The sequence below is a fragment of the Streptomyces sp. NRRL S-244 genome, from assembly GCF_000717915.1.
In the GTDB taxonomy this organism is placed as follows: domain Bacteria; phylum Actinomycetota; class Actinomycetes; order Streptomycetales; family Streptomycetaceae; genus Streptomyces.
In genome coordinates, this window is record NZ_JOCX01000009.1 from 57,672 (window position 1) to 172,605 (window position 114,934).

Genomic DNA, 114,934 nt, shown 5'->3' on the forward strand with positions numbered 1-114,934 from the left:
CGGCGGTAGCCGCCGGATTCGGCGTTGCGACCGATGGGGGCGAGCTCGTTCCACATGCTGTGGAACGAGGCCGCCCCGGCGGGGTTGTCGCTCACGCGTCGTCGCCCTCGCGCATGGGGACGCGGACGCCGCGCTCGTCCGCCACGGACTCGGCGATGTCGTAGCCCGCGTCGACGTGGCGGATGACGCCCATGCCGGGGTCGTTGGTGAGCACGCGGCGGATCTTCTCGCCCGCGAGCTTGGTGCCGTCGGCGACGGTGACCTGGCCGGCGTGGATCGAGCGGCCCATGCCGACGCCGCCGCCGTGGTGGATCGAGACCCAGGAGGCGCCGGAGGCGACGTTGACCATGGCGTTGAGCAGCGGCCAGTCGGCGATCGCGTCGGAGCCGTCGAGCATGGCCTCGGTCTCGCGGTACGGGGAGGCGACGGAGCCGCAGTCGAGGTGGTCGCGGCCGATGGCCAGCGGGGCGGCGAGGGTGCCGTCGGCCACCATCTCGTTGAAGCGCTCGCCGGCCTTGTCGCGCTCGCCGTAGCCCAGCCAGCAGATGCGCGCCGGCAGGCCCTGGAAGTGGACGCGCTCGCCGGCCATCTTGATCCAGCGGTGGAGGGACTCGTTCTCGGGGAAGAGCTCCAGCATCGCCTTGTCGGTCTTGTGGATGTCCGAGGCCTCGCCGGACAGCGCCGCCCAGCGGAAGGGGCCCTTGCCCTCGCAGAAGAGGGGCCGGATGTAGGCCGGGACGAAGCCGGGGAAGGCGAACGCGCGGTCGTAGCCGGCGATCTGGGCCTCGCCGCGGATGGAGTTGCCGTAGTCGAAGACCTCGGCGCCCGCGTCCATGAAGCCGACCATGGCCTCGACGTGCTTCGCCATGGACTCGCGGGCGCGGGTGGTGAACCCGGCCGGGTCCTTGGCCGCGTACGCCGCCATGTCGTCGAAGTCGACGCCCACGGGGAGGTACGCGAGCGGGTCGTGGGCGCTCGTCTGGTCCGTCACGATGTCGATCGGGGCGCCCTCGGCGAGCATCTGCGGGAGCAGCTCGGCGGCGTTGCCGAGGAGGCCGATGGAGAGCGGCTTGCGGGCGTCGCGGGCCTCGACGGCCAGCTGGAGGGCGTGGCGGAGGTTGTCGGCCTTGACGTCGAGGTAGCGGTGCTCGATGCGGCGCTCGATGGCGCGCGGGTCGACGTCGATGCAGATCGCGACGCCGTCGTTCATCGTCACGGCCAGGGGCTGGGCGCCGCCCATGCCGCCGAGGCCGGCGGTGAGGGTGATGGTGCCGGCGAGGGTCCCGTCGAACTTCTTCGCCGCGACGGCCGCGAAGGTCTCGTACGTGCCCTGGAGGATGCCCTGGGTGCCGATGTAGATCCAGGATCCGGCGGTCATCTGGCCGTACATGGTCAGGCCGAGGGACTCCAGGCGGCGGAACTCCTCCCAGTTGGCCCAGTCGCCGACCAGGTTGGAGTTGGCGAGCAGGACGCGCGGCGCCCACTCGTGGGTCTGCATCACGCCGACCGGGCGGCCGGACTGGACGAGCATCGTCTCGTCCTGCTTGAGGGTGCGCAGGGTGCGGACCATCGCGTCGTATGAGCGCCAGTCGCGGGCCGCCTTGCCGGTGCCGCCGTAGACGACGAGCTTGTCGGGGTGCTCGGCGACCTCGGGGTCGAGGTTGTTCTGGAGCATCCGGAGGGCGGCTTCCTGCTGCCATCCCAGGGTGCTGAGCTCGGTGCCTCGCGCAGCACGTACGGGGCGGGGTCCTGACATGGCGGTGCCTCCTCCGATGTTGGGAAATCTATTCACATCCTGACTTCCTGAATAGATTCAGTCAACAGCTGCGGGCCGACCCGCCGGATGATTGGCTGGCGGACATGTCTGCCGAGACGCACGCGCAGGGCGCCGTCGCGCGCCGGGACCTGGCCGTACGGGCCGCGGTGGAGCAGGGCCTGGTGGGCGGGGCCGACGACGCGCCGCCGCTGGTCTGCCTGCTGGACACGGCCGGGATCCGGGCCTCCGCCGCCGCCCTGACCGACGCCTTCGCGGCCGCGCTGCCACCCGGTACCCCCGTCCTGCACGCCTTCGCCGTGAAGGCCTGCCCGCTGGTGCCGGTGCTGCGGCTGCTGGCGGACGCCGGGATCGGCTGCGAGGTGGCCGGCCCGGGCGAGCTGGCGCTGGCCCGGGCGGCGGGGGTGGAGCCGGAGCGCACGGTCCTGGACTCCCCCGCCAAGACGGCGGCCGAGCTGCGCGAGGCCCTGGCGCTGGGCGTCGCCGTCAACGCCGACAACCTCCAGGAACTGGAACGGCTCGACGCACTGGTCGGCGCGGGCCCGGCCCGGTCCCCGATCGGCGTACGGATCAACCCCCAGACCGGGGCCGGCGCCATCGGCGCCCTGTCCACGGCCACCGCGACCTCGAAGTTCGGCATCGCCCTGCGCGACCCGGGAGCCCGTGCCCGGCTGGTGCGGGCCTACCTCGACCGCCCGTGGCTGACCCGGCTGCACGTCCACTCGGGCTCCCAGGGCGTCCCCCTCGCCCTGATCGCGGAGGGGGTCCGCGACCTCCACGCCCTGGCCGAGGAGATCAACGCGGCGGCCGGGCGCCGCCAGGTCGACACCCTCGACATCGGCGGGGGCCTGCCGGTGAACTTCGCCTCGGACGAGCCGAGTCCGACGTACGCGCAGTACGTCGGCGCGCTGCGCGAGGCGGTGCCCGCGCTCTTCGACGGCGGGTACGGGCTGGTGACGGAGTTCGGCCGGTCGCTGCTGGCCAAGCACGGGCTGGTGCTGGCGCGGGTCGAGTACACCAAGAGCACGGGGGCCCGGCCGATCGCGCTCACCCACGCGGGGGTGCAGCTGGCGACCCGCACGGTGTACGCCCCGGCCCAGTGGCCGCTGCGGATCCTGCCGTACGACGCGAAGGGCGCCCCGAAGGACGGCGACCCGGTCGCCCAGGACGTGGCCGGGCCGGCCTGCTTCGCGGGGGACCTCCTGGCTACGGCCCGGGAGCTGCCGCCGCTGGCCCCGGGCGACCTGATCGGCGTCCCGGACACCGGCGCGTACTTCTTCACCGCCCACTACGGCTACAACAGCCTCCCGCGCCCGGCGGTGCACGGCTTCACGGTCACCCCCGAGGGCCGGGTCCGCTTCGCGGAGGTCCGCCCCGCCCAGTCCCTCGCGGAGATCGTTTCCGAATCCGGCGGCCCCCTGCGCGACGCCCTGCTGTAGGGGCCGGGGGCCGGGGGTCACTCCACGAACAGGCCGCGGGCCGCCGCCCGGGCGTCGAAGGCTTCCAGGCGGGCCTGGGCGTCGGGGAGGGCGTCCGCCATTGCCTCCAGGAGGACCCGGCCCAGCAGCATCGGCGCGCACGCCGTGTCGAAGGCCAGGCCCGTGCCGACCGGCGCCGGGATCAGCAGGTCCGAGGAGCGGGCCACGGGCGCGAAGGCCGAGTCGGCGACCGTCACCACCTTCAGCCCCGCCCCCCGCGCGTGGTCCAGCGCCTCCGCCACCTCCCGCGGGTACCGCGGCAGCGCGAAGCACAGCAGCGCCGAAGCCCCCGCCCCCGCGGCCGCGTCGATCCGGTCGGCGAGCATCGAGCCGCCCTCGTCGAGGAGCCGTACGTCCGGATGCACCTTGGCGGCGAAGTACGCGAACCCGCGCGCCTGCGAGGACGCCGCCCGCAGCCCCAGTACGGGCAGCGGGCTGGAGGCGGCCAGCACCCGTCCCGCCTCCTCGACCGGCGACGGGTCGGCGAGCATGGCCGACAGCTGGCGAAGGTTCTCGATCTCGCCCTGGACGGCCTGCTGGTACTCGTTGTACGCGTCCTCCTGCGCGGCCGCGGCGGCGCGCTCGGCGGGCGCCACCTCGCGCAGGTGCCGGCGCAGCGCCGGATAGCCGTCGAAGCCGAGCGCCACCGCGAACCGGGTCACCGAGGGCTGGCTCACCCCGGCCAGGTCGGCGAGCTCCACGCTCGACAGGAACGGCACGTCCGCGGCGCCGCGCACCATGCAGTGGGCGATCCGGCGCTGGGTGGGCGTCAGCCGGTGCCCCTCGAACAGCTTCTGCAGCCGCGCCGCCGGGCTGTCACTCATCCCGACCCCTCCGTCCCCGTGGTTATTCAGTCACCGAGCACTCTGCATGCGGTTATGCAGCACGGCAAGCCGCGGACCGCTCCGCGAGACGCCCCGGGGCCGTACGGCGACGCGGATACGGGGGCTAACCCCAGTGCCGGCGGCCGCGGGACGTTCCTACGCTGGGCGCATGGAGTCCCAGGAGCTGAAGAAGGAACTCGACGCGACGTTGGACGCCCGGCGCGAGCTGGGGCCGGAGTACGAGGCCGCGCTCGTGGACTCCTTCGTGGAGAAGGTCGACACGCAGGTCCGGCGCCGGCTGGCCGAGGAGCGCCTCGCCGCCGCCCGGGGCGGCGGCCGGGCCACCGGGCCGTCCCCGATCGAGGGCGGCTTCGGCGAACGCTTCGGCTTCGCCATCATCACGCTCGTCCTGGCGATCCCGCTGTCGGCCATCGGCGCCACGCAGGCGGGGTTCAGCGGGCTGCTGGTCGCCTGGGCGGGCGTGCTCGGCGTGAACTTCGTCCACGCGACGAAGCACCTGCGTCCCCGCGACCGGGCCGAGTAGCGCCTCAAGGCGCCTGGCGCCGCAAGAAGTGTGCGCGGGGACCGCCGCACCCTCGCGAAGTGCGAGGGGCGGGACGACGGCGGTCCCCGCGAAGGACACGGGCCGGGTCAGGGCCGTCCGCGTCCGTGGCGTTCGCGCGGTCCGGGAGCCGCTCCGGAAGTACGCCAACGCCGTTCGGTGGTGCCGGCCGGGACGTTTCCGTTCCCTGCCGACAACCACCACTGTGCCGGAGGCGTGTTAAGCCGGTGCTGCCGTCACATGACGGGCCCGTACCTTTTGTGCGACAGGCACTTCGGCCATTCCTTCCGGTACTTCGGCCACTTCGGCTGCCTCGGCGGCTACTTCGCGCCCTTCGCGAGGAACGCCAGCAGGTCCTGACGGCTCACCACACCGGTCGGCTTGCCCTCGACCAGCACGATCGCCGCGTCCGCCTCGCCCAGTACGGCCATCAGCTCCGACACCGGCTCGCCCGAACCGACCTGCGGCAGCGGCCGGCTCATGTGCTTCTCCAGCGGGTCCGACAGCGAGGCCTGCTTCGCGAACAGCGCCGCCAGCAGCTCCTTCTCCACGACCGAGCCGATGACCTCGGCGGCCATCACGTCCGGGTGGCCGGCGCCGGGCTTGACGATCGGCATCTGGGAGACGCCGTACTCGCGCAGCACCTCGATGGCCTCGCCCACGGTCTCCTCGGGGTGCATGTGGACCAGGGACGGCATGGCGCCCTCCTTGTCCGCGAGCACGTCGCCGATGCGCGCCGCCGGGCCGGCCTCCTCCAGGAAGCCGTGACCGGCCATCCACTCGTCGCTGAAGATCTTGCTGAGGTAGCCGCGGCCGCTGTCCGGCAGCAGGACGACGACCACGTCGTCCGGGCCGAGCCCCTCGGCGGCCTTCAGCGCCGCGACGACCGCCATGCCGCAGGAGCCGCCGACGAGCAGGCCCTCCTCCTTGGCGAGGCGGCGGGTCATCTGGAAGGAGTCCTTGTCGGACACCGCGATGATCTCGTCCGTCACGTTCGGGTCGTACGCGGTCGGCCAGAAGTCCTCGCCGACGCCCTCGACCAGGTACGGACGGCCCGAGCCGCCGGAGTAGACCGAGCCCTCGGGGTCGGCGCCGATGACCTTGACCTTCCCGCCGCTGACCTCCTTGAGGTAGTTGCCGGTACCGGAAATCGTGCCGCCCGTGCCGACACCGGCGACGAAGTGGGTGATCTTCCCGTCCGTCTGGTCCCACAGCTCGGGACCGGTGGTCTCGTAGTGCGAACGGGGGTTGTTCGGGTTGCTGTACTGGTCGGGCTTCCAGGCGCCGGGCTCGCGCGCGAGGCGGTCGGACACGTTGTAGTACGAGTCCGGGTGCTCGGGGTCGACGGCGGTCGGGCAGACCACGACCTCCGCGCCGTACGCGCGCATCACGTTGATCTTGTCCATGGACACCTTGTCAGGGCAGACGAAGATGCACTTGTAGCCCTTCTGCTGGGCCACGATGGCGAGTCCTACACCGGTGTTGCCGCTGGTGGGCTCCACGATGGTGCCGCCGGGCTTGAGGGCACCGCTCTGCTCGGCGGCCTCGATCATCCGGACGGCGATCCGGTCCTTCACGGATCCACCGGGATTGAAGTACTCGACCTTGGCAAGGACGGTGGCCTGCAGGCCTTCGGTCACACGGTTGAGCTTCACCAGCGGGGTGTTGCCGACGAGGCTGATCATCGAGTCGTGGAATTGCACCATGTTCTCCAGGGAGGGGACTCCACGGGTTCTCCGGGAGGTCCCGCCAGACTAAGCGGAAAGGGATTGGCCGACCGGCACTACGGGGCAGGAAGGTCATCGGGACCGGACGGGAAAGGGAGGTGGCTCGAGGGGTGTCCAGAGCGAGGACGGCCCGCCGGATCGCGGCGGGCGCGGCGTACGGCGGAGGCGGGCTCGGGCTGGTCGGAGCCGCCGCCGTGGGGCTGGTGCTGGCGGAGGTCCAGTTCGCGAAGCGGACGGTGGGCACCGGGCTCGGCGATCCGCCGCGGGCGGACGGGCTGTACGGGAGCGAGTTCGCGGCGCCGGCCGCCGCCGGTCCGCAGCCGGGCCAGGCGCCGCTGCGGCTCGGCATGCTGGGCGACTCCACGGCCGCCGGGCTCGGCGTGCGCCGGGCCAGACAGACCCCGGCCGCGCTGCTGGCCTCGGGGCTGGCGGCGGTGGCCGAGCGGCCGGTGGAGCTGCGCAACGTGGCCCTCTCCGGGGCCATGTCCGACGACCTCGACCGCCAGGCGGGGCTGCTCCTGGACGGGGAGCTGCCGCCGCCGGACGTGTGCGTGATCATGATCGGCGCGAACGACGTCACGCGGCGCATGCCGCCGACGCAGTCGGTGCGCCACCTGACCTCGGCCGTACGCCGGCTGCGGCTCGCGGGCTCCGAAGTGGTGGTCGGCACCTGCCCCGACCTGGGCACCATCGAGCCGGTGTACCAGCCGCTGCGCTGGCTGGCCCGGCGCGTCTCGCGCCAGCTGGCCGCCGCCCAGACCATAGGGGTCCTCGCCCTGGGAGCCCGTACGGTCTCCATGGGGGACCTGCTGGGCCCGGAATTCGCGGCGAACCCGCGCGAGATGTTCGGCCCGGACTCGTACCACCCGTCGGCGGAGGGCTACGCGACGGCGGCCATGGCCGTGCTGCCCACCCTGTGCGCGACCCTGTCCCTGTGGCCGGAGTCGGACCGGCTGGAGGTGGCGCGGAACGAGGACATGCTGCCGGTGGCGAAGGCCGCGTCGGCCGCCGCCGGGCAGGCGGGCACCGAGGTCACCCAGGCCCGCGGCCCGTGGGCCCTGCTGAAGCACCGCCGCCGCAGGCGGGTCCCGGCGGAGGACCTCGCGGCCCCCTCGACCCCCCGGCCGGCGGACACGGCCCTGCCGCCCCGGGCCGACTCCCCGTCCCCCAGCTGACACCGGACCCCCGCCGGCGCTTGAGGCGCGGGTCCGGGCAGAGCCCGGCGGCCGGGGTCCCAGGGCCCGGGGCCCGGGGCCCGGGGCCCGGGGCCTGCCGCGGGGCGGCGGGGCCGGGCCAGGGGCCCGGAACAGATGCACGGCCCCACGCGTTCCACCCGCGGAGCGACCGGCATCACATGCCCAAGTCGGTGACCTCGACCGTACGGGCCGGTAACTTCGCTTGCGGTCCAGCAACGAGCCGCAACTCACCCCCCTTGGAGCCCCGATGCCCGAAGCAGTCATCGTTTCCACCGCCCGCTCCCCCATCGGGCGCGCCTTCAAGGGGTCCCTCAAGGACGTGCGCCCGGACGACCTGACCGCCACGATCATCCAGGCCGCCCTCGCCAAGGTTCCCGAGCTGGACCCGCGCCAGATCGACGACCTGATGCTGGGCTGCGGCCTCCCGGGCGGCGAGCAGGGCAACAACCTCGGCCGGATCGTCGCCGTGCAGATGGGCATGGACTTCCTGCCCGGCACCACGATCACCCGCTACTGCTCCTCCTCCCTCCAGACCTCCCGCATGGCGCTGCACGCCATCAAGGCGGGCGAGGGCGACGTCTTCATCTCGGCCGGCGTCGAGATGGTCTCGCGGTTCGCCAAGGGCAACTCCGACTCCTGGCCCGACACCCACAACCCGCTCTTCGCCGACGCGGAGGCCCGTACGGCCGCCGTCGCGCAGAGCGAGGGCTCCTCCTGGCACGACCCGCGCGAGGACGGCCTCGTCCCCGACGCCTACATCGCGATGGGGCAGACCGCCGAGAACCTGGCCCGGATCAAGGGCGTGACCCGTCAGGACATGGACGAGTTCGGCGTCCGCTCGCAGAACCTCGCCGAGGCCGCCATCAAGAACGGCTTCTGGGAGCGGGAGATCACCCCGGTCACCACCCCGGACGGCACGGTCGTCTCCACGGACGACGGCCCGCGCGCCGGCGTCACCCTGGAGGGCGTCCAGGGCCTCAAGCCCGTCTTCCGCCCCGACGGCCTGGTCACGGCCGCCAACTGCTGCCCGCTCAACGACGGCGCCGCCGCGCTGGTCATCATGAGCGACACCAAGGCGCGGGAGCTGGGCCTGACCCCGCTGGCCCGGATCGTCTCCACCGGTGTCACCGGCCTCTCCCCCGAGATCATGGGCCTCGGCCCGGTCGAGGCGTCGAAGCAGGCCCTGAAGCGCGCGGGCCTGACCGTCGGCGACATCGACCTGTTCGAGATCAACGAGGCCTTCGCGGCCCAGGTCATCCCGTCGTACCGGGACCTGGAGATCCCGCTGGAGAAGCTGAACGTCAACGGTGGCGGCATCGCCGTCGGTCACCCGTTCGGGATGACCGGCGCCCGCATCACCGGCACGCTGATCAACAGCCTCCAGTTCCACGACAAGCAGTTCGGCCTCGAGACCATGTGCGTGGGCGGCGGCCAGGGCATGGCCATGGTCATCGAGCGGCTGAGCTAGGGATCCCGTCCAGACGCCGCAAGGGATCCGCTTGATCCCTTGCGGCGTACTGACGCCGAATCTAATCCCGTCGCGGCCGACCTGTGACCGAATCTCCCCCAGGATGTGACCTTTGTCCTGGGGGTTTGGCATTTCCGCAGGTCAGGGCACATTTGCAGGGCCCGTATGTGACCAAAGCCCTGTCCAATTCGTGACGTAATGCACTGCACGCCATTCCCAGGTCAGGACACTCTGATGTAGGAAGTCGGGGGATCGAATCAATCAGGAGTTAGTCAGTGAGCGCCATGTCTCTTGCCCTGCTGCTGACCACGGCCGCCGCCGCGACCGTGGGCGCTGCTGCGCTGCACGCCGTACACGGCCTGCGCAAGCAGGTGACGGCCCTCCGCGGTGAGCTGGCGACGCCCGCCCACACCCGCGGTACGACCGTCCCGCACGCCCGCAGTGCCGTGCATTCCCCCGCCGCCGAGATACGAGCCGCCGTGGCCGAGGCCCTGGCCGAGGAGCGCGAGCGCGAGCTCGCCGAGGCGCGGGCCTTCTGGGCCGCGCAGGAGGCCCGTGACGCCGCCGACGCGCCTTCTCTGCTCGGCGGCCTGCCCGGCCTCGGCGAGGACGGCCCGGCCGTCTTCCTGCCCCGTCAGGCCGACCTGGTGGGTCTGGAGCCGGTGCTCGGCGACGAAGCCGCCGACGACTACCCCGAGGATTCGGCCGAGCTGGCCGCCGCGCGCCGGCGCCACCCCTCGCACCCCGACTTCGTACCGGTCCAGGCCCAGGCCCCCGGCGCCGACCACGAGCGCACCGTCTCGCGCCTGGAGGAGCTCGCGGAGGCCCGTACGGCCCTCGCGGACGTCCGCCCGGGCCCGCTGGGCACGCTCGACGTGTACGTCTTCACCGACGGCACCACGCTGTGCATGACCCCGGGCCACCGGGAGACGGCGGAGCGCCTCGCCGAGGCACTGCGCTCGGGCACCGCGCCGGTCCTGCTGGGCGGCTCCGGCATCTCGGGCGCCTACGCGCTGACCTTCTCCTGCGGCGACGCCCAGGACCCGGACAACAACGTCTACATCCTCGCGGACCGCGTCATCGCGTCTCTCTGATCAACGCGCCGCCCTGATTCACCGCGTCGCTCCGGCTTCCGCCTGCTCCACCAGCCGTACGGCCTCGTCCAGCATCCCGGACGGGGCCTTCGCGGTTTCCGGGAGCCCCGACGGCCCCTCGGCAGCGGCGGCGCGCAGCGCCTCCGCGAGGTCCAGCCCGGCCACCGCCACCTGGTCCCCGACCACGAACACCCCCGCGTCGGGAATCTCCCGCGCCGGAGCCGCCCCCGCACCCTGCCGCGGCGCCTCCAGCGCCTGGGCCCGTACGGAGAGCTCCCGGGCCAGCTCCAGCGCCACGGCGGCGGCCCCCTGCTGGAGACGGCTCTGCGGCATGGCCCGCAGCCGGTCGGCGAAACGTTCCACGGCGGCGGTCAGGGGCGAAGTATCAAGCACCCGGCCGACCTTACGCGCCGCTGCGGCGCCATTGCCAACGGGCGAACTCTCCGGCACGGTGGCGTGAAGAGAACAGCACAGCACGGCGATACCTCCGGAGGCGCCCATGTCCGTAGAGTTCTCCGAGCAGACCCACCGCAACATGATCGACAGAATCCCCCAGACCACCGGTCGTGAAGTGTCCGACTGGCTCCGCACCGTGGACGACGGCCCCTCCCTCGTCCGGTTCGAGGAGAAGGTCAGCTGGCTGCGCGGCGCGCACGAACTCTCGTACGGCCAGGCCAAGGCGATCATCCACGAGTACGACCTGCGCAGGGCGGCCCGCAAATTCGGCTGATCCCTCCCCCGATCCGATCCGACCCCTCGATCCCTCGATCCCCCGACCTTTCGTCCCCGACCCCGTACCCCCTCCGAGACGCGGGAAGGCCCCGCGAGCGGTGAGCTCGCGGGGCCTTCCCCTTGCCATGTGCGCCGGTACGACGGCCGGTACGACTAGTCGTCGCCGGAGAGGATCTGGAACAGGCGCAGCAACTCCAGGTAGATCCACACCAGGGTCAGCGTGAGGCCGAAGGCCGCCAGCCAGGCCTCGTCGCGCGGGGCGCCGTAGGTGATGCCGTCCTCGACCTGCTTGAAGTCCAGGGCGAGGAAGCACGCGCCGAGGACGACGCCGATGATGCCGAACAGGATGCCGAGGCCGCCGCTGCGGAAGCCGAGGCCGTCACCGCCCGCGAAGACCGAGAACAGCAGGTTCGCGACCATGAGCAGCATGAAGCCCATGGCGGCCGCCATCACGAAGCCGTAGAAGCGGCGGGTGACGCGGATCCAGCGCATCTTGTACGCGAACAGCACGGAGGCGAAGACGCACATCGTGCCGAGCACGGCCTGGATGACCACGCCGGCACCGAAGTAGGTGCTGGTGGCCGCGCTGAGGACGCCGAGGAAGAAGCCCTCGAAGGCCGCGTAGGCGAGGATGATCGGCGGGGAGGCCTTGCGCTTGAAGGACTGGACGAGCCCGAGGACCATCGCGACGAGCGCGGCGCCGACGGCGATGCCGTACGACTTGTTGACGTTCGCCGGGTCGACCGGCATGGCGATCCACGCGATCGTCGCCGTGAGGATGACCGTGCCGAGCGTCATGGCCGTACGGCTCACGACGTCGTCCATGGTCATCACGTCGGCGCGCGCGGGCGCCTGCGGCATGCCGGTGGTCGTGTCCGTGGCGTAAGGATTCGTCGCGTACGGGTTGGTCCCGGCCTGCTGGTGCTGCGCGTCAAAGCCCGCGTAGCCCCCGCTGTCGCGGCTGAACCCCCGTCGCGAGAAGACCGGGTTGCTGCTCCTCATCTCACTCCTCCATGGCCACCGTGCGCGGCCTTGCAACAAGAGTAATGCGTTAGCAAAAATCTGACTCTACTGCTCAGGGAGGATCTTTGCCCGGCATCCGTGGGCGCCGGGATGTCCCTCCAGGCCAGCCTATGGGTGGCGGCGGCGGAGACCGCGGCCGGACATGTGCCGCCTTCGCGCGCGCCCGCAATGGATCTTTTCGCAGAACTGCCGACATTCGGCCGGATTCATCGCGGAGAAACCGCCTCCGCGTATTCGCCAACCCACGGGCCGTACGACATTCGCGCAGGTCACGCGGGTCGCGCAACCGATTTCCGGCGATCTCGGCACTTGCCCCGACGGGGGGCTCCCACCTCCCCGGCTCCGGCTCAATCCCCTTCGTTCGAGCGGGTGTTCGTTACCGGCCTGCGACGCCCATCCCACATGTGGAGATCACGAAGCGAAGGGTCAGTCGTGCCGATTTCCTGCGTGCGCGCACTCGCGGCGGCCATTTCCGGCACGGCCGCAGACCGCAACCTCGGCCGGTGGGTGGCGCCCACGGGCGACCTCGACGTGACGCTCGACGCCGGCGGAGACCAGAAGGCGGAACGGCTCCACTTCACCTAGTCGCGAAGGGGCGGGAAAACAGGACGGCGGGGGCGCCTCGTGGGCGCCCCCGCCGGTCGTGTGTCGTGCGGTGTGGACAGAGCGTGTCGTGCCCGGAGCCGGACTTGAACCGGCACGGCCTAGGCCAGCGAGGTTTAAGCTCGCCGTGTCTGCATTCCACCATCCGGGCAGGGCGTAGCGGCTCCCGTACAAAAAGCACTGAACGCTGTGCCGAGCCTATCCGGATCACCCTGGTCAGCAGTGGGCCGTCTATCCGATGTTGTCTGATTTTATTGGCGCTTGAGGGGTCGTCAGGGCCCAGAACACGCGGTGGGCCCGTTACGGGCGGCGATCACCCGTGATGCGGGATTGACGGGATTTCGATGGCCTCCGCCACCCCGGGCCACCCCCTCCGCCACCCTCCCCGCCACCCCGGGCCACCCCGGCCTCCGGAAGCCGTCCCCGGACACCGGCCAGGGGCGGCCGTCATACCAGAGGAGGAGGCGGCCCGCCCCGTGATCAGACTCCAGTGGGCCAGGGAACGGGCACCTCGGCTGATCCCCCGCGGGGGTGCGCACGGCGACGATGGGAGCGTCCCGCCGATCCGCAGACCGCACCCCGGTCCGCAGCCCGAGGAGTCGCTTCCGTGACCACCATGAACTACGCCCCGCACACCACCCAGGCCGTGGCCGCCCGGGCCACCGGCCTCTCCAAGGTGTACGGCCAGGGCGAGACCCAGGTGGTCGCCCTGGACAACGTCTCCGTGGACTTCGGCCAGGGCCAGTTCACCGCGATCATGGGCCCCTCGGGCTCCGGCAAGTCCACCCTGATGCACTGCGTCGCCGGTCTGGACACCTTCTCCGCCGGCTCCGTCCGCATCGGCGAGACCGAGCTCGGCACCCTCAAGGACAAGCAGCTGACCCAGCTGCGCCGGGACAAGATCGGCTTCATCTTCCAGGCGTTCAACCTGCTGCCGACGCTGACGGCGCTGGAGAACATCACCCTGCCGATGGACATCGCGGGCCGCAAGCCCGACAAGCAGTGGCTGGACACCGTCATCGAGATGGTCGGCCTCTCCGGCCGCCTCGGCCACCGCCCCACCCAGCTCTCCGGCGGCCAGCAGCAGCGCGTGGCCGTGGCCCGCGCCCTGGCCTCCCGCCCCGAGATCATCTTCGGTGACGAGCCCACCGGAAACCTGGACTCGCGCTCCGGCGCCGAGGTCCTCGGCTTCCTGCGCAACTCCGTCCGCGAGCTCGGCCAGACCGTCGTCATGGTCACCCACGACCCGGTCGCCGCCTCCTACGCGGACCGCGTCATCTTCCTCGCCGACGGCCGCATAGTCGACGAGGTGCTGAGCCCCACCGCCGACGGGGTGCTCGACCGCATGAAGGCCTTCGACGCCAAGGGCCGCACCAGCTGAGGGACGTTCCCTCCCCGTCCCCGCTGACCCCTTACCACCTGGACTCCTCCACCATGTTCCGTACCGCGCTGCGCAACGTGCTCGCGCACAAGGCCAGGCTGCTGATGACGGTGCTCGCCGTCGTCCTCGGCGTCGCCTTCGTCTCCGGCACCCTCGTCTTCACCGACACCCTCAGCAAGGCCCTCTCCAGCCAGTCCGCCAAGAGCTACGACGGCGTCGCCGTCTCCGTGACCTCGTACGGCCAGGGCCGGGGCGATGACGGCCAGAAGGAGGGCGAGGTCGGCCTCAGCCAGCAGACCCTCGACAAGGTCAAGGCCCTCAAGGGCGTCGACTCCGTCTCCGGCCGCGTCTCCGGCTTCGCCGGCGTCGGTGACGAGAAGGGCGAGCTGATCGGCTCCGGCTGGTCCAACAAGGGCTCCAACTTCGCCCCCGTCAAGGACGGCAAGGACCCGCGCTACACCTTCACCCAGGGCGCCGGCCCGGCCAAGGCCGACCAGATCGCCCTCGACAAGGCGACCGCCGACACCGGCAAGTACAAGGTCGGCGACAAGGTCCGCGTCGCCACCAACGGCCCGGTGAAGGAGTACGCCCTCTCCGGCGTCTTCACCACCGAGGACGGCGCGGTCAGCGCGGGCGGCAGCCTGGTCCTCTTCGACACCGCCGTCGCCCAGGAGCTGTACCTCAAGCCCGGCTTCTACCAGGAGCTGTCCGTCGCCGCCCAGGCCGGGACCTCCGCCGACCAGCTGCTCGCCGACATCAAGCCGCTGCTCGACACCAAGCACACCAAGGCCCAGACGGGCGCCGCCCTCGCCGCCGAGCAGGCGAAGGACGTCGAGCGGGGCATGGCCAACATGAACCAGATGCTGCTCGCGTTCGCCGGCATCGCGCTCTTCGTCGGCATCTTCCTGATCTACAACACCTTCACCATGCTGGTCACCCAGCGCACCAAGGAGCTGGCCCTGCTGCGCGCCGTCGGCGCCAACCGCGGCCAGGTCATGCGCTCGGTCCTCACCGAGGCGCTGGTCGTCGGCGTCGTCTCCGCCGTCGTCGGCCTGGTCGCCGGCACCGGCCTGGCGGTCGCCATGCGCTCCGCGATCGAGGCCTTCGGCGCCAAGCTCCCGGCCGGCGACCTCGTGATCGCCCCGGGCACCGTCATCGCGGCCGTGGTCATCGGCGTCCTCGTCACCACCCTGGCCGCCCTGCTGCCGGCCTGGCGCACCGGCCGGATCGCCCCGGTCGCGGCCATGGGCAGCGCCCACCTGCCGGCCACCGCGAAGTCCCTGGTCGTACGGAACGTCCTCGGCTCGGTCATCAGCCTCGGCGGCATCGGCCTGGTCCTGCTCGGCGTGAACCAGGGCGGCTCGAACGGCCGCATGATCCTCGGCGCCGGCGCGTTCTTCATGCTCATCGGCCTGATCGTGGTGCTCCCGCTGCTCTCCAAGCCGGTGATCGGGGCCGTGCGCCCCGCGCTGCAGAAGGTGTTCGGCATCCCCGGCAAGCTGGCCGCGCAGAACGCCGTGCGCAACCCGCGCCGCACCGCCGTCACCGCCGCCTCCCTGTCGATCGGCCTGACCCTGGTCACCACCCTGTCGGTGCTCGGCATCACCATGGGCACGGCCGTCGACAAGATGAGCACGGACAAGCTGAAGGCCGACTACAAGGTCTCCATGGCCGCCGAGGGCATGAGCCTGGACAAGTCGGTCGCCGAGACCCTGGCCAAGGCCCCCGGCATCAAGGCGGTCTCCCCCCAGGCCGACGGCTACCTGAGGATCGGCGGCGAGTTCCGCTCCGCCTCCGGAGTCACCCCCTCCGCCATCGGCCAGATGCTCAACATCGACACCGTCGGCGGCTCGATGGACAGCCTCGCCAAGGGCGAGGTGGCCGTCGCCGAGACCGTCGCGAAGAAGCAGAACCTCTCCGTCGGCTCCGCGCTGGAAGTCCAGTACGACGACGGCCAGAAGGGCACGCTCAAGGTCGGCGCGGTCTACAAGGACCTGGAGGGCCTGCTCTCCCCGTACGTGCTCGACAACAAGATCCTCGCCTCGCACAGCGAGGAGCAGTACATCCGCGAGGTGTACGTCAACACCACCGACGGCGCCTCCAAGGCCGCGCAGCAGACGGTCGTCGACGCCCTCGGCAAGAACCCGGCGATCAAGGTCGCCACCCAGGAGGACATGCGCAACGAGATGGGCGGCATCATCAACACGATGCTGAACATCATGTACGGGCTGCTCGGCATGGCCCTGATCATCTCGGTGCTCGGCGTGGTCAACACCCTGGCGATGTCCGTCTTCGAGCGGACCCAGGAGATCGGCATGCTGCGGGCGATCGGTCTCGACCGCAGCCGGGTCAAGAACATGATCCGCCTGGAAGCCGTGGTCATCTCGCTCTTCGGCGCGGTGCTCGGTGTCGGCATCGGCGTCTTCCTCGCCTGGGCGGTGGGCACCACCATCGCCAAGGGGGTCCCGAACTACACCCTGGTCCTTCCGTGGGACCGGATCGGCATCTTCCTCCTGCTGGCCGGCGTGGTCGGCGTCCTGGCGGCCATGTGGCCCGCCCGCAGCGCGGCCCGGCTGAACATGCTGACCGCCATCAAGACCGAGTAGGGCACGCCGTTCACGGCAGGGACACGGAAGGGCCCCGGGGCACACGCCCCGGGGCCCTTCCCGCTGTCGTACGCGGCCGTACGAGGGACGCCCGTACGAGGGCTGCCGTACGGGGTCACGCGCCCCAGGTGCGCAGCCGCAGCGGCAGCCCCGAGCGGCCGCCCGCCGCGGGCTTCACGGCGAGGACCTGGTTGACGCCGAGCCGGCCGTGCTCGAAGCCCAGCGCCGAGGCCGCCATGTACAGCCGCCAGACCCGGGCCCGCCCCGGCGAGGTCAGCCGTACGGCCTCCTCCCAGCGCTCCTCCAGCCGCGCCACCCAGGCCCGCAGGGTCAGCGCGTAGTGCTCGCGCAGCGCCTCCACGTCGCGGACCTCGAACCCGGCCCGCTCCAGCTCGCCCACCGTCGTGCCCAGCGGGGAGAGTTCGCCGTCGGGGAAGACGTAGGCGTCGATGAACTCGTCGACCCGGTACGCCTCTTCGTCCGGCTCCGGCGGGCGCGCGATCTGGTGGTTCAGCAGCCGGCCGCCGGGCGCCAGCAGGGCGTGCAGGGTGCGGGCGTACTCGCGGTAGCGCTCCGCGCCGACGTGCTCGGCCATGCCGATGGACGAAATGGCGTCGTACGGGCCGTCCTTGACGTCCCGGTAGTCCTGGATCCGGATGTCGAGCCGGTCGGCCAGGCCCTCCTCCGCGGCCCGCTTGCGGGCGTACACGGCCTGCTCGCGCGAGAGGGTGATGCCGGTGACGCGGACCCCGTACTCCCGGGCGGCGTGCAGGGCCATGGAGCCCCAGCCGCAGCCGACGTCGAGGAGCCGCTGGCCGGGCTGGAGGCCCAGCTTCCGGCAGACCAGGTCGAGTTTGTCCCGCTGGGCCTCCTCCAGGGTGGAGCCGGGGCTCCAGTAGGCGCAGGAGTACACCATCGAGGGACCCAGGACGTGCTCGTAGAACTCGTTGCCGACGTCGTAGTGGTGACTGATCGCCTGCCGGTCCCGGTTCTTGGTGTGCGTCGGGCCGCCGCGGCGGGGGGCCTCCTCCGGCGGCGGCGCGGGCGCCGGCCACGGCCGGGCCAGGGCGACGAGGTCGCGCAGGGCGGCCCGGGCGTCCGGATCGCGCAGCAGCGCGGCGGTCCCGGCGGCGCCCGCGGCCCGCTCCGGCAGCTGCGGCAGCTGGGAGCGCAGGGCGGCGAGCTTGCCGAGGCCGGAGCGGCGGACCGCCGGCGGGGCCTCGGGGACGGCGGCGGGCCCGCGCTCCCAGAGCAGCCCGGCCACCCGGTCCAGCAGTTCGAAGAGGTCGCCCTCCACGGTCAGGTCCCCGGCCACCCAGGCCCGGGCCAGGCCCAGTTCACCCGGCCGCCACAGCACGCGGCGCAGGGCGCGCCGGTTGGCCAGCACCAGGGTGGGTCCGGCGGGCGGCCCGGCCTCGCTGCCGTCCCAGGCACGAATCCGGACGGGCAGGGGGGCGCCCAGCAGGGTCTCGGCAAGAGCGGCCAGCCGCGGCGCGGCTTCGGTCATCGTAGGCACCTCCGGTAATGATCCGACCGAACGGCCTACCCACTTCGGGCGGCGCTCAATCGGACGACACTCCGAACAGGGCTACGGGGGCACGCCGAAGGGGCCGCCCGCACCACGGATGGCGGACGGCCCCTTCGGGGACGTGCTGGAGGAGTTGCCGGTCAGGCCCGGGTCAGGAGGCCTTGGCCTTGGCGGCCGGGGCGGCGGTGGCGGCCGGAGCCGGCGCCGGCTTGGCGGCCTCGTAGAACTCCTCGCGCGGGGTCTCCAGCGCACCGAGGGAGACGACCTCGCGCTTGAGGAACATGGCGAGGGTCCAGTCGGCGAAGACGCGGATCTTGCGGTTCCAGGTCGGCATGGCCATGCCGTGGTAGCCACGGTGCATGTACCAGGCGAGCCGGCCCTTGAGCTTGATCTTCGTCTTGCCCATGACGATCATCGCGACGCCCTTGTGGAGGCCGAGGCCCGCCACCGCACCCTTGTTGGAGTGCGAGTACTCGGCCTGCGGGAAGCCCCGCATGCCCGAGATGACGTTGTCGCCGAGGACCTTGGCCTGGCGCAGCGCGTGCTGGGCGTTCGGCGGGCACCAGGCGTTCTCGACGCCGGCCTTGCGGGCGGCGACGTCCGGGACCTGGGCGTTGTCGCCCGCGGCCCAGATGTAGTCGGTGCCCTGGACCTGGAGGGTCGGGGCGGTGTCGACGTGGCCGCGCGGGCCCAGCGGCAGGCCGTAGCGGGCCAGCACCGGGTTGGGCTTGACGCCGGCGGTCCACACGAGGGTGTCGGAGTCGACCTCGAGGCCGTTCTTCAGCACCACGTGGCCGTCCACACAGGAGTCCATCGAGGTGTTGAGGTAGATCTCGATGCCGCGGGACTCGAGGTGCTCCTTGCCCCAGGTGCCGAGCTTGGGCCCGACCTCGGGGAGGATCTTGTCGGCCGCGTCCACCAGGATGAAGCGCATGTCCTCGCGCTTGATGGTGGTGTAGTACTTCGCGGCGTCGCGGGCCATGTCCTCGACCTCGCCGATCGTCTCGGCACCGGCGAAGCCACCGCCGACGAAGACGAAGGTGAGGGCCTTGCGGCGGACGTTCTCGTCCGTCGTGGACTCGGCCTTGTCGAGCTGCTCGAGGACGTGGTTGCGCAGGCCGATGCCCTCTTCGACGCCCTTCATACCGATGCCCTGTTCGGCGAGGCCGGGGATCGGGAAGGTGCGGGAGACGGCGCCGAGCGCGATCACCAGGTAGTCGAAAGGCAGCTCGTACGCCTCGCCGACCAGCGGCGTGACGACGGCGACCTTGCGGTCCTGGTCGATGCTGGTGACCCGGCCGGTGAGAACCTCTGCCTTGGGCAGCACGCGTCGCAGCGGGACGACGACGTGCCGAGGCGAGATGCTGCCTGCGGCCACTTCGGGGAGGAAGGGCTGGTAGGTCATGTACGACCGCGGGTCGACGACCGTGACGGTCGCCTCGCCATAGCGCATCTTCTTCATGATCCGCTTGGCCGCGTACAGGCCTACGTACCCACCTCCTACAACGAGGATCCTGGGACGCTCCGTGGTGCTCATGGAACGAGTATCCAGCACCCCAAGGGGTGACGCTCGTGAGCCCCTTCACAAGGTGCCGGAGGGCCTCTGCTACACTGCGCGGCCCACGTGACGGAGGTCATGGCGCGAAACGGGAACCAGGGTGTAACAGGATTCGTTGTTCACCCGTCCTGAACTGGCCTCCAGGCCTGTAAGCGGAGTAGACCACCGGGTTGGTGGATACCTACCGACGCGCCTGGACCGCACCCTCGTTTCGCACGAACGCTCGGACAAAAGAGGCCTGATGGCCCCCGGAGCGCCCCGAAGGACCCTTCCCGCGGCCCATCAGGCCCCTTTTCCTTGTGAAGAACTTCACGAACTTTCTGTGGAGGAGGGGACCTAAGGCCCCCGTAAAGCCCTCCGAAGGTCCCCGAAGCCCCCACGAGCCCTCGCGCGAAGCCCCGGCACGTGTACACGGCCACGCGTACACTGCTCTCATGAGTGAGAACGCTGTGACCGTGCGCGAAGCCCGCGCCCACCTCGCGGACCACATCAACCGTGCCGAGCAGGGCGCCTCGACCATCATCACCCGCAACGGTGCCCCGGTGGCCGCTCTCGTACCCATCGCCGATTTCAACGCGCTGGAGGAAGCGGCCGACGAACTGCTCTCGCGCGAAGCCGAAGCCGTTCTGGCCGAGGGCGGCCCGACCGTGACGATGGCCGAGCTCTTGGCCGACCTGTTCACCGAGCACGGCGAAGGGACGGCGTGAAGTACGCGCTCCGCTTCACCGCGGCGGCGCAACGACAGCTTCGCGCCATCGACCGGCCTGCGGCGATGCGCATCCTGGCCGCGCTGACCGCGCTCGGTGACGATCCGTACCGCGAGGACGCCGACGTCAAGAAACTCAGCGGCCCGTCCGGCCTCTACCGGCTGCGGGTCGGCAGCTACCGGATCGCCTACCAAGTCCTTGACGGCGAGCTCGTCATCCTCGTCGTCAAAGTCGGCGACCGCCGCGACGTGTACCGCGACATCTGAGCGGCTGAACGCGGCGGCGGTGGTGGTGTTCCGGTGAGCTCACCAGAACACCACCACCGGTCAGGCGATGGACCAGGCGATGCCGTCGAGGATGTCGTGCTCCGAGACGACGACCTCCCGGGCTCCGGTGCGCTCCATGATGGCGAGGAGGACCAGGGCGCCCGCGCCGATCACGTCCACGCGGCCCGGGTGGAGGACCGGGATCGCCGCGCGCTCTGCGTGCACCGAGGTCAGCATGCGCTCGGTGATCTCGCGGACCTGCTCGTACGGGATCCGGGCGTGGTGGATCGCGGAGGAGATGTACTCCGGCAGCCCGAGGGCGATCCCGGCGACCGTGGTCACCGAGCCGGCCAGGCCCACCAGCGTGCGCGCCTCGGTCAGCGGGACCGTCTGCTCGACCAGGTCCAGCGCCGCCTCGATGTCGGCCCGTATGGCCGCGATCTGCTCCGCGGTCGGCGGGTCGGTGACCGCCCCGTCCACCACCAGGTGGCGCTCGGTCATCCGGACGCAGCCCACGTCGACCGAGCGGGCCGCCCGTACGTGCTCCTCGCCGACCACGAACTCGGTCGAGCCGCCGCCGATGTCCACCACCAGGAACGGCCGTTCCAGGTGCTCGTGGCCGACCAGTTCCTTCGTGGCTCCGATGAAGGAGAACTCCGCCTCCTGGTCGCCGGAGATCACCTCGGGCTCGACGCCCAGGATGCCGCGGACGCCCTGGACGAACTCCTCTCGGTTCTCGGCGTCGCGGGAGGCCGAGGTGGCCACGAAGCGCAGGCGCTCCGCGCCCAGCTCCTTGATGACCGCCGCGTACTCGCGGCAGGCCGCGAAGGTGCGCTCCAGCGCCTCCGGGGCCAGCCGGCCCGTCTTGTCCACGCCCTGGCCCAGGCGGACGATCGTCATCCGCCGGTCCAGCTCGACCAGCTCGCCGGTCTGCGGGTCGCAGTCCGCGACGAGCAGGCGGATGGAGTTCGTACCGCAGTCGATTCCGGCGACCCGGGTCACCCGTCCGACTCCTTCTTCTCCGCCTGCTCCGCCTTCTCCGCGCACGGCGTCACGCACGCGCCCTTGGCCCACCACTCGGGCAGCATCGCCAGCGCCTCGTCGCCGAACGGGTTCACCCCGGGCCCGGCGGCCAGCGAGTGGCCGACCAGCACGTGAAGGCACTTCACCCGGTCCGGCATCCCGCCGGCGCTCGGGAAGCCCTGGAGCACCTCGATGGCGTCGCGGCGCCGGATGTAGTCCTCGTGCGCGGCCTGGTAGGCGGCGGCCAGCTCGGGGTCCTCGGCGAGCCGGGCCTGCATCTCCTTCATCACGCCGTTGGCCTCCAGCGTGCCGATCGCGGAGGCCGCGCGCGGGCAGGTGAGGTAGTACAGCGTCGGGAAGGGCGTTCCGTCGGGGAGGCGCGGGGCGGTCTCCACCACGTCCGGCTGGCCGCAGGGGCAGCGGTGGGCGATGGCGCGCAGCCCGCGCGGCGGGCGGCCGAGCTGCTGCTGGAACGCGTCGATGTCCGCGTCGGTCGGCTCGGTCCGGTCGGTCTGGGGCGGGGGCGTCTGCATGCCTGGAGGAAGTCTCTTCGTTCTCGTGGATGGGTGCGGTGCTGCGGTTCAGCGGTGCTCGTACGTCGTACGCGTACGCGTCACTCGCCGGGGCGGTCGGCCTTGTCGACGCCGTCCCAGACGTTCGAGTACCAGGGCCGGTCGGATCCGGCCGTTCCGGTGCGGTGCCGCTCGGCGGCCCCGGCCCCGGGGTCGGTCATGATGTAGCTGATCTCGCCCGGGCGGACGAAGTGCAGGTGCTTGCGCGCCTGCTGTTCCGCGTACGCGTTGTCCTGCCAGCGGGCCTTCTCGTCGCGGAGGCGTTCGAGGCGCCGGCCCGCGGCCTCGGCGGCCCGCCGCTGCTCCGCGATCTCCGAGCGCTGGGAGACGTACTGGCGCATCGGATACGCGAGGGCGACGACCAGCGTACAGAGGACGAGCACCAGGAGCGCGGCGCGGCCGGTGAGCCGGCTGCGGCGGACCTGACGGCGCGTCTGCGAGCGGTAGACGTGGGCGGCGGTCCGCTCGCCGAGCTGCTTGAGCCTGGTCGCGGTGGAGAAGGTGGAGAACCGATCCCGGTTCCCGGCCATTGACCCCGCCTCCCCTATGTACGCGCTACGCAATACGTCCCCGCACACGGTACGGGACCGAGTGCGGGGACGTACGGAAGCAAGAGCGTGATTAGCCCTTGAAGCGCGGGAACGCGCTGCGGCCCGCGTACACGGCGGCGTCGTCGAGGATCTCCTCGATGCGCAGCAGCTGGTTGTACTTGGCGACGCGGTCCGAGCGGGCCGGGGCGCCGGTCTTGATCTGGCCGCAGTTCACGGCGACGGCGAGGTCGGCGATGGTGACGTCCTCGGTCTCGCCGGAGCGGTGCGACATCATGCACTTGAAGCCGTTGCGCTGGGCCATCTCGACGGCGTCGAGGGTCTCGGTCAGCGAACCGATCTGGTTCACCTTCACGAGCAGGGCGTTCGCGGAGCCCTCCTCGATGCCGCGGGCCAGGCGCTCGGGGTTGGTGACGAAGAGGTCGTCACCGACGATCTGGACCTTGGCGCCGAGGCGGTCGGTGATGACCTTCCAGCCGGCCCAGTCGTCCTCGTACAGCGGGTCCTCGATGGAGACGAGCGGGTACGCGGAGACGAGCTCCTCGTAGTACTCGGTCATCTCGGCGGCCGAGCGGGACTGGCCCTCGAACTCGTACTTGCCGTCCTTGTAGAACTCGGACGCGGCGACGTCGAGCGCGAGCGCGATGTCCTTGCCCGGGGTGTAGCCGGCCTGCTTGATGGCCTCGACGATGAGGTCGAGCGCGGCGCGGTTGGACTCCAGGTTCGGGGCGAAGCCGCCCTCGTCGCCCAGGCCGGTGGAGAGGCCCTTGGTGTGCAGGACCTTCTTGAGGGTGTGGTAGACCTCGGCACCCCAGCGCAGCGCCTCGGAGAAGGACTCCGCGCCGATCGGGGCGATCATGAACTCCTGGATGTCCACGTTGGAGTCGGCGTGCGACCCGCCGTTCAGGATGTTCATCATCGGAACGGGCAGCAGGTGCGCGTTCGGGCCGCCGAGGTAGCGGAAGAGCGGGAGGTCCGAGGCCTCGGACGCGGCGTGCGCGACGGCGAGGGACACGCCGAGGATGGCGTTGGCGCCGAGCGAGCCCTTGTTGTCGGTGGCGTCCAGGTCGAACATGGCCTGGTCGATCAGGCGCTGCTCGGTGGCGTCGTAGCCGACGAGCTCCGGGCCGATCTGCTCGATGACCGCGAGGACGGCCTTCTCGACACCCTTGCCCATGTAGCGGTTGGGGTCACCGTCGCGGAGCTCAATGGCCTCGAAGGCACCGGTGGAGGCACCGGACGGAACTGCAGCACGGCCGGTGCTGCCATCGTCGAGGCCCACCTCGACCTCGACCGTGGGGTTGCCTCGGGAGTCCAGGATTTCCCGGGCTACGACGACGTCGATGGACGGCACGAGCATCTCCTTCTGGGATGTGACGCTGGGTGTGCGGTGGCATGTCGGGCCGTGGGACGGCCCCGCCGACTAGAGCCTAACCGGCTCCGGGCACTGGGCCGGCCGACCGCCCGCCTCCTGGGACGAAAAAGGGCCCGAATACCCGTCTTCCGGGACATAGGGCTCTCGCCCACCGGCACATCGGAGCAGGCGGGGGCCGGTCCTGGCCCGGTCGGGGGCCGGGAAACGCCGCCGCCCGGCGCGTGAGGGGAAGACGCGCCGGGCGGTCGGGCTGCCGCGGCGCCGCTCGGGCGGCCGCGGTTGTTACTGCAGGATTCAGCTGAGCTTCAGCATCTGACCCGGGAAGATCAGGTCGGCGTCCGAGACGATGTCCTTGTTGAGCTCGAAGAGCTTCTCCCAGCCGCCCTTGACGCCGTTCGCCTCGGCGATGGTGCCCAGGGTGTCGCCGGGCTTGACCTCGTACGAGCCGTTGCCGGTCTTCGGGGCCGGGGTCTCGGAGCGCTCGGAGCGGGTGACCGGGGCGGGGGTCTCGCGCTTCGTCTCCTTCTTCGGCTCGGTCTTCTTCGGCTGGGTCTTCTTGGTCTCGGTCTTCGTCTCCGTCTTCTTCGGGGTGTCGGTCGTACCACCACCGGTGTAAGAGGAGTTGGAGAGGCCGACGCCGCAGGACGGCCACGCGCCCTTGCCCTGGCCCTTGAGGACCTTCTCGGCGATGGCTATCTGCTGCGACTTGGAGGCCTGGTTGGCCTGCGCGGCGTATGCCTTGCCGCCGTACGCGGCCCACGTGGAGGACGAGAACTGCAGGCCGCCGTAGTAGCCGTTGCCCGTGTTGATGGACCAGTTGCCACCGGACTCGCACTGCGCGACGCGGTCCCACTCGCCCGCGGTGGCGGCGGAGGCCGAGCCGGCCGCCATCAGGGGGGCGGCGACGGCGACGCCGGCGACACCGGCGAGCGTGACGATGCGAGCCGTCCGCTCAATGGCCGAGGCGCGGCGGTGCTTTCCCTTGCCGGAATTCAGCATGGAGTTCTCCTCACCGACGCCTGCGAGGTGAGCTGTCGGGTTCGGGCTGATGAGTGCCCGGCCGTGCGACTGGCGCACGACTTAACCCCTAGCCGGTTCCCCGGCCGTCTCTCAACGGCCGCTCCCGGCGCCTACCTTGGTTCCCCCGCTCCTGCCTTCGGCGCTTGACGCGACGACTGTTCCCCCCGTCCGCCGGCAGGATTCGGCGATGCGGTCGAAGGAGCCCGCGGTGGCGGGCGACTCAGAAGGTAGACAGGTCTCTCCCCGATGTTCAACGAGGAACACCGGGGAGAAACGGCCCCTACTTGCGTCCCCTTCAGGGGCGTTTGCGCAGGTGAGGGCGGGGTTTGCGGAAGCCTCCCGGCGGGACACGCCAGTTGACCGGAAGAGACACATGTCTCACTTGCAGATAACGGACATTCAGCCTTTTCTGGGTGTCCGAAGTGCCGCTATTTCTAACTTAGATCCAGATTCTGACCGGGCTTGATCAGATTGGCGTCATCGCCGATGACCTGCTCGTTGGCCTGGTAGAGCGCGTTCCAGCCGCCCTTGACCCCCTTGGCAGACGCGATGGCGGCCAGACTGTCGCCCGCCTGGACCGTGTACGAGGGGTCCGACGCCGCGTCAGACTTGACGGGCACCTCAAGAGCGGGCGTACCACGGTGCTTGCCGGTGCCGGAGGGGTCCGGGATGCCGGCCGGGTCGGTGGTGGCACCCGGGATGCCCGGGGCCGAGGGGGCGCCGGGAGCCGTCGGGTCGGCCGGGTTGACCGGAGCGGTCGGGTCCGTGGGGCTGCCGGGCGTGGTCGGGCTTCCCGGGGCCGTCGGGTCGGCGGGCGCCGTCGGGGTGCCCGGGGTCGTCGGGTCGCCGGGGGTGCCCGGGAGCACCGGGGCGCTCGGCGAGGTGGACGGCTCGTCCGGGTCGGGCATGACGGGCAGTCCGCTGTTCGGCGCGAGCGGCGCCGGCGGAAGCGTGAAGACCGGGGCCGGAGTCGGGGTCGGGGCGCCGAAGTCCCGCGCCTTCGCACCGGAGCCGCCGGCCGGGACCGAGGCGTCGGGGCGCGCGGCGCTCGGGGCGATCGGGCCGAGCGTGCCGGGCAGGCCCGGGTCCACGGCCGCCGCGGGGCCCTGCTGGGTCAGTCCGGCCGACTCCGAGCAGTGCCCGAAGGCCTGGGCGCCCTGGGTGCCCAGCACGCGCTCGGCGACGGCGATCTGCTGCGAGCGGCTCGCGAGGTCGGGGCGCTCGGCGAACTCGAGGCCGCCCGAGCCGTTCCACTGTTCCTGCGTGAACGAAAGTCCGCCGTAGGACCCGCTGCCGGAGTTGGCGCTCCAGGAGCCGCCGCTCTCGCACTCGGCGACCTTGTCCCACGTGGAGGCGTCTGCTGCGCTCGCGCCGGTGGCGGCGAGCAGCGGCAGGGCCAACGCGGAACCGGTGACTCCGGCGGTGACGACTATCGCGGGTACCTGGCGGGGGCGTCTGTGGCGGCCGTTCCCGGAACGCATGAGCTGCACCTTTCGCATAACGGCTGGGTAACGGCAGAACCTAGCCGTCTTAGCACGTCAGTAACAACTCTTGACGGGGGCTGACTTACGGTCAGTGGGCGTTCAAGGGTTTCGGGGTGTGAACCTGACGGGAAGAGTGCGCAGGCCACGCATGATCAGACCCCCGCGCCAGCGAAGCTCGTTGGGCGGAACTGCGAGTTCCAGATCAGGTAGACGCGTCAGCAAAGTCGCAAGCGCCGTCTGTCCCTCAAGTCGTGCGAGCGGAGCACCCAGGCAGTAGTGGATGCCGTGCCCGTAACCGAGGTGCTGGTTGTCGGTGCGGGAGAGGTCGAGGGTGTCCGGATCGGCGAACCGCTCGGGGTCCCGGTCGGCCGCGGCGAGGACGACGAGCACCGGATCGCCGGCCGCGACGTCCTGGCCGCCGAGGGTCAGCGGCTCGGTGGCGAACCGCCAGGTGGCCAGCTCCACGGGCCCGTCGTAGCGCAGCAGTTCCTCGATGCCGGTCTCCAGCAGGCCGCTCTCGCCGGCGGCGAGGGAGTCCTGGAGGCGGGTGCGCTGACCGGGGTTCATGAAGAGGGAGTGGACGCCGTTGCCGATGAGGTTGACGGTCGTCTCAAATCCGGCAAAAAGCAGGATGAAGGCCATCGCCGTGGCCTCGGCCTCGGTCAGGTGGTCGCCGTGATCGCTCGCGCGGATCAGGTCCGAAATCAGGTCATTGCCCAGATCATCCCGTTTGCGGTGGATGAGTTCACCGAGATAGGTCCGCATCTGCTTCACGGAACGGGCGACCCCGCCGCGCGGACCGCCGCCGTGCCGGATCATCATCCCGGCCCAGTCGCGGAAGTCGTCCTGGTCCTCGCGCGGTACGCCGAGCATCTCGCAGATGGCGTAGATGGGGAGCGGGAAGGCGAACTCGTGGATGAGGTCCGCTTCCCCCCTGCTCGCGAACTGCTCGATGAGGTGGTCGGTCAGCTCCTGCACCCGCGGGGTGAACTCGGCCACCCTGCGCGGGGTGAACGCCTTCGACACCAGCCGCCGCAGCCGCGTGTGGTCCGGCGGGTCGATGTTGAGCAGGTGCGTCATCAGCTCCGCCTTGCGCTCCCCCGGGATCCCGGTCTTGCCCTTGGCGTGCGCCGGCTCCGCGTGGTGCGCCGGGTTCTTGCTGAGCCGCTGGTCGGCGAGGGCCTGGCGGGCGTCGGCGTACCGGGTGACCAGCCAGGCCTCGACCCCGCTCGGGAGCTTGGTGCGGTGCACCGGGGAGTGCTCGCGCAGCCAGGCGTACGCCGGGTACGGGTCGGTCGCGAACTCCCAGTCGAACAGGGTCGGGCCCTGGAGAGGAGTGCTGTCTTCGGGGGCTGCGGAGGCTGCGGAGGTCGGCTCATGCACCCGCTGACCGTATCCCGCGCGCCCGCGGCCATCCCATATGGGTGGTTCGCCGCGGCTGTCCGTAGATCCGCCATCGCTTGACCTCGCGTTCCCCTGCGTTCCTACTTTCGGTTTTGTGGATGTGAGGATCTTGAAGAGCAGCTTCGCGGTGGTGGAGAGAAGGGCCGAGCACGCGGTCAAGTACTTCTACTCCCACCTCTTCTGGCACAACCCCGGGATCCGTGAGCTCTTCCCGGCCTCCGCCGAGGACATGGAACGCCAGCGCGACCGGCTCTTCGCCGTGCTGACCCACGTGGTCGCCCACCTCGACGACGAGAGCCTGCTCCCCTATCTCCACGACCTCGGCCGCGACCACCGCAAGTTCCTCGCCGGCCCCGAGCACTACGCGGCCCTCGGCGCCAGCCTGCTCGCCGCGCTCGCCCGCACCTGTGGCGAGTCCTGGACCCCGACCGTGGAGAAGGCCTGGTCCGAGGCGTACCAGGTGATCGCCGACGCCATGATGGCCGGGGCCGCCGCGAGCGAGGACCCGGCGTGGTGGGACGCCGAGATCGTGCGCCACCTCCAGTACGGGCAGGACATAGGGGTGCTGACCCTGCGCCCGCACGCCCCCTTCCCCCACCTCCCCGGCCAGTACGCGAGCGTGAGCAGCGAACGGGTCCCGAGGACCTGGCGCACGTACTCCATCGGAAACGCCCCGCGCCCGGACGGCACCCTCGACCTCCACGTCAGCCGTATCGAGGGCGGCCGGCTCAGCACCGCCCTGGTCCGCGAGACCCGGCCCGGCGAGATGCTGCGGCTCGGCGCGGCCGGCGGGCAGCTGACGCTGCGCCGCGCCGACCGCCCGGTCAGCCTCATCGCGGCGGGCACCGGATGGGCGCCGATCCGGGCCATGGTGGAGGAGCTCGCCGGGCAGCCTCCCGACAGGGACGTACGGCTCTTCGTCGTCGCCCGGGACTCCGCGTACCTGTACGACCGCCCGCTGATCGACGAGTACGCCGCCGCCTTCGGCTGGCTCGGCGTCACCTACATCACGCCCGCCCCCGGTCAGCACCGCAACCAGGCCACCGGGCGGCTCGCGACCGCCCTCGGCCACCGGGCCATGTGGCCCGAGCAGGACGTCTACCTCAGCGGGCCGGCGCCGTTCATCGAGCAGACCGTGCACGTGCTGGAGGAGCTGGGCGCCCTGCCGGGCCGGATCTTCCACGACACCGTGCCCGCCGCCGGCACCGGCCACGGCCCGAACGGCCGGCCCCTGGGCTTCGGCGAGTGGTTCCTCAGCCGCCCCGAGCCGCACTGGCACAACCCGTCGGGCCGCGCCCCCCGGTAGGGGGTGTCTACGCGCCGACGCCCTCGGCGGCCCGGATCGCGTCCCGGTAGGCCCGGGCCGCCGCGCGCAGCGCGGTCTCGGGGTCGACGCCCGCCGCCTCGGCGCGCGCGGCCAGTTCCAGCAGCTCGTACCCGATGCCCTCGCCGCGCGGCAGTTCCACGGCCACGCCGCCCGCGCGGACCCGGCCGGCGAGCTTGGCCGCGAGCGCGAGTCCGGGCTGGCCCAGCGGGATCCCGTCGGTGACCGAGTCCCGCTGCTTCTCGACCGCCTTGGTGCGCTGCCAGTGCGCGCTGACGTCCTCCGGGGTCTGCGCGTCCGCGTCCCCGAACACGTGCGGGTGCCGGTGGATCAGCTTCTCGACGAGGCCGCCGGCCACGTCGTCGATGGAGAACGGCTCGTCGGGGTGCTCCTCGGCGATCCGCGCGTGGAAGACCACCTGGAGCAGTACGTCGCCGAGCTCCTCGCGCAGCGCGTCCCGGTCCCCGTCCTCGATGGCCTCGACGAGTTCGTACGCCTCCTCCGTGGCGTACTTGACCAGTGCCTCGTGGGTCTGGCGCGAGGTCCAGGGGCATTCGCGGCGGACCCGGTCCATCACCTGCACGAGGTCGAGCAGGCGGGCGCCGGGCAGGTCGTACGAGCCGGGCAGCAGTTCGAGGTCGGGCATGTCGACGCGGCCGGAGCCGGCGAGGCGGGCCAGTCCGTCGGTGAGCCGCCGGTCGCCCTCGCCGGACGGGATCACCACGACCGTGCGGCCGCCGGCGCAGGCCTCGACCAGCGCGTGCGCGTCCGGGGCCTCGTGCGCGACCTCGACGCCCGCCTCGCGCAGGTACGGCAGCTGCGGGTGGCCCGGGTCGGCGCACAGCACCCGGTCCGCGGCGTGCAGGGTCTGCCAGGCCGGCCAGGACAGCAGGCCGGGGGCGACCCGGTGGCTCGCGGTCAGCAGGACGATCCGGCCGGTGGCCGTGGCGTCGGCGGGGGCGGCCGGGGCGGGCACGGCGGGGGCGGGTTCGGCGGCGTGGTCGGTCACCCTCCGAACCTACCTCCGGTCGGGCGGCTCAGGCTCCGGCGGGGGCCTGCTCGGGCCGGGTGCGCTGGACGATCCAGGGGGTGTCCTGGTCACCGAGCACGATCTGCTGCGCGTCCCAGACGCCGTAGCGCGGGTTCACCTCGATGTGCAGGGTCTTCGCGGCGGACGCGAGCTTGCCGACGGCCTTGTCCTGGCTGCCGTAGTGGTCGAAGAGCTTGTCGCGCAGCAGCTTGAAGCGGGCGTCGGCGTCGAGCTGCCCGGGCGCCAGCTGGGCCTGCTCCAGGGCCGCCGCGGTCAGCTTCTCGGCTCCGCCCGCCTTCTCCAGCTGGGCCTTGCGGAAGTCCTGGACCTCCTTCTCGCTGACGCTCACGCCCGCGTCCTCGGCGGCGCGCTCCAGGACGACGGTCTGGATCATCTTGTTGAGCTTGACGCGCTCCAGGCCGGGCGAGGACTGGATCAGCTGGGCGGCGGTGGACCCGGTTTCGTTCTGCGCCGCGCGGACGTCGTTCACCTGGGCCTGGAGCGCGGAGGTGGTGATGCGTTCGCCGCCGACGACGGCCGCGGTGCCGGGCCGGGCCTGGCCCGAGCAGGCGGTCAGCAGGGGGGCCGCCACGAGCAGGGCGGCGGAGACGGAGAGCGCAGTGCGACGGTGCAAAGGAGCCTCCAGGGCCGGGAGATTGTGCGTCGGTGCACAAGGGGCCGTGCGGTGATCGATGGTATGCAGTCAAGCTGATCCGGGCCACTGCTTCGACCAACGATTCCCCGGGTGTTGGGGTACGCGTCTGTTGATGTCGCAGCCACCCGGTGGCAACCCTGTGGTCGACCGGCGGTGCCAAGGTCGGCCCACCATGTCGACACCGCACCGCTCGCCGCGCCGCCTGAGCCTGCGCGGCTCGGCCCTCGCCGCCCTGATCACGGTGGTGGCCGTCTGCGCCGGGGACGCGGTCGCCCGCGTGTTCCCGTACGGACACCGCCACCGCAGCATCAACGACCTCGGCAACCAGTTCGTCCCCTTCCACGCGCACCTGTGGGACCTCCTGCACGGGCGGGCGGAGGGCGGGCTGCTGTTCAACTGGCAGTCCGGCTTCGGGACGAGTTTCCTGCCCGACTTCGGCACGTACCTCTCCAGCCCGTTCGCGGTGCTCGTCGGCCTCTTCCCGCGCGAGGACATCGACCTCGCGGTGTACGTGGTCACCGTGCTGAAGATGGCCGCGGCCGCGGCGGCGATGGCCTGGCTGCTGCGCACGCAGCGGCGCGGGCCGTGGTGGGCGGCGGGCCTGCTGGGGGCCTCGTACGCGCTGTGCGGCTGGTCGGTGATCGAGGCCTCGTACAACCCGATGTGGCTGGACGGGCTGATCGCGTTCCCGCTCCTGTGTCTGACGGGTGAATGGGCGCTGCGCAGGCGCCGGCCCGCCGCCGCCGTCCTCGTGGTGGCGCTCTGCTGGACGGCGAACTTCTACACGGCGTACATGGCGACACTGGGCGCGGCGCTGGTGCTCCTGGTACGGGTGGTGCTGACGCGCGAGGGCGTACGGGGGCGGCTGCCGGTGCTCGTCCGGGGTGCCGGAACGACCCTGCTGGGCATCGCGGTGTCCGCGCCGGTGCTGGTGCCGCTCTTCCTGAGCTCGAAGCAGGCGTACCCGGGGTGGACGCGGCAGTTCGACCCGGTGTCCTGGCCGGACCTGTTCGCGCGGATCCTGCCCGCGACGTACTCCTTCTCCTCGCCGGCGCTGTTCGTGGGCACGGGGACGCTGCTGCTGGTGGCGGCCCTGCCGTTCCACGCGGCGGTGCCCGTGCGCACCCGCCTGTGGTGGGCGGGGCTGACCGCGGCCGTGCTGGTCTCCTTCCAGTGGACACCCACGCATCTGGCCTGGCACGTCTTCGCGACCCCGAACGGCAGCCCGTACCGGCAGACGTTCGTGCTGGCCGGGGTGGCCGTGATCGCCGCGTGGACCGGGCTGGCGGCCGGGCCGCCGAAGCCGCGGGCGCTGGCGGCGGGGGCGGCGGTGCTGGCCGCGGCGGCCGCGGCGGCGAGCGCCAGCACGCTGGCGACGACGTGGGGCTTGGGGCTGTTCTGCGGCGGCCTGGCACTGGCGGCGGGGGCCTGGTGGTCCCTGCGCCACCGCAGGCTGGTGCTCCCGGCGGCCGGGGTGCTGGCGCTCGTACTGATCGGGCAGGCGGCCGCGACGACGGCGTTCGGGCACAAGGGCAAGCTGGGCGGGCTGGACGACTACCCCTCGTGGGGCGCGGCGCACACGGCCCGCTCCGCGGCGCTGGCCGGCGCCGAGGGCTGGCCCGCGTACCGCACGGACCCGAGCCGGCCGGCGCTGACGGGCAACGATCCGCTGCTGCTGGGCGGGGAGGGCGGCGCGTACTACAGCAGCCACACCCCGGACGTGTTCACGCGGACGATGGTGGCGCTCGGTGCGGGCTGGACCTCGCGCGGGCGCAACGTGCAGAGCATCGACAACCCGGTGACGGACGCGGTCTTCGCGGTCGGCGCCCGCTTGCGGCCCGACGGCACGATCAGCCGCGCGCAGGCCGTCCCGCCGCTGGTCACGATCCGCCCGCCGGGGCCCGTGCCCTCGTACGGCGCGGCCGACGGGCCCCCGTTCGCCAACCAGGAGCTGCTGCTGGGCGCCAAGGTGTACGAGGACCCCGTCGCGCCCGGGGTGTGCCGCGCGGGCACGGAGGCGTACTTGTGGGCCCCGGAGTACAACGCGACGGCCCGCCTCGCGGACGGCCGCGCCTTCCGGCTGAACGGCAACGCCCCGCGCAACCGGGCGGCCCTCCAGCCGCTGGGCGCCTCCCGGGGAGCCTCCTCGGCGCTGGTCTTCGACGCTCCCGCACCGCCGCGCTGGGCCCTGTCCTGCCTGGACCGCACCCGCCTGGACCCGGCGGTGGCCGCCCTGAGGGCGAGCGCGCCGACGGCGCTGCGGGTCGGCTCCTCGACGGTCAGCGCCACCGTCCCGGCGGGCACCGCGGGCACGGCGGTCCTCTCCTCCCCGGCGATCGCGGGCTGGACCTGCAACGGCCGGCCCGCCACGTCCTACCTGGGCCTGGTCTCCGTCCCGCTGACCCCCGACACGACCACCGTCTCCTGCTCCTTCCGCCCCCCGGGCCTCGTCCCGGGCACGGCGGTCGCGGCCGCGTCCCTGCTGCTCCTGGCCGGGCTGCTCGTGGCGGAGCGCCGCCGCAGGCCCCGGACCGGCCGCCCCGCCGGTCCGGACGCCCCGGAGGCCGGCGCACCCGCGGAGCTCGCCGCGGCCAGGGCCTGAGCGGGGAGCCTCAGCGGACCTGGCTGAGCCATTGGAGGGTGCGGCGGACCTCCGTGGAGAAGGGGTGCGACGGGCCGTGGACGCGGTCCGCGTCGAACAGCAGCCGGACCAGGGTGTCGTGGGCCGCCGGCCGGTCGCCCAGGGAGAGCAGCAGCTGGGCTATCCGGCGGCGGACCTCCAGCGGGAGGCCGGGGTCCGGGTTCGCGTAGTGGTTCTCGAACAGCGGGAGCAGCGAGCGGTATTCGGCCAGGGCCGCCCCCGGCGCGTCGAGCTGTTCCAGGCACTGCGCCGCGTCGTAGCGGAAGCGCAGGGACTGCGGGTCGCCCGCCGGGAACTCGTCGGCGAGGCGGCGCAGCTCGGGCAGGGCGCGGCGGTACTGGCCGTCGTCCATCAGCGTGGCCGCGTACTGCTTGCGCAGCGAGCGGACCACCGTGGAGTGCTCGCCGTGCTCGGCCGCCGCGGCCGGCAGGATCCCGCCGAGGATGTCCACGGCCTGGGTGAGCCGGCCCTGTTCCAGGAGGCTGCGGGCCTCGTCCACCGCGGCCGGGATGTCCGGCTTGGGCGGCGTCTGCGGCGTGGGCGGTGTCGTCGGCTGCGGCGGGATGGTGGCGGCGCGGTCCGGCCAGGGGGCCTGCGGGCGCAGGAAGGGGCGGGTCGGGTCGAGCGCGGCCGCCGGGATGCCCTGCTTGGGCAGCAGCGGCGTGAGGGCCTCGTACACGTGCTGCGCGGAGGCCGGCCGGTCCTGCGGGTCCTTCGCCAGGAGGTGCAGCAGGACCGCCTCCAGCTGGTGCGGGACCTCCGGGCGCAGCCGGCGCACCGGGACCGGCGGCTCGTACAGGTGGCGGTGCAGGACGCCGAGCGCGGTGGACCCGGCGAACGGGACGTTGCCGCTGAGGAGTTCGTACAGCAGCACGCCGAGGGCGTAGAGGTCGGTGTACGGGCCGACGGCGCCGCCCATCGCCTGCTCGGGCGCCATGTACGCCGGGCTGCCGATCGGAGTGCCGGTGCTGGTGAGGCGGGTGGTGTCGGTGTCCATCACCGAGGCGACACCGAGGTCCAGGACCAGCACGGTGCCGTCCGGGCGGACCATCACGTTGCGCGGCTTCAGGTCGCGGTGCACGATCGGCACCGCGTGCACGGCCGACAGCACCCCGCACAGCTGCGCGATCACGGCGACCGCCCACGGCCAGGGGTACGGGTCGTGCTGCGCGAGGTGGTCGGCGAGGTCGGTGCCCTCGACGTAGCCCATGACGAGGAACAGCTCGTCGCCGTCGCTGCCCGCGTCGTGGACGGTGACGAGGCCCGGGTGGTCCACCTGCGCCGTCACCCGGCATTCGCGCACGAAGCGGCGGCGCAGCTCGTCGGCGACGGAGCCGGGGCCGGCCACCTTGTCGGGGCGCAGCAGCTTGACGGCGACGCGGCGGTCCAGCCGCTGGTCGTACGCCGTCCAGACCTGGCCCATGCCGCCCTGTCCCAGGACGGAGGCCAGCCGGTAGCGCTCGCCGATGATCCGGTCGCCCTCGGTCACCGGGCCGTGCCCTCACCGTCGTTGCCGGGGGCGTGCGGGTGGGGGTTGGGGTGCGGGTGCGGCGTCTGCTTGCGCAGCAGTTCGCTCAGCTCGTCGAGCTCGGCGCGGACCTGCCCGATGCGCGGCGGGGTGGCCGGGCCGGGAGCGGGGGCCGGAGCCGGAGTGGGCGTGGGCGTGGGCGTGGGCGTCTGGTGCTGCGCCGGCGGGTACCCGTACGCCGGGCGCTGCGGCTGCTGCTGCGGTACGTACGGCGCGGGCTGCGCCGGGTACCAGGGGGCGGTGACGGCCGCCGCCCGTGCCGCCGAGTGGTGCTGGATGTCGGCGACGAGGAAGTAGACGCAGGTCAGGAACCCGGTGATGATGACGCCGAAGGCGCCCGTATTGCCCTGCCAGCCGTTGGTCTCGGGCGTCGGGTCGGCGCCGATCAGCGCGACCCAGGCGACGGTGAGCACGCAGTTGGCGGCCAGCAGCCACCAGTCCCGGGGCTTGCGGGTGACGACCGCGAGCCGCAGCATCGTGCCCCAGCCCAGGAAGCCGCAGCTCAGGACGGGCAGCAGGGCGAACAGCACGCGCAGTGCCACGACTCCCCCGGTACTGGGCTGGGGGCCTTGCTGCGGCGGGAGGCCGGGGCCGTGCATCGCTGCTCCTGACGGACCGTGTCGACGAAGTTTCGGGTCTGAGCGTATACAGCGTTTCCGGCCGCCAGTGAGGGGATGCGCGCAACCGTTGCAGGGTCGCCGCACAGCTCCCGGCGGGCGCGGGCCGCAGGGGGCGCGCGGAAATCGTGGACGCCCCCTGACAGGCGGCGACTACCCTCGGCAGTCGAGTTGTTGTTCCAGGGGGGAATCCACATGCGAAGCCGGACCATCGGCGTGTCGGTGCTGACCACGACGGCCTTGTTCGGACTGACGACGGCCTGCGCGCCGGTCGGCGGGAGCAAGGCCGCCGACATCGGCCGGGCGGCCCGGGCCGCCGCGCCGGCCTCGGCCGGGGCCACGCCCCCGCCGGCCGCGAAGGGCAAGGGGGCGGGCAAGGGCACCGGCATGCTCGCGGACCTGTCGGGTGCCGAGATCCTGAGCCAGGCGCACGAGGCCATGCGCAAGGTCGAATCGGCCCGTGTCGTCGCGAAGATGCACGAGGAGGGCAGCCCGGTCGAGTTCGACCTCATCCTCGACAAGAAGGGCAGCTGCAAGGGGGCGGTCCGGTACGACGGGATGGGCAAGGTGGACCTGATCAAGTCCACGGACCTCATCCACTTCAAGGGCGACGCCGACTACTGGCGGAGTACGGCGGCGAAGGAGCACGCCCCCAAGAAACAGGCGGAGGCGATGGTCACGATGCTCGCCGACCGCTGGCTGAAGATGCCGGTCTCCGACGCCAAGGCTTCCGCGATGAAGCACCTCTGCGACATGGACAAGCTGACGGACGGCGGCGGCCGGCCCAACCCGCTGGCCCGCAAGGGCGAGACGGTCACCATCGACGGCAAGCAGGCGCTGGCGGTCGTCACGGCCGCCAAGAACGGCACGGAGACCGACTACATCGCCACCCAGGGCACTCCGTACGTCCTCAAGTCCACCGTCTCGGGGGACGAGACCGGAGAGATCCTCTTCTCGGACTTCGGGACCCCGGTCGACACGGCCCTGCCGGAGGGCGCGGACGTCCTGGACCTGTCGAAGCTGGGCGACGGCGGACCGGCCGAGACGGTCTGAGCCTTCGCGGCCCGCGCGGCGGCCGGGGACCCCGGGATCCCCGGCCGCGTACGCCTTACGAACCGAGGATCGTGGTGAGGAACTCCCCGGTCCAGGCCAGCAGTTCCCGCCCGACCAGCGGCTTGCCGCCCACCCGGGCCGTCTTCGGCCGCGGGATCAGCACCTGCGAGGTGGCCGGCTTGAGCACCGCGCCCGGGTAGAGCCGCTTGAGCCGCAGCTCCTGGGATTCCCGCAACTCCACCGGCCCGAAGCGGATGTTGACGCCCTGGAGGGTGATGTCGCCGACCCCGCAGGCCCGCGCCAGCATCCGCAGCCCCGCCACCAGCAGCAGGTTCTCCACCGGCTCGGGCAGCTTGCCGTAGCGGTCGTGCAGCTCCTCCCGTACGGCCTTGATGTCCGCCTCGGAGTTCGCCGACGCGATGGACCGGTACGCCTGCAAGCGCAGCCGCTCGCCCGGCGCGTAGTCGTGCGGGACGTGCGCGTCGACCGGCAGCTCGATCTTGACCTCCAGCGGCGGCTCCTCCTCCGGCCCGCCCTCGACGGCCGCCCGGTAGTCCGCGACGGCCTCGCCGACCATGCGGATGTAGAGGTCGAAGCCGACGCCCGCGATGTGGCCGGACTGCTCGCCGCCGAGGAGGTTGCCCGCGCCGCGGATCTCCAGGTCCTTCATCGCCACGTACATGCCGGCGCCCATCTCGGTGTGCTGGGCGATCGTCGCGAGCCGCTCGTGCGCGGTCTCGGTCAGCGGCTTCTCCGGCGGGTAGAGGAAGTACGCGTACCCGCGCTCGCGCCCCCGGCCCACGCGGCCGCGCAGCTGGTGGAGCTGGGAGAGGCCGAAGTTGTCGCCGCGCTCCACGATGAGGGTGTTGGCGTTGGAGATGTCGATGCCGGACTCGACGATCGTCGTCGAGACGAGCACGTCGAACTTCTTCTCCCAGAAGTCCACGACGACCTGTTCCAGGGCCTGTTCGGACATCTGGCCGTGCGCGGTCGCGATCCGCGCCTCGGGCACGATCTCGCGCAGCTTGGCGGCCGCCCGGTCGATGGACTCGACCCGGTTGTGGATGTAGAAGCACTGGCCCTCGCGCAGGAGTTCGCGCCGGATGGCCGCGCCGATCTGCTTCTGCTCGTACGGGCCGACGAAGGTGAGCACCGGGTGGCGCTCCTCCGGCGGGGTGGTGATCGTCGACATCTCGCGGATGCCGGTCACCGCCATCTCCAGGGTGCGCGGGATCGGGGTCGCGGACATCGTCAGCACGTCCACGTTGGCGCGCAGCTTCTTCAGCTGCTCCTTGTGCTCGACGCCGAAGCGCTGCTCCTCGTCGACGATGACCAGGCCCAGGTCCTTGAACTTGGTCTCCTGCGAGAACAGCCGGTGCGTACCGATGACGATGTCGACCGAGCCCTCCTTCAGCCCCTCCAGGGTGGCCTTGGACTCGGTGTCGCTCTGGAAGCGGGACAGCGCCTTCACGTTGACCGGGAACTGGCTGTAGCGCTCGGAGAAGGTCCCGAAGTGCTGCTGCACGAGCAGGGTGGTGGGGACGAGGACGGCGACCTGCTTGCCGTCCTGGACCGCCTTGAAGGCGGCGCGGACCGCGATCTCGGTCTTGCCGTAGCCGACGTCGCCGCAGATGAGGCGGTCCATGGGGACGGACTTCTCCATGTCCTCCTTGACCTCGGCGATGGTGGTGAGCTGGTCAGGCGTCTCCGCGTACGGGAAGGCGTCCTCCAGCTCGCGCTGCCAGGGGGTGTCGGGGCCGAAGGTGTGGCCGGGGGCGGCCATGCGGGCGCTGTAGAGCTTGATGAGGTCGGCGGCGATCTCCTTGACCGCCTTCTTGGCGCGCGCCTTGGTCTTGGTCCAGTCGGCGCCGCCGAGCCGGTGCAGGGTCGGGGCCTCGCCGCCGACGTACTTGGTGACCTGCTCCAGCTGGTCGGTGGGGATGTAGAGCCGGTCGCCGGGCTGGCCGCGCTTGGCGGGGGCGTACTCGACGAGGAGGTACTCGCGGGTGGCGCCCTGGACGGTGCGCTGCACCATCTCGATGTAGCGGCCGACGCCGTGCTGCTCGTGGACGATGTAGTCGCCGACCTCCAGGGTGAGGGGGTCGATGGACTTGCGGCGCCGGGTCGGCATCCGGCCGAGGTCCTTGGTGGCGGTGCGCTGGCCGGTCAGGTCGGTCTCGGTGAGGACGGCGAGCTTGAGGGCGGGATCGATGAACCCGTTGTCGAGGGAGCCGCACGCCACGTGGACGATCGACGGCTCCAGGGTGCGCAGGTCCGCCTCCAGGCGGGCCGCGATGCCCTCGCCGCCGAGCACCTCGACGGTGCGGGCGGCCGGGCCGTGGCCCTCGGTGAGGTAGACGGTGTGCCAGCCGTCGGCGATCCAGCCCTTGGTGTCGGCGAGCGCCCGGGCGGTGTCGCCGCGGTAGGCCTCGGGGGCGTGCATGCCGAGCGCCAGGGTGTCGGCGGCCGAGGCGGTGTCGTCCGCCGCGAAGGGGGAGACCGACCACCACATCATGCCGAGCTCGCGCGCGTGCTCCCGTACGTCCGCGATCCCGCGCAGCGAGGCCGCGCCGACGTCGATGGGGGCCTCGCCGCCGCCGGCGGTCGCGGCCCAGGAGGCCATGAGGAACTCCTGCGAGGTCGCGACGAGGTCGGCGGCCCGGGTGCGGACCCGCTCCGGGTCGCACACGACGGCCATGGAGCCGGCCGGCAGGACGTCGATCAGCAGTTCCATGTCGTCGACGAGGACCGGCGCGAGGGACTCCATGCCCTCCACCGCGATCCCCTCGGCGATCTTGTTCAGCAGTTCGCCGAGCTCGGGGTGGGCCTCGGCGAGGGCCGCGGCCCGCTCCCGTACCTCGTCGGTCAGCAGCAGCTCCCGGCAGGGCGGGGCCCACAGCCCGTGCTCGGCGACCTCCAGGGAGCGCTGGTCGGCGACCTTGAAGTAGCGGATCTCCTCGACCTCGTCGCCCCAGAACTCCACGCGCAGCGGGTGCTCCTCGGTGGGCGGGAACACGTCGAGGATGCCGCCGCGCACGGCGAACTCGCCGCGCTTCTCGACGAGCTCTACGCGGGCGTACGCGGCCGCGGCGAGCGCCTCGGTGACCTCGCCCAGATCGGCGCTCTCGCCGTGCCGCAGACTCACCGGGACCAGGTCCCCGAGTCCCTTGACCTGCGGCTGGAGCACGGACCGGATCGGCGCGACGACCACGGAGACGGGCCCCGCGGCCGGGTCGTCCTTGCTCGGGTGCACGAGCCGGCGCAGTACGGCGAGCCGCCGGCCCACGGTGTCGCTGCGCGGGGAGAGCCGCTCGTGCGGAAGGGTCTCCCAGGACGGGTACTCGGCGACCTCGTCGGGCGGCAGGAAGGACCGCAGCGCGGCGGCCAGGTCCTCGGCCTCCCGACCGGTGGCGGTGACCGCGAGCACGGTCCGCTCGGTCTTGGCGGCCAGCGCGGCGATGGCGAAGGGCCGTGCGGCGGCGGGTCCGACGAGGTCCACGTGCATGCGGTTGCCGTCCCCGGCCGCGGTGACCGCCTCGGCGAGGGCCGGGTCCCGGGTGACGGCGTCGAGCAGTCCGTGCAGGCTCATGAAAGGAGGCTTCCGTCCGGTGAAGGGGCAACGCGAAGGACCCGACACGTCTCACGGGCCGGGGCTTCCCACCCTACGACGCCCCACGGTCCCCCGCGCGAGGGATTGCGGCCACCGCGAGGAGCGCCGGCCCGGGAACGCCGTCGGTCCCGGCCGGCCCCCGAAGGGCTGACCGGGACCGGCGGTCCCCCGAACGAACGCTGAGCCGGCTACTCGCTCGCGATCGCGTTCAGTACGTTCATCCGCCCCGCCCGGAAGGCCGGGACCAGTGCGGCGAACAGGCCCACGAAGGCCGACCCGGCGAACACGCCGATGATCGTCGGCCAGGGGATCTCCAGCACCTTCAGGCCCTCGAGGGCGAGCAGCTGCTGTGCGGTGGCTCCCCAGCCCATGCCCAGGCCGAGGCCCAGCAGGGCGCCGAAGAGGGCGATGACCACCGACTCCAGGCGGATCATGCGGCGCAGCTGGCGGCGGGAGAGGCCGATGGCGCGCATCAGGCCGATCTCGCGGGTCCGCTCGACCACCGAGAGGGCCAGGGTGTTCACGACACCCAGGACCGCCACGATGATCGCGAGGCCGAGCAGCCCGTAGACCATGTTCAGCAGCTGGCCGACCTGGTCCTTGAGGGACTTCTTGTAGTCGGTCTGGTTCTGCACCTGGTACTGGGGGTACTCCGCGAGCGCGCCCTTGACGGCGGTGTACGCGGCGTCCGCCTTCCCGTCGGCGGCCTTGGCCAGCAGCATGAACGGCCGCGGCATCCGGTCGGCCGGCAGGAACTGCTCGGCGGTCGCGGTGCTGATGTACATCACGCCCTTGTCGAGGTTGCCCTCGTCGGAGGTGATCGCGGCGACCTTCAGCTTGGTCGTCTGACCACCGGTGAAGGCGACCGTCAGCTCGTCGCCGACCTTGACGTGGTGCTCGTCCGCGAAGAGCGAGCCGACCGACATCGCGCCCTTGCCGTACGCCGCCGCGTGCTCACCGGCGATCATCTTGCGCCGGACGTCCTGGGCGTACGTCGGGTCGTTGACGCTGATGCCGTCGTCCTTGACGAAGCCGTCGGGGGCGGTGACCTTCGCCTCCACCTCCCGGTACGCGGTGACGTGGTCGAGGTCCTTGGTGGCGCGCAGCGCCTGCTCGGCCTGCGGCATGATCGGCTGGCCGGTCTGGGACTGGACGATGTAGTCCGCGCCGACCGACTTGTCGAGCTCGTCGGTGGCGGAGGCCACCATCGAGGAGCCGACCACCGACAGGCAGGCGACCAGCGCCAGTCCGATCATCAGCGCGGCGGCGGTGGCGCCGGTACGGCGCGGGTTGCGCAGCGCGTTGCGCTCGGCGAGGCGGCCGACGGACCCGAAGGGCCGCAGGACGATGCCGGAGAGCAGGCGGACCACGAGGCCGGCGAGCAGCGGGCCGATCACGATGAAGCCGATGAGGGTGAACAGCACGCCCAGGGACAGCCACAGCGAGCCGGCGGCGGCCTTGTCGGCGCCCGCGGCGAGGAACAGGCCCGCGCCGCCGATGCCGGTGAGCACCAGGCCCACGGCGGCCCGGATGCGGCCGGCCTTCTTGTCGCCGGGGGTGCCGGCGTCGCGCAGGGCGGCCATCGGGGAGACCTTGCCGGCCCGGCGGGCCGGGATGAAGGCGGAGACGACGGTGACGACGATGCCGAGCACCAGGCCGACGACCGGGGTGGTCCAGGCGACGGTCAGGTCGTCTGTGGACAGGTGCATGCCCATCTGGCCCATGAGCTGCATCAGGCCGACGGCCAGGCCCACACCGGCGCCGACCCCGAGGATCGAGCCGACCAGGCCGAGCAGGAAGGCCTCGACGATCACGGACTTGAGCACCTGGCCGCTGTCGGCGCCGATGGCGCGCATCAGGCCGATCTCGCGGGTCCGCTGGGCGACCAGCATCGAGAAGGTGTTGAAGATGAGGAAGATGCCGACGAGGAAGGCGATTCCGGCGAAGCCGAGCATCACGTACTTCATGACGTTGAGGAAGGAGCCGACGTCCTTGCGGTTGGCGTCCGAAGCCTCCTTCGCGGTCTGGAGCTTGTACGTGTCCGCGCCGACGGCCTTGGCGACGTTCGCCTTCAGCTGGGTGTCGCTGACCCCGTCCTTCGCGGTGACGTTGACGTGCGTGAAGAGGCCGGGGCCGCCGAGCAGCTTCTCCTGCGCGGTGGCGGTGTCGAAGTAGACGATGGCCGCGCCCGGGTTGGTCACGGTGAAGGTGGCGATACCGCTGATCTTGGCGCGGATGTCGCCGGTGATGGCGATGGTGCGCAGCTCGTCGCCGAGCCCCAGGTGGTGCTTCTTCGCGGTGTCCGCGTCGACCATCATCTCGGTCGGGCCGCGCGGGGCCTGGCCTGAGGTGATCTTCATGGACTTGAGCTCGTTGTCGTTCCAGTTGCCCGCGATGGTCGGGGCGCCGGTGGTCGAGCCCATGTTCTCGTTCTTGGCGTTGACGACCGTGACGGACATCGAGACGACGGCGCCCTCGGCGCCCTTGACGCCCTCGGCCTTCTGCACCTGCTCGACGGCGGAGGCGGGCAGCACCTCGGGCTTGCCGCGGTTCGGGTTGTCCTCGCCGTCCTGGGCCGCCTTCGGGGTGACCGTGACGTTGGCGCTGGTGACGCCGAACAGCTTGTCGAAGGTGGTGTTCATGGTGTCGGTGAACACCAGGGTGCCGCAGACGAAGGCCACGGAGAGCAGGACGGCGACGGCGGAGAGCGCCATCCGCCCCTTGTGCGCGACGAAGTTGCGCCGCGAGGTCTTCAGTACGGTGCCGGCGCTCACGAGGTCCGCCCGCGCGCGTCGAAGTCCTTCATGCGGTCCAGCACCTGGTCGGCGGTGGGCGCGTACATCTCGTCCACGATCCGGCCGTCGGCCAGGAAGATCACGCGGTCCGCGTACGAGGCTGCCACCGGGTCGTGCGTGACCATCACGATGGTCTGGCCGAGCTCGTCCACCGAGCGGCGCAGGAAGCCGAGGACCTCGGCGCCTGCCCGGGAGTCCAGGTTTCCGGTGGGCTCGTCGCCGAAGATGATCTGCGGACGGGCCGCCAGGGCGCGGGCGACGGCCACGCGCTGCTGCTGGCCGCCGGAGAGTTCGGTCGGGCGGTGCTTGAGGCGCCCGGCGAGGCCCACCGTCTCGACGACGCGGTTCAGCCACTCCGCGTCGGGCTTGCGGCCCGCTATGTCCATGGGGAGCGTGATGTTCTCCAGGGCGTTGAGCGTGGGCAGCAGGTTGAAGGCCTGGAAGATGAAGCCGATCCGGTCGCGGCGCAGCTGGGTGAGCTTCTTGTCCTTCAGCCCGGTGATCTCGGTGTCGTCCAGGTGGATCTGCCCGCTGGTCACGGTGTCGAGACCGGCGAGGCAGTGCATCAGCGTGGACTTGCCGGAGCCGGAGGGGCCCATGATCGCCGTGAACTGGCCGCGCTTGATGTCCACGTCCACTTCGTCGAGGGCGACCACGCGGGTCTCCCCGGCGCCGTAGGCCTTGACGACCTTGCGCGCCCGGGCGGCGACGGCTCCATGCCCTCCAGTACCCCCGTGCCTGGTTTCGGTCATAGCCGTTGTCACGGTGCTTCCCCTCGTTGATGCGTTGCTCGCGCTTGCCGCGATGTGGCCGGATTCCGCTGTCGTGCCGTCGTGAAGTCTGCGGGGCGGAGGCGGCCGGCGCGCTGGTGCCCATCGCCGTATCCGCCGGGGGGTTAACCCCACCCCCGCCCGTAGGAACCAGTTAAGGACCTCGCCGGGCCGTCCTCCTCCTCCGCCGGGACGAATGACCCCTGGACCCTTGTGAGGAGCAACCCCTAGGGGTTCTCCATCTTTTGGCGGATCGCCTCTGGGGGATACCGGGGGGATACCGCCGGATACCCCGCGATGAGAAGGTGTTCCCCGCGGATACGTGCACGGTGAAAGGATCTTGGTGGGCGCAGAGGAGAGCACGGGCGAGCGCACCGGGGCCGGACCGGCGGCCGACGCGGCGGCCGCCAGCGGGCGGAGGCCTCGTACCGCCCTGGTGAGCGCCCTCATGCTGGCGATGGCCCTCGTCGCCCTCGACAGCTCGATCGTCTCCACCGCCGTCCCCCAGATCGTCGGCGACCTCGGCGGCTTCTCCGTCTTCTCCTGGCTCTTCGCGGGCTACCTGCTCGCCGTCACCGTCACGCTCCCCGTCTACGGGAAGCTCTCCGACACCTTCGGCCGCAAGCCCGTACTGCTCTTCGGCATAGCCCTGTTCATCGTCGGCTCGCTGCTGTGCGCGCTCGCCTGGAACATGGCCGCCCTCATCGCCTTCCGCCTCGTCCAGGGGCTGGGCGGCGGCGCCCTCCAGGGCACCGTGCAGACCCTGGCCGCCGACCTCTACCCGCTCAAGGACCGCCCGCGGATACAGGCCCGGATGTCCTCGGTCTGGGCCGCCTCCGCCGTGGCCGGCCCGGCGCTCGGCGGGCTCATCGCCTCGTACGCCGACTGGCGCTGGATCTTCCTGATCAACCTGCCGCTCGGCGGTCTGGCCCTGTGGATGCTCGCCCGCCACCTCGTCGAGCCCGTACGGTCCCCCGGGCGCCGCGGCCCGATCGACTGGGCGGGCGCCCTCGGCGTCTTCGCCTGCGGCGGACTGCTGCTCTTCGCCCTCGTGCAGGGCGGGGTCGCCTGGCCCTGGCTGTCCGCGCCCTCCCTCGGGCTGCTGGGCGCGAGCGCGCTGCTGGCGGCCGTCGTCGTCCGGATCGAGCGCCGGGCGGCGGAGCCGATCATTCCGGGATGGGTCTGGCGCCGGCGCACCATCGCCGCCGTGAACCTGGCCCTCGGCGCGCTCGGCGTGCTCATGATCGCCCCGATGGTCTTCGTCCCCACGTACGCCCAGTCCGTGCTCGGCCTCGGGGCCGTCAGCGCCGGGCTCGTCATGTCCGCGATGACCCTCACCTGGCCGGTGTCCGCCGCCTTCAGCCAGCACGTCTACCGGCGCATAGGCTTCCGCAACTCCGCGGCCGTCGGGAGCTCGCTCGCCGCCGTGATCCTGTTCTCGTTCACGCTGCTCCCGTATCCCGCCCGGCCCTGGCAGCCCACGCTCGTCATGCTGCTGCTGGGCGCGGCCCTCGGCCTCTTCCAACTGCCGCTGATCGTCGGGGTCCAGTCCACCGTGGGCTGGTCCGAGCGGGGTACGACGACGGCCTCGGTGCTGTTCTGCCGCCAGGTCGGCCAGAGTCTCGGGGCCGCGCTGCTCGGGGCCGTCGCCAACGCGACCATCGCCTCCCGGCTGGCGCACGCCCCGATGGCCGGGCTGCCGGACCACCTCGACGACGTGTCCACGGCCCTCGACCGGCCGGACCTGCTCCCGCGGGCCGCCGCCGACTACCTGCGCCAGGCGGTGGCCGCCGCCGTGGACCACGTCTTCCTCGGCGCCACCGCCGCGGCCGTGGCGGCGCTGCTCGTCCTGCTCCTGGTGGCACCGCGGCGGTTCCCGATACTGGAGGAGCACCGGGAGAAGGGGCCGGGCGACACGAAGCGGAGCGACACCCAGCGGGACAACAGGTAGCCGCCGCGCCCGGGTCCCGCTTGTCATGACCCCGGTCAACGGAGTAGACCTCGGAGTCCTGCATCCGAGATCCGTTCCGGGGGGGACGACATGGCTTCCGCACTCTTCGCACTGGCCTTACTGGCAGCCCTCGCCGGGCCCATCGCCCTGCGGCTGCGCCGCCATCCGGGCTTCGTCACCGGCCGCGACGGCCGCCTCTCCACCTCCACCACCCTGGCCCTGGCCTGGACGGTGATCCTGGTCTGGCTCCTGCTCACGATCCTCGCGTACGGGCTCACGGCGGGCGGCGGCGCCGGCTGGTTCAGCGGGGAGCACGGCCCGCTGTCCTCCCTGACCACGGTGTACCTGCCCCTGCTCGGGGGCCCGTACGTGGCCATGATCGCGGCGAAGACGGTCGTCGGGATCCGCGTCGAGAACGGCAGCATGGCCAAGCCCGCCCCGAAGCCGACCGGCTCCGGGCAGCGGCCGCTGCGCGAGCTGATCGCGAACGACAGCGGGCGCACCGACCTCGTCGACCTCCAGTACGTGGCGCTCAGCGCGGTCACCATGCTGTACGTGGTGCTGTTCTTCCTCTCCGACGTGGGCGGCGGACTCCCCCGCCTCCCCGCCGAGATCTGGGCGCTGACGGGCGCCCCGGCCGGGGCGTACCTGGTGAACAAGATGGCCACGCGCGCGAACCCGGTGATCACGGGCGTGACCGTGACGGGTGCCGCGCTGCTCGTCGAGGGCGGCGGCTTCGGCCCGGAGGCCCGGGTGGAGCTCGACTCCACCGCCGTGGCGACCGAGTACGACCCGGCGACGGGCACCCTGACCGCCCGGCTGCCGGCCCCCGCGCCCGCCGCCTTCACGGTGGTGGTCACCTCCCGCGGCCTGCGCAGCGATCCGTACCGCCACGCGCCGAAGGCGCCGGCCCCGGAGCCGGCCCCGGCTCCGGCCCAGCAGCCGGCGGGTTAGTACCCGGGGAGGGGCGGGTCAGGTCAGGTCAGGTCAGGTCACGGGAGCTCCGCGAGGAACCCCTCCACCAGCGGGACGATCTCCCCGAGGTGCGTCTCCAGCGCGAAGTGCCGCCCCCTCCGAAGCGGATGCCCTCCGGACTGAACAGCCCGCGCACCTTCTCCTCGTCGCCCGGCACCTCCCGCCGGTGTCCGGCGAACTCGCGGGCCGCGTCGGAGAGTCCCTCCTCGTACGCGTTGCCGTTCTGTCTGATCGCCGGTCCGGCGGGGCTCGCGGCCTGGCTGGCCGTCCAGGAGGGCCGGCTCGGGCCGGTCGGGAAGGTGGGTCCGGCCGAGGTGGCGGCCGTACACGCCGTACGGGAGGCGGCCGGCGCGGCGCTCGCGGCCTGGCTGGCCGTCCGGGAGGGCCGGCTCGGGCCGGTCGGGAAGGTGGGCCCGGCCGAGGTGGCGGCCGTACACGCCGTACGGGAGGCGGCCGGCGCTGCGCTCGCGGCCGCGCGGCGCGGCGAGCGGCCCCCGGCCGGCGCCCCTGCGCGCGCTGAACGAGGCCGCGGCGGGCGCCCCGGCCCACCGCGAGCTCGCCTGGACCGCGGAAACCGGCCTGGCGGCGGCCCCGCACCGTACGGGCACCCCGGCGCGGCGGCTCGCGGCGGAGCTGGCGGACGCCGCGGCCGAGCTCCTGACGGACCCCCGGGTGCGGGACGTACGGGAGTGCGAGGGGGCGGACTGCGTCCTGCTGTTCCTCCCGGCGCACCCCAGGCGCCGCTGGTGCGTGGCCTCGAGCTGCGGCAACCGCGCCCGCGTGGCCCGCTCCTACGCCCGCCACATACCCTGACCGGCCGCCGGGACGGGACGGACGGCCGGCCGGTCAGCCCTCGGCCGGGGCCCGGCCCGTCAGGGCCGCCAGGCTGGAGCGGACGTGGTTCATGTGCGCCCGCATCTCGTCCTGCGCCTCCTCGTGCTCCCGCAGGATCCGCTCCGTCTCCCGGCCCGTCCGCTCCTCCTGCACCCGCGCCTCGGCCAGCAGCTCCGCGGCCTTCGCCTCCGCGTCCTCCTGCCCGTGCCGCGCCGACTCCTCCGCCTCCGCGTACCCGCGCCGCGCCTCCGCCAGCCGGACCTCCGCGTACTGCTCCAGCTCCGCGTGCCGGGCCTCCAGGTCGGCCTCCCGGGCCGCCAGCTCCCGCTCCGCCGCGTCCCACCGCTCCACGTGCTCCTGCTCGCGGTCCGCGACCAGCGCGTCCGACCGGCGCCGCATCTCCGTCAGCGCCGCCTGCGCGTGCGCCCGCCACTCCGCCGCGTCGTCCTTGGCCTCCGCCCGGACCGCGTCGGCCTCCCGGCCCGCCCGCAGCAGCCCCTGCCGCGCCCGGACCTCCGTCTGCTCGCGCACCGCCTCCGCGTCGTGCCGCGCCAGCTCGGCCACCCGGTCCGCGTACGCCTCGGCCGCGCCCATCGCGTCCACCGCGTCCGCCCGCGCGTCCCGCCGTACGGTGTCCGCCTCCTCCTCCACCAGCAGGAGGATCCGCCGCGCCCGCTCGCTCAGCTCGTCGTACGTCTGCGGAGCCAGCGCGGCCACCGCCTCGCGCAGCCGCTCCGCCTCCGCCTCCATCCGCTTCGCGAGGACCGTCAGCCGCGCCACCCGCTCCCACGCCTCGTCCCGGCTGCCGGAGAGCCGGGCCAGATACCGGTCGACCTCTTCCGCGCGGTAGCCGCGACCTCGCACGGTCGCGAAACCCGGTCCGTGAGGTGACATGGGTGCAGTCATCCTGGAAGCGCCTCTCTCGGGGGGATTCCTGTCAAGGATGCGCCATTTGCGGCCAGAAGCCGGAATGGCCGGGCCGGGACCCCTTACGAGGGTCCCGGCCCGGCCATCCGCCCGATCGTCCGATCAGAGCAGCCCGTCCCACATCTGCTCAAGCAGCACCGACCACCAGCTCTCCGGCGACGCCAGCGCCGCACTGTCGAGCCCCGCCAGATTCGTCTGGAAATCGACGGTCCAGCGGCCCGCCTGCTCCGGCGTCAGATGCTGCCGCAGCCGCCACATGTGACCCAGCATCGCCAGCGAACGCGCGAACTGCGGCAGGCTCGAATTCACGAACTGCGGCGGCACCGGCGCACCGCCCGGACCGGCCTCCACCGGGACCGCCACTATGTGCGCCGTCCCGTACTGCACGCACAGCGCCTTGCCGAAGTCGCTGCCCACCACCAGGTACGAGCCCGCGTCGGACGCCGGCTGCACCTGCCGCTGCGCCGCCAGCTCCGCCAGCGTCGGCACCGGCTGGCCCGGCACCGCCTGCGCCCAGAAGAACGGCCCGAAGTCCGTCGGCAGACCCGCCCACACCAGGGTCTGCGCCACGATCTCCGGCACACCCTGGCGCGACACCGCACGCTGGTCGAAGCGGAACACGCCCTGCGGACCGAACGCCCCGGCCAGCTCCGCGCCGATGGCATCCAGCGGAATCGCCGGCTGGAGCGGTACCTGCTGCACCGGAACCCGTACCGGCGCGGGGCGCGCCGGACCGTCCGCCACCTGGTGCAGCTCACCCTGATGGGTCAGCAGGTGCCGCATGCCCTGCTGACGGCCCGCGTGGTCCTTGCCGTACGGGGCCACGCTCGTGATCCGCACCTGCGGCCAGGTCTCCCGGATCATCCGGGCGCAGTAACCGCCCGGCAGCTCGCAGGACTCCAGCTCCGTGTGCAGCTCCAGCACCTGCTGTGGCGGCACGTTCATCGCGCGCAGCTCGTAAAGGATCTGCCACTCGGGGTGCGGGGTGCCGGGCGCGGAACGGCGGATGAGCTGCTGCTCGGAGCCGTCGGGCGCGCGGTAGCGCAGGACGGCCTGGTAGCCCGGGCCGACGGTGGGCGCGCCGGTGGGCGCCGGAGGCTGCGCCGCGTGGCCGGGACCGGGACCGGGACCGCCCTGCGGCTGGCCGGGCGGGCCGGGAGGCGCGGGCGGCTGACCCGTGACGGCCGGACCGGCCAGCATCGTCGCGGCGTGGTCGAGCCCGCCCCCGGGCGCACCGGGCGCACCGGGAGCCCCCGGCGGACCGGGAGGCTGGGGTACGCCGGGACCCGCGAGCATCGTGGCGGCCTGATGGGCCGACCCCCCGGGAGCCCCGGGCGGACCGGGGGGCGCGGGCGGCTGACCGGCACCCGGAGCACCGGGCGGACCCGGAGGCGCCGGCGGCTGACCCGTAACAGCCGGACCCGCCAGCATCGTCGCGGCATGGTCGAGCCCGCCCCCGGAGGCACCGGGAGCACCGGGCGGACCCGGCGGCACCGCCGGAGCCGCACCCGGACGGGAGACCTGGGCCTTGCTCGTCGGCGCATCGGCGATCGACCCGGCATCCGAGCCGCCGCCCGCACCCGGCCCGAGGTCCAGCGCGGGGGCGATCGCGGTCTTCGGGAGCCGGCTGCCCCCGGGGATCAGCGCGGTCTTGGCCTCCGAGGCCGCGCCGGACGGCGGAGCCATGTCCTCCAGGTCCGAGCCCGACAGCGGCGGCGCGAACACCGTCGCGGGCAGCGGTACGGACACGTCGTCCGCACCGGGGTTCACATCGGTCCCGGCCCACGGCGTGGCCCCGGCCGGCACCCCGTCGTTCGCGGTCGGCTCGTACGGCACCTCGCGGCGCAGCGGAACAGCCTCCACCGGAACGGGAGAGGGAGCGGGAGCGGGAGCCGGAGCGGGCGCCGGAGCCGGAGCGGCAGGCTCCGGAGCCGGCACGGGCTCGGCCGCGGCAGGAACCGGCGCCGCCGCCGGCGCCGGCGCCGGCGGAATCCCCGCCCGGTCCGCCGCCTCCTGCAGCCACTCCGGCGGACTCAGCATGAACGAGGTCTGCTCCGAGTCGATCCGCGGCGTCGGCACCGAAGCCTCCGCCACCGGCGCGGCCGCGGCCCCGTACTCCTCCTCGTAGCGGCGGATCACCTCACCCACCGGCAGCCCGGGCCACAGCGTGACCTCACCGCTGTCCCGGGCGATGACCAGCCGCTGCCGGCCGCCACCGGACACCGGACCGGCCGCGCGGTCCTCCGCCCACACCACGAACCCGAGTCCGAACTCCCGTACGCGCACCTCCCGGTGCTGGTACGCGGGCACGTCCCCGTTGATCCACTCCTCGGCGCGCTCCTGCGCCTGCGCAAACGTCACCATCGCGCCGTCACCCCTCCACCGGTGCCGCACCGGACACGGGAACCGAGCGTGCGAATCCGCCGTCCACCATCAGACCGGCCACCGTTTCCAACTCCGGCGGGTTGCCCGCCAACCGCTCCAGAAAGGCATCGAAATCGGCACCGCACGGCAGCAACAGACGCTCCACGCGCTCCTGCACCGACCAGCCGTCCTGGTCGCGGGCGTCGTCGTACGGGGAGAACCAGACCGAGCCGATCGCCTCGCCCTTCACCTTCACCGCGAGCAGACCGCCCTGCACGAAGGCCACGCACAGGTAGTCCTTCGTCAGGTGGTCCCGCAGACACTTGTTGACGTACACGAGGTCGTTGACCGCCGCCTCCTCACGCACCGTGAAGAAGGGCTGGTCCACCAGCAGTCCGAGGTCCACGTCGAGCCCGGCGCCCACCGGCGCACAGCCGCCCGCCGCCTTCAGGAACGCGCGGTACGCCTCCGGCAGCCGGTAGCCGAGGTCCTCCTCGACGCCCTGCACCGCCTCCTCGGAGACCGACACCACCGTCTTCGGCAGCCCCAGGTGCACCGGGCGCAGCTCCTGCAACGGCCGCGTCCCGCGCTTGCCGTGGTCGACCGGCGCCGTCGCCAGCCCCGCGTGATGCCGCAGCAGCGCCTTCACCTCGACCGGGACCAGCTCCATCCGCCGGGTCCCGGCCACGTGGTGCCAGGTCCAGCCGTGCGGGGTCGCCACCGGTCCGACGGTGTCCCACAGCGCATGGCCGGCCGCGTGCATCGCCGCGTTCGCGGACACGCAGTCCGTCAGCCGCAACTCGTCCACGCCGAAGCCCTCCGGCGGCTCGGCGATCTCCACCGCCGCGCGCGCGTACGGGGAGAGGTCGGGATGTCCGTCCCCGTCCATCCGTACCCCGTGGGGATGCCGAGCGGCCCGGACCGGGTCCGGGAAATGCACGACCTGCCCGGAGTACGCGGCGTTGGGTGGCGCGGCCTGCTGCCCGAGCCGACCTGTCGTCATGGCGGTAGCCCCCTGCTGGATCTGGCTGGTTCACCACAGCCTATGTGCTCGGGCAAGAGCGTCACCCGCCCGCGACCCCCGCACCCGCGCGAGGGCCAGGAACATCCGAATTGATACGAATATTCGACCCCGCTTCCACACGACAGGGGACATTTGACAGGCTGTCCCCTCAGCACGGGGGCGTGCGCGACAGCGGCCACCACCGCCGCCACGGGAGGGAAGACGCGACCATGCAGAACACGGCGACACGCACGGACACGGCCGACGGCGCCTCGGGACGGGGCGACCAGGGCGACCCGGCAGCCGGCCGGCCGGCCGGGGCGACGTCCGCGGCCGGAGACCCCCGCCTGCGCTGGAGCAGCACCGACGGCCGGCCCGCCGCGCCCGTCCTGCGCTTCCGCCGCGACGGCATCCTCCCCACCGTCGCCGCCGCTCTCTCCGTACGCGGCGAAACCCTCACCGGCACCGCGGGCAAGGCCGACCAGGCACCCGCCCTGCACCCGCTCGTCCAGGACTTCCTCGACACCCTCACCAGCGGCCAGCGGGAACGCTTCACCGGCCGATGTCCCGAGGCGATCCTGCTCTCCCGCCACCTCGCCGGCGTCGAGGGCGCGCGCAGCAAGCGCGCCTCCCGCAAACCCCTCACCGCGAGCGAAGCCCGCCGCTCCCTGAAACACTCCAAGATCACCGCCCGCCGCATCCGCGAGGACGGCGACCCGCTCCACGGCAGCTACGCACCCCCCTGCCGCTCCTGCGAAGCCCTCCTCGCCCACTTCGGCGTCCGCGCCGTCGACCTCACCCCCGCGTCAGAGAAGGCCTGACCTCCGCCACCATGACCACCTCCTCCGCCTCCGCCTCCGCCTCCTCCGCCTCCTACGACCGCTCCTCGGCCACCCGCTTCCCGACCGCCGTGGACACCGCCCTGCGCACCGCCGGCTGGGAGCCCGGCCGCTGGGACATCAAGCAGGCCGAGTTCTGGGCCGACGCCCTGCGCGACCACACCACCCCGGCCGGACACCGGCACACCGTCTTCCCGGCCGCGGTCGAAGCCTGGGCCGAATTCGGCGGGCTCACCGTCACCGCCCCCGGGCCCGGCCGCCAGACCGCGCCCGTCCCGGTCCGCCTGGATCCCCTGACCGGCCTCCACCTGGCCCGCACCTTCGCCGACCTGGGCCGGGCCCTGTCCACCCAGCTCTGCCCGCTCGGCACCGACTCCGACGGCGGCTCGCACCTCGCCATCGACCGCGAGGGCCGCGTCTACGGCATCGACCACACCGGGGACTGGTACCTGGGCGCGGACGTGGACGAAGCCCTCACCCTCCTCCTCACGGGCCTCCAGCCCACCCGCCTCACCACGGCCCCGTAGGCCGTGCCGGACCCGGCCGCCACGCGCACCGCGCCGGGGCCGGGCCCGGTATCCGGGCCGCGCCGGTCGGTCCTACCCCCGGCGCGGGGCGCACGGCAGGACCGCCGAGACCTTGAAGCCGCCCTCGTCCGTCGGGCCGGACACGAAGACGCCGCCCAGGCCGAGCACCCGCTCGCGCATGCCGACCAGCCCGTTCCCGCCGCTCGGCAGGCCGGGCCGGTCCACATCCGCCCCGCACGGCCCGTTCTCCACCTGCATGGCCACCTCGCCCTCGCGATGAGCCAGCCGCACCACCACCCGCGCACCCGGCGCGTGCTTGTGGCAGTTCGTCAGCGCCTCCTGCACCACCCGGTACGCCGTCTGCTCCACCTCCGCCGGATACCCCGCCCCCGCGCCCCGGACATCCAGCTCCACGACCATCCCGGCCGCCCGCGACTGCCCGACCAGCGCCTCCAGCTCACCCAGCGAAGGCCCGGGCCCGTCCTCGAAACTCCCCACCAGCGCGGCCACCGGCACCGCCGCGGCAGCGGCGGGGACCCGCTTCGGCGACTCCGCCGCCCGCAGCACCCCCAGCATCTCCCGCAGCTCCGTCAACGCCTGGCGCCCCATGTCCCCCACGAGCGCGGCGTTCTTCGCCGCCCGCTCCGGATCCTTGGCCGCCACCGCCTCCAGCGCCGCCGCGTGCACCACCATCAGCGACACCCGGTGCGCCACGACGTCGTGCATCTCCCGCGCGATCCGCGTCCGCTCCTCCGTACGGGCCCACTCGGCCCGCTCCTCCGCCCGGTCCGCGAGCAGCGACAGCTCGCGCTCCAGCGAATCCGCCCGCTCCTCCAAGCTCTCCATCAGCCGCCGCCGCGCCCCTATGTACAGGCCGAGCAGCACCGGCGGCACGGTCAGCGCCACCGCCACGAACACGGACAGCACGATGACGAGCGACTGCGAAGCCCCCTGGTCCCCGCTGGTCCGCACGTACATCACCACGAGGGTCGCCACCAGCGACATCGAGGCCAGCGTCGCGGTGATCCGCCGGGGCACCTCGCAGGCGGCGAGCGTGTACAGCCCGACCACCCCGAGCAGGAACCCCATCGCGGCCGGCGACACGGCGATCCCGACCAGCACCACGGCGATCGGCCAGCGCCGCCGCAGTACGAGCGTGGACCCCACGAGCAGCCCGAACAGCACTCCGACCGGCACCGGAAGCCCGGCCTCGTGCGCGAAGGGCACCCCCTCGACGGCGCACTCGACGGCCGAAACCGCGGCCAGCCCCACATCGAGCACGGCCCCCCGCGGCCGCTCCCACCACCACGGCCCGTCGCGCCCGGCCCCGCCCCGCTCTTCCCCCGTACTGGTCATGCCGTCCAGCGTACGCAGCGCCCCCGGCCCACCGGCGAACCGAATTCCGGCGGACGGAACGCGAGGCAAGGCACTGATCTTTACCGTCGCGTCGAGGGGTGATGGTGCGGCATAGTAGTGCCGTCGACTCGACGGACACGGCGTATTGTCCGGTTTAGTCGTAAATAATCCCCTGTGGTGTAATTGGCAGCACTGAGGCTTTTGGTGCCTTATGTCCGGGTTCGAGTCCTGGCGGGGGAGCATCTATCAGTTCGGGTCCCGACCGGTCGGTCGGGACCCGGCCTCGTTCTCGGGGCGTAACGCCCCGGTATCCTTCACGGGTCCACCACCCGAAGCCGAAGGGCACACCCGTGAGCGCCAACCGCCCGGCAGCCGTCGTCGTACTCGCAGCGGGTGAAGGCACCCGCATGAAGTCGGCCACTCCCAAGGTTCTGCACGAGATCTGCGGGCGCTCGCTCGTGGGCCACGTCGTCGCCGCCTCGCGCGAGCTGGACCCCGAGCACCTCGTGGTCGTCGTCGGCCACGCCCGCGAGCAGGTCACCGCGCACCTGACCGGGATCGACGCCGGCGTCCGCACCGCCGTCCAGTACGAGCAGAACGGCACCGGACACGCCGTCCGCATGGCCCTCGAAGAGCTCGGCGGCCAGCAGAACGGCACCGTGGTCGTCGTCTGCGGCGACACCCCCCTGCTGACCGGCGAGACCCTCGGGCAGCTCGTGCGGACGCACGAGGCCGACGGCAACGCCGTCACCGTGCTCACCGCCGAGGTGCCGGACTCCACCGGCTACGGCCGGATCATCCGCGGCGCGGACGGCGCCGTCACCGCCATCGTCGAGCACAAGGACGCCACCGACTCCCAGCGCGCGATCCGGGAGATCAACTCCGGGGTCTTCGCCTTCGACGGCGCCCTCCTCTCGGACGCGCTCGGCAAGGTGCGCACGGACAACAGCCAGGGCGAGGAGTACCTCACCGACGTGCTCGGCATCCTGCGCGAGGCCGGTCACCGCGTCGGCGCGGCCGTCGGCGGCGACCACCGCCAGATCCTCGGGATCAACAACCGCGTCCAGCTCGCCGAGGCCCGCGCGCTGCTCAACGCCCGCCTGCTGGAGCAGGCGATGCTCGCGGGCGTGACGGTCGTCGACCCGGCGAGCACCTTCGTGGACGTGACGGTGACCTTCGGGCAGGACGCGCTGATCCACCCGGGCACGCAGCTGCTCGGCACGACGCACGTCGCCGAGGGCGCCGAGGTCGGTCCGAACACCCGGCTCAAGGACACGCGGGTGGGCCCGCGGGCGCGCGTGGACAACACGGTGGCGGACACGGCGGTCATCGGCGAGTCGGCGTCCGTCGGCCCGTACGCGTACCTGCGTCCCGGTACGGACCTGGGCCCGAAGGCGAAGGCCGGCACGTACGTGGAGATGAAGAACGCGACGATCGGCGAGGGCACGAAGGTGCCGCACCTGTCGTACGTGGGCGACGCGACGATCGGCGAGCACACCAACATCGGCGCGGCGAGCGTGTTCGTGAACTACGACGGCGAGCACAAGCACCACACGACGGTCGGCTCACACTGCAAGACGGGCTCGGACAACATGTTTGTGGCGCCCGTCACGATCGGGGACGGCGCCTACACGGCGGCCGGTTCGGTGATCACGAAGGATGTGCCGCCGGGTGCGCTGGCCGTGGCCCGCGGCCAGCAGCGCAATATCGAGGGCTGGGTGGCTCGCAAGCGTCCGGGAAGCGCCGCGGCGACGGCGGCCCAGTCGGCGGTCCAGGAGGATTCCGACCCCCGCTGAGGCCTCGTTGAGGTGAACTGACCGGAAACAGGTAGGCCCGGCAGGGCGTACCGTGATAGGTGCACGCAATTCGGCTGGCTCACCGTGTGCGGGACGGACGCACACGGGGGCGAGCAGCTTTCAACACGTCTGAGGAGACTGTGCTGTGACCGGGATCAAGACGACCGGCGAGAAGAAGCTGATGCTCTTCTCCGGCCGCGCCCACCCCGAGCTGGCCGAGGAGGTTGCGCATCAGCTGGGCGTTGCCCTCGTGCCGACCAAGGCTTTCGACTTCGCGAACGGTGAGATCTACGTCCGCTTCCAGGAGTCGGCTCGTGGCGCGGACTGCTTCCTGATCCAGAGCCACACGGCTCCGATCAACAAGTGGATCATGGAGCAGCTGATCATGATCGACGCGCTGAAGCGCGCGTCGGCTCGCTCCATCACCGTGATCATCCCCTCCTACGGGTACGCCCGCCAGGACAAGAAGCACAAGGGCCGCGAGCCGATCTCGGCGCGCCTGGTCGCCGATCTGCTGAAGACCGCCGGTGCGGACCGCATCCTGACGGTCGACCTGCACACGGACCAGATCCAGGGCTTCTTCGACGGCCCGGTGGACCACCTGTCGGCGCTGCCGGTCCTCGCGGACTACGTGGGCGCGAAGGTGGACCGCAGCAAGCTGACGATCGTCTCCCCGGACGCCGGCCGCGTGCGCGTCGCCGACCGCTGGTGCGACCGTCTGGACGCGCCGCTGGCGATCGTCCACAAGCGCCGTGACAAGGACGTCGCCAACCAGGTGACGGTCCACGAGGTCGTCGGCGAGGTCCGCGGCCGCGTCTGCGTCCTGGTCGACGACATGATCGACACGGGTGGCACGATCTGCGCCGCCGCCGACGCGCTGTTCGCGCACGGCGCGGAGGACGTCATCGTGACGGCCACGCACGGCATCCTGTCGGGGCCGGCGGCGGACCGCCTGAAGAACTCGAAGGTCAGCGAGTTCATCTTCACGAACACCCTGCCGGACCCCTCCGACCTGGAGCTCGACAAGATCACGGTCCTGTCGATCGCCCCGATGGTCGCGCGCGCGGTGCGCGAGGTCTTCGAAGACGGCTCGGTCACCAGCCTGTTCGAAGAGCAGCAGTAACCGGCAGTACAGAGATCCTTTTGGGTGCGGCCTCCGCGCCGGGTAGACTCGACGAGTTGCTCGGCGAGGGAGGCCGCACCTTTTCGGTGTCGGCGCTCCGTTATCGACGCGCTCTTCGTAGCAGGCCGTTCAGGCCGGGTGACCGTCGTCCAATTCCGTCACCCCACGAGGAGTGAGCATGTCCGAGGTCAAGCTTTCCGCCCAGCTCCGCAACACCTTCGGCAAGGGCTCTGCCCGCCAGGCCCGTCGCGACGCCATGGTTCCCGGTGTCATCTACGGCCACGGCAACGACCCGAAGCACGTCAACGTCGAGGGCCACGGCCTGGCGCTGGCGCTGCGTACCCCGAACGTCCTGATCTCCCTGGACATCGAGGGCGACGGCACCGAGCTGGTCATCCCGAAGGCCGTGCAGAAGCACCCCCTGAAGCGCTCGATCTCCCACGTCGACTTCCTGATCGTCAAGAAGGGCGAGAAGGTCACCGTCGAGGTCGCCGTCGTCACCGAGGGCGAGCTGGCCGCCGGCAGCAACATGCTGGAGACCCTGCTCAACACCATCACGGTCGAGGCCGAGGCCACCCACATCCCGACCGAGGTCACCGTCTCCATCGCGGGCCTCGAGGCCGGTGCCTCCATCCACGCCAAGGACCTGGTCCTGCCGGCCGGCACCACGCTGGCCGTCGACGGCGAGACCGCCGTCCTGCAGGTCGTCGCCCCGCAGGCCGAGGAGCCGGCTGCCGAGGCCGCCACCGAGGGCACCGAGGCCTGAGCCTCGCCCTTCCCCCTCAGCACTTGCTGATCGACCGCCGTCCGGCTCCACTGGGAGCGGGACGGCGGTCGTCCTCGTTAAGGAGCATGGATGTCGGACGACGCGGCGCCGTGGCTGATCGTCGGCCTCGGTAACCCCGGGGCGGAGTACGCGGGCAACCGCCACAACATCGGGTTCATGGTGGTGGACCTGCTGGCCGAGCGGATGCGCGGGAAGTTCAAGGCGCACAAGGCACGGGCCCAGGTGGTCGAGGGCCGCATGGGCCCGCCGGGTCCGGCGAACCGCCGGGTGGTGCTGGCGAAGCCCATGTCGTTCATGAACCTGTCGGGCGGCCCGGTGACGGCACTGCGCGACTTCTACAAGGTGCCGGTGGACCGGATCGTGGCGGTCCACGACGAACTGGACATCGACTACCCGACGCTGCGGCTGAAGCTGGGCGGCGGGGACAACGGGCACAACGGCCTGAAGTCGATGACGAAGTCGATGGGGCCGGAGTACCACCGGGTCCGCTGCGGCATCGGGCGCCCGCCCGGCCGCATGCAGGTCGCGGACTTCGTGCTGAAGGACTTCTCGTCCACGGAGCGCAAGGAGCTGGACTGGTTCGTGGACCGGGCCGCGGACTCCGTCGAGTGCCTGATCGCGGAGGGCCTGGAGCGCGCCCAGTCCTCCTACAACTCCTGACGGACACGACACGGGGAAGCCCCCGCACCGGCCGGTGCGGGGGCTTCCCCGTGTTCCCGGCCGGTACGGGCCCCGAGAGCGGTCAGCCGGTGTTGCGCAGGCCTGCCGCCACGCCGTTGACCGTGAGGAGCAGGGCTCGGGCCAGGAGGGGGTCGGCGTCCTCGCCCCGGGCGGCCGCCGCGCGCTGGCGGGCCAGCAGGGAGACCTGGAGGTAGGAGATCGGGTCCAGGTAGGCGTCGCGGACGGCGAAGGTCTGCTGGAGGACCGGGTTGGAGTCCAGGAGTTTGTGGCCGCCGGTGATGCGCAGGACCTCGCGGACGGTGAGCTCGTGTTCGGCCTCGATGCGGGCGAAGACGTGCTTGAGGTCGTCCGGGACGAGGGTGTCGACGTAGTGGCGGGCGATCCGCAGGTCGGTCTTGGCCAGCGTCATCTCGACGTTGGACAGGAAGTTGCGGAAGAAGTGCCAGCGCGCGCCCATCTCGGCGAGGGCGGATTCGCCGCCGGCCTCGCGCAGGGCCTTGAGGCCCGAGCCGACTCCGTACCAGCCGGGGACGATCTGGCGGGACTGGGTCCAGCCGAAGACCCACGGGATGGCGCGCAGGCCGTCGAGGCCGGCGCCGGAGTCGGGGCGGCGGGAGGGGCGGGAGCCCAGGTGGAGGTCGGCGAGCTGGTCGACGGGGGTGGCGGCGAAGAAGTACGCCGGCAGGTCCGGGTCCTCGACGAGCTCCCGGTACGCGGCGTGGGCGGCGTCGGAGACGGTGTCCATGGCCGCGTCCCAGCGGGCGAGGTCGTCGTGGGACTGGCGGGGGGCGGTGTGCAGGGCGGAGGCCTGGAGGGTGGCCGCGACGGTCAGCTCCAGGTTCTCGCGGGCCAGCGACGGTACGAGGTACTTGTCGGAGATGACCTCGCCCTGCTCGGTGACCTTGATCTCGCCTTCGAGGGTGCCCCAGGGCTGGGCGAGGATCGCGTCGTGGGAGGGGCCGCCGCCGCGGCCGACGGTGCCGCCGCGGCCGTGGAAGAGGCGCAGGCGCACCCCGTAGCGGTGGGCGACGTCGCGCAGCCGGCGCTGGGCGCGGTGGATCTCCCACTGGCTGGTGGTGATGCCGCCGAACTTGGAGGAGTCGGAGTAGCCGAGCATGACCTCCTGGACGTCGCCGCGCAGCGAGACGAGGCGCCGGTAGGAGGGGTCGGCGAGCATGTCGTCGAGGATGACGTCGGCGGCGCGCAGCTCGTCGGTGGTCTCCAGGAGCGGCACGATGCCGATCTTGGCCCAGCCGGCGTGGAGGTCGACGAGGCCGGCCTCGCGGGCGAGGACGGCGGCGGCGAAGACGTCGTCGGCGCCCTGGCACATCGAGATGATGTACGACTCGATGACCTCGGGGCCGAACTTCTCGAAGGCGTCCTTGACGGCGGAGAAGACGCCGAGGGTCTTCTGTCCGGCGGCGTCGAGCGGGGCCGGGGTGGGCGCCAGCGGGCGGCGCGAGCGCAGCTCCTTGGCGAGGAGCTTCTGCCGGTAGTCGCGCGGCATGTCGGCGTAGCGCCAGGACTCCTCGCCGAGGCGGTCGAAGAGCTGGCCCAGCGCGTGGTGGTGGGCGTCGGCGTGTTCGCGGACGTCCATGGTGGCGAGCTGGAGGCCGAAGGCGGCCAGCGTGCGGATGGTGCGGTCCATGTGGCCGTCGGCGAAGAGGGCGCCGCGGTGTTCGCGCAGGGAGGTCTGGATGAGGGTGAGGTCGGTGAGGAGCTCGGCGGTGCCGAGGTAGTCGCGGCCTTCCTCGTGGGGGGTGCCCTTGGCGAGGCGCTCGCGGGTGTTGACGAGCTTCTGCCGGATGCAGGTGGCCTTGAGGCGGTACGGCTCCTCCGCGTTGAGCCGCTTGTAGCGCGGGCTGATCTCGGGGAGGCGTTCGAGGTCGGCCTGGAGGGAGGAGAGGAGTTCCTCGGTGGCGCCGGTGTAGCGGATGGAGTTCGACAGCAGTCCGCGCAGGAAGTCGACGAGTTCGAGGGCGTCGGTGATGCCGTGCTCGTGCTGGAGGATCAGTACGTCGCGGGTGACGTCGGGCGTGACGTTGGGGTTGCCGTCGCGGTCGCCGCCGATCCAGGTGCCGAAGGTGAGGGGGCGGGTGCCCGCGGGCAGCTCGACGCCGACGCGCTGGAGTTCCGCGGCGAGGTCTTCGAGCACGTCCCCGACGGCGCCGGCGTGCAGCTCGTCGAGGTAGTAGATGGCGTTGCGGGCCTCGTCGGCGGGCTCCGGGCGTACGACGCGCAGCTCGTCGGTCTGCCAGACGAGGTCGATGTTCTCGGCGAGGCGCAGGTCGTGGCGGCGGCGTTCGCCGGCGCCGGCGACGGGCTCCTCCAGCAGGGCCGCGATGCGGCGCAGCTTGTTGAGGACGCTGCGGCGGGCCGCCTCGGTGGGGTGCGCGGTGAAGACGGGGCGGACGTTGAGGTTCTTGACCGTCTCGCGCAGGTGCTCGGGGTCGGCGTCCTTGAGCATGTCGGCGGTGCGGGCGAGGAGCCCGCCCTCCGCGGCTCGGTGGGCGCGCAGTTCCTTGCCGCGGTGCACCTGTTCGGTGACGTTGGCCAGGTGGAAGTAGGTGGAGAAGGCCCGTACGAGCTTGGCCGCGGTCTCCAGGTCGATGTCGCCGAGCAGCGCGGCGGCAGCGATGCCGTCGGTGCGGGTCAGGGCGCGCACTCGTTCGACGAGGTCGAGGAGGTCTTGCCCTTCTTGGCGGACGAGGGTCTCGCCGAGGAGGTCGCCGAGGCGGCGGATGTCCGCCCGCAGCTCCGCGTTGGCGGCGGCGACGGCGGTGGCCGGGGCCTTGGCCGGGGTGGAGGAGGCCTGGTCAGCACTGCTCACAGGTGCGGCTCCTTGCAGTGTTCGAGCGCTACTGGGAGGTGGGCTCCGGGGTGCGCGGGGTGTGCCCGGACTCCTTCCCCGGCTGTCGCTGGGAGGGGCCCAGGGGGTGTCCCCACCTGGTGCGCAGCTCGGCTGCCCGTGCGGACCGCGCTGTCCGACGACACCAGGATAGGTGTCCGGGCCTCGTACCTCGCCAAACGTCTCACCAGGCGGCGCGCGGGCTGCTCCAAGCGCCCTCGAGAGCGCCTCGGGCCCGGCCGTGCTCCCCTTGCCGTGGGCTCCGCCTTTGCCATACTTACGTTGCCGTAGGTTACGGATCCGTAGCCAGGGCTGGCGCCAGGGGCGCCTGCCGATTCCTCACCCCCAGGGGACCCTCATGACCACCAGTCCCGAGCTGATCAAGGACGCCTCGGCGGCCTCCGATTCCGATTCCCCCGTGCCCTCCGCGACCCTCGGAGGCGAGAACAAGCGCTCCATCGAGCAGATCGCCCTGCTGCTGTTCATCGTCGTCCCCTTCCTGGCGCTGCTGGCGACGATCCCGCTGGCCTGGGGCTGGGGGGTGAGCTGGCTGGATCTCGGCCTGATGGTGTTCATGTACTTCCTGGCCTGCCACGGGATCACCATCGGCTTCCACCGGTACTTCACGCACGGTTCCTTCAAGGCGAAGCGGCCGCTGCGGATCGTGCTGGCCGTGATGGGTTCGATGGCGGTGGAGGGCCCGCTGGTGCGCTGGGTGGCGGACCACCGCAAGCACCACAAGTTCTCCGACCACGACGGCGACCCGCATTCGCCGTGGCGCTTCGGCGAGACCCTCCCGGCGCTGATGAAGGGGCTGTGGTGGGCGCACATCGGGTGGCTCTTCGACGAGGAGCAGACCAACCAGCAGAAGTACGCCCCGGACCTGGTCAAGGATCCGGCGATCCGGCGGATCTCGCGTGACTTCCTCCTGTGGACGATCGTGTCGCTGGCGATCCCGCCGCTGGTCGGCGGTCTGGTCACGATGTCGTGGTGGGGCGCGTTCACGGCGTTCTTCTGGGGCTCGCTGGTACGGGTCGCGCTGCTGCACCACGTGACGTGGTCGATCAACTCGATCTGCCACGCGGTCGGCAAGCGCCCGTTCAAGTCGCGGGACCGCTCGGGCAACGTGTGGTGGCTGGCGGTGCTCTCGTGCGGCGAGTCCTGGCACAACCTGCACCACGCGGACCCGACGTCGGCCCGGCACGGCGTGCTGCGCGGCCAGGTCGACTCCAGTGCCCGGCTGATCCGCTGGTTCGAGCTGGCGGGCTGGGCCACGGACGTGCGCTGGCCGTCCAAGGACCGCATCGACGCCCGGCGCAGGGAAAACGCGTCGAACGCGGCATGATGGGGGACGTGGCGATCGACGGCAGCAGTTCCAGCAGCGACAAGCCCCGGCGTGGCCGCCGGGTCCGGATGACGGGCGCCGAACGGCGCCAGCAACTGCTGGACATCGGCCGCACCCTGTTCGCGGAGAAGGGCTTCGAGGGCACGTCGGTGGAGGAGATCGCGGCGAAGGCCGGAGTCTCCAAGCCGGTGGTGTACGAGCACTTCGGGGGCAAGGAGGGCCTGTACGCGGTCGTCGTGGACCGGGAGATGCGCCAGCTGCTGGACGGGGTGACCGGCGCGCTGACGGCCGGGCATCCGCGCGAGCTGCTGGAGCAGGCGGCGTTCGCGTTGCTCGACTACATCGAGTCGTACACGGACGGCTTCCGCATCCTCGTCCGGGACTCGCCGGTCGCCCAGTCGACGGGTACGTTCGCCTCGCTGATCAGTGACATCGCCACGCAGGTCGAGGACATCCTGGGGCTGGAGTTCAAGGCGCGCGGGTTCGACCCGAAACTGGCCCCGCTGTACGCGCAGGCGCTGGTCGGGATGGTCGCGCTGACCGGGCAGTGGTGGCTGGACGTGCGCCGGCCGAAGAAGGCCGAGGTCGCGGCGCATCTGGTGAACCTGGCCTGGCACGGGCTGGACGGGCTGGAGTCCAAGCCGCGGCTGGTCGGCCACCGCAAGAACTGAGCAGTACCGAGGCGCACCGGCACGCGACGGCGCCCCGTCACCGGAGATCCGGTGGCGGGGCGCCGTCGCGTTGCACGGGGCCGGACAGCGGGCCCGGTGGAGCTCAGGCGGGGGGCTGCGGGCCGCGCTCTTCCAAGAACTCGATCCGGTTGCCCACGGGGTCCTCGGAGTAGAAGCGGCGGTGTCCCGGCAGGTCGTCGTCCCAGACGACCCGGGCGCCGCGCTCCTGCAGTCTCCGCGCGTACGCCTCTATCCCCGTCACCCGCAGCCCCGGGTGCGCCTTGCGGGCGGGCCGGAAGTCCTCCTCGACGCCCAGGTGCAGCTGCACCGGCCCGGCCGCGAACCAGCAGCCGCCGCGGGCGGCGAGGACGGGCGGCTTGGGCACCTCGGTCATGCCGAGGACGTACGTGTAGTACGCGCGCAGCCGGTCCTCCGATCCGGGCGGCGCCGCGAGTTGGACGTGGTCGACTGCGCTCAGCACGGTCAGAGCTCCTTGCGGGCGACGACGAAGATGCGGCGGAACGGGAAGACGGTGCCGCGCGGCCCGGGCGGGTACGCCTCGCGCAGCAGGTCGCGGTATTCGGCGAGGAAGGCGTCCACGGCGTCCCGGTCGTCCCCGAGGGCGGTCAGGACGGGCCGCAGGGCGGTCCCCTTGACCCAGTCGAGCACCGGGTCGGTGCCGGTGAGCAGCTGGTGGTAGGTGGTGTCCCAGGTGTCGACGGCGCAGCCCAGCTCGATGAACCGGGCCAGGTACTCGGCGGGTTCGAGGAGGTGGGTGTAGCGGGCCCCGTGGCCGGCCAGGCGGCCCCGCCAGCGCGGGGTCTCGCAGAGCCGGGCGAGCAGGGCGTGGCTGGGGGCGGTGAAGTTGGCGGGGATCTGGAAGGCGAAGGTGCCGCCGGGGCGCAGTCCGTTGATCCAGGCGGCGAAGGAGCCGGGGTGGCTCGGGACCCACTGGAGGGCCGCGTTGGAGACGATCAGGTCGTAGGGCTCCTCGGGCAGCCAGCTCGCGAGGTCGCCGTGACGGAAGTCGAGGCGGCCGCCGCCGGAGGTCGGGCCCGCGTACTCGCCGGTGGCGCGGCGGAGCATCTCCGGGGAGAGGTCGAAGCCGGTGATGTCGGCTTCGGGCCAGCGTTCGGCAAGGAGCGCGGTGACGTTGCCGGGGCCGCATCCGAGGTCGGCGATGCGGGCGGGCCGGGTCGGGAGCTCGGGTATCCGGTTCAGGAGGTCGAGGAAGGGGCGGGTTCGGTGTCCGGCGTGCCGGAGGTATTGCTGGGGGTCCCAGGTGGGCGCGGCGTGGGCTGTGGGTGCGGGGATCCTTGCCGACGCGATATCGGAATGCATGTTCGAGCCTCCCTACTGGCGGGGCGGTCGGAAGCGGAAGCGGTTCCGGCACCCTCCATGCCCATCGTCGCTCAGAATATATCTCGATGTCAAGATTCATGGGATCGAGATATCCATCCCCGAGATCCTCGATTTGAAGAGACTTCACATCGACAGACCCCTTACACTGATCGGCATGGAGGACGAGGTCGACCGATTGGTAGCGGCATGGCGGCGGGAGCGCCCTGACCTCGACGTGGAACCGCTCGAAGTGCTGAGCCGCGTCAGCAGGCTCGCCCGTCACCTCGACCGCGCCCGCAGGCTGGCCTTCTCCGAGCACGGCCTGGAGCCTTGGGAGTTCGACGTCCTGACGTCGCTGCGCCGCGCCGGCGCGCCCTACCAGCTCTCCCCCGGCCAGCTGTTGACACAGACGCTGGTCACCTCGGGCACGATGACCAACCGCATCGACCGGCTCGCCAAGAAGGGCCTCGTCGAGCGGCTGCCCGACCCCAACGACCGGCGCGGAGTGCTGGTCCGGCTCAGCCCGGAGGGGCGTGACCGCGCCGACCAGGCCCTGGCCGGCCTGCTGGCCCAGGAGAGGGCGATCCTCGCTCAGCTCTCCCAGGCCCAGCGCGGCGATCTCGCGGCGCTGCTACGCCAGTTGACCGCTCCGTTCGACAACATCCCCGGCTAGGTCGGCCGGCCGCACCCCGGCCCGCCGGGCCAGTGCCACCGCCGCGAGCGTGGAGTGCACCCCGAGCTTGCCCAGCACGTTCTGCATGTGCGTACGGACGGTGTGCGGGGACAGGAACAGCCGCGCCGCCACGTCCTTGCGGCCCAGCCCCGCCACCATGCAGCGCAGCACCTCGTGCTCCCGCGGCGTGAGGGACTCGACGAGCCGCTCGCTGTCCGTACGGTGCTTGCGCGCGGCGGTCAGTTCGCGCAGCACTCCGGTGAGCAGCGCGGGCGGCAGGTGGGTCTCCTCGCGCAGGACCCCGCGGATGACGGCCAGCAGCCGCGAGAGCGAGCAGTCCTTCGCCACCCAGCCGGAAGCCCCCGCCTGGAGGGCGTGCGCGGCCCGGCGCGGATCGTCGCGCTCGGCGAGCACGACGGTGCGGACCCCGGGATGGGACACCCGTACCCCCGCGACCAGCGCGATCCCGTCCGCGCCGGGCGGTGGACCGGAGCCCGATTCGCGCTGCGCGGGCACGGCTCCGGCGGCGGCGCCGAGATCGGCGTCGACGAGCAGGACGTCGAAGCGGCGGCCCTCGGCCACCGCCCGTTCGAGGCAGCGCAGCGCGGCGGGGCCGCTGCCGGCCGCGGACACGTCCACGTCGGGCTCGGCCGCGAGCGCGGCTGCGAGCGATTCGGCGAAAATGCGGTGATCGTCGACCACGAGAACCCGGATGCGAACCACAAAACCCCCAAGGGTCGGGGAACGGACGACTGCGGGTACGGCGCCCGGACCGGGTGATCCGCAGCTGCCGCGGCCGCCGCCGAGACATCTCTGCACTACCCCGGACCGGACGCCGTACCCGGCGTGTCTCGACCCCTGAATCAACACCGGCCCCCACCGGTGTCACGCATCAGCGTAGAACGGGTGGCGGCTCGCGGTTGGCCGAATAGCAGAAGTTTTCCGAGCGAATTTCCGGCTGGGCAGGCTCGAACCGGGTTTGTCGTGGCCTGAATTCGTCCATACAGACGGTCTGGAAGACGGTTTCCGGCAGGCCCGTGCCACGGGCAGTTGCACGGGGGCCTTTTCACCCGGCGTGTGCACGCCGGGCGCCCGCGCACCGCGCCCGCCCACGGCGCCCCCACCCCTCCGCGCTCCCCCGCGCACGCCGCGGCACGCACGGCGCCGTACGCACCGCGCCCCCCGCACCGTCGGGTGCGGGGGGCGCGGGTGAAGGGGCTGAAGGCGGGGCGGCGCCTCAGGAACGGTGCTTGCGGGTGAAGTTCCAGGCGTCCGTGATGATGCCGGTGAGGTCCGAGCGGGCCGGGGTCCAGCCGAGCCGCTCGTGGGCGGTGCGCGCGGAGGCGACGAGCACCGCCGGGTCGCCGGCCCGGCGCGGGGCGACGACCTCGGGGATCTCGGCGCCGGTGACCTTGCGGACCGTCTCGACGACCTCGCGGACCGAGAAGCCGTTGCCGTTGCCGAGGTTGCAGATCAGGTGCTCGCCCCCGGTGGCGGCCTCCAGCGCGGCCAGGTGGGCCTCCGCCAGGTCGGCGACGTGGATGTAGTCGCGTACGCAGGTGCCGTCCGGGGTCGGGTAGTCCTCGCCGAACACCGAGATCGACGCCCGCTCGCCCAGGGCGACCTGGAGCACCAGCGGGATCAGGTGGGTCTCGGGGTCGTGCCGCTCGCCGAACTCCCCGTACGCGCCCGCCACGTTGAAGTAGCGCAGCGAGACCGCAGCGACGCCGTGCGCCGCGCACTCGCCGGCGATCATGTGGTCGACGGCCAGCTTCGAGGCGCCGTACGGGTTGGTGGGCTTGGTGACCGAGTCCTCGGTGAGCAGGCCCTCGGTGGGCTCTCCGTAGGTGGCCGCGGTGGAGGAGAACACCAGCTTGCGCACCCCGTGCGTGCGCATCGCGGCCAGCAGGGCGAGCGTGCCGCCGACGTTGTTCTCCCAGTACTTGCCCGGGTTGGCGACGGACTCGCCGACCTGCGAGGAGGCCGCGAAGTGCAGCACCGCGTCGTAGGAGGGGTCCAGGTACCGCTCGGCGTCCTGGATCCGGCCCTCGATGAAGGCGGCGCCCGCCGGGACCCCCTCGCGGAAGCCGGTGGAGAGGTCGTCGAGGACGGTGACCTCGTGCCCGGCCTCCAGGAGGTGCGCCGCGACGACGCTGCCGACGTATCCGGCGCCGCCGGTGACCATGTATTTGAAAGTCGCCGTTTCCGAAGCCGCCGTCTTGGAAGTCGCCGTCTCGCTCACTCGTCTGCTGCCTCTCGCGGGGGGATGCACGCGGGCGCGTGCACATGCCGGTCACTGGCTTACCGGATTACGGCCCCACGGGGAAATCGGCGACCGCCGACGGCAGCCCCGCCCGGTCCAGCAGCCCGGTCCGCGCGGCCAGCGCGGCCGCCTCCAGCCGGGAGCCGACGCCCAGCTTCATCAGCACCCGCTGCACGTGCGTACGGGCGGTGCTCGGCGCGATCTCCATGCCCGCCGCGATGAGCCGGGTGTCCTCGCCCTCCGCGACCCGGACCAGCACCTCCACCTCGCGCGGGGTGAGCAGCCGCAGCAGCCGGCTGCCCTCGTCGTCGGGCTGGGCGGCGGGGTTGAGCAGCTCCGCGAAGGCCCCCTGGAGCAGCTGCGGGGAGATCGCGACCTCCCCCGCCCGGGCCTTGGCCAGCGCCCGCTCCACCCCTTCGATCCGCTCGTCGTGGCGTACGTACCCCGAGGCGCCGGCGGCGAAGGCGGCCGCGATCCCGCGGGGGCTCGGCACCGGGCCGAGGACGACGACGGCGATCTGCGGCCGTTCCCGCTTGATGCGGACGACCGGCTCGAAGACCCCCGGCTCGGCGGGCGTGGCGGTGCCCAGCAGGCAGACCTCCGGCGCCCGGCTGATGACCAGCTCGGCGGCGCCCGCGGCCGGGGCGGCCGCGGCCAGCACCCGGTGCCCGCGCAGTTTGAGGGCCGAGGCCAGCGCCTCGGCCAGCAGCCGGTGCTCGTCGAGCACCATGACCCGTACGCCCATCGCGCACCCACCCCCGACCCTTCTGACCCGGCAAGCTACACGCTTGTTCGACGGTGCGAGGCGGTTACCGCGCAGAAGCCCCCGGAAGGCGGACCTTCCGGGGGCTTGGGCCCGCTGCGGTGAACGGCCGGGATCGGCCGGGGATCAGCTGGCGCTGAAAGAGACGAACAGGTACTCGGGGTCGCCCTTGTCGGAGTACGGCTTCCTGGCCGTCGTCCGGGAGATGAAGAGCTTGCCGTTGTGGTAGCGGTACTCGGAGTAGTCCGGCGAGAAACCGGTCTCGGCGGTGCGGCTGGCCTTCTCCGCCGGGTTCTCCATCAGGACGGTCTCCTTCATCGTCGTACCGTCGATGCTGACGACCTGGCCGCCCTTGTCGTACGGGGGCTGCTTGTACGCGATGATGTTCGACCCGTCCATGCGGAGCGGGAACATGGTGTACCGCTCGCCCGCGTCGGCGCGGTCGGTGGTCTGCTTGCCGGTCTCCAGGTCGAAGGAGAGCAGCTCGTTGGTGCGGCCGACCTCCGCCTTGCCCTGGTGCTCGATCGAGGGCAGGTAGACCTTGCCGTTGCCGACGACGAAGCCGGCGCACTTCTCGACCTCGGTGCCTCCGCACTTGCCGCCGAAGGTGCCGGAGGCGAGCGAGATGCGCGCCTTCAGCTCGCCCTTGGGGTCGACGACGAAGAGGTCGCTGACGCCGGTGGCGTTCTTGGCGGTCTTGCCGACGTCGGCGGCGACGATCAGGGGCTTGGTGGAGACGATGGACGCCCACTCGATGCCCGGGGAGAGCTTGTACGAGGACGTCTGCGCGCCGGTGGCCGGATCCAGGGTCTGCGCGTACAGCGACCGGTTGTCGCCGCGGCCGCACTTGCGGATCACGGCGAGGGCCTCGCCGCCGGCGTAGCCGCTGTCGTAGCAGCCCTCGCCGTCGACCTTGGGCGTCCACAGGGACTTGCCGTCGGCGAGGTTCCAGGCGGCGCCGCCGCTGCTGCCGCCCGCGGCGACGGTCTGGCCGCTGAGGGTGACCTCGTAGTAGGAGGCGGGCTTGTCGCCGGAGGTGGCGCCCTTGGCGTTGCCGGACCAGACGAGCTTGCCGGCGTTCAGGTCGATGACGCCGACCTCGGTGCACGCCGGGTACTTGTTCTCGGGCGTGGGCTTGGTGGGCTTGAAGAGGACCGCCGTCTTGTTGTCGCTGACGTGCTGGGTGGCGCCACAGAGCTCGCCCGGGAACGGGATCTCCCACTTCTTGGCGCCGTCGACGGTGTTGTAGCCGACGACCTTCGCCACGTCCGACTTGATGTACGTCGAGTCGGTGAGCCAGGAGCCCGCGACGGTGACGACCTCTTCCGGCGTCGGGTTCGGCTGGTTGAACAGCGGCTTCGACTTGGTGTTGGCGGGCGCCTTCTCCGAACCGGGGGTGCCGGGGCCGGGCTTGTCGCCGCCGGTGGTGCCGTTCGCGGTCGGCTGCCGGTCGCCGCCGCCGTCCTCGCCGGAGACGTACCAGAAGCCGCCCGCGATGATCAGGACGATGGCGAGCAGGGCCGCGCCGACGATCATCAGCTGGGTGCGCTTGTCGTTGCCGCCGCCGCCCGCGCCGGCCGGGGCCGGGGGCTGGGCCGCGTACATCGGGGCCGTGGGCGCGCCGTAGGACGGCGGGGCCTCGGCGCCGGCGGGGGGCTGCTGCTGCGGGTAGCCGTACCCCTGCTGGGGATAGCCGTACGCCGGCTGCCCCTGCGCGGGTACGCCGGGCGCTGCCGGCGCGGTGGGCGCTGCCGGCGGTACGGGCGGCTGCTGCGGCGCGGTCGGCGGCATCGGCGGCGGCTGCGGGGCGGCCGGCGGCGCGGGCGGCACCGGCGGCGGCGCTCCGAAGCCCCCGGGTGCGGGCTCCTGCGGCGCTCCGAAGCCGCCGGCGGGCGGCTGGTTGGGGGGCGGCGGGGTACTCATCGCTTGCTACTGCCTCTCGGTGGGCGGCTCGGTGGACTCGTTCACTTGCCGAAGACCATCAGGAGCTTCTCGTCCGTGCCCTTGGCGGAAAGCATGGTGACGCCGATGAAGAACCGGCCGTCCACGTAGTCGGTCAGCGGGTTGTAGAAGCCGCGCTCGATCGGGGCGGCGGCTCCTGACGGGTTGCGCAGGAGCGCGGTGGGCGTGCCGCCGGCGGCCGGGATCGAGACGACCTCGCCGCCCTGGTCGCCCTTGGCCTTGCGGTAGGCGACCAGCTGCCCGTTCGCCGCCCCCAGCGGAGTGAGGGTGCGGCCCTCCCCGGCCGGGGTGCGCCACTTGGCCTTGCCGGTGTCCAGGTCGAAGGCGACGACCTCGTTGGCCTTGCCGGACTCCGCGACGGTCGGCAGGTAGAGGGTGTTCCCGTCCACGGCGGTGTGGGAGCAGACCTCTACGGAGTGGAAGATGCCGTTGTTGCACTCGGTGGCGAAGTTGCCCTCGCCGCTGACGGTGGCGCGCTGCTTCCCGTCGGGTCCGAGGACCACGATGGCGCGTTCCTTCTTCTCCTGGTTGCCGATGTCGAGGACGAGGGGGTCCAGCGAGTAGACGGCGCCGACCTTGTACTTGGCCGGCAGTTTGAAGGTCCAGGTTTTCTTGCCGGTGACCGGGTCGGCGTCGGAGACCTCGCTGGAGAGGTCGTCGTCGTAGCAGGTCGAGATGGCGATCATCTTGCCCTTGTTCACCACGTACGAGTCGGGCTTGCAGCCCTCGGCGTTGGCGCTGCCGAAGAGCTTGTCGCCGGTGCTGACCTTGAAGGCGCTGGCGGTGCCGCTGCGGCTGATGGCGACGGTGTCGCCGGTGATGCCGACGGTGGGGCTGGTCATGATGTCGAAGAGGCCCTCCTTGGGAACCTCCTTCGTCCAGCCTTCCTTGCCCGCCTTGAGGTCGACCTGCTTCATCTGGTTGCAGGTCGCGGAGTCGCCGTCGCCGTCCCTGACCATGACGACGGTCTTGGCCTCGGCGGCGGTCTGGCGGGTGACGGCGCAGATCGGGGTGGGGAACGCGAGCGTCCACTTCTGCTTGCCGTCCGTGACCCCGTACGCGGTGAGGGTCTTCCAGACGCTCTTGACGACGGTGTCGCCGACGACCCACTGGCCCTCGGCCACCACGCCCATGCCGGGTCCGTCGATCTTGGTGGTCTTGAGCCAGAGGACCTTGTCCTCACCCTGCTTGCGGCCCGCGTTGAGGTCCTCGGCCCCCTGGGAGCCGTTGCCGCTGCCGTCGCCCTTGTCCGGTTCGGTGGAGGGCTTGCCGTCGGCGGGCGCGGAGCTCTGTGCGACGGGCTTCTTCGGGTCCTCGTCCCCGCCGTCGAAGAAGGCGAAGTACCCGCCGGTGCCGAGGACGAGCACGCCGGCGACGGCCGCGGCGACGATGACGGCCGTCTTCTTCTTCGGCGGCTGCGGCGCGCCACCGGCCGGGTGCACACCGACGGTGGGCATGCCGGGCGGCGGCGGGAAGTGGCCCTGCTGCGGCACGGGCTGGTGCGGCATCGGCTGCGCGGGTTGCATGGGCTGCGTCGGGGGCTGCTGCGCGTACGGGTTCTCACCCTGCTGCGGGTACCCGTACCCGGGCTGCGGCGGACCGGGCAGGTGACCGTAACCGGAAGGTGTCGGCGGCTGGTTCGGCGGCTGGGGCGGCTCGGTCATCAGCGCATACCTTCGGCGTCGGGTGGCGTAGGGGGATGACCTTTCTATCACTGACATCGCGCTTACATCGGGCCGGTCCGGCCCCTGTTCCCAAGGGAGGACCGGCCCGTGACAACGCCGTTATCCGGTCAGTTGACGCCTTCGGCTGACGGAATCTAGGCGTCCTCGGCCAGCTCCAGCCAGCGCATCTCCAATTCGTCCCGGTCCGCGATGAGTTCACGCAGCTCGGCGTCGAGCTTGGCGACCTTGTCGAAGTCGGTGGCGTTCTCGGCGATCTGCGCGTGCAGGTTCGTCTCGCGGTCCGACATCTTGTTGAGCTGCCGCTCGATCTTCTGCAGCTCCTTCTTCGCCGCGCGGGAGTCCCCGGAAGCCGAGGACTTGGCGGCGACCGGGGCGGGGGCCGGGGCGGCCGCCTCGATCATCCGCTGCCGCCGCTCCAGGTACTCGTCCAGGCCGCGCGGCAGCATCCGCAGGCTCGCGTCGCCCAGCAGGGCCATCACCGTGTCGGTGGTGCGCTCGATGAAGAACCGGTCGTGGGAGATGACGATCATCGAGCCCGGCCAGCCGTCGAGGAGGTCCTCCAGCTGGGTCAGGGTTTCGATGTCGAGGTCGTTGGTGGGCTCGTCGAGGAAGAGCACGTTGGGCTCGTCCATCAGCAGCCGCAGGATCTGCAGCCGGCGCCGCTCACCACCCGAGAGGTCGCCGACGGGCGTCCACTGCTTCTCCTTCGTGAAGCCGAACTGCTCGCACAGCTGACCGGCCGTCATCTCGCGGCCCTTGCCGAGGTCCACCCGGTCACGGACGCGCTGTACGGCCTCCAGGACCCGCAGGGACGGGTCGAGTTCGCCGACCTCCTGGGAGAGGTACGCCAGCTTGACCGTCTTGCCGACGGTGACGGACCCGGCGGCCGGCTGCACGTCGCCCTGCGTACGGGCCGCCTCCGCGAGCGCGCGCAGCAGCGAGGTCTTGCCCGCGCCGTTGACGCCGACGAGGCCGATGCGGTCGCCGGGGCCCAGGTGCCAGGTGAGGTGCTTGAGCAGGACCTTCGGACCGGCCTGGACGCTGACGTTCTCCAGGTCGAACACCGTCTTGCCGAGGCGGGCGTTGGCGAAGCGCATCAGCTCGGACTTGTCGCGCGGCGGCGGCACGTCGGCGATGAGCTCGTTGGCGGCCTCGATGCGGTAGCGCGGCTTGGAGGTCCGGGCCGGGGCGCCGCGGCGCAGCCAGGCCAGCTCCTTGCGCATCAGGTTCTGCCGCTTGGACTCCTCGGTGGCGGCGATGCGCTCGCGCTCGGCGCGGGCGAAGACGTAGTCGCTGTAGCCGCCCTCGTACTCGTAGACGGAGCCGCGCTGGACGTCCCACATGCGGGTGCAGACCTGGTCGAGGAACCAGCGGTCGTGGGTGACGCAGACGAGCGCGGAGCGGCGCTCCTGGAGGTGCTTGGCCAGCCAGGAGATGCCCTCGACGTCGAGGTGGTTGGTGGGCTCGTCGAGGACGAGGAGGTCCTGGTCGGCGATGAGCAGCTGGGCGAGCGCGATGCGCCGGCGCTCGCCGCCGGAGAGCGGCCCGATGACGGTGTCGAGGCCCTGGCCGAAGCCGGGGAGGTCGAGGCCGCCGAAGAGTCCGGTGAGCACGTCGCGGATCTTGGCGTTGCCGGCCCACTCGTGGTCGGCCATGTCCCGGATGATCTCGTGGCGGATGGTCGCCGCGGGGTCGAGGGAGTCGTGCTGGGTGAGGACGCCCATGCGCAGGCCGCCGCTCTGGGTGACCCGTCCGGTGTCGGGCTCCTCCAGCTTGGCGAGCATGCGGATGAGGGTGGTCTTGCCGTCGCCGTTGCGGCCCACGACACCGATCCGGTCTCCCTCGGACACGCCGAGGGAGATGCCGTCGAGCAGGGCACGGGTTCCGTACACCTTGCCGACTGCCTCGACATTGACCAGATTGACGGCCATCAGACGCGCTCCAGGGAAGGGTGTGGATCAGCCCCTCAGCCTAACCCTCCGAGCCGACGCCGGGCGCTCCACCAGGAGCCAGCCTCCCAGAGCCATGCCGATGGCGGCGGGCGCGGTGACCGGGAAGGCGATCAGGGTGGCGCTGTGCCCCTCCAGCAGGCCGCCGAGCCCGGTCATCGACAGGCCGAGGACGCCGAGCAGGCACAGGGTGATGCCGAGGGCGGCGCCGGGTCCGGATCCGGGGCGGACGCCGCCGCGGCCGGGCGCCTCGAAGCGGCGGAAGACGGCGACCAGTACGCCGGTCAGCGCGGCGGCGGCCGACAGCCGGACGGGCACCTGGGCCCACCAGGCGGCGGTGGCGGGCTCGGGCAGGCGCAGGCCGAGGCCGAGCTGGGCGGCGTACACGGCGAGCATGGCGGTGAGGTGCCAGAGGAAGGCGGTCATGGCGATCCCGTTGGCGGCGACGACGGAGCGCCAGACCCGGGGCCGGGCGAGCAGGGCGGCGGCCGGCCTCTTGAGCAGCTCCACGGCTCCGACGAGCCACGTCCCGTGCGCCAGCAGGGCGAGGGTGGGCGGGGCCATGTTGGACACCTTCTCGCCCGGCATCCCGACCATGGACAGCGGGTACGGCCCGTACGCGACGAGCAGCACGGCGCCGGTCAGCCCGGCGGCGGCGAGCAGCCCGGGCCGGGTGATCCGGCCGTCGGCGCGCAGGAAGCCGAGCTGGTGGACGGCGAGCCAGACGAACGCGAAGTTCAGGAACTCGACGTACGGGACGGTGAGCGCGAAGCGCAGTACGTCGACGGCGGCCGCGGACCCGGCCGCCAGGGCGAAGGCCCCCCAGCCCCACCGCTGGTGGAGCTTCAGCATGGCCGGGGTGAACGCGACCATGGCGAGGTAGATCCCGATGAACCACAGGGGCTGGGTGACCAGCCGCAGGGCGGCCCCGGTCAGCTTCCCCTCCCCGCCGCCGGCGAGCTGTACGGCGAGTGCCCCGGCGGTCCAGAGGAGGACGAAGACGAGGGTGGGCCGCAGCAGCCGGTGGAGGCGGGCCCGCAGGAAGGCGGCGTAGACGGGCCGCCCGTCGGCGCGCCGGACCAGGGACCGGTACGACAGGGCGTGCGAGAACCCGCCGACGAAGAAGAACACCGGCATGATCTGCAGGCCCCAGGTGAGCACTTGGAGCGCGGGCACGAGGGCGAGCAGGTTGCCTATGCCGTCGCTGCTGACGGCGGCCATCAGCCAGTGCCCGAGGAGCACGGTCCCGAGCGAGGCGACCCGCAGCAGGTCGACGTACCGGTCCCGGCTGTCGGGGGTGGCCTCGGCGAGGTCCTTGGCGGTGTGTGCGGCGTATCCCATGGGTGCACGTTCCCGCCCGGGACCCGGGCGGGAACAGAGCGCGGATACTCACTTCGCCCTGGGTACCAGGGGGCGTCAGGACGCCAGGACCGTGGCCCCCGGGGCCGGGCTGGTGGCCGTACGGGTCGTGCGGCAGGTGCCCGACGCTTCGAGGGCCGCGGCCACCTTGAGCGCGGATTCCGGGTCGCGGACCAGGAACGCCGTCGTCGGGCCGGAGCCGGAGACCAGCGCGGCCAGGGCTCCGGCCGAGGTGCCCGCCTCCAGCGTCGCGGCCAGCTGCGGGCGCAGCGACAGCGCCGCCGGCTGGAGGTCGTTGGCCAGGGTCGCGCCCAGGGCGTCCGGGTCCCCCGAGGCGAGGGCGGCGAGCAGCGCCGGCGAGGCCTGCGGGACCGGGACGGTCCGGCCCTCGGCCAGGCGGTCGAACTCGCGGAACACCGCCGGCGTCGACAGCCCGCCGTCGGCCACCGCGAACACCCAGTGGAAGGTGCCCGCCTCGACCGGGGTGAGGAGCTCCCCGCGCCCGGTGCCGAGCGCCGCCCCGCCGACCAGGCTGAACGGCACGTCGCTGCCGAGTTCCGCGCACATCTTCAGGAGCTCGTCGCGCGGCGTGTCCAGGCCCCACAGGGCGTCGCAGGCCAGCAGGGCGCCGGCGCCGTCGGCGCTGCCGCCCGCCATGCCCCCGGCCACCGGGATGTTCTTCGCGATGTGGAGGTGGACGGCGTCGGACAGGCCGTGGCGGGCCGCGAGGACCTCCGCCGCCCGCGCCGCCAGGTTCGTACGGTCCAGCGGGACCTGGTCCGCGTCCGGGCCCGCGCAGGTGACGGTGAGGGTGTCGGCCGCGGTGACCGTCACCTCGTCGTACAGCGACACGGCGAGGAAGACGTTGGCCAGGTCGTGGAACCCGTCCGCCCGGGCCGCGCCCACCGCGAGCTGCACGTTGACCTTGGCGGGGACCCGTACGGTCACGCTCTTCGGCATGCTCACAGCGCGGGCCTCTCGGCCGCGGGCTTGTGCTCGGCGATCGCGGCGAACTCCTCCACCGTCAGGGACTCCCCGCGCGCCTGCGGGGACACCCCGGCGGCGACCAGCGCCTGCTCGGCGCCCGCCGCGGAGCCGGCCCAGCCGGCCAGCGCGGCGCGCAGCGTCTTGCGGCGCTGTGCGAAGGCCGCGTCCACGACGGCGAAGACCTCGGCCTTCGTGGCGGTGGTCTTGATCGGCTCGGCCCGCCGCACCAGCGAGACCAGGCCCGAGTCCACGTTCGGGGCGGGCCAGAACACGTTGCGGCCGATGGACCCGGCCCGCTTCACGTCCGCGTACCAGTTCGCCTTGACCGACGGCACCCCGTACACCTTGTTGCCCGGCTTGGCGGCCAGCCGGTCGGCGACCTCGGCCTGCACCATCACCAGCGTGCGCTCGATGGTCGGGAACCGGTCCAGCATGGTCAGCAGCACCGGCACGGCCACGTTGTACGGCAGGTTCGCGACGAGCGCGGTCGGCGCCGGCCCGGGCAGCTCCTCCACCAGCATCGCGTCGGAGTGCACCAGCGCGAAGCGGTCCTTGCGCTGCGGCATCCGCGCCTCGATGGTGGCGGGCAGCGCCGCGGCCAGGACGTCGTCGATCTCGACGGCGGTGACCCGGTCGGCGGCCTCCAGCAGCGCGAGCGTCAGCGACCCCAGCCCCGGCCCGACCTCGACGACGACGTCGTCGGGCCGTACCTCGGCGGTGCGCACGATGCGGCGCACCGTGTTGGCGTCGATGACGAAGTTCTGCCCCTTCTGCTTCGTCGGCCGTACGCCGAGTACGGCGGCCAGCTCACGGATGTCTGCCGGTCCGAGAAGGGCGTCGGAGGTCGTGCTGGTCGTACTCTCGGGCTGCTGCTCTGCGGTGCTCACCGGTAAAGCCTACGGCCGCAGTGGGGCCACGGGGTCGCGCCCCGTTGTACGTAGAGCTTCTTCGCCCGGTACGTCTGTTCCTGGCCCGGGGCGTCCTGGGGGCGGCCGGAGCCGCCGAGGCTCTGCCAGGTGCGGACGTCGAACTGGTAGAGGCCGCCGTACGTGCCCGAGGCGTCGGTGGCGGAGGGGCGGCCGCCTGACTCGCACTGGGCCAGTGCCGCCCAGTCGAGGCCGTCGGCTCCGGCCACGGAGGCCGGCAGCGGCCTCGTACCGACCTTGACGAGCTGGGTGACGGGCTCGCGGACCGTCTCCTCGGCGACCTTGCGGGGCGTCTGGCGGACCCCGTTGACCGTGCGCAGGACGTACGTGACCCGGCGCGCTCCGGGCCGGCCCGCCCGCTCGACGACCTCGGTGCCGGCGAACAGGCCGTCGTCCTCGGTCCGCTCGATCTCGTACGGGATGCGCTCCTCGCGGACCTCGCGGGTGCCGGTGATGCGGAGCACGGTGACGGTCTGGCCGTCGCGCGGGAAGGAGTCGGGCGGGACCGAGGTGGTGTCCTGGCCCTGGAGGGTGATCCCGGCCTGGCCGAGGGCCTCCTGGACGGTGGCGGCGTTGGTGCGGATGGTGGTCTCGCGGCCGTCCGCCATGAACGTGACGCTGCGCTCGGTGCGGACGGAGAGGGTGAGCCCGGCCCGGGGCACGGGGGCGGTGCGGAGGGCGGAGAGGTAGGCGCCCTCGACGCGGACGCCGAACTGGCGCAGCGCCCCCTCGACGGTGTCGGCGGTGGTCCACACCTGGCGGCTCTGTCCGTCGAGGGTCAGGTGGAGGGGGCGGCCGTAGCGGACGACGATCTCGTCGCCGTCGTCGAGGGCCTCGGTGCGGGCGGGGGCGACGAGGTCGTGGGGGCCGACGCCGAGGCCTTCGGCGGCGAGGAGTTCGCCGATGTCGTCCGCGAAGGTGTGCAGGGTCCGGGGCTCTCCGTCCACGGTGAGCCGTACGGACTTGTCGGCGGCGACGAAGGCCGTGGTGCCGCCGGCCAGGAAGGCGACGACCAGGGCCTGCGGGACGATCCGCCGCCAGCTGCCCTGGACCGTGACCGTCCCGGCGGGGGCGCTGCGGCGCCGCCGCCCGGTGGGGGCTCCGGCGCTTGGGGCGCCGGGGCCGGGGTCCGGGCTGCGGCGGCGGCCCGTGCCGGGTCCGGGGCCCGCTCCGGGGCCGGGGCCGGCGGGGGCCGCGAGGTCCGTGCCCCCGGCGGGCGCGCCCCGGCGCCGTCCGGTCGGGGCGGCGGGCACGGCTGCGGGCACGGCTACGGGCACGGCTACGGGCACGGCTACGGGCACGGCTACGGCCTCGGCGCTCTTGCGGCGCCGGGCGGCCCGGCGGTCCCCGGTGCGCGGGGCGGGCACCGCGGCGGGCTCGGGGTCCGGGGAGACGGCCTTGTACCCGTACACCCCGGCGAAAGGACTCTCGCTCACGACGCTCGCTCCACTGGTCCGGCCCCATCGGTTCGGGCACGGCACCTTAGCGGACGTCCATCACTCACCAAAGTCGGACGGCTACCCTGCGTGTCGCACGGCCGGGCCGGGCGGGGCCGTCCTCAGTAGTCGAAGGCGCGGGCCGTGTTCGCCGCCAGGGCGGTTGCCATCGCGTCCTCGCCGATCCCGCGCACGGCCGCCATCGCCCGTACCGTCAGCGGAATGAGGTAAGGCGCGTTGGGCCGTCCGCGGTACGGCGCCGGGGTGAGGTACGGGGCGTCGGTCTCGACGAGCACCAGTTCCTGCGGGGCCGCGGCGAGGGCCTCGCGCAGCGGCGTGGCGTTCTTGAAGGTGACGGTCCCGGCGAACGACATGTAGTACCCGGCGGCGGCGCACTCGCGCGCCATCTCGGCGTCACCGGAGTAGCAGTGGAAGACGGTGCGCTCGGGCGCGCCCTCCTCGCGCAGGATGCGCAGGACGTCGGCGTGGGCCTCGCGGTCGTGGATGACCAGGGCCTTGTCCCGACGCTTCGCGATCTCGATGTGGGCGCGGAAGGAACGCTCCTGTGCGGCCATTCCGTCGGGTCCGGTGCGGAAGTAGTCCAGCCCGGTCTCGCCGACGGCCTTGACGTGCGCGAGCTTCGCGAGCTCCTCGATCTCGGCCAGCGCCTCGTCGAGCGCGGCCTCGCCGCCGCCGGGCCGGGCCCCCTGCCGGGACCAGCCGTCGGGGTCGCCGAGCACGATGCGGGGTGCTTCGTTCGGGTGAAGGGCGACGGCCGCGTGGACGTTCTCGTACGCGGCGGCGGTCTCGGCCGCCCAGCGGGACCCCTTCACGTCGCAGCCGACCTGGACGACGGTGGTCACGCCGACCGAGGCGGCCTTGGCGAGGCCCTCCTCGACGGTGCCGCGCTGCATGTCCAGGTGGGTGTGGGAGTCCGCCACCGCCACCCGGAGGGGTTCGGGCAGCGGCGGCGGGGTGTCCTTGGAGGCGTCCTTGGAGGCGTTGGCGGCAGTGCTCATGGGGCCGATCTTATGACCGGGTCCTCACGACCGGCGCAGGCGCCTCATCAGCCGGGAGAGCCAGCCCCCGCGCTCCCCGGCCTCGTCCGCCGGGACGTGCCCGGGGGCGCCGCGCTGGGGGGCCTTGCGCTGCTTCGGGGCCCGCGGGACGTTCGCGCCGGCCGGCACCGGGCCGGCGATCCCGGGCGAGATGCGGTGGTGGTAGAGCTTGTCGATCGTGCCGAGCACCGAGGACACCTGGCCTTCGCGCATGATCCGCACCACGTGCCCGTCACAGTTGTGGCAGGTCGGGTTCGAGAGCGGGGAAGGGACCCGCTCGCCCTGGACGGTGTAGATGATGAAGGGCTGGCCGTTGCCGTCGACGTGGTGCTCGATCTCGTAGCCCTGCTCCCAGGCGTAGCCGCACTTCATGCACGCGAAGGAGTACGCCTCGTGCACGGTGTGCACACCAGGCTTCGGCACGGAGACGGGTACGGCCACTGCGGGCGCGGGTACGGGTACCGAGGTGTCTGCGATCTCACTCATGCCAGCTCCTCTTGTTCCACTGGTGCCATTGCCAGTGGACGCCTCTTCAGGCGGGAGCGCATCAGGCCCTGTCTACTGTTGGACGGTCTTTGGGCGAGTCATGCCCCAAGACGCCCGGTGCGCGGTCTGAGCTTTGCTTTTCAGGTTAGCTCTTTACCGTCTTACAGCATCTTTTGAGCCGCATTCTTTGCCGCGACGACCGCGTCGAAGACCTCCCGCTTGGGTACTCCCGCCTCGGCCGCGACCGCCGCGATGGCTTCTTTTCGACGCTCCCCGGCCTCCTCGCGCACGCGCACCCTGCGCACCAGCTCCTCGGCGTCCACGTCGCCGGGCCGGGCCGCCGGTGCGCCCTCCACGACGACGGTGATCTCGCCGCGCACGCCCTCGGCGGCCCAGGCCGCCAGCTCGCCGAGCCCGCCGCGCTTGACCTCCTCGTACGTCTTGGTCAGCTCGCGGCACACGGCGGCCCGCCGGTCGGCGCCGAAGACCTCGGCCATCGCGGCGAGGGTGTCGTCGAGCCGGTGCGGAGCCTCGAAGTAGACGAGCGTGCGGCGTTCGCCCTCGACCTCGCGGAGCCGGCCGAGGCGCTCGCCCGCCTTGCGCGGCAGGAACCCCTCGAAGCAGAAGCGGTCCACCGGCAGCCCCGACAGGGCGAGCGCGGTGAGCACCGCGGACGGCCCGGGCACGGCGGTGACCTTGATGTCCTTCTCGACGGCGGCGGCGACCAGGCGGTAGCCGGGGTCGGAGACGGACGGCATGCCGGCGTCGGTCACCAGCAGCACGCGCTTGCCCTGCTCCAGCGCCTCGACCAGCTCCGGGGTGCGCGCCGATTCGTTGCCCTCGAAGTACGAGACGACGCGCCCGGTGGTGTGCACGCCGAGCCCCTGGGTCAGCCGGCGCAGCCGCCGGGTGTCCTCGGCGGCGACCACGTCGGCCCGCTCCAGCTCGGCCGCGAGCCGCGGCGGGGCGTCGGCGAGATCGCCGATCGGGGTGCCGGCGAGCACGAGCACGCCCGCGGAGGAGGAGGTCGAGGAGGAGGTCGAGGAGAGGGCCGAGGAGGGGGTTTCGGAGCCGGTGGGCTGGTCAGTCGTCACCCGCCCATCCTCTCAGCCGTCCCACCCGGCACACGTCATCCCTCCCACGGGCTCAGGTCGTCCGTCCCACCCGGCACACGCACCGACGGTCCCCGGCACTGGGGTTCGCACAGCTGCGTTCCCTACGATGACCCGGTGACCAGTACCGCGACGCCGCCGCCCAGCCCCGCGGGGGCCCCGCCCGCCCCTCCGGCGGGGCGCGTAGACCAGCCGTCCACCTGGCTGCGCCGCCTGCGCAGCTTCGGCTACGCGCCGCCCGCCGACGCCGCCGCCCGGCGCGCGGGCCCCGGGCGCGCGGACGCCCCGAGTCCGGACCTCCGCGCCCGCCTGGTGCCCCCGTACGCCCGGCCCTCCGCGCAGCTGTGGACGGCGCTCGGGGTCCCGCCCTCCGCGGTGGGCACCTGGCAGCGCGTGCTGGCGTGGGCCGGGCCGGTGCTGGTGGCGCTGGTGGCCGGGGTGCTGCGCTTCGTGCACCTGGGCAGCCCGAAGGCGGTGATATTCGACGAGACGTATTACGCCAAGGACGCCTGGGCCACGATCCGGCAGGGCTACGAGGCGAGCTGGCCGAAGGACATCGACAAGTCGATCCTCGCCAACCCCGACGGGATCTCCGTCCCGCTGGACCCCGGGTACGTCGTGCACCCGCCGGTCGGCAAGTGGGTCATCGGGCTCGGCGAGTGGATGTTCGGCTTCACCCCGTTCGGCTGGCGGTTCATGACGGCGGTGCTCGGCACGCTGTCGGTGCTGATGCTGTGCCGGATCGGGCGCCGCCTGTTCCGCTCCACCTTCCTGGGCTGCCTCGCGGGCGCGCTGCTCGCGGTGGACGGCCTGCACCTGGTGATGAGCCGGACCGCGCTGCTCGACCTGGTGCTGATGTTCTTCGTGCTGGGCGCCTTCGGGGCGCTGCTCGTCGACCGGGACCGGGCGCGGGCCAGACTCGCGGACGCGCTGCCGGTGGACGAGGAGGGGCGCACCCGCCCGGACGTCACCGTCGCCGAGACGCTGCGCCTGGGCTGGCGCCCGTACCGGATCCTGGCGGGCGTCTGTCTGGGCCTGGCGTTCGGCACGAAGTGGAACGGCCTGATCGTGCTGGCGTTCTTCGGCGTGCTGACCGTCCTGTGGGACGCGGCCGCGCGCCGCACCGCCGGGGCGGGCGCCCCGTACGCGGCGATGCTGCGCCGTGACGCGCTGCCGGGCTTCCTGTCGACGGTGCCGGTGGCGATCGCGGTGTACCTGGCCTCGTGGACCGGCTGGATCCTGTCCCCCGACAACGGCAAGGGCGGTTACTTCCGCGACTGGGCGGCCAAGAACGACCAGGGCAGTTCGCTGTCGTTCCTGCCGGAGTGGCTGCGCAGCCTGTGGCACTACGAGACCGAGGTCTACAAGTTCCACGTCGGCCTGACCTCGGGACACACGTACGAGTCGAACCCGTGGAGCTGGCTGGTCCTGGGCCGGCCCGTCTCCTATTTCTACGAGTCCCCCGACCCGGGGACGGACGGCTGCCCGGCGACGGAGGCGGGCAAGTGCGCCCGCGAGGTGCTGGCCCTGGGCACCCCGCTGCTGTGGTGGGCGGGCTGCTTCGCGCTGCTGTACGTGCTGTGGCGGTGGTTCTTCCGCCGCGACTGGCGGGCGGGCGCGATCGCGTGCGCGCTGGGTGCGGGCCTGCTGCCCTGGTTCAACTACCAGGAGCGGACCATCTTCTTCTTCTACGCGGTGGTCTTCGTCCCGTACCTGTGTCTGGCGGTGGCGATGATGATCGGCGCCCTGCTGGGCCCGGCGGGCTCGTCGGAACGCAGGCGCGCGCTGGGCGCGATCGCGGCGGGCGTGCTGGTCCTCCTGATCATCTGGAACTTCATCTATTTCTGGCCGATCTACACGGGCCAGACGCTCCCGATGGACTCCTGGCGCGGCCGCATGTGGCTGGACAGCTGGGTCTAGGCGCCGCGGGGTCCGCATGGGCACGGCCCGTCACCGTTCGCGGGGGTGGCGGGCCGTGCCCATGCTGGAAGAAGGAGGTGAAGAGCCATGCGCATACGACGACTGCTCGGCCTCGCTCTCGCCACGGCGACCCTGGCCGGCGCGAGCGCCCTCGGTGCCGCGACGGCCCAGGCGGCGGCCCCGACCATCACGTCCGCGGAGTGCACGGACCAGGGCGGAACGGTGACGAGCCAGCCCTACGGCGGAACCTGGTGTGTGCTCCCCGACGGAACCAAGGTGGCGGTCAACTGACCGGCCGGTTGTTCCGGTCTGGTAACAAGCTGTACGTGCCCCGTTTGCACAGAGTAAGGTCCGCACCAGAGGTTCTTTGAACGCGTTCAGAGAATACGGGGATCTGGGGAGGAACGTACGTGAACGGGGCGACGAAGGGGGCCATCGTCGGCGGGGTGTTCCTCGCGATGCTCGGCGGGGCCGGGTACGGGGTGTACGCGCTGGTCGGGGACGGCGACGGCAAGGACGGCGGCAAGGGCGGCGAGACCACCGCCGCGGCCGGGAAGGGCAGCGGGCCGGTCACGGACAAGGAGGCCGCGCAGACCGCGAAGGCCTTCTTCGCCGCATGGGCGGCCGGGGACGCGCATGCGGCAGCCGAGTTGACGAACAACGTGCAGGCCGCGCAGAGCGCCGTGGCCGACTACCGGGCCAAGGCGTACGTGTCCAAGGCCGTGATCACTCCGGGGACGCAGACGGGCACGACCATCCCGTTCGCCGTCGCCGCGGAGATCACCTACGAGGGCGCCACCAAGCCGCTCGCGTACGAGTCCAAGCTGACCGTCGTACGCGGGCTGACCAGCGGGAAGCCGCTCGTCGACTGGCAGCCGTCGGTGATCCACCCGCAGTTGCAGAAGGACGAGAAGCTGCGCGCGGGCGCGCCCGCGGCCCCGCCGGTCAAGGCCGTGGACCGCAATGGCGAGGAGCTCAGCGCCGAGAAGTACCCGTCGCTGCGGCAGGTCCTCGACCAGCTGCGCCAGACGTACGGCGGGAAGCTGGGCGGCAAGACCGGGGCCGAGCTGTGGATCGAGCCGGCCGCGCAGGACGCTCCGAAGCGGACCCTGCTGACGCTGGCGGAGGGGGAGCCGAGCACGCTGAAGACGTACCTGGACGCCAAGGTGCAGGCGGCGGCCGAGAAGGCCGTCGCCAAGTACCCGGAGTCCTCGGTGGTCGCCGTCCAGACGGGCAACGGGCACATCCTGGCCGTCGCCAACAACCGCAAGGACGGCTTCAACGCGGCGATGGAGGGGCGGCGGGCGCCCGGCTCGACGATGAAGGTCGTGACGGCGGCGATGCTGATCGACCGGGGCCAGGCGGCGGCCGACCGGCCGGCGGAGTGCACCAAGGAGGCCTCCTGGGGCGGCCGCTCCTTCCACAACCTGAACAACTTCGAACTGCCGGGCGCGAACTTCGCGACCAGCTTCGCCAAGTCCTGCAACACCGCCTTCATCAAGCAGATCGACAACGTCGACGACGACGCGGCGCTCGCGAAGGAGGCCCGGGAGGTCTTCGGCCTCGGGCTGGACAACTGGAAGACGGGCATCCGCTCGACGGACGGCCAGGTGCCGGAGGCGAAGGGCGCGGAGGCGGCCGCCGAGTACATCGGGCAGGGCCGGATCACCATGAACCCGCTGAACGTCGCCTCGTTCACGGCCACCGCGCGCAGCGGGGTCTTCCACCAGCCCCTGCTCGTCTCGCCGGAGCTCGACGGCCGGCCGATCGCGCAGGCGGCGCGGCAGATGAAGCCGTCGGTCCAGCAGCAGCTGGTGCGGATGATGAAGCTGACGGCGACCAGCGGCACGGCGGCGCAGGCGATGAGCTCGGTGGGCGGCTCCGACAAGGGAGCGAAGACCGGCTCGGCGGAGGTCGACGGCGCGGGCAGCCCGGACAGCTGGTTCACGGGCTACAGCGGAGACGTGGCCGCGGCGGCGATGGTCGAGGCGGGCGGCCACGGCGGCGACGCGGCGGGCCCCATGGTGGCGACGGTCCTGAACGCCTCCTCCTCCTCCTGACGCGACGCTCGCACCGCTCGGCGCCGGGGCGCCTCCCGGGCTTCGGGCCGCTGCGGCGAACTCCGTCCGCCGAGCGCATGCCGGCACCGCCCGGGACTCCCCCCCCTCTGGGGGGAGTTCGAGGCGCGGGGCCCCGGAGCGGTCAGAGCGAGGCGCGGACGGCGCGGAGCAGGGACTGGGCCCGGGGGTCGGCGGTGACCGACTTGGCGTGGGCGTTCGTCACGTAGCCGAAGGCGACGCCCGCCTCCGGGTCCGCGAAGCCCAGGGACCCGCCGCGCCCCGGATGCCCGAACGACCCCGCCGACAGCAGCGGCGACGCCGGGCTGTGCAGCATGTAGCCCGGGCCGAACCGCGTGTTGACCACCAGGACCCGGTCCGGCCCGGACGACAGCTCCGTACCCGCCAGCCGGCGCGTCTGCGGGGTGAACAGCCCCGCGCCGTCCTGCGTGTCGCCCAGCAGCGCCGCGTACACGCCCGCCAGGCCGCGCGCCGTGCCGATGCCCGCCGAAGCCGGGAGTTCCGCCGCCCGGAACTCCGGGTCGTTCTCGTCCGGCAGCGGAGTGATCGCCGCGAACGCCTGCCGGGTCAGCGAGGACGGGTCCGCCCAGGCATCCGAAACGTTTCTCCGCGGACGCGTCTTGAGTCCCCCCGCCATCCCGGACGGCGGCTCCACCGGCCCCACCCGGCCCACGCGCCCCGTCTCCCCCGCCGGCAGGCCGATCCAGAACTCCAGCCCCCGCGGGCCCGTGACCTCCTGCGCCAGCCACTGGCCCAGCGAGGCCCCGGTCACCCGCAGCACCAGCTCCGACAGCAGCCAGCTGTACGTCTGCGCGTGGTAGCCGTGCGCGGAACCCGGCTCCCAGAAGGCCCGCTGCCCGGCGACCGCACGCGCCCCCGAAATCCCGTCCGCGGCCTCCGACGGCGTCAGCGGCGCGTCCAGCGCCGGTACGGCCGCCCGGTGCGCGAGCAGGTCCCGTACCCGCGCCCGCTCCTTGCCGCCCGCCTTGAACTCCGGCCAGTACGCCCCCACCGGGGCGTCCAGGTCCAGCAGCCCCCGCTGGTGCAGCAGCAGCGGTACGACGGCGGCCACGCCCTTGGTGGCCGAGCGCACCACCTGCGCGGTGCCGGCCGCCCATGGCTCGCCGGCGCCGGCGTCGCCGCCCTCGCCGCCCTCGACGTCCTTCGGGCCCGCCCACAGGTCCACGACCTTCCGGCCGTCCCGGTACACGGCCACGGCCGCGCCCCGGTCCCCGAGCACCTCGAAGTTGCGTACGAAAGCGTCCCGGACGGCCTCGAAGCCCGCCGTCACCTCACCCTGGATCTCCACGAGCGGTCCAACAATCGCCTGGTCGGACTTATGCCACCGCTCCGGCCCGGCCTGATCCGAAAGACACGGACTAGGCCACCGACACCGAGCGCGGGTCGAACCCGAACGGCAGCTCGAGCCGGTGCGCCCGCATCAGCTCCTCGTCGCACAGCAGGTCCTGCGTACGCCCGTCGGCCGCGATGACCCCCTCGCTCAGGATCACCGACCGGGGGCACAGCTCCAGCGCGTACGGCAGGTCGTGGGTCACCATCAGCACCGTCACGTCCAGCGAGCGCAGGATGTCGGCGAGCTCGCGCCGCGAGGCCGGGTCCAGGTTGGACGAGGGCTCGTCGAGGACCAGGATCTCCGGCCGCATGGCCAGTACGGTCGCCACCGCGACCCGGCGGCGCTGCCCGAACGACAGGTGGTGCGGCGGCCGGTCCGCGAAGGCCTCCATGCCCACCTGCTCCAGCGCCTCCCGGACCCGCGCCTCCAGCTCCGCGCCCCGCATCCCGGCGGCCGCCGGGCCGAAGGCCACGTCCTCCCGCACGGTCGGCATGAACAGCTGGTCGTCCGGGTCCTGGAAGACGATGCCGACCCGGCGCCGGACCTCGGCGAAGTTCCGCTTCTCGACCGGCAGCCCGGCCACCGTGACGGTGCCGACGCCGCCGCCGAGGATGCCGTTGAGGTGCAGCACCAGCGTGGTCTTGCCCGCTCCGTTCGGGCCGAGCAGGGCCACCCGTTCGCCCTGTCCGACGGTCAGGTCCACGCCGAAGAGGGCCTGGTGCCCGTCCGGATAGGCGTACGCGAGGCCGGAGACCTCGAGGGAGGCGGGAGGGGCAGGGGCCGCGGGAGTGGCCGAGGGGGAGGCAGAGCGAGTCACAGGGTCCATCCCATCAGACAGACGGCGAGCGCCGCCGCCGGGAGTACGGCCGCGTACGCCCACTGGGCGCGGGTGGCCACGACTTCGTCGATCACCGGCATCGAGCCGGCGTAGCCGCGGCTGACCATCGCGAGGTGGACCCGCTCGCCGCGCTCGTAGGAGCGGATGAACAGGGCTCCGGCTGTCTTGGCCAGCACCCCCCAGTGCCGGATCCCGCTGGCCTCGAACCCGCGCGAGCGCCGGGCGATCGACATCCGCCGCAGCTCGTCGGTGATCACGTCGCCGTACCGGATCATGAAGGAGGCGATCTGCACCAGCAGCGGCGGCAGCTTCAGCCGCTGGAGCCCGAGCAGCAGCGCCCGCAGCTCGGTGGTCGAGGCGAGCAGGACGGACGCGGCGACCCCGAGCGTGCCCTTGGCCAGGACGTTCCAGGCGCCCCACAGGCCCGAGACGCTGAGCGACATGCCGAGCACCTCCACCCGCTCGCCCTGCGCCACGAAGGGCATGAGCACGGCGAACGCCACGAACGGGACCTCGATCAGCAACCGCCGCAGCAGGAAGCCGGCCGGGATCCGGGCCGCGGCCGCGACGGCCGCGATGAGGACGGCGTACAGGCCGAAGGCCCACACCGCCTCGCGCGGTGTGGAGACGACGACCACGACGAAGGCGAAGGCCGCGGCCAGCTTGCAGTGCGGCGGCAGGGCGTGGATCGGCGAGTGTCCGTGCCGGTAGAGCTTGTGGGCGTGGCCCGCGCCCATCTCAGACCGCCGTGGAAGCGGTCGAGGAGGTGGAGGCGGCCGTCAGGTCTTCCGCGCGCCGGCGGCGTACGGTCCAGAAGATCCCGGTGCCGACGGCGACGGTCGCGCCGACGCCGATGACCCCGGCGAGGCCGCCGGAGAGGCGGGCGTCGTCGACGTCCTTGACGCCGTAGTCGGCGAGCGGGGAGTCGGCGGTGGCGTGTTCCTTGACGTTCCGGTCGATGCCCTTGTCGGCGGCGACCTTCTCCAGGCCGTCGGGGCTGGTGGAGGCGTAGAAGGAGACGAAGCCGGCCAGGACGAGGGCGGTGACCAGGCCGGTGATCCACACGGGCTTCGTGGAGCGGGCGGCGGCGGGCGCCGCGACCGGAGCCGCGGCCGCCGGCGGGGCGTCGACCAGCTCGCCGCCGACGCGCAGCTTCAGCGGCGCGGCCAGCCCGCGCGCGCCGTGCACCAGGTCCGGGCGTACGGCCAGGACGGCGCCCACGGTCGCGGCGGTGATCACGGCCTCGCCGATGCCGATCAGCACGTGCACGCCGACCATGGCGGTGAACACCTTGCCGAGCGGCACGTCGGTGGTCCCGCCGAGGGCGTACAGGAGGGTGAACGCGACGGCCGCGCCGGGCACCGAGAGCAGTGCTCCGGCGAAGGCGGCGACGGTGACCGAGCGCCGGGTGTCGGGCAGGAGCTTCAGCAGCCCGCGGAAGACGGCGTACGCGACGACCACGGTCACGACGGCCATGTTCACGACGTTGACCCCGAGGGCGGTCAGCCCGCCGTCGGCGAACAGGACGCCCTGCATGAGCAGCACCACGGACACGCACAGCACGCCCGTGTAGGGGCCCACCAGGATCGCGGCGAGCGCCCCGCCCAGCAGGTGTCCGCTGGTGCCGGCGGCTACGGGGAAGTTCAGCATCTGGACGGCGAAGATGAACGCGGCGACGAGACCGGCCAGCGGCGCCGCCCGCTCGTCGAGCTCTCGGCGGGCGCCGCGGAGGCTCACGGCCACCGCGCCCGCGGCGGCGACACCTGCGGCGATGGAGACGGGGGCGTCGATGAAGCCGTCGGGCACATGCATGGGGCTGCTCCGCTTCCTGCGGTCCTTGAGCTGACAAAATCTTTAACCGCTTAAGAATAGTGCCCAATTGCAAACCGTTGGCAAGAGCGTCGGCGGCACAAATACCTCCGCGCGGATTCGTGGGAATGTGCGAGGCTGGGGGCAATACGGACTCATATGTTCCGAATAAGAGGAGTCTTGTCGTGTCAGCCACCGCCGAGAATCCCCCCGCGGCCGCAGCCGCCACCGCCGTCGCCACAGCCGTCGCCGCCGCCGTCGAGGACCGCGTCACCGCCCGCGTGATCAGCGACGACCCGCTCTTCCGGAAGATCCCCGTCGCCCTGCGCTTCGCCGCCGCGGAGCCGCTCGCCGTACGGATCGTCTTCCCCGCCGGGCTCTCCCCCGAGGGCACCGACAACGAGTGGGTCTTCCCCCGGGCCCTCCTCGAAGCAGGCCTCCAGGCACCGACCGGCACCGGCGACGTACGCGTCTGGCCCTGCGGCCGCGTCCAGGCGGTCGTCGAGTTCCACTCCCCCGAGGGCGTCGCGGTGATCCAGTTCGACATCGCCGCGCTGCGCCGCTTCCTGCGCCGTACGAACGCCGCCGTCACCCGGCAGGCGTAACGCCCGGAGGAAAACGGGACCGGCCCCGCACCTGGGATCAGGTGCGGGGCCGGTCGTACGGGGACGGACTGCGGGGACTACGGGGACTGCGGGGACCGCAGGTCAGGCGTTGACCAGCTCGCGGTCCTTGTCCGGGCCCTCCGGGGACCCGGACGAACCTTCGAGGTGCTTGCGCAGGCTCTCGCCCTCCACGTCCACGTTGGGCAGCATCCGGTCCAGCCAGCGCGGCAGCCACCAGGCCTTGTGGCCGAGCAGCGCGAGCACCGCCGGGACGATCGCCATGCGGACGACGAAGGCGTCGAAGAGGACGGCGATCGCGAGGCCGAAGCCGATCATCTTGATCATCTGCTCGCTGGCGCCGATGAAGCCCGAGAACACCGCGATCATGATGACGGCGGCCGCCACGACCACCCGCGCGCTGTACTGGAAGCCGGTCACGATGGCCTGGCCCGGGCGCTCGCCGTGGACGTACGCCTCACGCATGCGGGTGACGAGGAAGACCTCGTAGTCCATGGCCAGACCGAAGACGACGCCCACCATGAAGATCGGCATCATGCTCATGATCGGACCGGTCTGCTCCACCCCGAAGACCGAGCCGAGCCAGCCCCACTGGAAGACCGCGACGACCGCGCCGAGGGCGGCCACCACCGAGAGCAGGAAGCCGAGGGCCGCCTTGAGCGGGACCAGGATGGAGCGGAAGACCAGCATCAGCAGCAGGAAGGCGAGGCCGACCACGAGCGCCAGGTAGGGCACCAGCGCGTCGTTCATCTTCTGCGAGAAGTCGATGTTCATCGCGGTCGCGCCGGTGACGAGGACGTCGTCGCCGCTGCCTTCGCGGATCTCGTGGACCAGGTTCTCGGTCTCCACCGAGGACGGGCGGTCCTTCGGGACGACCGTGATCACCGCGGCGTCGCCCTCGGGGTTCGGGGTCGGCGGCATGACCGCGGCCACGCCCTCCAGGCCCTTGATCCGGTCGACCGTCTCGTTGGCGAGCTTCTTGTCGCCGTCGACGACCACCATCAGCGGGCCGTTGAAGCCCGGGCCGAAGCCCTCCGACAGCAGGTCGTACGCCTTGCGCTGGGTGGTGGAGACCGGCTGGGCGCCGTCGTCCGGCAGGCCCATCTCCAGCTTGCTCGCCGGGATCGCGATGGCGCCGAGGCCGATCACACCGACGAGCAGGACCATGACCGGGCGGCGCAGGACGAAACGGGCCCAGCGGGTGCCGCCGTTGGCCTTGGGCTCGGCGCCGGCCGCGGCCGGCTTGCCCTTGGCCCCGCCCTTTCCGAAGAGCCGGCTCTTCTCGCCCGCCGGCAGGACCTTCTTGCCCGCGAAGCCCAGGATGGCCGGGACCAGCGTCAGCGCGACGAGGACGGCGATGACCACGGTGCCCGCGGCCGCGAAGCCCATCTTGGTCAGCATCGGGATGTTGACGACGGCCAGGCCCACGAGGGCGATGACCACGGTGAGACCGGCGAAGACGACGGCGGAACCGGCGGTTCCGGCGGCCCGGCCCGCGGCCTCGTCCCGCTCGCGGCCCTCGGCGAGCTCCACGCGGTAGCGGGAGACGATGAAGAGCGCGTAGTCGATGCCGACCGCGAGGCCGATCATCATCGCGAGGGTGGAGGTGGTGGTGCCCAGGTCCAGCACGTTGGCGAGCGCGGTGATGGAGGAGACGCCGATGCCCACGCCGATGAGCGCGGTCAGCAGCGGCAGTCCGGCGGCGATCAGCGAGCCGAAGGTGATGACCAGCACGATCGCCGCGATCAGGATGCCGACGATCTCGCCGGAGCCCGTCTCGGGGGCCGTCATCAGGGCGTCGCCGCCGATCTCGACGGTGAGCCCGGCGGCCTTGGCCGCGGCGCCGGAGTCCTTGAGCGCGTCGCGCGTCTCGTCCTTCAGCTCCATGCCGCTGACGGTGTACTTGACGCTCACGTACGCGGTGGAGCCGTCCTGGCTCACCGCCTGCGCCTGGTACGGGTCGGCGACCGAGGCGACCTGGGCCTTGCCCGGGCCGTCCTTCAGGCCGGAGACGATCTTCTCGACCTGGGTCTTGTTCTTCTCGTCGTTGACCGAGGAGCCCGCGGGCGCCTTGACGACGATACGGGCGGTGGCGCCGTCGGCGGCCATGCCCGGGAACTTCTTGTCCAGCACGTCGAAGGCCTTCTGGGCCTCCGTGCCGGGTATCGAGAACGATCCGGAGGTGGGTGCGGACGCCGTCGCCGCGCCGAAGCCGGCGGCGAACAGCAGCGCCACCCACAGGAGGGCGACGAGGCCGCGGCGCCGGAAGGCGCCCCTGCCCAGTCGGTAGAGGAAGGTAGCCACGGAGGCGGTTCTCCCGTTCAGGTCGTGGTGGATCCGGGACGGATCAGGGCGTGGAGAGCCGGCCCGACGACGAGAGCGGCGTGTCAGGAGCAGCAGGAAGGAGTCGCGAGAACGAGTCGCGCGTACGAGTGGAGAAAGGACTCAGACACCGAGGGCGGGGAAGACCACGGAGTCGATGAAGTCGGCGAGGAACGCCTGGTCCACGGATCGGTCCTCCATCAGCGGCAACGCGATGAAGGCGCCGATCAGCATGTGCGGCACGAACCGGATCGCGGGGCAGTCCGGGGAGATCTCGCCCCGCTCCACTCCGCGCCGCAGGATCTCGTCGAGGCCGGAGATCTCCGGCTCCATGAGCAGCCTGCGCAGTGCCTGGTGCAGTTCGGGGCTCTCGTGGACGGCATGGGCGAGGCCCCGCAGCAGTGCGGTGTCCTTCGCCATCTGCGCGTTGTCGGAGAGCTCGACCATGCGGTGGAAGTCGCCGCGCAGCGAGCCCGTGTCGATCTCCCGCAGGGAGGTCGGCTGGGTGCACCGCAGGGCCCTGGCGACCAGCTCGGGCTTGCTCCCCCACTGGCGGTAGAGGGTGGCCTTGCTGGACTTGGTACGGGCGGCGACCGCGTCCATGGTCAGCGCCTCGTAGCCGACCTCGCGGAGGAGGTCGAGGACCGCCTCGTGGAGCTCGGCCTCCCGCTCGGGGGTGATCCGGCTGCGCCGCGACGAGACCTCCGACGAGACTTCTTCGGACATCTCCGACACCTCCCATCCGAACGAAACTGTTTCGTACACCAATGACGATACCCCTGCCCTCAGCGAAACGAAACCGTTCCGTTTCGTTTCGGCGCGTGGCGTGGGTCACCCGGCGCGGGCATGGATCACCTGTACGAGTTGCCAGGCCCCCTCGGCACGGAAAGCATTGTGGGGTGAGTCACGACGGCGCGTACCTCCGCTTCCCGCACCTCCACGACGATCTGCTGTGCTTCGCGACCGAGGACGACCTCTGGGTCGCCCCGCTGCTCCCCGAAGGCGAGCCGCCCGGCCGGGCCTGGCGGATCACCGTCGACCGGACCAGGGTCGGCCACCCCCGGTTCTCCCCCGACGGCCGGCACATCGCCTTCACGAGCTGGCGCAGCCTCGACCCCGAGATCCACCTCGCCCCGGTGGCCGGCGGCCCGGCCCGCCAGCTCAGCTACTGGGGCGCCACCGACACCCGGGTCTGCGGCTGGACCCCGCCCGACAAGGACGGCCACAGCGACATCCTCGCCGTGTCCTCGCACGGCCAGCCCTTCTCGTACTACGCCTGGGCCTACAGCGTGCCGACCGACGGCTCGCCCGGCGGCAAGCTCCCCTGGGGCCCGGTCTCCGACATCGCCGTCCACGAGGAGGTCCGCGACGGGGAAGGCACGGGCGAGCGGCGCACCCTGCTGCTGACCGGCAAGCCCCCGCACGAGCCCGCCGCCTGGAAGCGCTACCGCGGCGGCGCCACCGGCCGGCTGTGGCTGCACGGCAAGCGGCTGCTGGAGCACATCGAGGGGCACCTCGACGCCCCGATGTTCGTGGGCGGCCGGATCGCCTTCCTCTCCGACCACGAGGGCATCGGCAACCTGTACTCCTGCCTGCCCGACGGCACCGACCTGCGCCGGCACACCGACCACGAGGAGTTCTACGCCCGGCACGCCTCCAGCGACGGCTCCCGCGTCGTCTACCAGTGCGGCGGCGACCTCTGGCTCGTCGACTCGCTGGCCCCCGGGGCCGTCCCGCGCAGGCTCCGGATCCGGCTGGGAGGTCCGCGCGCGGGCCGCCGTACGTACCAGATCCCGGCCGCCAGCCACGTCGACTCGCTCTCCGTCGACGCCACCGGGCGGGCCAGCGCGGTCGTCATCCGCGGCAGCCTGTACTGGCTCACCCACCGCGACGGGCCCGCCCGGACCATCGCCGACACCCCGGGCGTACGGGTGCGGCTGCCCGAGATGCTCGGCAGCAGCGGGCAGGTCGCGTACGTGACGGACGCGGAGGGCGAGGACGCGATCGAGATCGCCTACCTCCCGCGGGCCTCCGGGGACCGGGAGCCGCGTCGGCTGGCCTCCGGCGAGCTGGGCCGCGTACTGGAACTGCTCTCCGATCCGGACGGGGAGCGCCTCGCGATCGCCTCCAACGACGGGCGGCTGCTGCTCATCACCGTGGCCGATGAGCAGGCCGACGCCTCGGGCGGGGAGGTGTCCGGCGGGGAGGCATCCAGCGGGGAGGGTTCCGGCGGGGAGGTCACCGAGCTGATCCGGTCCATCAACGGGCCCGTCACCGACCTGGCGTTCTCCCCCGACGGGGCCTGGCTGGCCTGGTCGCACCCGGGCATCGGGCGCTCGCTGCGGCAGATCAAGATGGCCCGGATCTCCGGCCCCGGTCCGCGCTCCATCGTGGACGTCACCAACGGCCGCTTCGAGGACGAGAACCCGGTCTTCACCCGCGACGGCCGCTACCTGGCCTTCCTCTCGTGGCGCGGATTCGACCCGGTGTACGACGTGCACACCGGCGACCTGTCCTTCCCGCTGGGCTGCCGCCCGTACCTGGTGCCGCTCTCCTCCGCGACCCCCTCGCCGTTCGCGTTCACCCCCGACGGGCGCCCGGCGGCGGGCGGACTCGACCCGGGCGAGGGCGAGCCCACCGAGGGCGAGGGCGCGGTCATGGTGGAGGTGGAGGGGCTGGAGAGCCGCGTCACCCCGTTCCCGGTGACGGCGTCGAAGTACTCGGCCCTCTACCCGGTCAGCGGCGGCGGACTGGTGTGGCTGCGCTGGCCGATCTCGGGCGCGCTCGGCGAGACCTTCGCCAACCCGACCGACACCAGCGGCAAGCCCACGCTGGAGCACTTCGAGATCACCAAGGCGCGCAAGAGCGAACTGGCCTCCGGGCTGGACTGGTTCGCGGTCAGCGGCGACGGCACCCGGCTCGTCATCAACGACGACGGCGACCTGCGCGCGGTCCCGTCGACCGAGTCCGGAGACAGCGACTCCACCGTCTACCTGGACCTGCGGCGCATCCTGCACGAGGTGGACCCGGCCGCCGAGTGGCGCCAGGCCTTCGAGGAGGCCGGCCGGCTGATCCGCGCGTACTTCTGGGAGCCGGGCATGTGCAACATCGACTGGGACGGGGTGCTGCGCCAGTACCGCCCCCTGGTCGAACGGGTCGCCTCGCCCGACGAGTTCGCGGACCTGCTGCGCGAGGTGCTCGGCGAGCTCGGCACCTCGCACGCGTACGTCTCCCCCGCGCGCCGCAACGAGGGCCCGCCGCACTACCACCGGCCCATCGGGCTGCTCGGCGCCAATCTCGTCCCGCGCGAGGAGGGCTGGGTGCTCGCGCGGATCCTTCCGGGCGAATCCTCCGACTCCAAGGCCCGCTCCCCGCTCGCCGGCACCGGCATCCGTGAGGGCGCCGTCCTGACCCACATCGACGGACGGCCGGTGGACCCGGTGGCCGGGCCCTACCCGCTGCTCTCGGCGGCCGGCGGCACCACGGTCGAGCTGACCTTCAAGCCCGCCGAGGGCGAAGGCCGGGGCCTGGCGCGGCGGGTGGCGATCGTGCCGCTGATCGACGAGCGCCCGCTGCGCTACCAGGACTGGGTGTCCAAGCGGCGCGCGGTGGTCCGCGAGGTCAGCGGCGGCAAGTGCGGCTACCTGCACATCCCCGACATGGGCGGCTCCGGCTGGGCGCAGTTCAACCGGGACCTGCGGATGGAGATGTCCCGGCCCGCGCTGATCGTGGACGTACGCGGCAACGCGGGCGGGCACATCAGCGAGCTGGTGGTCGAGAAGCTGACCCGCTCGATCCTCGGCTGGGACCTGACGCGCAACGCCCAGCCGGTCTCGTACGCCTCCAACGCGCCCCGCGGTCCGATCGTGGCGCTGGCCGACGAGGCGACCTCCTCGGACGGCGACATGATCACGGCGGCCTTCAAGCTGCTCGGGCTCGGGCCGGTGGTCGGCCAGCGCACGTGGGGCGGGGTGGTCGGGATGACCGGCCGGCACACCCTGGGCGACGGCACGGTGATCACGGTGCCGATGAACGCCGCCTGGTTCCCGGAGTACGGGTGGTCGGTGGAGAACCACGGCGTGGAGCCGGACCTCGCGATCCTGCGGACCCCGCTCGACTGGGCGGAGGGGCGCCACGCGCAGCTGGACGACGCCGTGTTCCTGGCGCTGGAGCTGCTGGAGCAGGAGCCGGCCGCGGTGCCGCCGGGGTACGCGGACGTACCGGACCTGCGGCGTCCGAAGCTGCCGCCGAGGCCGTAGGCGTACCGGGACGCTGGCGCGTACCGGGACGTGAGGAAGGGGCGCGGTCCGTGGGTTCACGGACCGCGCCCCTTCCTGCTCAGGGCGTCCGGGCGTCAGAAGTCCCAGTTGTCGTCGAGCTCGTCGTGGACCTTGTCCTTCTTCTTGGCCGGCTCGGAGGTGTGTGCACCGCGCTTGGACGCCTCGTCCTTCGCGCTCCTGCCGGCCTCGTCGGTCTTGTCCTTGAGCTCGCGCGCCTTGTCCTGGAACTGGTCTTTGATGCCCATGCTGTTCACTCCTGGAGGGGTGTAGGGGACCGGGCTGCGACCAGATTTGCACGAGCGGACAAAGCTCGCATTTCGATCAGTGACGCTCCGTGCCCGGCGTCCGCTCCCTCTCGTCGGCGGCGCCCCCGGCCCCCACCAGCCCCCGGGAGACGCTCGTCAGCCTGGGCTCGAAGCGCTTCATCTCCCGCTGCCCGACCGTCGCGATGATCCCGGGCAGGTAGCCGCGCACGCCCTGCATCCCGCGCAGCCACCACTGCGCGTACACGTGCGGCGAGCGCCGTTCGATGCCGGCGACGATCCGGTCCACGGCCGGGCCCAGCGGGTACGTGCGGTTCGACGGCCACGGCAGGCGCTGGCGCAGCTCCCGCATGACCTCGTCCTGGTCGGCCCCGCGCACCATGTCGGTGTCGGTCCAGGAGAGGTAGCCGACGCCCACCTTGACGCCCTTGTGGCCGACTTCGGCGCGCAGGCAGTGCGCGAAGGCCTCGACGCCGGATTTGGAGGCGCAGTACGCGCTCATCATCGGCGCCGGTGTGATCGCGGCGAGCGAGGCGATCTGGAGGAAGTAGCCGCGGCTCTCGGCCAGTACGGGGAGGAAGGCGCGGGCGGTGACGGCGCCGCCGATCAGGTTGACCTCGATCACCCGGCGCCAGGCCTCGGGGTCGGAGTCGGCGAACGGCCCGCCGGCGGCGACGCCCGCGTTGGCGACGACGATGTCGACCTTGCCGAAGCGCTGCTTGACCTCCTCGGCGACGCGGGCCATGGCCTCGTGGTCGGTGACGTCGGCGTGCCAGTGGTCGCTGTCGGTGTGCAGCCGCTCGGAGACCTCCTTGAGGGCCTCGGGCTCCAGGCCCACCAGCGCCACCTTCGCGCCGCGCGCGGAGAGCTTGCGGGCGAGGAGTTCACCGACCCCGCGTGCCGCACCGGTGACGACGGCGACCTGGCCTTCCAGACTCCTGCTCGCGCTCACGGCGTCTTCTCCTTCAGCTCGTTCGCCGGGTTCGCCGGGTTCTTCGGGTTCTTCGGGTTCGGCAGGTGGACGGTCAGCTCGCGTACGGCGTTGGTGACGGCCTCGGGGGCCTCGATCGGGGTCATGTGCCCCATGCCGGTCAGCTCGGTCAGCCCCACGCAGTGCGGCATCGCGGCGGCGAGCCCCCGGGCGTGCACGATCGGGGTGAGCCGGTCGTTCTTGCCGCCGATCACGGCGGTGGGCACGGTGAGCGCCGCGAGGTTCGCCTCCAGGTCCAGCCCGGCCAGCACCTCGGACCAGGCGTAGCGGACCCCGGTGGGGCAGGCGTGCACGATACGGGCGCAGGCCTCTACCTTGTCGGGCGCGGAACCGGGGCCCATGGTGGCGTACTTCAGCACCCGCTTGGCGACCGGCGTGACGGGCCCGAGGGGGGCGCGCGCTCCGAGGACCGCGCCGGTGATACGGGTCCGTACGCGCCCGGGACGCAGGGGCACGACCAGCGCCTCCGCGACCAGCCGGGCGCTGCCGGTGCTGCACAGCAGCGCGGCGGCGGCGTGCTCGGCGAACTCCGGCCGCCCGGCGGCGGCCATGATCGTCATCCCGCCCATGGAGTGCCCGGCGACGACCGCCCGCTCGCCGGGGGCCAGGGTGGAGCCGAGGACGGCAACGAGGTCGTCGGCGAGGGCGTCGGTGCCGTAGCGGGAGGCGGCGGGGCTGCGCCCGTGCCCGCGCTGGTCGTAGGCGATGACCCGGTGGTCCTTGGCGAGCTCCCGGATCTGCGCGGCCCAGAAGGCGGTGGAGCAGGTCCAGCCGTGCGCCAGCACCACGGCCGGAGCGCCCTCTTCCCCGTGCTCCTCCACGTGCAGCCGGGCCCCGTCTGCGGAGACCGCGACCAGCTCGCGCCGGGCGGCGGGCGGGGCGTACCGCCCGGAGGTGACGTACGCGGCCCGGCTCACGCGGCGCCCTCCGCGTGTGCGGCCGCGCCGGGGACGCGCTCGGTCTCCCGGATCCGGATGACCTCGTACTCGGACAGGTCCACGTTCCGCGTCTCCTTCCGGAACTCGCCGGTCGTGCCCGGCCAGACCGTCGTGTTGCGCCCCTGCGCGTCCAGGTACCAGCTGGTGCAGCCGCCGGTGTTCCACACGGTCCGCTCCATACGGGCCTGGACCCGCCGGTTCCACTGGTTCACGGCCGAGGGCCGGGGCGCGAGCGCGACCGGCCCGCCGAGCACGCCCAGCTGGCGCAGGTAGTCCGCCATGTAGTTCAGCTGCGACTCGATCATCAGGATCATCGAGCTGTTGCCGAGCCCGGTGTTCGGTCCGATGATCGTCATCCAGTTCGGGAAGCCGGCCGCCGTCGCCCCGCGCAGCGACTGCATCCCGTCCTTCCAGTGGTCCGCCAGCGTCCGCCCCTCCGCGCCCACCACCCGGTCCGCGATCGGCATGTCCGTGACGTGGAAGCCGGTGCCGAAGACGATCGCGTCGGCCTCGGTCTGCGTCCCGTCGGCGGCGACCAGCGTGTTGCCCCGGATCTCCCGGAGCCCGGAGGCGACCAGGTCCACATTGGGCCGGGCCAGCGCCGGGTAGTAGTCGCTGGAGAGCAGGATCCGCTTGCAGCCGATCCGGTACGAGGGCGTCAGCTTGGCCAGCAGCTCCGGGTCCTTGATCGAGCGCGCCATGTTGGCCTTGGCCAGCGACTCGATGAACCCGAGCTGGTTCGGCCGCTTGGTGAAGGCGCTGACCTGGAGCTCCCGGATCCCCCACAGCAGCCCCCGGCGGGCCGCCCGGGTGAACGGCAGCTGCCGGTGCAGCCAGCGCTCCGCGCCGCTGATGGCCCGGTCGGTGCGCGGCATCACCCACGGCGGGGTCCGCTGGAACAGCGTGAGCCGCCGCACGTCGGGCGCGATGGCCGGCACGATCTGGATGGCCGAGGCGCCGGTGCCGATCATGGCGACGCGCTTGCCGCGCAGGTCGTAGTCGTGGTCCCAGCGCGCGGAGTGGAAGACCTTGCCGGGGAACTCGGCGAGCCCGGGGATCTCCGGCATCTTCGGGTCGGACAGCGGACCGGTGGCGGAGACCACGACGTCGGCGGTGAGCTCCCCGGCCGAGGTCTCGATCTCCCACCTCAGCCGGTCGGCGTCCCAGCGCATCAGCCGGACCTCGGAGTTCAGCCGCACGTGCGGGCGCAGCCCGAAGGTGTCGGCGACGTGCTCCAGGTACGCGCGGATGGCAGGCTGCCCGGAGAACGTCCGGGGCCAGTCGGGATTGGGCGCGAAGGAGAACGAATAGAGATGGGAGGGGACGTCGCACGCGGACCCGGGATAGCTGTTGTCGCGCCAGGTCCCGCCCACGGAATCGGCCCGTTCGAGGACGACGAAGTCCGTGATCCCCTCGCGCCGCAGCCGTACGGCCGCGCCCAGCCCGCCGAACCCGGACCCGATCACCGCCACTCGTACGTGCTCGCGCCCACCCATGCCACCGCTCATGCCCGCCGCCTTCCGCAGCCCCACAGCGCAACACTGCCAGCAATCACTGGCACAATCGGGAGACTAGAGCAGCTCCGTACTCATGGGTAGAGGTCGCGCCCGGAAAGTTACTGTCGGTACGCCATAGGCTGCGCCTGTGGAAGACACGGAAGCGGGGACGACAGTGCGTGAATACCGTACGGAGGAACTGGCCGAAGCGGCCGGCATCCCCGTCCGCACCCTGCGCTTCTACCGCGAGCGCAAGCTCCTCCCGCCGCCGCGCCGCGAGGGCCGGATCGCCTGGTACGACGACCACCACCTGGCCCGGCTGCGCACCATCGCGGCCCTGCTGGAGCGCGGCCACACCCTCGGCGGCATCGCCGAGCTGACCGCCGCCTTCGAGAACGGGCGCGACGTCGGCCAGCTCGGCGAACTGCTCGGCATCGGCTGGTCCGAGGAGACCCCCGTACGGCTGACGCCGGAGGCCCTCGCCGACTACTTCGAGGGCGAGGTCACCCCGGAGAACCTGGCGGCTTCCCTGGACCTCGGCTACCTCGCCACCGACGGCGACGAGATCGTGCACGTCAGCCGCCGCCTGCTGGACGTCTCCTCGGCGCTGGTCCGCGAGGGGGTCCCGCTCTCGGCGGTGCTGGAGACGGGCCGCCGGGTCCGCGAGCACGCCGACGAGATGGCGGCCCTGTTCACGGAGCTGATCTCGACCCACCTGACGGAGGAGGCGCTGCCGCGGCTGCGCCCCCTCGCCAAGAGCGTGGTGGAGGCGGAGCTCACCATGGCGATGGACCGCCTCCTGGCCTCGGGCGCCCCGTCGGGAGCCCAGCCGGGAGCCCAGCCGGGAGCCCCGTCGGGGGCTCAGGACCCCAGCTCGTAGACCACGGTCACGGGCGCGTGGTCGGACCAGCGCTCCGGGTGCGTCTCGGCCCGCTCGACGAACGCCTTCACGGCCCGGGCGGCCAGCCCCGGGGTGGCGACCTGGAGGTCGATGCGCCACCCGGCGTCGTTGTCGAAGGCCCGCCCGCGGTAGGACCACCAGGAGTACGGCCCCTCGGTGTCGGGGTGCAGGTTCCGTACGACGTCCACGTACCCGGCGGTGTCGTACACCTGCCCGAGCCACTCCCGCTCCTCCGGCAGGAAGCCGGCGTTCTTCCGGTTGGTCTTCCAGTTCTTGAGGTCGGCTTCCTGGTGACAGATGTTCCAGTCACCGCAGACGACGACCTCCCGCCCGTCCGCGGCCGCCCGCGCCTTCAGCCCTTCGAGGTAGGGCAGGAACTCCCCCATGAACCGGTACTTCTCGTCCTGCTTCTCGGTCCCGGCCTCACCGGAAGGCAGGTAGAGGCTGGCGACGGTGACACCCGGAAGATCGACCTCCAGGTAGCGCCCGCTCGTGTCGAACTCCTCGCTCCCGAATCCCACCTGCACCCGCTCGGGCTCGCGGCGCGTGTAGAGCGCGACCCCGGCCCGCCCCTTGGCGGCGGCCGGCGCGAACACGGTGTGCCAGCCGTCGGGCTTGCGGACCTCGTCCGGAATCTGCCCCTCCTCGGCCCGCACCTCCTGCAGGCAGACCACGTCGGCGTCCGACCCGGCCAGCCACGGGGAGAAGCCCTTCTTGGCCGCGGCGCGGATCCCATTCACATTCACGGAGGTCACAGTGAGCATCCCCGCACCATAACGGGAGCGTTCCGTACGATGTTCCGATGTCTCACGGGATCCAGCTCCGCGCCGTACCGTACGACCACCCGGACGCGCTCAAACTCAACGACCAGGTCCAGCTCGAATACCAGGCGCGCTACGGCGGTGAGGGCGATGTCACACCGCTCGACCCGGCGATGTTCGCCCCGCCGAACGGCCTGTACCTGCTGGCGTACGACGCCACCGGCACCCCGATGGCCAGCGGCGGCTGGCGCAGCCAGGACGAGAACGACGAGGGCTACTCGGACGGCGACGCCGAGCTCAAGCGCATGTACGTCGTCCCCGAGGCCCGCGGCCTGGGCCTGGCCCGCCGCATCCTGGCCGAACTGGAAGCCGACGCCCGCACGGCGGGCCGCACCCGCATGGTCCTGGAGACGGGAGACCAGCAACCGGAGGCGATAGCCCTCTACTTCTCCTCGGGCTACGCCCTCTCCGAAAAGTTCGGCCACTACCGCACCTACGACTCCAGCCGCTGCATGGCCAAGCCGCTCCACTCGTAACGACGACGCGTGGCCCCGGGGCGGGAGAGGGCCGGCGATCCGGCGCTGTCCGAACTCCCGGCCCGACTGGAGCGGTACGCCCTGGCCCTCCCGACGCCGTCCGCCCTCCCGGCCTGGGCGGCCCCCCTGCTGGAGCGGGCGGCCGGCTGATCAACCGGCTGCCGGGCCGGGCCCGTTCGGGGCGCGCCCCGGACACGCCCCGCAAACGCCGAGATCCCGCCCAGCCTTTCGGCTGAACGGGATCTCATGACGTTCCCGGGAGCTACCCGTGAACTGTCGTTTGTGGACCTGTGGGGATTTGAACCCCAGACCCCCTCGATGCGAACGAGGTGCGCTACCAGACTGCGCCACAGGCCCTTGCGACGTGTGAAACATTAGCATCCCCGCGCTGGTGCTCCAAAACCGATACCGGGGAGCGTCCGCGCAGGTCCGGTCACTCGTTCGCGGCGCGGGGGCGGTCGTCGCTCTCGTACTGGTCGAACAGCGGCGTGCGGCCGCGGCCCTGGCCGCGCGGGCGGGCGTTCGGGTGGGGCTTCTGGTCCGGCTTCTGGTCCGGCTTCGCCTCGGGCTTCGCGGCCGGAGAAGGCTGGGCGCGCAGCCGGGGGTCCGTCGGCTCGGCCGTGCTGGAGCGGGTCGCGCTCCAGGCGTCCGGGCTCGCCGGGCCGGTGGCGCGCGGGGCGACCGGGGCCGTCACGTACGTCGGCAGCGGGACCGGGACCGGCTCCCAGCTGTCACCGCGGGCGGGGCCGCGTTCGCGCTCGCGCTGCTGGTCCACCCACTCGGCGTGGTCGGTCTGCTCGACCAGCGCGCGCCGTCCGGCCTCCTGCGGGGAGACCGGTGGCGCGGGGTCCGGTTCGGATCCCGCGGCCGCCTCCGGCTCGCGGCGGCGCGGGCGGTTCTCGCGCAGCTGCCGGGCGGCGGCCTCGGCGCGCCGCCGGTCCATCGTGAACTCGTAGCGCCGCCGCTCCTGGACCCGCAGGTGCACGATGTACGCGCTGAGCAGCAGGGCCGGCACGGCGGGCGCCCAGAGGTAGCCCAGGCCGCCGACCGCGGCGACGACCGCGCCGAGCGTGAAGATCAGGAAGAGGAGCGCGGTGGTGCGCCGGCGGCGCGCGAGCACCTGGAGGCGCTGCTCGCGCCGGTGCCGCTCCGCCACGGCCGACCTCGGCTCCGCCCTGGTCGGGGGCACGGCGACGGCCCGGGCGTCGGCGTCAACGGAATTCACCGTTTCCGTCGCGGCGTCCGGGTCCGCGCGGTGCTCGGGACCGGCCTCTTGGTCGCCGCGTTCACGCAGCCCCTTGGCGTAACGGCGCTCCATTCCCGCCCGGCCGGAAAGCAGCCGAATGGCAGTGGAGAAGCGTTCCGTCGGACGGGCTTCGTTCAGCTCGTCCTGCCTCCGGAGCCACATGGGCACCAAGTAGGCGGCCCAGGCCCCGACAATGACTGCGTAGATGAGGCCGCTGCTGCTCACACCTCACACCGTAGAGGGGCGCGGCCGGGCGGATCCGCCAATTGGGCCGGTGTGTCGCGCGAACCGGCTGATATCACGGACTTTTTTTGTGATTCTTCGGATCAGGTTATGGGCGAATCGGTTCCGCCCCCCCGATAATTCGAACAGTTATTCGTTTATGCGCGGGCCCGGTGCCAGCGGCACAGCAGTCCCTCCGGGACCTCCTCCGCCGTCAGCGCGTACACGAGGTGGTCGCGCCACGCGCCGTCGATGTGGAGGTAGCGCGGCCGCAGCCCCTCCTCGCGGAAGCCCAGCTTCTCCACGACCCGCCGGCTCGGCCCGTTCTCCGGGCGGATGCACACCTCGATCCGGTGCAGCCCGACCTTCGTGAAGCAGTGGTCCACGGCGAGCGCGACCGCCGTCGGCATCACGCCCCGGCCCGCCACCTCGCGGTCCACCCAGTAGCCGACGTGGCCCGCGCACATCGAGCCCCAGGTGATCCCGGCGACCGTCAGCTGGCCGACCAACCGCCCCCGGTACTCGATGACGAAGGGCAGCATCCGCCCCGCGTTCGCCTCGGCCCGCAGATGGCGGACCATCTGCCGGTACGTCGGACGGTGGATCACCGGCCCCCAGGGCGCGGGCGGCGGAATCGTCGCCTCCCACGGCCGGAGCCAGTCGCGGTTGCGCCGGTTGACCTCGCGCCAGGCGTTCTGGTCCCGCAGTTTTATCGGCCGGAGCGTGACGTCGCCGTCGGTGAGCACCACCGGCCAGGAGGGTCCGTTCAGCTCGCGCTCCCGGAGGGATCCGCCGGTCTGGGGTGGTCGCCGCCCCGGATCTGGTCCACGGCGTGCGGCAGGATCCGGGTCAGGACGGCCAGGCCGTCGCGCACCCCGCCCGTCGAGCCCGGCAGGTTCACGATCAGGGTGTGCCCGGCCACGCCCGCCAGCCCCCGGGACAGGGCCGCGGTCGGCACCTTCGCCAGGCCCTCGGCGCGGATCGCCTGCGGGATGCCCGGGACCTCGTAGTCCAGCACCCGCGCCGTGGCGTCCGGGGTGCGGTCGGTCGGCGAGATGCCGGTGCCTCCGGTGGTCAGGATGACGTCGTACCCGGCGGCCACGCCCTCGCGCAGCGCCTGCTCGACCGGATCCCCGTCGGCGACGACCCGCGGGCCGTCCACCGCGAAGCCGAGCTTCTCCAGCCCCTCGGCCAGCAACGGCCCGCCCCGGTCGGCGTACACGCCCGCCGAGGCGCGGTTCGAGGCGGTGACCACGAGCCCGCGCAGGGCGCGCCCGGAGTTCCGGGACGCCTCCGCATCCGGTGCGGCCTCCCGGGCCGGCCCGCTCCCGCCGGCCGGTACGGGCACGTGGCTGAAGGCGTCACCGCCGCGCGGGGCGTTCACGCGCGCGTCCAGTCGCCGGACTTCCCGCCGGTCTTCTCCTCCACCCGCACGTCCGTGATGACGGCGCCCTTGTCGACGGCCTTCACCATGTCGATCACCGTGAGCCCGGCGACCGCGACGGCCGTCAGCGCCTCCATCTCGACGCCCGTACGGTCGGTCGTCTTGACGGTGGCGAGGATCTCGACGGCGTCGTCGGCGACCGACAGGTCCACCTTCACGCCGGACACGGCGAGCGGGTGGCAGAGCGGGATCAGGTCGGGGGTCTTCTTCGCGCCCATGATCCCGGCGATCCGCGCGGTGGCGAGGGCATCGCCCTTGGGCACGCCCTCGCCGCGCAGCAGCTCGATCACCCGCGCGGAGACGAGCACGCGCCCGCTGGCCCGTGCCGTCCGCGTCGTGACGTCCTTCTCCGAGACGTCCACCATCCGGGCCGCGCCGGCCTCGTCGATGTGCGTCAGCCTGCTGTGCGTGGTCATAGGTTCGTGCCGCTCCCGCTCCGGGCCCCGCAAGGGCCTGTGTGGTGCAACACGCTACCCGCACCGGCCCTGCTTCAGCCGAGCAGGACCACTTCGAGCTCGGCCCCCGGCTCCACCGAGGTGACATCCTCCGGTACGACCATCAGGGAGTCCGCGTGGGCCAGTGCCGCGATCAGGTGGGAGCCCGATCCGCCGACCGGGCTGACCGTGCCGCTCTGCGCGTCGTACTTGCCGCGCAGGAACTGGCGGCGGCCGGCCGGGGAGCCCAGCGCCTTGTCGGCCTTCAGGGCGGCCCGCACGCTGGGCCGGCTGACGTCCGCCAGGCCCATGAGCGCGCGGATCGCGGGACGCACGAACAGCTCGAAGGAGACGTACGAGGACACCGGGTTGCCGGGCAGGGCCAGCAGGGGGGTGTGGTCCGGGCCGATCGTGCCGAAGCCCTGCGGCTTGCCGGGCTGCATCGCGAGCTTGCGGAAGTCCATCCGCCCGCCGTCGGGCTCCTCGTCCGCAGCGCCCACCGAGGACAGCGCCTCCTTGACCACGTCGTACGCGCCGACGCTCACACCGCCCGTGGTGACCAGCAGGTCCGCCCGGATCAGCTGGTCCTCGATGGTGGAGCGCAGGGTCTCGGCGTCGTCGGCGACGGCCCCGACCCGGTAGGAGATCGCCCCGGCGTCGCGCGCGGCCGCGGCCAGCGCGAAGCTGTTCGAGTCGTAGATCGTCCCCGCGGCCAGCGACTCGCCCGGCTGGACCAGCTCGCTGCCGGTGGACAGCACCACCACGCGCGGGCGCGGCCGCACCCGTACGGTGCCCCGCCCGATGGCGGCGAGCAGCGCGATCTGCGGCGGCCCGAGCACCGTGCCCGCGGCCAGCGCGAGGTCCCCGGCCTGGACGTCGCTGCCGCGCGCGCGGACGTGGGCCCGCGCCTCGGCGGCCCGGTGCACCCGCACCTCGCCGCCGGCGCCCTCGGGTGCCGCGCTGGCCGGGGTCATGCCGGCAGCCGCGCCGCCGCCCGTACCGCCGTCGGTCCACTCGACCGGTACGACGGCTTCCGCGCCCGGCGGCAGCGGGGCGCCGGTCATGATGCGGGCGGCCTGGCCGGGGCCGACGGTGGGCAGCTCGCCGCTGCCCGCCGCCACGTCCCCGATCACCGTCAGCACCGCGGGGAACTCCTCGCTCGCGCCCTGGACATCGGCCGTGCGGACGGCGTACCCGTCCATGGAGCTGTTGTCGAAGGGCGGGAGGGCGACGGGCACGGTGACGTCCTCGACCAGGACACAGCCCTGGGCGTCGAGCAGCTGGAGCTCGATGGGCTCCAGCGGCCGGATCGCGGCGAGGACGTCAGCGAGGTGCTCGTCGACCGACCACAGGCGCTGGGCGTCCTGGCCGGTGTCCTGCGGTGCACGGCTGCTCAAGGTCCTACATCTCCTCCGTGACGTAACGGTGAAGCCAGGTGCGGAACTCCGGGCCCAGGTCCTCACGCTCGCACGCGAGGCGGACGATGGCCCGCAGGTAGTCCCCGCGGTCCCCGGTGTCGTAGCGGCGGCCCCGGAAGACCACCCCGTGCACCGGGCCGCCCACGGTCTCGTCGGCGGCCAGCTTCTGCAGGCCGTCGGTGAGCTGGATCTCCCCGCCGCGGCCCGGCTCGGTCTCCCGCAGTATGTCGAAGATCGCGGGGTCGAGGACGTACCGTCCGATGACCGCGTAATTGCTGGGCGCGTCCTCGGGGTCGGGCTTCTCGACGAGCCCGGTGATCCTGACGACGTCCTCCTCGTCCGTGGCCTCGACGGCGGCGCAGCCGTACAGGTGGACGTTGGCGGGGTCGACCTCCATGAGGGCGATGACCGTGCCGCCGCTGCGGGCGTGGACGTCGGTCATCTGGCGCAGCAGCGGGTCGCGCGGGTCGATCAGGTCGTCGCCGAGGAGGACGGCGAAGGGCTCGTCTCCGACGTGCGGCTCGGCGCACAGGACGGCGTGGCCGAGGCCGCGCGGGTCGCCCTGGCGGACGTAGTGCATGGTGGCCAGGTCGCTGGACTCCTGGACCTTCTTGAGCCGGTCGTCGTCGCCCTTGGCGATGAGGGCCGATTCCAGCTCGTAGTTGCGGTCGAAGTGGTCTTCGAGGGCGCGCTTGTTACGTCCTGTGATCATCAGGACGTCGTCCAGGCCTGCCGACACGGCCTCCTCGACCACGTACTGGATGGCCGGCTTGTCCACGACCGGGAGCATTTCCTTGGGCGTGGCCTTCGTCGCGGGAAGGAAGCGGGTACCGAGACCTGCGGCCGGGATCACGGCCTTCTTGATCACAGGGTGCAACTGAGTCATGGGCAGAACGATAGTGGGTCGTACAGACCGCTCCGGGTTTGATTCCGGTAAATAGATCCGACATTGCCCCGGTTTGAAAGGAAATCAGAGTCAGCTGTGGTAAAGAACCCGCCCCACCCGTCCGAAAAGGCCCGCCTGCGCCGGGAACTCCTCGCCTCCCGCCGGGCCCTGTCCCCCGATTCCCTGCGTACGTCGGCCCGCGCGCTCTCCCGCTCCGCCTGTGAACTGCCCGAGCTGGCCGATGCCCGGACGGTGGCGGCCTACGTCTCCGTCGGATCCGAACCCGGCACCCGCGATCTGCTGGACGCCCTGCGCGCGGCCGGGAAGCGGGTGCTGCTGCCCGTCCTGCTGCCCGACAACGACCTCGACTGGGCCGTGTACGAGGGCCCGGGCAGCCTGGCCGAGGCCGCTCACCCCGGGAAGATGCGGCTGCTGGAGCCGGCCGGACCCCGGCTCGGGCCGGACGCGGTCACCGGCGCCGACGCCGTCCTGCTGCCCGGGCTGGCCGTCGACGGGCGCGGGATGCGCCTGGGGCGCGGCGGGGGCTCGTACGACCGGGTGCTTGCGCGCCTGGCGCGCGCCGGGGCGCATCCCGCGCTGGTCGTACTCCTCTACGACGAAGAGGTGGTCGCGCGGGTCCCGGAGGAACCGCACGACCACCCCGTTCAGGCGGTGGCCACCCCGTCGGGGGTGGTCAGATTCACGGCTTGAGGCCGCTCACGGCTTGAGCGTCAGCGTCTCCACCGTCGCCTTATCCACGGCCTCCTTGCCGAAGGGCCAGTCCAGCAGGTCGCCCTTGGCCCACATCGTCGTCTGGTCCGTGTAGTTGTCGTGGTACGCGTGGCCCGAGGCGCCGGTCAGGTTGATCCAGCGCGACTTGTCCAGGTCGTTGAGGTTCACGACCATCCGCATCGACGGGACCCAGGTGACCCCGTACCCGCCGGAGGCGTTCCAGCCGGTCGCGTTCACGGTGGCCTCGCCGCCGCCCAGGTTCCACGGGCCGCGGTTGAGGAGCCACTGCATGAAGCCGGGGCCCGCGGTGCCGATCGTCTGGTTCTTCAGCGTCAGCTGGTGCAGGCGGCCCCAGCTCCAGGTGGACTGGTCCTTGCCGAGCTTGGCGGTCAGCTCCCAGCGGGCGTCCTTCATGGCCCGCGCGAAGAGCTGGTCGCGGGTGGCGGTCGCCGGCTGGTTGCGGGCGGCCGGCGTCTGCCACCACGCCGACTTCTCGTCCTTGACCAGGCGGCGGACCACCTCGAACCAGCGGTCGCCGCCGTCCGGCTGCGCCGAGTCGGGGCCGCGCGTACCGCACTCGCGGACCGTCTTGGCCAGGTCGTCGACCGGACCGCTGCTCTCCTCCTGGACGTTCATGCAGCTGCCCTCGATCCGCAGCTCCTTCGGCATCTTGTCGCCGAAGGACAGCTTGAGGATGTTGCGCCAGACCGCGTTGAAGTACGCGGCCGCCGCCGAGTCGGGCTCCTGCGTGTAGTTCCAGCCCTCCAGCAGCTTCTGCGCGGAGCGCACGTCGGGGTCCGAGACCTCGATCTTGGCCAGCATCGGGGTGAGCAGCGCGGCGATCTCGCTGCTGTTGTCCATCTGCATGGTGCGCATGTCGTCGGTGGAGATCTTGCCGTTGTCCTTGGTCTTCGCCTCGATGAGGTCGTTGATCCGCTGGCTCCGGGCGCCGTAGCCCCAGTCGGTGGTCAGCACGTACGGGTACTTGCCCGCGCCGGTCCCGCTCTCCACGACCGCCTGGTTCGCGGTGACGATGTAGCCGCGCGCCGGGTTGAAGTCGTACGGCATCTCGTCCTGCGGGATGTAGCCCGCGTTGCCGTCCTTGCCGCCCTTCCAGGCGTACTTGGAGTCCCAGCCGGGGGCCGGCATGCGGCCGTCGCCGGCGCCGCGGATCGGGATGCGGCCCGGGGCCTGGTAGCCGATGTTGCCGGCGGGGCCCTTGTTGTCGGCGTAGATCAGGTTCTGCGACGGCACCTCGAAGTCGCGGGCGGCGGCGCGGAAGCTCGGGAAGTCCTTGGCCCGGTTGAGGCTGAAGACGGCGTCCATCGACTTGCCGGGGTCCAGGGCGGTCCAGCGCAGGGCGACGGCGTAGCCGTTGCCGCGGTCGGGGGCCGAGCTGGAGACGGGGGCGCGGCTGCCGACCGTGCCGAGCTCGTCGCTGCGGTCGGAGATCAGCGGGCCGTTGTTGGTGGTGCGGACGGTGATCTTCTTGCTCTTGCCGCCCGCGATCTTGATGACCTCTTCGCGGGTGGTGAAGGGGACCGTCTTGCCGTCGTAGACGTAGCCCTCGGGCTTGACCTGCTCCAGGTAGAGGTCGGTGACGTCGGCGCCGAGGTTGGTCATGCCCCAGGCGATGTCGGCGTTGTGGCCGATGACCACGCCGGGCATGCCGGAGAAGGTGTAGCCGGCGACGTCGTACTTGCACTGGCTGGAGACCGCGCGGCAGTGCAGGCCCATCTGGTACCAGACCGAGGGCAGCTGCGGGGACAGGTGCGGGTCGTTCGCGAGCAGCGGCTTGCCGGTGGTCGTGTACTGGCCGGAGACGACCCAGGAGTTCGAGCCGATGCCGCTGCCGTTGGGACCGAGGATCGCCGGGACCTTGTCCAGGGTCTTGGCGAGGGAGGTCAGCGAGGTGCGCAGGCCCACGGTGGCGCCCTGGGCGGTGGTGTCGTCCGCGAGACCGGTGGGGTTGGCGGGGGCGGTGGAGCCCTGCGAACCGTTGGCCGAGGCCTGCGAGCCGGTGGTGCTGCCGCCGGAGCCCTTGCCGGAGCCCGAGCCCGTGGAGCCCGCGGCCGCGCCCTGGGGGACGTACTTCTGGCCCTCGATCTTGCCCGCGTCGACGATCGGCTTGTTCCGGTCGAAGGGGTACGGCGGGTACAGCTCGTCGATCTGCGCCTGCGTGAGCTTGTTGGACATCAGCGCGCGGTCGATCTCGTCCTGCATGTTGCCGCGCAGGTCCCAGGCCATCGCCTTGAGCCAGGCCACCGAGTCCACCGGCGTCCACTGCTCGGGCTGGTAGTCGTCGCTGAGCTTGAGGGCGGAGTGCTCGACGGAGAGGTCCTTGCCGGACTTCCCCTTCAGGTACGCGTTGACCCCGTCGGCGTAGGCCTGGAGGTACTTCTTCGTCTCGGCCGAGAGCTTGGTGTCGTACTCCGCCTGCGCGACCTGGCGCCAGCCGAGCGTGCGCAGGAAGGCGTCGGTCTCGACCTGGTCGGGCCCGAACATCTCGGAGAGCCGGCCGGAGGTCATGTGGCGGCGGACGTCCATCTCCCAGAAGCGGTCCTGGGCGTGGACGAAGCCCTGCGCGCGGAAGAGGTCGTCGTCGTTGTCGGCGTAGAGCTGGGGAATGCCGTGGGAGTCCCGCTTGACCTCGACGGTCCCGGTCAGGCCGGGGACCTTGAGGCTGCCGGTGGCCTGGGGGAACGAGGCGCGGACGTTGTCCATGCTCCAGTACGTCCCGTACCCGAAGCCCGCGACGAGCGCCAGGACCAGCACGAGCACGATCAGACGGGCGCGTCGTCCCCTCTTCTTGACGGGAGGAGCGGTTTCGTTGGCGGGCATCGCTGTCCTTAGAGGGGCAGGGTGGTCCTGGGAGTGCTGGGAGCAACCATAGGCGCAGGACCGGGTCCGTTGATCCGCCAGGGGTCGAGGTGACGAGGACAGGGCCGAACAGGGGTTTCACAATGTGGTTATCGCGTAAAGGGCGCGTCAAATATTAGGTAAGGTAACGAAGTACCTGCCGATCTTGCCGGACTTGTCGCCTGGAGGAACGTTCCACCGGGCGCCTCGAGGAAAGGGCCGCCCGCTGACCGTCCACACGCTCAATGAGCTCCTGCTGGTCTGCTCGCTCGTGCTGCTCGTCGCCGTCGCGGCGGTACGCATCTCTTCACGCAGCGGCCTCCCCAGCCTGCTCATCTACCTCGGCATAGGCATAGCGATAGGCCAGGACGGCATAGGCAACGTCGTTTTCGACAATGCCGAGCTGACCCAGGTCATCGGCTACGCCGCGCTCGTCGTGATCCTCGCCGAGGGCGGTCTGGGCACCAAGTGGAAACAGATCAAACCGGCCCTGCCGGCCGCGATCGTGCTGTCACTGGTCGGCGTCGCGATCAGCGTCGGCGTCACGGCCGCGGGCGCGCACTACCTGGTCGGGCTGGACTGGCGGCAAGCGCTGCTGATCGGCGCGGTCGTCTCCTCGACCGACGCCGCGGCCGTTTTCTCCGTCCTGCGCAAGGTGCCGCTGCCCTCCCGGATCACGGGCGTGCTGGAGGCCGAGTCGGGCTTCAACGACGCTCCCGTCGTGATCCTGGTCGTCGCCTTCGCGACCGTCGGCCCGGTGGACCAGTGGTACGTCCTGCTCGGCAAGATCGCCCTCGAGCTGGCGATCGGCGTCGCGATCGGCCTGTCGGTCGGCTTCCTGGGGGCGTACGGCCTGCGGCATGTGGCCCTGCCCGCCTCCGGCCTGTACCCGATCGCCGTGATGGCGATCGCGGTGTCGGCGTACGCGGCCGGCGCGATGGCGCACGGCTCCGGCTTCCTCGCCGTGTACCTGGCCTCGATGGTGCTCGGGAACGCGAAGCTCCCGCACTGGCCGGCGACCCGGGGATTCGCGGACGGGCTCGGCTGGATCGCCCAGATCGGCATGTTCGTCCTGCTCGGGCTCCTGGTCACCCCGCACGAGCTGGCCCAGGACTTCTGGCCCGCCGTGATCATCGGGCTGGTGCTGACGATGGTGGCGCGGCCGCTGGAGGTCTTCGTCAGCCTGCTGCCGTTCCGGCTGCCCTGGCAGGAGCAGGCCCTGATGTCCTGGGCGGGGCTGCGCGGCGCCGTGCCCATCATCCTGGCGACCATCCCGATGGTGACCGGGATCGAGGGCAGCGACCGCGTCTTCAACATCGTCTTCGTCCTGGTCGTCGTCTACACCCTGGTGCAGGGGCCGACCCTGCCCTGGCTCGCGCGCAAGCTGGAGCTCGGCGACTCCGACGCGGGCGCCGCCGACCTGGGGATCGAGTCGGCGCCGCTGGAGAAGCTGCGCGGGCACCTGCTGTCCTTCGCCATCCCGGAGGCCTCGCGGATGCACGGCGTCGAGGTGAGCGAGCTGCGGCTGCCGCCGGGGGCGTCGGTGACGCTGGTGGTCCGGGACGCGAAGAGCTTCGTACCGCTGCCGTCGACGGTGCTGCGGCGCGGGGACGAGCTGCTGGTGGTGGCCACGGATCCGGTACGGGACGCGGCGGAGGCCCGGCTGCGGGCGGTGGCGCGGGGCGGCAAGCTGGCCGGATGGCTCGGGACGGGCTCGAACGGGGCTTGAGAAGGTCCTGAGCAGGGCATGAGCGGGGCCTGAGCGGGGTCCGTACATGACGGACACGACTTCAACAGAGCGTTAGAGCGTCGTTCTAATTCTGTGTTTTCGGGGGTTTGTGGGCCGTTTCACCACGCTTTACCGTGCTCCGGAATGCGAACTTCCAGTTAATCGCAGGTGAAGACACCGCATGTCGCCGGAATCACAGGACACTCACCCGGTCTGCCTGTACGATAAAGGCACACCACATCGAACCAACTCTGCCTGACGCAGAGCTGGCGCGACCGCAAAGCGGCCGTGGCTCCCTCCCGCAGTGGGCGCCCAGGTATCACTCGGTTCTGCGCAAGAGGACAGCTCTCGGGGCTCCCACATGTACGGGTGCGGTCGCTCACGAGGCGGCACACCGTCCGCAGACGGGGACGCTCTACCAGGCAGCGGAAAGGCCAGGCCGTGACATCCGCGGTCACGACCGACAAGTCCGCACGCCCCGGTTACGGGCAGCTTCTGCGCACGCCCGGAGCCATCGGCTTCGTTCTCCCGGGATTCGCCGCCCGGCTCCCCTTCGGCATGCTGACCATCAGCATCCTGCTGCTCGTCCAGCACACCAGCGGTTCCTACGGCAGCGCCGGCATCGTCGCCGCCGTCACCGGCGTCTCGATGGCGCTGTCCGCCCCGGTGATGGGCAAGCTCACCGACCGCCGCGGCCAGAGCGCCGTCCTGGTCCCCGTCGTCCTCATGCACTCCGCCGCCGTCAGCACCCTCGTGGCGCTCGCGCTGCTGGGCGCTCCCGTGTGGGCGCTGGCCCTGGCGGCCGTCCCCGCCGGCGCCTCCGTCCCGCAGGTCGGACCGATGGTCCGGGC

The 114,934-nt window shown here is 72.2% G+C and carries 97 protein-coding genes, 3 tRNA genes and 1 riboswitch (2 of these 101 only partly in view); of the genes, 38 read left to right on the forward strand and 62 right to left on the reverse strand.

The genetic code is table 11. The annotated features are described in order from the left end of the window. Positions 1-56, reverse strand: the beginning of a protein-coding gene (locus IF02_RS0113045; RefSeq protein ID WP_030156466.1) for an allantoate amidohydrolase. The gene continues 1,135 nt to the left of window position 1, outside the view; only the first 56 of its 1,191 coding nucleotides appear in the window; the start codon lies at positions 54-56; its stop codon lies beyond the left edge, outside the window. Between the two features lie 35 nt (positions 57-91). Next, entirely contained in the window at positions 92-1,756 is a 1,665-nt protein-coding gene (gene hutU / locus IF02_RS0113050; protein WP_030156467.1) for a urocanate hydratase, read from the reverse strand. Positions 1,757-1,860: 104 nt separating this feature from the next. Here hutU and IF02_RS0113055 point away from each other — a divergent pair, with 104 nt between their 5' ends. Beyond that, positions 1,861-3,213, forward strand: coding sequence for a diaminopimelate decarboxylase (locus tag IF02_RS0113055; protein WP_030156469.1), 1,353 nt, complete (start codon positions 1,861-1,863; stop codon positions 3,211-3,213). Positions 3,214-3,230: 17 nt separating this feature from the next. Here the strand turns inward: IF02_RS0113055 and IF02_RS0113060 are convergent, their stop codons facing one another. Beyond that, positions 3,231-4,076: a MurR/RpiR family transcriptional regulator gene (locus IF02_RS0113060; protein ID WP_030156470.1), complete on the reverse strand. Its 846-nt coding sequence runs from the start codon at positions 4,074-4,076 to the stop codon at positions 3,231-3,233. Positions 4,077-4,245: 169 nt separating this feature from the next. On the opposite strand from IF02_RS0113060, the gene IF02_RS0113065 reads away from it, so the two are divergent. Further along, entirely contained in the window at positions 4,246-4,620 is a 375-nt protein-coding gene (locus tag IF02_RS0113065; RefSeq protein ID WP_030156472.1) for a hypothetical protein, read from the forward strand. Positions 4,621-4,958: 338 nt separating this feature from the next. Here IF02_RS0113065 and IF02_RS0113070 read toward each other — a convergent pair whose 3' ends face one another. Continuing rightward, on the reverse strand, positions 4,959-6,341 hold the full coding sequence (locus tag IF02_RS0113070) for a cystathionine beta-synthase (protein WP_030156474.1): 1,383 nt from the start codon (positions 6,339-6,341) through the stop codon (positions 4,959-4,961). A gap of 122 nt (positions 6,342-6,463) precedes the next feature. On the opposite strand from IF02_RS0113070, the gene IF02_RS0113075 reads away from it, so the two are divergent. From IF02_RS0113075 to IF02_RS0113085, 3 genes are all read left to right on the forward strand, one after another. Beyond that, positions 6,464-7,540: an SGNH/GDSL hydrolase family protein gene (locus IF02_RS0113075; protein WP_051696185.1), complete on the forward strand. Its 1,077-nt coding sequence runs from the start codon at positions 6,464-6,466 to the stop codon at positions 7,538-7,540. 268 nt (positions 7,541-7,808) lie between these two features. After that, the gene (locus IF02_RS0113080) at positions 7,809-9,029 is read left to right on the forward strand and encodes an acetyl-CoA C-acetyltransferase (RefSeq protein WP_030156477.1); all 1,221 of its coding nucleotides are present in this window, start codon (positions 7,809-7,811) and stop codon (positions 9,027-9,029) included. Positions 9,030-9,313: 284 nt separating this feature from the next. Then, the gene (locus tag IF02_RS0113085) at positions 9,314-10,123 is read left to right on the forward strand and encodes a hypothetical protein (protein WP_030156479.1); all 810 of its coding nucleotides are present in this window, start codon (positions 9,314-9,316) and stop codon (positions 10,121-10,123) included. 18 nt (positions 10,124-10,141) lie between these two features. On the opposite strand, the gene IF02_RS0113090 is transcribed toward IF02_RS0113085, so the two are convergent. Further along, positions 10,142-10,516 carry a hypothetical protein gene (locus tag IF02_RS0113090; protein ID WP_030156480.1) on the reverse strand — a complete coding sequence of 125 codons (375 nt, stop codon included), beginning with the start codon at positions 10,514-10,516 and terminating at the stop codon, positions 10,142-10,144. Positions 10,517-10,622: 106 nt separating this feature from the next. Between IF02_RS0113090 and IF02_RS0113095 the strand changes: the two genes are divergently transcribed. Then, on the forward strand, positions 10,623-10,853 hold the full coding sequence (locus IF02_RS0113095; RefSeq protein ID WP_030156482.1) for a DUF4287 domain-containing protein: 231 nt from the start codon (positions 10,623-10,625) through the stop codon (positions 10,851-10,853). Positions 10,854-11,008: 155 nt separating this feature from the next. Here the strand turns inward: IF02_RS0113095 and IF02_RS0113100 are convergent, their stop codons facing one another. Next, a complete protein-coding gene (locus IF02_RS0113100; protein WP_030156483.1) occupies positions 11,009-11,857 on the reverse strand; it encodes a Bax inhibitor-1/YccA family membrane protein in 849 nt (282 codons plus the stop codon). Between the two features lie 453 nt (positions 11,858-12,310). On the opposite strand from IF02_RS0113100, the gene IF02_RS34785 reads away from it, so the two are divergent. Continuing rightward, positions 12,311-12,463, forward strand: coding sequence for a hypothetical protein (locus IF02_RS34785; RefSeq protein ID WP_158708490.1), 153 nt, complete (start codon positions 12,311-12,313; stop codon positions 12,461-12,463). An 89-nt stretch (positions 12,464-12,552) separates the two neighbouring features. On the opposite strand, the gene IF02_RS0113110 is transcribed toward IF02_RS34785, so the two are convergent. Continuing rightward, a tRNA-Leu gene (locus IF02_RS0113110) sits at positions 12,553-12,632 on the reverse strand. 465 nt (positions 12,633-13,097) lie between these two features. Here IF02_RS0113110 and IF02_RS0113115 point away from each other — a divergent pair. Both IF02_RS0113115 and IF02_RS0113120 read left to right on the forward strand, forming a co-directional pair. Beyond that, positions 13,098-13,862, forward strand: coding sequence for an ABC transporter ATP-binding protein (locus IF02_RS0113115; protein WP_106977278.1), 765 nt, complete (start codon positions 13,098-13,100; stop codon positions 13,860-13,862). A gap of 53 nt (positions 13,863-13,915) precedes the next feature. Next, on the forward strand, positions 13,916-16,468 hold the full coding sequence (locus IF02_RS0113120; protein ID WP_030156487.1) for an ABC transporter permease: 2,553 nt from the start codon (positions 13,916-13,918) through the stop codon (positions 16,466-16,468). Between the two features lie 115 nt (positions 16,469-16,583). On the opposite strand, the gene IF02_RS0113125 is transcribed toward IF02_RS0113120, so the two are convergent. Both IF02_RS0113125 and IF02_RS0113130 read right to left on the reverse strand, forming a co-directional pair. Then, entirely contained in the window at positions 16,584-17,975 is a 1,392-nt protein-coding gene (locus IF02_RS0113125) for an SAM-dependent methyltransferase (protein ID WP_030156488.1), read from the reverse strand. 172 nt (positions 17,976-18,147) lie between these two features. Then, positions 18,148-19,533 (reverse strand): NAD(P)/FAD-dependent oxidoreductase, encoded by a 1,386-nt coding sequence (locus IF02_RS0113130; RefSeq protein WP_030156490.1) that lies wholly within the window; start codon positions 19,531-19,533, stop codon positions 18,148-18,150. Positions 19,534-19,988: 455 nt separating this feature from the next. On the opposite strand from IF02_RS0113130, the gene IF02_RS0113135 reads away from it, so the two are divergent. Continuing rightward, on the forward strand, positions 19,989-20,261 hold the full coding sequence (locus tag IF02_RS0113135) for a type II toxin-antitoxin system Phd/YefM family antitoxin (RefSeq protein ID WP_030156492.1): 273 nt from the start codon (positions 19,989-19,991) through the stop codon (positions 20,259-20,261). Continuing rightward, a complete protein-coding gene (locus tag IF02_RS0113140; protein WP_030156494.1) occupies positions 20,258-20,527 on the forward strand; it encodes a type II toxin-antitoxin system RelE family toxin in 270 nt (89 codons plus the stop codon). Before IF02_RS0113135 ends, IF02_RS0113140 begins: the two co-directional genes overlap by 4 nt. A gap of 60 nt (positions 20,528-20,587) precedes the next feature. On the opposite strand, the gene IF02_RS0113145 is transcribed toward IF02_RS0113140, so the two are convergent. From IF02_RS0113145 to IF02_RS0113175, 7 genes are all read right to left on the reverse strand, one after another. Continuing rightward, positions 20,588-21,529: a Ppx/GppA phosphatase family protein gene (locus tag IF02_RS0113145; protein ID WP_030156496.1), complete on the reverse strand. Its 942-nt coding sequence runs from the start codon at positions 21,527-21,529 to the stop codon at positions 20,588-20,590. Further along, positions 21,526-22,083, reverse strand: coding sequence for a DUF501 domain-containing protein (locus IF02_RS0113150; RefSeq protein WP_030156498.1), 558 nt, complete (start codon positions 22,081-22,083; stop codon positions 21,526-21,528). Before IF02_RS0113150 ends, IF02_RS0113145 begins: the two co-directional genes overlap by 4 nt. A gap of 80 nt (positions 22,084-22,163) precedes the next feature. Continuing rightward, positions 22,164-22,652 carry an FtsB family cell division protein gene (locus IF02_RS0113155; protein ID WP_030156499.1) on the reverse strand — a complete coding sequence of 163 codons (489 nt, stop codon included), beginning with the start codon at positions 22,650-22,652 and terminating at the stop codon, positions 22,164-22,166. Positions 22,653-22,743: 91 nt separating this feature from the next. Continuing rightward, positions 22,744-24,030 carry a phosphopyruvate hydratase gene (eno, locus tag IF02_RS0113160; RefSeq protein WP_030156501.1) on the reverse strand — a complete coding sequence of 429 codons (1,287 nt, stop codon included), beginning with the start codon at positions 24,028-24,030 and terminating at the stop codon, positions 22,744-22,746. A gap of 309 nt (positions 24,031-24,339) precedes the next feature. Further along, positions 24,340-25,044 carry a transglycosylase family protein gene (locus IF02_RS0113165; protein ID WP_030156503.1) on the reverse strand — a complete coding sequence of 235 codons (705 nt, stop codon included), beginning with the start codon at positions 25,042-25,044 and terminating at the stop codon, positions 24,340-24,342. A gap of 2 nt (positions 25,045-25,046) precedes the next feature. Then, positions 25,047-25,217, reverse strand: a riboswitch (cyclic di-AMP (ydaO/yuaA leader). 282 nt (positions 25,218-25,499) lie between these two features. Then, positions 25,500-26,546, reverse strand: a complete 1,047-nt coding sequence (locus IF02_RS0113170) for a LysM peptidoglycan-binding domain-containing protein (RefSeq protein WP_030156504.1) — start codon at positions 26,544-26,546, stop codon at positions 25,500-25,502. 102 nt (positions 26,547-26,648) lie between these two features. Beyond that, positions 26,649-27,932 (reverse strand): cytochrome P450, encoded by a 1,284-nt coding sequence (locus tag IF02_RS0113175; RefSeq protein WP_030156506.1) that lies wholly within the window; start codon positions 27,930-27,932, stop codon positions 26,649-26,651. A 121-nt stretch (positions 27,933-28,053) separates the two neighbouring features. Here IF02_RS0113175 and IF02_RS0113180 point away from each other — a divergent pair, with 121 nt between their 5' ends. Next, entirely contained in the window at positions 28,054-29,259 is a 1,206-nt protein-coding gene (locus IF02_RS0113180; RefSeq protein WP_234318184.1) for a globin domain-containing protein, read from the forward strand. Positions 29,260-29,266: 7 nt separating this feature from the next. On the opposite strand, the gene IF02_RS0113185 is transcribed toward IF02_RS0113180, so the two are convergent. Both IF02_RS0113185 and IF02_RS0113190 read right to left on the reverse strand, forming a co-directional pair. Then, on the reverse strand, positions 29,267-30,253 hold the full coding sequence (locus IF02_RS0113185) for a nucleoside triphosphate pyrophosphohydrolase (RefSeq protein WP_030156509.1): 987 nt from the start codon (positions 30,251-30,253) through the stop codon (positions 29,267-29,269). Between the two features lie 61 nt (positions 30,254-30,314). Further along, on the reverse strand, positions 30,315-30,941 hold the full coding sequence (locus IF02_RS0113190) for a SurA N-terminal domain-containing protein (protein WP_030156512.1): 627 nt from the start codon (positions 30,939-30,941) through the stop codon (positions 30,315-30,317). Between the two features lie 193 nt (positions 30,942-31,134). Here IF02_RS0113190 and IF02_RS0113195 point away from each other — a divergent pair, with 193 nt between their 5' ends. Continuing rightward, a complete protein-coding gene (locus IF02_RS0113195; RefSeq protein ID WP_030156513.1) occupies positions 31,135-33,564 on the forward strand; it encodes a YfhO family protein in 2,430 nt (809 codons plus the stop codon). Between the two features lie 10 nt (positions 33,565-33,574). Here the strand turns inward: IF02_RS0113195 and IF02_RS0113200 are convergent, their stop codons facing one another. Together IF02_RS0113200 and IF02_RS0113205 are read right to left on the reverse strand one after the other, a co-directional pair. Then, on the reverse strand, positions 33,575-35,092 hold the full coding sequence (locus tag IF02_RS0113200; protein ID WP_030156515.1) for a serine/threonine-protein kinase: 1,518 nt from the start codon (positions 35,090-35,092) through the stop codon (positions 33,575-33,577). Next, positions 35,089-35,673 carry a hypothetical protein gene (locus IF02_RS0113205; protein ID WP_234318185.1) on the reverse strand — a complete coding sequence of 195 codons (585 nt, stop codon included), beginning with the start codon at positions 35,671-35,673 and terminating at the stop codon, positions 35,089-35,091. Before IF02_RS0113205 ends, IF02_RS0113200 begins: the two co-directional genes overlap by 4 nt. Before the next feature lie 270 nt (positions 35,674-35,943). On the opposite strand from IF02_RS0113205, the gene IF02_RS0113210 reads away from it, so the two are divergent. Continuing rightward, positions 35,944-36,801 carry a hypothetical protein gene (locus IF02_RS0113210; RefSeq protein WP_030156519.1) on the forward strand — a complete coding sequence of 286 codons (858 nt, stop codon included), beginning with the start codon at positions 35,944-35,946 and terminating at the stop codon, positions 36,799-36,801. A gap of 55 nt (positions 36,802-36,856) precedes the next feature. Here IF02_RS0113210 and mfd read toward each other — a convergent pair whose 3' ends face one another. From mfd to IF02_RS0113225, 3 genes are all read right to left on the reverse strand, one after another. Next, on the reverse strand, positions 36,857-40,390 hold the full coding sequence (mfd, locus tag IF02_RS0113215; protein ID WP_030156520.1) for a transcription-repair coupling factor: 3,534 nt from the start codon (positions 40,388-40,390) through the stop codon (positions 36,857-36,859). Positions 40,391-40,599: 209 nt separating this feature from the next. After that, positions 40,600-43,125, reverse strand: coding sequence for an FtsX-like permease family protein (locus IF02_RS0113220; RefSeq protein ID WP_051696203.1), 2,526 nt, complete (start codon positions 43,123-43,125; stop codon positions 40,600-40,602). A gap of 56 nt (positions 43,126-43,181) precedes the next feature. Further along, complete coding sequence (locus IF02_RS0113225) at positions 43,182-43,958, reverse strand: ABC transporter ATP-binding protein (protein WP_420708141.1); 777 nt, start codon at positions 43,956-43,958, stop codon at positions 43,182-43,184. Positions 43,959-44,319: 361 nt separating this feature from the next. On the opposite strand from IF02_RS0113225, the gene IF02_RS0113230 reads away from it, so the two are divergent. The 3 genes from IF02_RS0113230 (at position 44,320) to IF02_RS36215 (ending at position 47,715) form a co-directional block, all read left to right on the forward strand. Then, on the forward strand, positions 44,320-45,927 hold the full coding sequence (locus IF02_RS0113230) for an MFS transporter (RefSeq protein ID WP_234318186.1): 1,608 nt from the start codon (positions 44,320-44,322) through the stop codon (positions 45,925-45,927). Positions 45,928-46,017: 90 nt separating this feature from the next. Then, a complete protein-coding gene (locus IF02_RS0113235; RefSeq protein ID WP_234318187.1) occupies positions 46,018-46,881 on the forward strand; it encodes a hypothetical protein in 864 nt (287 codons plus the stop codon). A gap of 480 nt (positions 46,882-47,361) precedes the next feature. Beyond that, positions 47,362-47,715, forward strand: a complete 354-nt coding sequence (locus tag IF02_RS36215) for a CGNR zinc finger domain-containing protein (RefSeq protein WP_078622069.1) — start codon at positions 47,362-47,364, stop codon at positions 47,713-47,715. Positions 47,716-47,748: 33 nt separating this feature from the next. Here the strand turns inward: IF02_RS36215 and IF02_RS0113240 are convergent, their stop codons facing one another. The 3 genes from IF02_RS0113240 to IF02_RS0113250 form a co-directional block, all read right to left on the reverse strand. After that, on the reverse strand, positions 47,749-48,630 hold the full coding sequence (locus IF02_RS0113240) for a DivIVA domain-containing protein (RefSeq protein WP_234318189.1): 882 nt from the start codon (positions 48,628-48,630) through the stop codon (positions 47,749-47,751). Positions 48,631-48,765: 135 nt separating this feature from the next. Beyond that, positions 48,766-51,027: an SUKH-4 family immunity protein gene (locus IF02_RS0113245; protein ID WP_030156531.1), complete on the reverse strand. Its 2,262-nt coding sequence runs from the start codon at positions 51,025-51,027 to the stop codon at positions 48,766-48,768. A gap of 7 nt (positions 51,028-51,034) precedes the next feature. Then, a complete protein-coding gene (locus IF02_RS0113250) occupies positions 51,035-52,030 on the reverse strand; it encodes an SMI1/KNR4 family protein (RefSeq protein ID WP_078622070.1) in 996 nt (331 codons plus the stop codon). A gap of 230 nt (positions 52,031-52,260) precedes the next feature. Between IF02_RS0113250 and IF02_RS0113255 the strand changes: the two genes are divergently transcribed. Together IF02_RS0113255 and IF02_RS0113260 are read left to right on the forward strand one after the other, a co-directional pair. After that, positions 52,261-52,851, forward strand: coding sequence for a YwqJ-related putative deaminase (locus IF02_RS0113255; protein WP_030156535.1), 591 nt, complete (start codon positions 52,261-52,263; stop codon positions 52,849-52,851). 11 nt (positions 52,852-52,862) lie between these two features. Continuing rightward, entirely contained in the window at positions 52,863-53,396 is a 534-nt protein-coding gene (locus IF02_RS0113260) for an SUKH-3 domain-containing protein (protein WP_030156536.1), read from the forward strand. A 72-nt stretch (positions 53,397-53,468) separates the two neighbouring features. Here the strand turns inward: IF02_RS0113260 and IF02_RS0113265 are convergent, their stop codons facing one another. Beyond that, entirely contained in the window at positions 53,469-54,752 is a 1,284-nt protein-coding gene (locus tag IF02_RS0113265; protein ID WP_030156538.1) for a sensor histidine kinase, read from the reverse strand. A 168-nt stretch (positions 54,753-54,920) separates the two neighbouring features. Here IF02_RS0113265 and IF02_RS0113270 point away from each other — a divergent pair. The 5 genes from IF02_RS0113270 (at position 54,921) to pth (ending at position 59,118) form a co-directional block, all read left to right on the forward strand. After that, positions 54,921-54,992: transfer RNA gene (locus IF02_RS0113270), tRNA-Gln, on the forward strand. Positions 54,993-55,102: 110 nt separating this feature from the next. Then, positions 55,103-56,548 carry a bifunctional UDP-N-acetylglucosamine diphosphorylase/glucosamine-1-phosphate N-acetyltransferase GlmU gene (gene glmU / locus IF02_RS0113275; RefSeq protein WP_030156540.1) on the forward strand — a complete coding sequence of 482 codons (1,446 nt, stop codon included), beginning with the start codon at positions 55,103-55,105 and terminating at the stop codon, positions 56,546-56,548. A 145-nt stretch (positions 56,549-56,693) separates the two neighbouring features. Further along, positions 56,694-57,671, forward strand: a complete 978-nt coding sequence (locus tag IF02_RS0113280) for a ribose-phosphate diphosphokinase (RefSeq protein ID WP_030156542.1) — start codon at positions 56,694-56,696, stop codon at positions 57,669-57,671. Between the two features lie 178 nt (positions 57,672-57,849). After that, the gene (locus tag IF02_RS0113285) at positions 57,850-58,437 is read left to right on the forward strand and encodes a 50S ribosomal protein L25/general stress protein Ctc (RefSeq protein WP_030156543.1); all 588 of its coding nucleotides are present in this window, start codon (positions 57,850-57,852) and stop codon (positions 58,435-58,437) included. A 90-nt stretch (positions 58,438-58,527) separates the two neighbouring features. Further along, the gene (pth, locus tag IF02_RS0113290; protein WP_030156545.1) at positions 58,528-59,118 is read left to right on the forward strand and encodes an aminoacyl-tRNA hydrolase; all 591 of its coding nucleotides are present in this window, start codon (positions 58,528-58,530) and stop codon (positions 59,116-59,118) included. Positions 59,119-59,200: 82 nt separating this feature from the next. Here the strand turns inward: pth and ppc are convergent, their stop codons facing one another. Continuing rightward, on the reverse strand, positions 59,201-61,969 hold the full coding sequence (gene ppc / locus IF02_RS0113295; RefSeq protein ID WP_030156547.1) for a phosphoenolpyruvate carboxylase: 2,769 nt from the start codon (positions 61,967-61,969) through the stop codon (positions 59,201-59,203). 376 nt (positions 61,970-62,345) lie between these two features. Here ppc and IF02_RS0113300 point away from each other — a divergent pair, with 376 nt between their 5' ends. After that, the gene (locus IF02_RS0113300) at positions 62,346-63,332 is read left to right on the forward strand and encodes an acyl-CoA desaturase (RefSeq protein WP_030156548.1); all 987 of its coding nucleotides are present in this window, start codon (positions 62,346-62,348) and stop codon (positions 63,330-63,332) included. Beyond that, positions 63,332-64,003 (forward strand): TetR/AcrR family transcriptional regulator, encoded by a 672-nt coding sequence (locus tag IF02_RS0113305; protein WP_037836190.1) that lies wholly within the window; start codon positions 63,332-63,334, stop codon positions 64,001-64,003. The genes IF02_RS0113300 and IF02_RS0113305 overlap by 1 nt, the downstream gene beginning before the upstream one ends. A 103-nt stretch (positions 64,004-64,106) precedes the next feature. On the opposite strand, the gene IF02_RS0113310 is transcribed toward IF02_RS0113305, so the two are convergent. Together IF02_RS0113310 and IF02_RS0113315 are read right to left on the reverse strand one after the other, a co-directional pair. Next, entirely contained in the window at positions 64,107-64,484 is a 378-nt protein-coding gene (locus tag IF02_RS0113310) for a VOC family protein (protein ID WP_030156552.1), read from the reverse strand. Between the two features lie 2 nt (positions 64,485-64,486). Continuing rightward, positions 64,487-65,344 carry a trans-aconitate 2-methyltransferase gene (locus IF02_RS0113315; protein ID WP_030156553.1) on the reverse strand — a complete coding sequence of 286 codons (858 nt, stop codon included), beginning with the start codon at positions 65,342-65,344 and terminating at the stop codon, positions 64,487-64,489. 175 nt (positions 65,345-65,519) lie between these two features. On the opposite strand from IF02_RS0113315, the gene IF02_RS0113320 reads away from it, so the two are divergent. Further along, a complete protein-coding gene (locus IF02_RS0113320; RefSeq protein ID WP_030156556.1) occupies positions 65,520-66,017 on the forward strand; it encodes a MarR family winged helix-turn-helix transcriptional regulator in 498 nt (165 codons plus the stop codon). Here IF02_RS0113320 and IF02_RS0113325 read toward each other — a convergent pair. The 13 genes from IF02_RS0113325 to rsmI form a co-directional block, all read right to left on the reverse strand. Next, positions 65,976-66,740: a response regulator transcription factor gene (locus IF02_RS0113325; protein WP_030156558.1), complete on the reverse strand. Its 765-nt coding sequence runs from the start codon at positions 66,738-66,740 to the stop codon at positions 65,976-65,978. The genes IF02_RS0113320 and IF02_RS0113325 overlap by 42 nt on opposite strands. A gap of 514 nt (positions 66,741-67,254) precedes the next feature. Next, positions 67,255-68,202 (reverse strand): UDP-glucose 4-epimerase GalE, encoded by a 948-nt coding sequence (gene galE, locus IF02_RS0113330; protein ID WP_030156559.1) that lies wholly within the window; start codon positions 68,200-68,202, stop codon positions 67,255-67,257. 124 nt (positions 68,203-68,326) lie between these two features. Further along, entirely contained in the window at positions 68,327-69,025 is a 699-nt protein-coding gene (locus IF02_RS0113335) for a response regulator transcription factor (RefSeq protein WP_030156561.1), read from the reverse strand. A 144-nt stretch (positions 69,026-69,169) separates the two neighbouring features. Then, a complete protein-coding gene (locus IF02_RS0113340) occupies positions 69,170-70,966 on the reverse strand; it encodes a PQQ-binding-like beta-propeller repeat protein (protein ID WP_030156563.1) in 1,797 nt (598 codons plus the stop codon). Positions 70,967-71,007: 41 nt separating this feature from the next. Then, complete coding sequence (locus tag IF02_RS0113345; protein ID WP_030156565.1) at positions 71,008-72,669, reverse strand: PQQ-binding-like beta-propeller repeat protein; 1,662 nt, start codon at positions 72,667-72,669, stop codon at positions 71,008-71,010. Positions 72,670-72,824: 155 nt separating this feature from the next. Next, entirely contained in the window at positions 72,825-74,621 is a 1,797-nt protein-coding gene (locus tag IF02_RS0113350; RefSeq protein WP_030156566.1) for an ABC-F family ATP-binding cassette domain-containing protein, read from the reverse strand. Positions 74,622-74,648: 27 nt separating this feature from the next. Beyond that, a complete protein-coding gene (locus IF02_RS0113355; protein WP_030156568.1) occupies positions 74,649-75,980 on the reverse strand; it encodes an acyltransferase family protein in 1,332 nt (443 codons plus the stop codon). Between the two features lie 75 nt (positions 75,981-76,055). Next, entirely contained in the window at positions 76,056-76,958 is a 903-nt protein-coding gene (locus IF02_RS0113360; RefSeq protein ID WP_030156570.1) for a 4-(cytidine 5'-diphospho)-2-C-methyl-D-erythritol kinase, read from the reverse strand. A gap of 2 nt (positions 76,959-76,960) precedes the next feature. Next, the gene (gene rsmA, locus IF02_RS0113365) at positions 76,961-77,872 is read right to left on the reverse strand and encodes a 16S rRNA (adenine(1518)-N(6)/adenine(1519)-N(6))-dimethyltransferase RsmA (protein ID WP_030156572.1); all 912 of its coding nucleotides are present in this window, start codon (positions 77,870-77,872) and stop codon (positions 76,961-76,963) included. Next, entirely contained in the window at positions 77,869-79,347 is a 1,479-nt protein-coding gene (locus IF02_RS0113370) for a resuscitation-promoting factor (protein ID WP_234318190.1), read from the reverse strand. The genes rsmA and IF02_RS0113370 overlap by 4 nt, the downstream gene beginning before the upstream one ends. Before the next feature lie 122 nt (positions 79,348-79,469). Continuing rightward, on the reverse strand, positions 79,470-80,366 hold the full coding sequence (locus IF02_RS0113375; protein ID WP_030156574.1) for a TatD family hydrolase: 897 nt from the start codon (positions 80,364-80,366) through the stop codon (positions 79,470-79,472). A gap of 24 nt (positions 80,367-80,390) precedes the next feature. Next, the gene (locus tag IF02_RS0113380) at positions 80,391-80,891 is read right to left on the reverse strand and encodes a hypothetical protein (RefSeq protein WP_030156575.1); all 501 of its coding nucleotides are present in this window, start codon (positions 80,889-80,891) and stop codon (positions 80,391-80,393) included. 161 nt (positions 80,892-81,052) lie between these two features. Further along, complete coding sequence (gene rsmI, locus IF02_RS0113385; protein ID WP_199809219.1) at positions 81,053-81,901, reverse strand: 16S rRNA (cytidine(1402)-2'-O)-methyltransferase; 849 nt, start codon at positions 81,899-81,901, stop codon at positions 81,053-81,055. A gap of 219 nt (positions 81,902-82,120) precedes the next feature. On the opposite strand from rsmI, the gene IF02_RS0113390 reads away from it, so the two are divergent. The 3 genes from IF02_RS0113390 (at position 82,121) to IF02_RS0113400 (ending at position 85,983) form a co-directional block, all read left to right on the forward strand. After that, entirely contained in the window at positions 82,121-83,923 is a 1,803-nt protein-coding gene (locus tag IF02_RS0113390; protein WP_030156577.1) for a dolichyl-phosphate-mannose--protein mannosyltransferase, read from the forward strand. A gap of 87 nt (positions 83,924-84,010) precedes the next feature. Further along, positions 84,011-84,214, forward strand: a complete 204-nt coding sequence (locus IF02_RS0113395) for a hypothetical protein (protein WP_030156578.1) — start codon at positions 84,011-84,013, stop codon at positions 84,212-84,214. Between the two features lie 119 nt (positions 84,215-84,333). Beyond that, the gene (locus IF02_RS0113400; RefSeq protein WP_030156579.1) at positions 84,334-85,983 is read left to right on the forward strand and encodes a penicillin-binding transpeptidase domain-containing protein; all 1,650 of its coding nucleotides are present in this window, start codon (positions 84,334-84,336) and stop codon (positions 85,981-85,983) included. A gap of 142 nt (positions 85,984-86,125) precedes the next feature. Here the strand turns inward: IF02_RS0113400 and IF02_RS0113405 are convergent, their stop codons facing one another. From IF02_RS0113405 to IF02_RS0113420, 4 genes are all read right to left on the reverse strand, one after another. Then, positions 86,126-87,310: a serine hydrolase domain-containing protein gene (locus IF02_RS0113405; protein ID WP_030156580.1), complete on the reverse strand. Its 1,185-nt coding sequence runs from the start codon at positions 87,308-87,310 to the stop codon at positions 86,126-86,128. A gap of 70 nt (positions 87,311-87,380) precedes the next feature. After that, on the reverse strand, positions 87,381-88,181 hold the full coding sequence (locus IF02_RS0113410; RefSeq protein ID WP_030156581.1) for an energy-coupling factor ABC transporter ATP-binding protein: 801 nt from the start codon (positions 88,179-88,181) through the stop codon (positions 87,381-87,383). Continuing rightward, positions 88,169-88,930, reverse strand: a complete 762-nt coding sequence (gene cbiQ / locus IF02_RS0113415; RefSeq protein ID WP_030156582.1) for a cobalt ECF transporter T component CbiQ — start codon at positions 88,928-88,930, stop codon at positions 88,169-88,171. The genes IF02_RS0113410 and cbiQ overlap by 13 nt, the downstream gene beginning before the upstream one ends. Before the next feature lies 1 nt (position 88,931). Beyond that, a complete protein-coding gene (locus IF02_RS0113420) occupies positions 88,932-90,005 on the reverse strand; it encodes an energy-coupling factor ABC transporter permease (RefSeq protein WP_030156583.1) in 1,074 nt (357 codons plus the stop codon). Positions 90,006-90,187: 182 nt separating this feature from the next. On the opposite strand from IF02_RS0113420, the gene IF02_RS0113425 reads away from it, so the two are divergent. Beyond that, positions 90,188-90,607: an SsgA family sporulation/cell division regulator gene (locus IF02_RS0113425; protein WP_030156584.1), complete on the forward strand. Its 420-nt coding sequence runs from the start codon at positions 90,188-90,190 to the stop codon at positions 90,605-90,607. 102 nt (positions 90,608-90,709) lie between these two features. Here IF02_RS0113425 and IF02_RS0113430 read toward each other — a convergent pair whose 3' ends face one another. Next, positions 90,710-92,929 (reverse strand): MMPL family transporter, encoded by a 2,220-nt coding sequence (locus IF02_RS0113430; RefSeq protein WP_030156585.1) that lies wholly within the window; start codon positions 92,927-92,929, stop codon positions 90,710-90,712. A gap of 141 nt (positions 92,930-93,070) precedes the next feature. Next, positions 93,071-93,673 carry a TetR/AcrR family transcriptional regulator gene (locus IF02_RS0113435; protein ID WP_051696187.1) on the reverse strand — a complete coding sequence of 201 codons (603 nt, stop codon included), beginning with the start codon at positions 93,671-93,673 and terminating at the stop codon, positions 93,071-93,073. Positions 93,674-93,846: 173 nt separating this feature from the next. On the opposite strand from IF02_RS0113435, the gene IF02_RS0113440 reads away from it, so the two are divergent. Then, the gene (locus IF02_RS0113440) at positions 93,847-97,206 is read left to right on the forward strand and encodes a S41 family peptidase (protein ID WP_030156587.1); all 3,360 of its coding nucleotides are present in this window, start codon (positions 93,847-93,849) and stop codon (positions 97,204-97,206) included. A 95-nt stretch (positions 97,207-97,301) separates the two neighbouring features. Here IF02_RS0113440 and IF02_RS34790 read toward each other — a convergent pair whose 3' ends face one another. From IF02_RS34790 to IF02_RS0113460, 4 genes are all read right to left on the reverse strand, one after another. Beyond that, entirely contained in the window at positions 97,302-97,472 is a 171-nt protein-coding gene (locus tag IF02_RS34790; RefSeq protein ID WP_158708491.1) for a hypothetical protein, read from the reverse strand. Positions 97,473-97,548: 76 nt separating this feature from the next. After that, positions 97,549-98,442: an SDR family oxidoreductase gene (locus tag IF02_RS0113450; RefSeq protein ID WP_030156588.1), complete on the reverse strand. Its 894-nt coding sequence runs from the start codon at positions 98,440-98,442 to the stop codon at positions 97,549-97,551. Beyond that, positions 98,439-99,398, reverse strand: coding sequence for an alpha/beta fold hydrolase (locus IF02_RS0113455; protein WP_051696188.1), 960 nt, complete (start codon positions 99,396-99,398; stop codon positions 98,439-98,441). Before IF02_RS0113455 ends, IF02_RS0113450 begins: the two co-directional genes overlap by 4 nt. Then, positions 99,395-100,915, reverse strand: coding sequence for a flavin-containing monooxygenase (locus tag IF02_RS0113460; RefSeq protein WP_051696189.1), 1,521 nt, complete (start codon positions 100,913-100,915; stop codon positions 99,395-99,397). Before IF02_RS0113460 ends, IF02_RS0113455 begins: the two co-directional genes overlap by 4 nt. Before the next feature lie 148 nt (positions 100,916-101,063). On the opposite strand from IF02_RS0113460, the gene IF02_RS0113465 reads away from it, so the two are divergent. Further along, positions 101,064-101,795 carry a MerR family transcriptional regulator gene (locus IF02_RS0113465; protein WP_051696190.1) on the forward strand — a complete coding sequence of 244 codons (732 nt, stop codon included), beginning with the start codon at positions 101,064-101,066 and terminating at the stop codon, positions 101,793-101,795. Here the strand turns inward: IF02_RS0113465 and IF02_RS0113470 are convergent. Further along, positions 101,777-102,580 (reverse strand): exodeoxyribonuclease III, encoded by an 804-nt coding sequence (locus tag IF02_RS0113470; protein ID WP_030156594.1) that lies wholly within the window; start codon positions 102,578-102,580, stop codon positions 101,777-101,779. The two genes, IF02_RS0113465 and IF02_RS0113470, sit on opposite strands and share 19 nt — an antisense overlap. Before the next feature lie 38 nt (positions 102,581-102,618). Here IF02_RS0113470 and IF02_RS0113475 point away from each other — a divergent pair, with 38 nt between their 5' ends. Then, positions 102,619-103,113, forward strand: a complete 495-nt coding sequence (locus tag IF02_RS0113475; RefSeq protein ID WP_030156596.1) for a GNAT family N-acetyltransferase — start codon at positions 102,619-102,621, stop codon at positions 103,111-103,113. A 9-nt stretch (positions 103,114-103,122) separates the two neighbouring features. Continuing rightward, on the forward strand, positions 103,123-103,263 hold the full coding sequence (locus IF02_RS34795; RefSeq protein WP_158708492.1) for a hypothetical protein: 141 nt from the start codon (positions 103,123-103,125) through the stop codon (positions 103,261-103,263). A gap of 133 nt (positions 103,264-103,396) precedes the next feature. Here the strand turns inward: IF02_RS34795 and IF02_RS0113485 are convergent. The 7 genes from IF02_RS0113485 to galU form a co-directional block, all read right to left on the reverse strand. Then, positions 103,397-103,470 (reverse strand) — tRNA-Ala (locus tag IF02_RS0113485). Positions 103,471-103,546: 76 nt separating this feature from the next. Further along, on the reverse strand, positions 103,547-104,584 hold the full coding sequence (locus IF02_RS0113490; protein WP_030156597.1) for a membrane protein: 1,038 nt from the start codon (positions 104,582-104,584) through the stop codon (positions 103,547-103,549). Between the two features lie 155 nt (positions 104,585-104,739). Continuing rightward, positions 104,740-105,330, reverse strand: coding sequence for a GNAT family N-acetyltransferase (locus IF02_RS0113495; RefSeq protein ID WP_030156599.1), 591 nt, complete (start codon positions 105,328-105,330; stop codon positions 104,740-104,742). A gap of 17 nt (positions 105,331-105,347) precedes the next feature. Further along, complete coding sequence (locus IF02_RS0113500; RefSeq protein WP_420708144.1) at positions 105,348-105,965, reverse strand: MogA/MoaB family molybdenum cofactor biosynthesis protein; 618 nt, start codon at positions 105,963-105,965, stop codon at positions 105,348-105,350. Then, positions 105,962-106,441: a cyclic pyranopterin monophosphate synthase MoaC gene (gene moaC, locus IF02_RS0113505; protein WP_030156603.1), complete on the reverse strand. Its 480-nt coding sequence runs from the start codon at positions 106,439-106,441 to the stop codon at positions 105,962-105,964. The genes IF02_RS0113500 and moaC overlap by 4 nt, the downstream gene beginning before the upstream one ends. 74 nt (positions 106,442-106,515) lie before the next feature. Continuing rightward, positions 106,516-107,856 (reverse strand): gephyrin-like molybdotransferase Glp, encoded by a 1,341-nt coding sequence (glp, locus tag IF02_RS0113510; RefSeq protein WP_051696191.1) that lies wholly within the window; start codon positions 107,854-107,856, stop codon positions 106,516-106,518. Positions 107,857-107,860: 4 nt separating this feature from the next. Further along, entirely contained in the window at positions 107,861-108,763 is a 903-nt protein-coding gene (gene galU, locus IF02_RS0113515) for a UTP--glucose-1-phosphate uridylyltransferase GalU (protein ID WP_030156607.1), read from the reverse strand. Positions 108,764-108,859: 96 nt separating this feature from the next. Here galU and IF02_RS0113520 point away from each other — a divergent pair, with 96 nt between their 5' ends. Then, positions 108,860-109,474 (forward strand): 5-formyltetrahydrofolate cyclo-ligase, encoded by a 615-nt coding sequence (locus IF02_RS0113520; protein ID WP_030156610.1) that lies wholly within the window; start codon positions 108,860-108,862, stop codon positions 109,472-109,474. Between the two features lie 6 nt (positions 109,475-109,480). Here the strand turns inward: IF02_RS0113520 and IF02_RS0113525 are convergent, their stop codons facing one another. Next, the gene (locus IF02_RS0113525) at positions 109,481-112,336 is read right to left on the reverse strand and encodes a penicillin acylase family protein (protein ID WP_030156612.1); all 2,856 of its coding nucleotides are present in this window, start codon (positions 112,334-112,336) and stop codon (positions 109,481-109,483) included. Positions 112,337-112,529: 193 nt separating this feature from the next. On the opposite strand from IF02_RS0113525, the gene IF02_RS0113530 reads away from it, so the two are divergent. Both IF02_RS0113530 and IF02_RS0113535 read left to right on the forward strand, forming a co-directional pair. Next, positions 112,530-114,083 (forward strand): potassium/proton antiporter, encoded by a 1,554-nt coding sequence (locus tag IF02_RS0113530; RefSeq protein ID WP_078622073.1) that lies wholly within the window; start codon positions 112,530-112,532, stop codon positions 114,081-114,083. 441 nt (positions 114,084-114,524) lie between these two features. Further along, on the forward strand, positions 114,525-114,934 hold the 5' portion of the coding sequence (locus IF02_RS0113535; RefSeq protein ID WP_030156615.1) for an MFS transporter. The gene runs 925 nt beyond the window's last position; the window shows 410 of its 1,335 coding nt (coding positions 1-410); its start codon is at positions 114,525-114,527; its stop codon lies beyond the right edge, outside the window.

What these genes read in the sequence shown, in the direction of transcription:
- IF02_RS0113355 (WP_030156568.1), bottom strand. Translation starts at nt 75,980, where the DNA reads ATGGGATACGCCGCACACACCGCCAAGGACCTCGCCGAGGCCACCCCC.
- IF02_RS0113155 (WP_030156499.1), bottom strand. Translation starts at nt 22,652, where the DNA reads ATGGCCGGGAACCGGGATCGGTTCTCCACCTTCTCCACCGCGACCAGG.
- IF02_RS0113315 (WP_030156553.1), bottom strand. Translation starts at nt 65,344, where the DNA reads ATGCATTCCGATATCGCGTCGGCAAGGATCCCCGCACCCACAGCCCAC.
- IF02_RS0113410 (WP_030156581.1), bottom strand. Translation starts at nt 88,181, where the DNA reads ATGGACCCTGTGACTCGCTCTGCCTCCCCCTCGGCCACTCCCGCGGCC.
- IF02_RS0113240 (WP_234318189.1), bottom strand. Translation starts at nt 48,630, where the DNA reads ATGTCACCTCACGGACCGGGTTTCGCGACCGTGCGAGGTCGCGGCTAC.
- IF02_RS0113095 (WP_030156482.1), top strand. Translation starts at nt 10,623, where the DNA reads ATGTCCGTAGAGTTCTCCGAGCAGACCCACCGCAACATGATCGACAGA.
- IF02_RS0113340 (WP_030156563.1), bottom strand. Translation starts at nt 70,966, where the DNA reads ATGAGTACCCCGCCGCCCCCCAACCAGCCGCCCGCCGGCGGCTTCGGA.
- IF02_RS0113060 (WP_030156470.1), bottom strand. Translation starts at nt 4,076, where the DNA reads ATGAGTGACAGCCCGGCGGCGCGGCTGCAGAAGCTGTTCGAGGGGCAC.
- IF02_RS0113525 (WP_030156612.1), bottom strand. Translation starts at nt 112,336, where the DNA reads ATGCCCGCCAACGAAACCGCTCCTCCCGTCAAGAAGAGGGGACGACGC.
- IF02_RS0113250 (WP_078622070.1), bottom strand. Translation starts at nt 52,030, where the DNA reads ATGACGACAGGTCGGCTCGGGCAGCAGGCCGCGCCACCCAACGCCGCG.
- pth (WP_030156545.1), top strand. Translation starts at nt 58,528, where the DNA reads ATGTCGGACGACGCGGCGCCGTGGCTGATCGTCGGCCTCGGTAACCCC.
- IF02_RS0113085 (WP_030156479.1), top strand. Translation starts at nt 9,314, where the DNA reads ATGTCTCTTGCCCTGCTGCTGACCACGGCCGCCGCCGCGACCGTGGGC.
- hutU (WP_030156467.1), bottom strand. Translation starts at nt 1,756, where the DNA reads ATGTCAGGACCCCGCCCCGTACGTGCTGCGCGAGGCACCGAGCTCAGC.
- IF02_RS0113055 (WP_030156469.1), top strand. Translation starts at nt 1,861, where the DNA reads ATGTCTGCCGAGACGCACGCGCAGGGCGCCGTCGCGCGCCGGGACCTG.
- IF02_RS0113420 (WP_030156583.1), bottom strand. Translation starts at nt 90,005, where the DNA reads ATGCATGTGCCCGACGGCTTCATCGACGCCCCCGTCTCCATCGCCGCA.
- IF02_RS0113130 (WP_030156490.1), bottom strand. Translation starts at nt 19,533, where the DNA reads ATGAGCACCACGGAGCGTCCCAGGATCCTCGTTGTAGGAGGTGGGTAC.
- IF02_RS0113375 (WP_030156574.1), bottom strand. Translation starts at nt 80,366, where the DNA reads ATGAGCACTGCCGCCAACGCCTCCAAGGACGCCTCCAAGGACACCCCG.
- IF02_RS0113115 (WP_106977278.1), top strand. Translation starts at nt 13,098, where the DNA reads ATGAACTACGCCCCGCACACCACCCAGGCCGTGGCCGCCCGGGCCACC.
- IF02_RS0113135 (WP_030156492.1), top strand. Translation starts at nt 19,989, where the DNA reads ATGAGTGAGAACGCTGTGACCGTGCGCGAAGCCCGCGCCCACCTCGCG.
- IF02_RS0113120 (WP_030156487.1), top strand. Translation starts at nt 13,916, where the DNA reads ATGTTCCGTACCGCGCTGCGCAACGTGCTCGCGCACAAGGCCAGGCTG.
- IF02_RS0113245 (WP_030156531.1), bottom strand. Translation starts at nt 51,027, where the DNA reads ATGGTGACGTTTGCGCAGGCGCAGGAGCGCGCCGAGGAGTGGATCAAC.
- IF02_RS0113210 (WP_030156519.1), top strand. Translation starts at nt 35,944, where the DNA reads ATGCGAAGCCGGACCATCGGCGTGTCGGTGCTGACCACGACGGCCTTG.
- IF02_RS0113335 (WP_030156561.1), bottom strand. Translation starts at nt 69,025, where the DNA reads ATGGGCGTACGGGTCATGGTGCTCGACGAGCACCGGCTGCTGGCCGAG.
- IF02_RS0113195 (WP_030156513.1), top strand. Translation starts at nt 31,135, where the DNA reads ATGTCGACACCGCACCGCTCGCCGCGCCGCCTGAGCCTGCGCGGCTCG.
- IF02_RS0113395 (WP_030156578.1), top strand. Translation starts at nt 84,011, where the DNA reads ATGCGCATACGACGACTGCTCGGCCTCGCTCTCGCCACGGCGACCCTG.
- IF02_RS0113165 (WP_030156503.1), bottom strand. Translation starts at nt 25,044, where the DNA reads ATGCTGAATTCCGGCAAGGGAAAGCACCGCCGCGCCTCGGCCATTGAG.
- IF02_RS0113435 (WP_051696187.1), bottom strand. Translation starts at nt 93,673, where the DNA reads ATGTCCGAAGAAGTCTCGTCGGAGGTCTCGTCGCGGCGCAGCCGGATC.
- IF02_RS0113220 (WP_051696203.1), bottom strand. Translation starts at nt 43,125, where the DNA reads ATGGCGCTCTCCGCCGTCGCCGTCCTGCTCTCCGTGGCCTTCGTCTGC.
- IF02_RS0113170 (WP_030156504.1), bottom strand. Translation starts at nt 26,546, where the DNA reads ATGCGTTCCGGGAACGGCCGCCACAGACGCCCCCGCCAGGTACCCGCG.
- IF02_RS0113320 (WP_030156556.1), top strand. Translation starts at nt 65,520, where the DNA reads ATGGAGGACGAGGTCGACCGATTGGTAGCGGCATGGCGGCGGGAGCGC.
- IF02_RS0113305 (WP_037836190.1), top strand. Translation starts at nt 63,332, where the DNA reads ATGGGGGACGTGGCGATCGACGGCAGCAGTTCCAGCAGCGACAAGCCC.
- IF02_RS0113300 (WP_030156548.1), top strand. Translation starts at nt 62,346, where the DNA reads ATGACCACCAGTCCCGAGCTGATCAAGGACGCCTCGGCGGCCTCCGAT.
- IF02_RS0113150 (WP_030156498.1), bottom strand. Translation starts at nt 22,083, where the DNA reads ATGCAGACGCCCCCGCCCCAGACCGACCGGACCGAGCCGACCGACGCG.
- IF02_RS0113285 (WP_030156543.1), top strand. Translation starts at nt 57,850, where the DNA reads ATGTCCGAGGTCAAGCTTTCCGCCCAGCTCCGCAACACCTTCGGCAAG.
- mfd (WP_030156520.1), bottom strand. Translation starts at nt 40,390, where the DNA reads ATGAGCCTGCACGGACTGCTCGACGCCGTCACCCGGGACCCGGCCCTC.
- IF02_RS0113360 (WP_030156570.1), bottom strand. Translation starts at nt 76,958, where the DNA reads ATGCCGAAGAGCGTGACCGTACGGGTCCCCGCCAAGGTCAACGTGCAG.
- moaC (WP_030156603.1), bottom strand. Translation starts at nt 106,441, where the DNA reads ATGACCACGCACAGCAGGCTGACGCACATCGACGAGGCCGGCGCGGCC.
- IF02_RS0113080 (WP_030156477.1), top strand. Translation starts at nt 7,809, where the DNA reads ATGCCCGAAGCAGTCATCGTTTCCACCGCCCGCTCCCCCATCGGGCGC.
- IF02_RS0113125 (WP_030156488.1), bottom strand. Translation starts at nt 17,975, where the DNA reads ATGACCGAAGCCGCGCCGCGGCTGGCCGCTCTTGCCGAGACCCTGCTG.
- IF02_RS0113460 (WP_051696189.1), bottom strand. Translation starts at nt 100,915, where the DNA reads ATGGGTGGGCGCGAGCACGTACGAGTGGCGGTGATCGGGTCCGGGTTC.
- IF02_RS0113100 (WP_030156483.1), bottom strand. Translation starts at nt 11,857, where the DNA reads ATGAGGAGCAGCAACCCGGTCTTCTCGCGACGGGGGTTCAGCCGCGAC.
- IF02_RS34790 (WP_158708491.1), bottom strand. Translation starts at nt 97,472, where the DNA reads ATGGGCATCAAAGACCAGTTCCAGGACAAGGCGCGCGAGCTCAAGGAC.
- IF02_RS0113265 (WP_030156538.1), bottom strand. Translation starts at nt 54,752, where the DNA reads ATGACCAGTACGGGGGAAGAGCGGGGCGGGGCCGGGCGCGACGGGCCG.
- IF02_RS0113235 (WP_234318187.1), top strand. Translation starts at nt 46,018, where the DNA reads ATGGCTTCCGCACTCTTCGCACTGGCCTTACTGGCAGCCCTCGCCGGG.
- IF02_RS0113225 (WP_420708141.1), bottom strand. Translation starts at nt 43,958, where the DNA reads ATGACCGAAACCAGGCACGGGGGTACTGGAGGGCATGGAGCCGTCGCC.
- IF02_RS0113470 (WP_030156594.1), bottom strand. Translation starts at nt 102,580, where the DNA reads ATGCTCACTGTGACCTCCGTGAATGTGAATGGGATCCGCGCCGCGGCC.
- galU (WP_030156607.1), bottom strand. Translation starts at nt 108,763, where the DNA reads ATGACTCAGTTGCACCCTGTGATCAAGAAGGCCGTGATCCCGGCCGCA.
- IF02_RS0113380 (WP_030156575.1), bottom strand. Translation starts at nt 80,891, where the DNA reads ATGAGTGAGATCGCAGACACCTCGGTACCCGTACCCGCGCCCGCAGTG.
- IF02_RS0113065 (WP_030156472.1), top strand. Translation starts at nt 4,246, where the DNA reads ATGGAGTCCCAGGAGCTGAAGAAGGAACTCGACGCGACGTTGGACGCC.
- IF02_RS0113350 (WP_030156566.1), bottom strand. Translation starts at nt 74,621, where the DNA reads ATGGCCGTCAATCTGGTCAATGTCGAGGCAGTCGGCAAGGTGTACGGA.
- IF02_RS0113475 (WP_030156596.1), top strand. Translation starts at nt 102,619, where the DNA reads ATGTCTCACGGGATCCAGCTCCGCGCCGTACCGTACGACCACCCGGAC.
- galE (WP_030156559.1), bottom strand. Translation starts at nt 68,202, where the DNA reads ATGGTCACCGGCGGCGCCGGATACGTCGGCAGCGTCGTCGCGGCGCAC.
- IF02_RS0113345 (WP_030156565.1), bottom strand. Translation starts at nt 72,669, where the DNA reads ATGACCGAGCCGCCCCAGCCGCCGAACCAGCCGCCGACACCTTCCGGT.
- eno (WP_030156501.1), bottom strand. Translation starts at nt 24,030, where the DNA reads ATGCTCGTGCCGTCCATCGACGTCGTCGTAGCCCGGGAAATCCTGGAC.
- IF02_RS0113260 (WP_030156536.1), top strand. Translation starts at nt 52,863, where the DNA reads ATGACCACCTCCTCCGCCTCCGCCTCCGCCTCCTCCGCCTCCTACGAC.
- IF02_RS0113255 (WP_030156535.1), top strand. Translation starts at nt 52,261, where the DNA reads ATGCAGAACACGGCGACACGCACGGACACGGCCGACGGCGCCTCGGGA.
- cbiQ (WP_030156582.1), bottom strand. Translation starts at nt 88,930, where the DNA reads ATGGGCGCGGGCCACGCCCACAAGCTCTACCGGCACGGACACTCGCCG.